This is a genomic window from Companilactobacillus insicii (assembly GCF_003946015.1).
GTDB classification, from domain to species: Bacteria; Bacillota; Bacilli; order Lactobacillales; family Lactobacillaceae; genus Companilactobacillus; species Companilactobacillus insicii.
In genome coordinates this window covers 1-110,609 of sequence record NZ_RHNU01000004.1, presented here as the reverse complement: position 1 = coordinate 110,609, position 110,609 = coordinate 1, and the positions used below count along the sequence as shown (strand labels likewise).

Genomic DNA, 110,609 nt, shown 5'->3' with positions numbered 1-110,609 from the left:
GGTCCTTTTTCTATCCAGAAATTTAGACAATAAAAAAACTGGTATTGGCTTTCACCAATACCAGAAAGTTTAGACCCTTTTTTTGTATCGTTATAATTGCTGAATAATTTTTGAGCTGTTATAATGTTTTTGTAACAAAAGTCAATAAAAAGCAGACCGAAATGATGGTCTGCTTACGGCAATTCCGCTGACGCGGTAGCCAATCCTAAAAAGTGAACTGTGACCGGCTAGTCAATGGGTTCACTTTTTTAGTGTCCAAATGATTAGCTTCACTTGAACAATTATTTTAAATAGTACTATCAGTGACAAATGAGTCAACTTCAAGATAGCCTTTAGATAAAATAATATAAATAAAACATTTATCAAAAAAGTTAACAAAATCGCTACTTTCTATTCGGATTAACACCAGGCTATTAACCATGGCGACACCTCCCTTACCAGGTTTACGACCATTGCATCAACAAATTGCGTATTCATATTATGACGTATAATTTCTTGATATCATAACGATAAGTAACGATATTAACATTTAAATATAGCAAATACTTCAGAAATTTATTTGACAATGTAATTTTAAAAGTATAGATTGATCACCAATCAAATGATTAAAGATCATTTAATCTTATTAGACGTTGAAGAGAAGAGTAAGTTAACGAGTAGTGTGAATAGTGACCGCTAGATAGTGAAAAGGCGGAACGAAAACTTAACTGAAGATGAGCTTGGAGTCTTACCTAGGTGAAAGCCAAAGGTACGCAAGGATGCGATATCATCCCGGACATGTTAGTGTCGTTGAGGTATTTTGAGTAATCAAAATATGAATTAGGGTGGTACCACGGTAATCGTCCCTACATCGCAGAGTAATTCTGTGCATGTAGGGACGATTTTTTTGTTGCGTAAGATTTTGAGGAGGCGGATATATGAGTAGATCAATTATTTACAAACCACCCATGTGGTACTCAAGTTAAGAAGTTTTAATTTGAGGGGGGAAAATAAAAAGATGAAAAAACCGTGGCAAAGAATTCTGGGAGCTATCGTATTAGCGTTGTCTGTATTCTTGATGGCTGGTTGTGGAAATCAGTCATCAACTAGTAAGACAATTACGATTGGTTCTCAAGGATCAGACTTAGAGATTTGGCAACATATTGCTAAAAGTCCTCAAGCTAAAAAAGCTGGACTGAAGATCAAAGTCAAAGAAATTACTGATGGAACTCAACTAAATAAGGCGACCATCGAAGGTCAAGTAGACGTTAATGCTTTCCAATCATGGTCATATTACTTGGCATATAATAAGCAAAATCCAAACGGTAAACTAGCGGCATTAGGAACAACATACTTGGAACCACTGGGTATTTATTCTAAAAAGTATAAGAAAACAGCTGATATTCCTGATGGTACTACAATTGCAATCGCAAATAATCCCGCTAATACATCTAGAGATTTGTTGCTGCTACAAAAGGCTGGCTTGATCACGCTAAATAAGGGCTTCGATGCATTGAGTAATACAAAGGATATCAAGAGCAATCCAAAGAATTTGAAATTCAAAGAGATTGATGACACAACTGGACCTCGTGTTCTGAATGATGTCGATGTTGTATTGATTTCTAATACGGTTGCCCTAGATGGAGGATTGCATGTTCTGACCGATTCTATCTACCACGAAAATGTCGATCAAAGCACTAAAAATAATGTCAACATCCTAGCAACTGCTGAGAAGAATAAGAATAATAAACAGTACAAAAAACTAGTTAAGTTGTATCACAACAAGACGATTCAAAAATATATTAAGAAAAAATATTATGGAACCAAAATAGAAGTTAACAAACCACTTAGCTATCTAAAATAAATTTTAAGGAGAAATTATATTATGGCAAAAGTTGAAAGTTTTACACTAGATCACACAAAAGTTAAAGCACCATACGTTAGATTAATTACCGAGGAACATGGAGCAAAAGGTGACGCAATTTCAAACTATGACTTACGTTTGGTTCAACCTAATGAGAATGCAATTCCAACTGCTGGATTACATACGATTGAACATTTGTTAGCTGGTCTATTAAGAGATCGTCTTGATGGTGTTATTGATTGTTCACCATTCGGATGTCGAACAGGTTTTCACTTAATTACTTGGGGTGAACATTCAACGACCGAAGTTGCTGAAGCGTTGAAAGGTGCACTAGATGACATTGCCAATAAGATTGAGTGGAAGGATGTTCAAGGAACTGACAAGTACAGTTGTGGTAATTATCGTGATCATTCATTGTTTTCTGCCAAGGAATGGTCTAAGAAGATTCTTGAAGAAGGAATCAGTAATGATCCTTATGAGAGACATGTGATCTAATACAGAGCGAAGCATGACGGAAATTCATGAGCATTACCTAGAAAAGGGAATTGTGGATAGATCAGAAAAGGAGTCGAGTTCATGAGTTTATTTGAAGAATTAACGGATAAAGTAGTATTGGTTACTGGAGGACATCAAGGAATTGGAGAATCGGTTGTTGAGACTTTTTTGCATGAGAATTCAATTGTTATTAGTGCAGATTTAGCATTTAATAATAATGAACTAGTTAAAAAGTCAGACAATTTATACAGTATTCATCTTGATGTCAGTGACGAAGATAGTGTAAAAAATCTTACAGCTCAACTTATCGCCAATAATTTAGTGCCCAATATTCTAGTTAACGTGGCTGGAATTTCGACAATGAATTATTTGATTGAGAGTAAGACGAGTGACTTCGATAAGACGATTGCTGTGAATACAAGAGGTACATATTTGATCACTAAGCATATCGTCAATGAAATGGTTAAGGCCAAACGACCAGGTAAGGTTGTCTTGATAGCATCTCAAGCAGGTAAGAATGGGTATCGAGCAATGTCTGCCTACGTAGCATCCAAGCACGCAGTGTTAGGATTAACTAAGACTTTAGCAATCGAAGTTGCTCATAATCAAATCAACGTCAATGCAGTTTGTCCAGGTATTGTAGAGACTTCAATGAAACATCGTGAACGCAAAGATGGAGCAGAGATTCGCGGTTTAACTCCTGATGCAATTGAAAAAGAAGATAATAGTCAAGTCCCATTAGGAAGAACCGGTCAACCACAAGACGTGGCTAATGTTGTTTTGTTCTTATCCAGTCACTTGTCGGATTATATGACTGGTCAAGGTATTAATGTTACTGGTGGAATGACCATGAATTAAGAGAGTTAAGAGAGTGGAGAAAGCCGGGAGATTCTGAGCACTGCCTAGGATAATAAAAGTACCAACGTAGTTGGTGCATTTGTTATCCGTAGCAGGCGCAGGAATCTGGCTTTCGCAACTCGTTTCAAAGATCAGAGAGAGCGGAGAGGTTTGCCCTTCTGCAACTCGTTTCCAAATCAAATAAAAATCAAAATATATAATGGTAGAAACTGCAAAAAAGAAGTTGCTAAATTGGCAACTTCTTTTTATTATATAATTTAGGAATATTATAATATTCCATATTTAGGGATGCTACTTATTGACGGAATGGAAACGCTGTTATATTCTTAAATTACGATTTACATTTATCGAAATTAAAAAAATGATAAACTTCAATTTTATAGGGGAGATTAAATTATGAAGTATAAAGGAGTAACACTTTTTAGTGCGGCATTGATTCTTTTGGGAAGCGTTGGCACTGCCACTAGTTATATTGTTGATAATCCTACTAGTGTTAACGCTGCTGACACGACTAGTATTAGTAAGTTATTGGGAGATAGTAAAGCTTCATTGAGCAAGATGCTGTCTGACGATACGCCGGATACTCCAACTGCAGATACCACTGACGTTGATTATGAACTTAGAAAACCGGACGGAACCTTATCTATTGCTAATAAGTATATGACTAAAGTTTCAAAGGTAAGTAAGAATGATGATGGGAGTTATAATGTTCAACTAAATGCTTCCGTTACTAAGCTTTTAGATACAGATTCGAATGTTCCATTATTGCAAGTAACTTCTCTTAACGGTGATGATAACGTTAAAGTTATAAGTGATAGAGATACGGATCCATCAAATGTTCTATATAGTTTTAGTTTTAATGTTCCAAATTTGATGGCACTATCGGAAGATATACCTGCAAAATTTCATATTGTTGTTCCAATGTTAGGATTGCCAGTTGATGCCCCTGCAAATTTTGAATTTAATAAAACTGATATAGCAAATGCCATGATTGCTGAAGGGGATAAAGATGGTGCCAACGAAGTATTAAAGAAAGAAATCACAGAGCTTCAAAAACAATTAAGTGATTTGTCAACAGCAAAAGATGCTACTGATGCGAAAAATAAAGAATTAGATTCAACAGTGAAAGATCTAAATTCACAATTAAAGAAGCTTCAAGATGATAAGGATGCTTCTGATGCTGATGTTAAATCATTGACTCAGAAAGTTTCGGAGCTAGAAAGTGACAAAAAAGCCTTAACTGAGAATCAAGATAAATTAAACAATCAAATTGCTGAATTAAATGATAAAGTAAAGAGCCTTACAGATAATGGTACATCGTCAGACCAAGCTTTAGCTGATGCACAATCGGAATTAGAAAAAGTTACCGCTGCAAAGAAGGCTGTTGATGCACAGTTAGCCAAATTACAGACTGTTGCTGACAAATTAAAGGAAAAGCTTCAAGAAGCAATTGCAAATGCAAATGCGGAAAAGCCGCTTGATGTAAATGATGAAACAGATACAAACTATACATATAAGGTGTATAAGAAAGATCCAACAGATGGAATTTCGATGTCTTCAAAGTACTTTACCAAAAATGCTAAAGTAACTAAGAATTCTGATGGGACTTACAATGTAGAAATAAAATTGGAATATCCAAAAGATTACGGTAAAAATGCTGTTACTTTCACTAAAGCAGCCGGTAAAACTGTATCAGACGATCAAACAATCGTTGTTGAAGATGGAGACAATTATTCTCAAACATTCAATTTTACAGCTGATTCATTAGACAATTATATTCCGGTTGAAATGAAAATGAACATTCCTTTATTTGATATAAACATGACTCAGGATGCTAATTTGAAATTCACTAAAAACGATGGCGAAGATGAGAGCGTTGATCCAGCGGATGAAGAAACCGACGGTAATAAAGAAGACTCTGGTGAAGAAGCTGACAGCAATAACGAAAATCAAGATGGCGAAGACAATAAAAATGATGCAAGCAATGTAATTGCCAAAGAGCAACAAATCACTTACAAAGTTTTAAAGAATGATTTAAGTGGTGAATCCGCTTCAGCACACTACTTTACAAAGACAGCATACATCGATAAGAACTCTGACGGAACATACACTGTAGAAGTACAGATGGAATATCCTAAGAATTATGGTGATGGATCTGTAAAAATTGATTCAGTTAATGGAATCAATTTAAGTGCTAGTGATGTTACAACATCAAATGATGATAATAATACATTGCTATCCTTTAAATTTAAAGTCGATAGTTTGGATGACTTAAAGAATAATATTCCTGTAACTATGACTATGAATATTGCTGATCCTGCGGGTTCAAGTACACCATTGTTTGCTGGAACTGAAACAGCAATTTTGCAATTTGATTCAAGCACCTTAAAGGACGCATCAAGTCCAGCACCTACAACCCCATCTGTACTTACTGGAAGTGGTAATTCACAAGGTGGTACTCCAACAACACCAACTGGCACTACATCAGGCACACTACCACAAACTGATGCTAAAGGATTACCAACATATATCATGTATGCTGGATTCCTATTACTAGCAGTCACACTAGCTGGTGCCGGCAAAGTCAAACTTACAGGTAAAAAATAATGAAGAAGATAGGGTATTTAATTTTTGCCAGTCTGATTTTTTCGATTGTGGCACTGTTTAATAGCCTTCAACTAACGGCAGACGCCGCAACCATCAACTTCAGTGCTTTGAAGTCAGGAACTAGCGATACTAGTTATGCCGATGCATATATGGTTAAACCTGCAGAATTGAATATTGTTAATAATAAGTATCAAGTTACTTATACGATCAAGACTCAAAAGGCGTTGGGAAAATATCCAGTGCAAGTTAAGTCGATGAATGTTAATACAACTGGTATTAGAAACTATGAAGATGGCGGGAATTATTATTCTGCAATTACTTTTGAATCTGACCAGTTGTCGAATATTACAGGTACCATGACAATTAATGTTGATTCGTACAATATTCATGCGACTCATACTTTTACTTTGAAGTTTTACAATATCCCAAGCCTTCACAGTGGCGGATCATCACAAGCACCATCAGCTTCAAATGGCGATGGTAATCAAGGTGGACAGGCTGCTGATGCAGGACAGAATAATAATGCTGGATCTGATAATGGCACTGATGGTAACAAAGACAATAATAAGTCAGACGATAACGGTGAGAAGGCCGTTACGATTGGTAAACCAAAGAAGTTAAGTAATAAATCAAAGAAGAAAGCTCCAACTAAGAAGCAAGATAGTAAAACCAAAGCTATCGAGAAAAAAGACAAGAAAAATAAATCAAATAACATCAACATTCCAAGAATTACAGCAATCACTACTATAGTAGTGTTGGTTGCAGGCGGAGGATATTTTGCAACGAAGAAATTCTTCTAAAAAAATAATCTTCGTCTTTTTTCTTTGGTTGATAAGTTTAGTTTCAATATTTTTCTTGCATACTTTATCAGTTAATCAAGCTAAACAAAGCGGCTCAGTCGTGATGACAACTGATGCATTGACTTGGATGGCGGATGAATTGCATATGAACCTGAAGGGGATGCCTAGTTCTGAATATCCATTACCGAAGGATTATAAGAATGTAGCCAGAGTGGGAACTCCGAATGCTCCTAGCATGGAAAAAATCAAAAAACTGAATGCGGATTCGGTTTATTCGGTGACAACATTAAAGGATATGCAGGGTAAGAGTTACAGCGCTAATGATATTAATGTTAAGTATGTCAATTTGCAGACAGTTGATGATTTGAAGAAGTCAATGAATATGTTGGCAAAGAAGTATCATAAGGAAACTTATGCACAGGCATTCATTGATAAGCTAGATAAACGTCAACATGCGATTGAACAGGAGAATAAAAACCGTCCGAGACAACGAGTTCTGGTTTTGTTCGGTATGCCGGGTGGTAGTTACTTACAGGCTACTAGTAATTCTTATATTGGTTCACTAGTTGAAGTAACTAATAATAAGGTTATTGAGCCTAAGAATTCTAGTGGTGAATATATATCTGTGAATATGGAAGAGATTCAAAAGGCCAAGCCGGAGATTGTTATTTGTTTAGCACATGCTATGCCAGCGACAGTGGAAAAGTCATTTAAACAAGAGTTTTCAAGTAATAAGATGTGGCAATCGTTGCCAGCGTTTAAGAATAAGAAGGTCTATTACCTGAGAGAGCCAACTTATTCATCTACTGCTAATATGAACGTTATCGAAGCTATGAATGGGATTGATAAAATTGTTAACAAGTAAATCAAGTAAGTTTAATAAGTTTTTATTTTTTAATATTATTGTCTTATTGATATTTGTTTTTTTGAATATCTTCTCAGGTGACAATAGTATAATAAATGCCTTTAACATTCAGACTAGTGATTATCCCATATTACAGTTACGAATTAGCCGAACTATGGTGGCAGTTTTTACTGGTGGCTTAATTAGTATTGCCGGATTGTTTCTACAATTAATATTTAGAAATAACTTAGTTGATCCTGGATTAGTGGGATTAACTTCTAGTACTAGTTTCTTTAAGAATTTGTTGGCAATATTTTTACCTGCCTTTTTAGGTTCTAATATTATTTACGGGGCAGTTGGTTCGTTTATATTGGTCTTGATATTGATTTGGTTGAAGTCAAAAGATATTGGACCAACACGTTTTGTCTTATTTGGAGTCTGTTTGACTGTCTTTTTCATCAGTCTTAATCAAGTTATGAGTTATATCACACATGCGGATAACGCCATTTTTTCAGGCTTTAATTTGGTCAGTCCTAGTGTGACATATTTAATGATTATTGTCGGTGGAATTTTGTTGTCAGTCCTAGTCTTGTTCGATAAGTTCATCCCATACTATTCATTCAATGATAATAAGATCACCGAATTGGGAATTGATATCAAAAAAATAAATATTTATATCTTGGTCATCATAAGTATCATGATTGCGACAGTAGTCGGTATCGTGGGAGAATTCTTGTTTATTGGGATTGTTATTCCTAATATTGTTAAGTCAATCAACGGCACTAAGACTGAGAATTATTTCTTTGATACGGTTTTGTTAGGGGCTAATTTAATGCTTATTTCTGACTTTATCGGTCGTAATTTATTCTTCCCAGTTGAAGTTCCGGCTGGATTGATTTGTAGTTTGATTTGTGCACCGATACTATTTTATTTTGTATTGAGAGGCAGCCATGGAAGCAAGGAATATTAGTTATTCATACGATGATAATTTAATAATAAATAATCTTTCAATGACACTGCCATCAAATGGTGTAACGTCATTGATTGGTCCAAATGGTAGTGGTAAGAGTACACTACTCAAGATTATGACGGGACAAATTCAAGATTATAAAGGCCGGGTGTTATATCAAAACTCCGACTTTTTGGAGATGCCAATTAAGCAACGTTCTAAGATAGTTTCTTACTTCAATCAGCGTGAACGAGTTTACGGATTCATTAGCGTTCGTTCGATTCTTGATATGAGTAATCAGCAAAGTATTGATTATATGGAGTTCGTTAATTATTTTGGATTGGCTGATAAATTGGACGAATCCTTTAATAATCTCTCTGGTGGTCAACAACAAGTTCTATTAGTTTTATCAGTTCTAATTGAGAATACTAACTATGTATTCTTAGATGAACCGTTCAATAATCTTGATCCGCTGTACAAATCCAAACTGGTTAATTTAATTGCCTATCGTAAGCAATATCAATCATTTTTTATCGTTGATCATGATATTGATACGTTGGCGATGTTGTCGGACTGGGTTTTGCTGTACAAAAATGGAATGATCGTGAATGGTGGTAATACATCGATTTTGAACAGTCAAAATTTGGGTTATGTCTTTAATACCAACTTTCAAACATATATCGATCAAGCCGGCAACACACGATTGGTTCAGTATTTTTAATTTTCATGTGTTCCAATAAGCAAATTTGCATTATACAATTATTAATGTAATTATTGATAGAAATACTAGATGCCGGAGGATAACGGTCATGGAACCAGCAGAACAAGTTGAAGAAGCTTTAGATAAAATGAACATTAAATATCAAATAGTTCACCATCCAGTTGCCCATACAACTGAAGAGGCTGATCATTTTATTGAAGGTATCGAAGGTGTTCGTACTAAGACGATGTTTTTAACTAATAAAAAGAAGACTGAATGCTATTTATTAGTTATGGACGATGCTAAACGGTTAGATTTTCGTCAGTTTGAGGACTTAACAGGTGCTAAACGTCCAAAAATGGGACATGATGACTTACTGTTTGAAAAACTCGGATTGGAGCCAGGGATTGTTTCTATCTTTGGACTTCTAAACAACAAAGATCATGACGTAAAAGTTTATTTTGATAAAGCAATTTTGAGTGAGAAACGGATGAGTTTCCACCCCAATATTAATACCAGCACTATTTTTGTAGATAGTGACGATGTATTACAATTTGTAAAAAATTTAGGTTATGATTATCAAATCTTAGATTTAGAAGAAGAGTAAAAAATACACAAAAACAACCTTTCGATGTTTCAATCGAAAGGTTGTTTTTTTCGTAATTTAGTTAAGAGGTGAAAAATATGTATGCGGCACTCAATCAAGATAAGAAACTGATTAATGCAATAGAAAGCAATTTTGATGAAAAGTATTATTGTGTAGATTGTGAACGACCGGTGGTTTTAATCAAGAATGATAACAATGCATTCTTTAGACATGAGAACATTAATCATAATGATGAGAATGAGCGAAATATCCACAGAAAGGGTAAGGAACTGATAGTTAATGCCTTAAAGATATTAGGTTATCAAGATGTTGAATCAGAATATTACCTGAAAACCATTAAGCAACGCCCAGATATTCTCATTAATCGTAGTACAATAATCGAGTATCAATGCGCTAAGATCAGTGCAGATAAACTATCTAACCGAGTAGAAAGTTACCATGCACTGAGAATTCCAAATATTTGGATATTAGGCGGGGAATACTTATCCAATCAAATATACCGGGTACATCTGAAGTTTGTCTCATATCGCAAGCCATGGGGATTCTACTTGATTATGTTGGACTCAATGCATGAACAAATTAAATTGTTTTACGGTATAAAATTATTTGGACCTTTTAATAAAATTAAATATAAATCACAAGTTTTTTTAATTGAGGATATTCAAGAGATGTTTAATTTTGAAGCTGATTTGACTGAGACTGAATGTTTAACAATTAATGCTTATCAACTAGAGAAAATTCGTAAGGTGAAGAGCAAAAAGGCTGATGCATTGAAATTGAAATTTTATAAAGCAAATAATCAGACGGTGGAGGACTTCTTAGGCAACAAGAAATTTGGGGCAATCAAACCCATATATCAAAATCATCAGTGGAAACTTGTCTGTGGGGAACAAGCTGAATATTTACGACAGCCTTTTTTGAATACAAAAAAAGAAGATAACTGATGTTATCTTCTGAATTGGTCAATACTTACAACAGTATTGTTATTAATATAAGCTGGTTTAACTTCCGGCATTGTTGCTTCAAGCATCATCGTTAAGTTTTGGTTGATAACTTCTTCTGAAGTTTTACTACCGAAGTCGTTAATCATTAATCCCGGTTTTTCAGGATGTTCATTGTCGAAAATAACGATTGTTGGTGCTTTTTCGATGTGCATTTCCTTTGATAATTGCATATCACGTTTTATGCCTAGTTCAACGCAATCACTACTTTTTTCAGACATTATGGATTTATAGTCCAGACCACTGTTGACAATAGCTGTTTTGACAGTGTCGTCATCAAAAGGATTGTTGAGTACGTTGATTTGTTCTTGCAAGTTCATCAAGAAGTTGCGAGCTTTTTTATTTCCTTGGCAAGACGCTGCCTTGTACAAACGAGCTGCCTCTTCTACTTCTTGTGTAGCTTTAGCACGTTGTTCCAAGTCACATAACTTGTAACCTTGCAATTGAATGTACTCGTTGATTGTTTCCATATTATAGTTTGTAACAAAATGATATTGTGTTTCTATTTCGTGTTTTCTTGTGAAGTCAATAATTGATTGTTCGACCTTTAGGCAATACGAACATACGGGATTTATATAAATAAATACTTCCCACATTTTGATTCCCTCCATCTCTTTAGCATAGTCATTCTAACAGCAATAATATAAAAGGTAAAATTTTTAACTCACGGGTCTAATTTTTCGTAATTTTATCATTATAGTGCAACTTACGCAGAATTACGATATATTAAATAAGGAAGTAAGCGGGGTTATCATGACAGAAATCAAATGGAATGAGTTTTTGATACCATATTCACAAGCAGTAGATGAATTAAAAATCAAGTTTAGAGATCTTCGTAAAGAATTCTTAGAAAAAAATGAACACTCACCAATTGAATTTGTAACTGGTCGTGTTAAGACTATCGATAGTATCAAAGAAAAGATGCGCCGACGTTATATTTCTGAAGATTTACTAGAGCAAGACATGCAAGACATCGCTGGAATAAGGATTCAATGTCAATTTGTTGAAGATATTTATGATGTTGCTAGACTATTACATATCAGGGAAGATATGCGCGTAATCGAGGAACGTGATTATATCGCCAACAGTAAGTCAAGTGGATATCGTTCATACCATGTAGTTATAGAGTATCCCATTCAGACAGCTAATGGCCAGAAAAACATCTTAGCGGAGATTCAGATCAGAACATTAGCTATGAACTTTTGGTCAACAATCGAGCATTCACTTAACTATAAGTATCAAGGTGATTTCCCAGAAGAGATCAATGAGAGGTTGAAGCGTGCGGCGGAAGCATCGTTCATGCTAGATGAAGAAATGTCTAAAATACGGGAAGAAATTCAAGATGCACAGCAGTATTTCACTGATCGTAAGCGAGACGTAAATAATACAACGGAGCATAAGGATAAAAAATAATGAGATTTTGGGTAAATAATAATAATAAAGAACAGTCGATAGCAGCTGCCAACAAGATTAGAGAAACTTTGGTTGACAATGGTATGGTATTGGATCGTCGTGATCCATTGCTAGTGATAAGTGTTGGTGGCGATGGTACTTTGTTAAGTACATTCCATGCCTATGCAGGCCACCTAGATACTGTTAAGTTCTTGGCCTTACATACAGGTCACTTAGGGTTTTATTCTGATTGGACTGATAAGGAAATTGATGAGTTAGTTGATTGCATTATTAAGTGTAATGAGAAGATACCCTCTACTAGTTATCCACTATTAGACGTCAGAGTTGAACGTTTAGAAGGTGAGTCTTTCCACGAAACAGCTATTAACGAAACTGTTATTCGCCGTTTATCAGCATTAACTATGAAGACCAAGGTTAATCTTGACGGAGAATTCTTCGAGAATTTCCGTGGGGATGGACTTTGTTTTGCAACGCCAACTGGTTCAACAGCGTATTCTAAGGCTATCGGTGGAGCACTTATTCATCCAAAGATCAGTGTGTATCAAATGGTAGAGATGGCTTCTATAAATAACCGTGTTTATAGAACTATTTCTTCACCAATTATTATTCCCCATAATCAACAAGTTGATTTATACCCACATAAGGCTGATGACTATGTTATTACCTGTGATGGTATTTCAACTAAATTGAAAAATGTTAAGAAAATTTCAGTAAAATTAAATTATCAACGAGCACAATTTGCTCAATACCGCCATCGCCATTTCTGGACTAGAGTAGAGACAGCCTTTTTAGGACAGGATGAGCCGCAATAATCGTTATTTAAAGTTCACGATAAAAGACTCTGATAAGAAGATAATCCGTAAGTTTTTAGAACATCATCGATTTTCATCGAGTCAATTACATAATTTGAAAAATAAAGGCGGTCAAATTTTTGTTAACCACAAGCAACGTCATTTTAATTTTAAAATGAAGACAGGGGATTCTTTGTTGATAGTTTTAAATGGCGAACAGCCATCTGATTTGATTGAACCGATGCCTGGTAAAGTTGATGTTGTTTATGAAGATGAGTATTTATTAGTTGTGAACAAGCCACCCGGATTAGCTAGTCTTCCCGCTAAGGCAAGGTCTAGTAAGACGATGGCAAATGTTGTTAAGTATTATTTAGAAAAAAAACACGAGAATAGTTCGATTCATTTAGTAACTAGATTGGATCGAGATACTTCCGGACTAATGGTTTTTGCCAAGAATTCATATACGCATTCCTTATTGGATCAAATTCTACATTCAGAAGGATTTAAAAAGTACTATTTAGCATTGGTATATGGACAGATGGATCCAGCTTCAGGATTAATCGATCTACCGATTGGAATTGATCCTAAGGCTTTTTATTTGCGAGCAATTGATTGGCAAAAAGGCAAAGATTCGAAGACAATGTATGAAACAGTGGAGAACTTTAAAACGGCTAGTTTTCTGAAACTGAAGTTATTGACAGGACGTACACATCAGATCCGTGTGCACCTTAGTGCAATGGGGCATCCCATCATTGGGGATGAAATGTACAGCCATCAAAAAGACTCGAGAATAAACCGCCAAGCACTGCATTGTTATGAGCTAGAAATCATCCATCCAGTGACTAAAAAGTTATTAAAATTAACGGCACCAATTCCTCAAGATATGGTATTGTTAAGGAGTGCGTTAAAGGGGTGAGAGTAATGGATGAAAATGAAAAAAGACTGCATGAAAAATTTGCACAACTGAAAACTTATTTAGACAAAGGTGATAAAAAACGATTTCGAAAAACCTATCTAGATATGCATTTTTATGACCAGAGTACTTTCTACCTTACCTTAGATAAACCAGAGCGTTTAAGTTTATATTCGTTGTTAGAGCCCGATGAAATGGGTGATATGTTTGATACCATCGAAGATGATCTGCCAGAGATTCCTGAATTCTTAGAAGAAATGGATCTGAATTTTGCCGCAGAGATGCTTAATGATATGTACGATGATAATGCGGCCGATGTTTTGGAACATTTAGATAAGGCTGACGTTGATCGCTACTTAGGTCAAATGCCTCGATCAGATGCTAATAATCTTCGTGGATTATTGCATTACGATACGGAGACTGCCGGTGGTATCATGACTACGGACTATGTTCGTTTTCATGAAGAAGAAACTGCAGAAAATGCGATTCGTGATTTACGTGAATTTGCAGAAACCGCTGAAACCATTTATTACTTATACGTTTTAGACAATCATGATGATTTGGTCGGTGTAATGTCTTTACGTGATTTGATCTTATTGAAGCCAGATGATACGTTGGGTGAAAAAATGAACAGCGACGTTATAACAGTTAACGTTGATGCGGACCAAGAAGAAGTTGCTAAAGTCTTCAGAGACTACGAGTTCCTAGCTGTTCCCGTTGTTGACCATGCTAATCAAATGGTCGGTATCGTTACGGTTGATGATGTTATTGAAGTTATTGATGACGAATCATTGCAAGACTATTCAGGACTTGCCGGTGTTAGTGTCGATGAGACAGATCAGGACAATCCATTTAAAGCTGCATCAAAACGTTTGCCATGGTTAATTACATTGTTACTACTTAGTATGATTACGGCAACGTTAATTAATCATTACGAGGGGTTATTGGCTGAAGCAAGTATTCTAGCGGTATTTATATCAACTATTACTGGTACTGCTGGTAACGCTGGTACACAGAGCTTGGCCGTTGCAGTGAGGCGATTAGCTGTCGAAGAAATTAATCGTCATGAATTCTTTAAGTTAATTGGAAAAGAACTTCTTACTGGATTTATCACAGGTATTGTAACTGGTGTATCAGTTACATTGTTAGTAGGTCTATGGAAACACAATTTTGTTCTTGGGATGGTTATTGGATTAGCCATGTGTGCGGCGATTACAGTCGCTAACTTGGCAGGTAGTTTGATTCCAATGCTCATGTCGAGTTTTGGATTCGATCCAGCCGTTGCCAGTGGTCCTTTTATCTCTACGCTTAGTGATTTAACTAGTGTATTGATTTATTTCAGTATTGCTGGATTTTTTATGCAATCATTTGTACGAATGTGAATATACAACAGAGCGTGACCAAACACGTTTAATTTCTGAGTATAACCTAAAATACCCTCGTATTTACGTAAGTAAATACGGGGGTTTTATAGTTAAACGGAAGAAATTGTGTTTCGTCACGCGTTTATGCTGCAAATTTAACAAATTTATAGTTATGTAACAACTTCTTTTTTATTTATTAGAAAAATATTAATACCGCTAAAATGATTGGTGCGGTAGCTTTTTTGGTGCAATATCAGTGTTGATAAATAAATAAATTTTAAAAACAGACTTGCACAATAAATATATTAATGCTAAGTTATGTGCATGTTAAAGGTAACTGAGAAACATTAAAAAATAACTAATAAAGGCAGGAAACAAAAATGAAACGATTTACAACCAATTTGAGAAATTATTATTTGTTTTATATCTAGCTGGTCGTCACGAGTGTGTCGATCAGGCACACTCGATATAAAACAATTTTGTTGTTTGTTTAATCGAGTGAAGTAACAATTTCATCACTTGGTTAAGTAAACATCAATACTAATTTATTCTCGTTAATTTTTGTTTTAGGATAATAGGTTATTTTGATAGCGATAAACCAAGTTGATTGGTTTATCGCTATTTTTTTATTCAAATTTAACTGGAGGAATTCAAAATGAGATACACAACAGCTGGAGAGAGTCATGGACCTGAAGAGATAGCAATTATTGAGGGAATTCCTTCAGGATTGAAAATTACAAAAGAAGATATTAATCAAGAATTGAGTCGCCGACAACATGGATATGGACGTGGAAATCGCCAAAAGATTGAGAGTGATACAGTATCAATCTTATCGGGAGTCAGGCATCAAATAACTTTGGGATCACCAATTACCTTGAATGTTCATAACGATGATCACAATCATTGGGCAAGCGTAATGTCACCTGATGATGAAACAACTAATGAAAACTCAGTAAGGAAAGTTGTTCGACCAAGGCCGGGACATGCGGATCTAGTCGGAGGTATGAAATACCGACATAAAGATTTGCGCAATGTATTGGAGCGTTCTTCGGCAAGAGAAACAGTTATGAGAGTTGCAGTTGGTGCAGTTGCTAAGAAATTACTCAGAGAATTAGATATTGACGTTCATGGGTTTGTTGCCAATATTGGGCCAGTTAAGACTGATATGAACTTGTTAACTAGTTTTAATAATTTAACAGAATTAAGAAAGGTCAGTGAGAGTTTTCCGACAAGAACATTAGATTCAGCAACTGATCAAGCAATGCAAGAAGTTATCAACAGGGCAAAAAAAGAAGGTAATACAGTAGGTGGGACGGTTGAGGTTATGGTGACAGGAGCCCCGGAAGGATTAGGTTCTTACGTCTCAGCTGACACCAAACTTGATGCAAAAATTGCTGCAAGTATTGTTGGTATCAATGCCTTCAAAGGTGTTGATTTTGGTGGAGGCTTTGACAACGCTGAAAAGTTTGGCAGTCAAGTAATGGATGAAATTTTTTGGTCAGAAGACAAAGGGTTCTATCGTGGTTCAGATAACCTTGGAGGCTTTGAAGGCGGAATGACGACTGGTGAAATGATTATTGTTCGCGGATTAGTTAAGCCAATTCCAACTTTGTATCGGCCAATGATGTCAGTTGATGTTGATACGCACGATCCACATAAAGCAAGTATTGAGAGATCTGATACAACTGCTGTTACTGCTGCTGCAGTTATTGCAGAACATATGGTAGCAATTGAGATTGCTAAGGCGGTGCTAGATAAATTCGATTCGGACAATTTAGATCGTTTAAAAGAACAATTAAAAAATTACCGTGAAGAAATTAAACAATTTTAAATAGAGAAGGAAAATATTATGAAACAAGATAGAGAAAATATTAATACCATGAAAATGTTAGCAGTGCAATCCATCACTAGAGCTGGTTCAGGTCATCCAGGAATAGCAATTGATTTGGCACCGACATTATATACATTAGCTACTCGTCATTTAGTGGTTGATCCAACTTCTCCAAAATGGATCAATCGTGATCGTTTGGTTTTATCAGCAGGGCATGGATCAGCGTTACTATACAGTTTCTTGCATTTGGCAGGTTTTGATTTATCGATTGAAGATTTGAAGGCATTTAGAAAACTTGGTTCTAAGACACCAGGTCATCCCGAATTTGGAATTGTACCTGGAGTTGATGCCACTACCGGTCCACTTGGACAAGGTTTAGGAATGGGAATTGGTATGGCAATGATTCAGAAGCGTTTGGAAGCACAATTTGGCGATCTAATGTCACACGATACTTTTGTTATCGTTGGTGATGGAGATTTGATGGAAGGAGTATCACATGAAGTGTCAGAGTTTGCTGGAAATAATAATCTTAATCGTTTAGTTGTTCTGTATGATTCTAATGATATTTCACTTGATGGTCCTACAAACCGTTCTTTCAAAACTAATGTTAGACAACGATTTGAATCATACGGATTTGATACTTTCCTAGTTGAGGATGGAGAAGATGTTGATGAGATCGATACAGCAATAACCGCAGCGAAGAAATCTAATCGACCAAGTTTTGTGGAAATTAGAACCGTCATTGGTCGTGGAACTCCTAATGAAGGTACTAATAAAGTTCATGGTGCACCACTAAGTTGGGAAGAGATTGAAGTGTTGAAAGATAACTTAGATTGGCATCATGAGGATTTCGAAGTTCCTGATGCGGTTAGAGAATCTTTCAGAAAGCAAGTCTTAAATCGTGGTCATCAGGCTAGATTGAATTGGGAAGAATCATTACACAATTCCGATCAACGTTCAGAATTGTTAAGATCATTTGCTCCGGTTAAGCTAAATGCAAATCAACTGCCACACTTTGAAGTTGGTGCTAAGAAAAATGGTCGTGTCTTTGGTAAGGAAGTTTTAAATTCAATTGCTGAACAAATTCCTAATTTGATTGGTGGATCGGCTGACTTAGTTTCATCAACTAAGACTGAAATAGATAATGGTGAAATGTTTGATGTAAATAATCCATTAGGAAGAAATATTCCTTTTGGGGTTCATGAATTTGGAATGGCTACAATTTTGAATGGTATGGCGTTACATGGTGGAGTTAAAGTATTTGGTTCGACCTTTACTGTTTTTTCAGATTACATGAAAGGTGCAATCAGACTTAGTGCATTACAGAAGTTGCCAGTAATTTTTGTTTTGACACACGATTCTATTGCGGTTGGCTCTGATGGACCAACACATCAGCCGGTTGAGCAAATGGCAGGATTGCAAAGCATACCTAATTTAAATGTAATTAGACCAGGTAGTCCTAATGAAATAGTAGCTGCTTGGAAGACAGCAATTGAATCTACTGACAAGCCAACTGTTATCATTCTCAGTCGCCAAGATATTGAAGAATTAGAAACTGATAACTCCGCAATTCTTCTTCAATCCAGAGGAGGTTATGTTTCATCATTCGAACATGGACAACTTTCAGCAATATTGATGGCTAATGGTACTGAATTACCATTGGCACGTGAAGTGCAAAATCAATTGGCTACAAATGGTGTTCATGTCAGAGTTGTTTCTATTCCTAATCAAGACATTTTTATGAATCAGGCAGCTTCATATCGTGATAGTGTTCTGCCAGATAATCAACGATGTCGAATTGCAATTGGAATGGGTAGTTCATTAGGCTGGGCTAATTTAGTCGGATTAGATGGCGACATTATTGGCATGGATAGTTTTGGTAGATCCGGTGATGAAACCGATGTTGAGAGCGTGTTTAATTTCACGGTTGAAGATGTTGTTAGTGAGGTAGAAAAAATGGTCATGAGTAATCGTAAGCGTTTGGCATCTTAATAAGGAAGTGGAGATTATGAAACAACAGTTATATGGATTGATTGGGTTTCCAGCGATGCATTCTAAATCACCACGGATGCATAACACCGCTATGAAGAAGCTTAATATCAATGCTAAATATCAGGCATTTGAATTTCCAACTGAATTGTTAGACAGCAAAGTTGAGCAGTTGAAAAATTTAAACATTCAAGGTTTTAATGTAACAATGCCGTTTAAGAAAAAAATCATCAAATATCTTGATGATTTGGATGATACGGCTAAAAAATTGCAATCGGTGAATACGGTCGAAAATGTTAATGGCAAATGGATCGGACATTCGACAGATGGTGAAGGATTTTGGAAGACAATTAAATCTGATCCTAAAACGGTAGCTCTAATTGGATCTGGTGGTGCAGCTAAATCCATCCTATTATCGAAACCTGATAATGTAACGGTGCATATCTTTAATCATAAGAGTATTAGATTCAGTCAACATTCTGAAGAAATTAAAAAAATAATGAATATTGAATTGGAAAACTTGAGCGATATTGAGTCGATTCTTCCAAAAACGGATTTAGTTATCAATGCAACTAATGTTGGTATGCAAGATGAGCACAGTGTCCTTAGCAAGTTAGATTTTGAATTGATGAATGGCGGATCCGCTGTTGATATTATTTATCGAGATCGTCCAACTGAATTCTTGAAACTTGCTCAAGAAGCGGGACTTAAAACAAAAAATGGATTAGATATGTTGGTATCACAAGGTGCTTTGAGCTTTGAAGTTTGGTTCCAAAGAAAAGCTCCAATTGAATTAATGAATGAAGTAGTAAAAAAATAAAAAAGAAAATGAGGAAATTAATATGATTATCGTAACTAACAATACTGAGAATGCTAATAAAATTATGGAACAATCTAAAGAAGCTGGATTGAAAGATGTTTTTCAACACAACAATCGAATTGGATTTGCCCATGCTAATAATTTAGACGATGTACCATTTGAAATTGAAGCTGAAGAAGTTATTACTAAACATCCGGCAGCAATACAAGCATCGAGATTATTTCATCCAGAGAATACAGTTATTCGGACAAAGCATAGTGTAGTTGGTGATGGTTCATTTACCAAAATCGCTGGACCAGATTCAATCGAATCACCAGAACACGTATTGAAAATGGGACGCGCAGTTAAAGAGGCTGGTGGCACTATGTTGCGTGGTGGTTCATTCAAACCTAGAACTAATCCATACACATTCCAAGGCAACGGAGAAACAGGATTAAAAGCTCATCGTGCTGCCGCTGATGCACTGGATATGGATATGGTAACTGAAATTATGGATACCAGAGATATTGAACTAGTTGATAAATACACTGATATTTTCCAAGTCGGCACTCGTAATATGCAAAATTTTGCTTTGTTGAAAGCACTAGGAAAATTACGTAAACCTGTTATTTTGAAACGTGGAATGTCAGCGACAATAGATGATTTATTAAATGCATCAGAATACATTGCGGCCGGTGGTAACACGCAGATTATGTTGATGGAACGTGGAATTAGAACTTTTGATAATAAATACACACGTAACACAATGGATGTTTCAGCTATTCCTGTACTAAAAAAATTAACTCACTACCCAATCCTTGCCGATTCATCACATGCCGCAGGTGTATCGGATTTGGTGACACCTATTGGAATTTCTGCAGTTGCAGCTGGCGCCGATGGCTTGATGACAGAAATTCATGATCATCCAGAACAAGCATTTGTTGATGGAAAGCAAGCACTGACTCCAGAACAATTTAAACATTTAGCTAGCTTGTCAGACCAAGTACATGATTTAGTGAAAGAAGTGTAAAAAATGATAACCGTAACTTTACCAAGCAAAACGTACAATATTGAAATCAAACCAGGATTACATGATGAGATTGGTTCGTTAGTTGAATCAGTTTGGAATAAGAGAAAAGTTGTTCTTATATCAGATAAGCAAGTTGCTGATTTTTATCTTGATAATGTTGCGACTCAATTAAAAAGGTCGGGTTTTGAAATATTAATAGAGATAGTTCCAGAAGGTGAGAATTCCAAAAGTTTAGCTATGGTCGGTAAAATTATTTCTGATATGGCAGCTGCTGATTTTACTAGAAAAGATGGTGTTGTAGCTCTTGGTGGTGGAGTTGTCGGTGACTTGTCAGGACTAGTTGCAAGTTTGTATATGCGTGGAATCTCTTTCATTCAAATTGCTACGTCCTTGACGGCAATGGTTGATTCCAGCGTTGGTGGAAAAACAGCAGTTGATTTGGGAGAAGTGAAAAATATCATTGGCACGTTTCATCAACCAGACTTGGTAATTATTGATCCAGATTTTTTGAAAACCTTATCTCAAAGAAACTTGATCGAAGGTTATGGTGAAGTGGTCAAATGCAGTGCCTTAGTTGGAGAAGAATTTTTTAAGTTGACTGGTAATATTCACAGTTCTGAAGATGTTTTGAAGCAAGCTCCTGAATTGATTAATCGTTCAATAGCATTTAAAGCTAACGTTGTGATGAAGGATGAGAAAGAACAGAATTTACGACGAATTTTGAACTTTGGTCATACTTTCGGGCATGCAATTGAACTTATGGCACACGGTAATCTCATGCATGGTGAAGCAGTAGCAATTGGAATGGTACAAATTAGTAAAAACTTTGAGGATATGAATTTGACTGAAAAGGGTATAACTAAAAAATTGAGCACAAGATTAACTGAAGTTGGTTTGCCAACTGATTCTTCGTTAATAGGAACAACTGAATTCTTTGAACATTTAAAAAATGATAAAAAGAATGATGGAAAAAATTTAAATCTAGTTGTGCTGTCTAAAATTGGCAAACCAATAATAGTAAAAGAGTCACTAAAAGATGTACCTGAACTTTTAAATAATTGACAGGGTGAGCGATATGAAACAAATTATTCTTAATGAGCAACGACCTAACTTAATAGTTCCAATTGTTGAAGCTGACTTACAAGATACTTTGTCCGTTATAACGTTGGCTAATCAATCAGCGGCTGATGTGATTGAACTACGTATTGATTATTGGAAAAACCTACGGGAGTTGACACCTGATACTTTTCACTTGATAAATGAAACCAGTGAACTACCTATTATTTTAACTTGGAGAACAAGTACTGAAGGTGGTAAAAAAATATACGATAAAACTCTTTATGAACAAATTTATATCAACGCTATCAAATCAGGTATAGAAGCGGTTGATATTGAATACAGATTATTTTATGAAGTAGAAAGATTAATTGATTTTGCTAAATCGAATAAAACAAAGGTAATTGGTTCGTATCATAATTTCATCGAGACACCGTCTGATTTGAAAAATATTATTTCCGCGATTGATAGAAGTAGAGCAGATATTGTTAAGGTTGCCGTTATGCCTCAGATCAAGAATGATGTTACTAGAGTTTTGAAGTTGACTAAGAGTGTTGTGAAACCAGCCATTGTAATTAGTATGGGTCAATTAGGAAATGTTAGTCGTTATAAAGGTATTAAATTTGGATCTAAATTCACTTTTGGAACTTTGGGTAAGTTGTCGGCTCCGGGTCAACCGACAATTGAAGAACTGAATAGATATTTTTTGGAGGAGAATCATGAAAAAATTAAATAAGGTACCATCTCTGAATGGAATTATTTCAGTTCCCGGAGACAAGAGTATTTCCCATCGATCTTTGATTTTGGGTGCTATGGCCACTGGAATTACGACGGTTAGTAACTTACTAAACTCAGCAGACGTGAATACAACTAAACAAGTATTGGTTGATCTAGGAGTAGATATTTGGAATGAAGCTGGGGTGACAAAGATCAACGGAAAGGGGGGTGATAACTTTCATGATCCTAAAAATGTTTTAGATATGGGTAACTCAGGAACATCTACTAGGTTATTAACAGGTTTAATTTCCGGCGCTGGTTTGTATGCAAGGATAATTGGTGATGATAGCCTATCAAAACGACCGATGGATCGAGTAACTAAGCCCTTGAATTCTTTTGGAGCCAAGATTGAGAGCAACAATGGAAGATTACCTATGAACATTCATAGAAGTAGATTGAATAAGGAAATAAAATTTGAGTTGCAAGTAGGTTCTGCACAAGTTAAAAGCGCGGTTATGTTAGCAGGAATAGTTAATGGTTCTAAAACGACAATAATCGATAACTTCAATACGAGAAATCATACCGAAGTGATGCTTAAGCAGTTTGGGGCGGAAATTGAAGTTGCTGGGGCTGAAATTTCAATTCCTGCTGATCAACATTTACATTCAGTAAATGTTGCAGTACCTGGAGATATTTCATCGGCTGCTTTTTGGATTGTAGCTGGTTTGTTAGTCAAGGACAGTAATTTAACAATTAAAAATGTTGGATTAAATCCTACTAGGTCCGGTATTATCAAAATTCTTCAGGAAATGAATGCCAAAATCGATATCAAACGAGTTAATGATGATGGAGAGATTGTTGCTGATATTAAACCTCATTTTAGTCAGTTGACTGCAATGAATATTGGTGGAAAAGTTATTCCAACTTGTATTGATGAAATTCCAATTTTAGCTCTTGCAGCTACTCAAGCTGAGGGAAGAACTATTATTAAAGATGCTAGCGAATTAAGGGTTAAAGAGAGCAATCGTATTACGACAGTTACTACTGAACTTAACAAGTTGGGAGCAAATATTCAAGCAACAGAAGATGGATTCATTATATATGGTCCAACTAAACTACATTCAAATGATGTACATGTTTCAAGCAATAAAGATCATCGTATCGCTATGATGCTGGCAATTGCAGCACTTATAACTGAGGGTAATGTTATTTTGGAAGATGATGATTCTGTAGGCATTTCATACCCAACATTTTTCTCTGATTTAGAAAGGGTGGTGGCAAAATGACAACAATTATTGTAGATGGTTTAGGGGCAATGGGAGCTTCAATCGCTGAAAAATTGAATGACTCAAGTACTAAAGTTTATGGTATTGATAACAATAAACATACTTGTCAGATAGCTGTAGAGAATGGTGTTGTGGATGAAATAACTAATCCATATTCTCCAGAAATAAAATTAGCTGATTTAATAATTCTTGCTGGTCCGATAAAGATAATCAAATCTCATATTGAACTCCTTAAAAGAATGGATCTATCCTCTGAAACAATTGTAATGGATATTGGTTCCACAAAATCTGAGATTATGGGAGTTGCCGGTACGTGGAAGAATTTTATTGGCGGACACCCTATGATTGGTACTGACAATAGTGGAATCGACAATCGTAATAAAAATATGTTCATTAACAAGCCATTTTTCCTAATAGGTGATGAGTCGAAGATTGGACGTGTAACTCAATTGTTAGAACCTCTAAGTTGTGGCGTGCAAACAATAACTGCGAGTGATCACGACAAATTAGTAACTAGCATTAGTGATCTGCCACATGTAATGTCATTTGCATTAGTTAATACCATTGATGGGGCTTTGCCAGAGAATCAATTAAATTGGCAAAAAAATGTTGCCGGAGGATTTATTGACACTACAAGGATTGCTCAATCCAATCCAGAGTTGTGGTCGCAAATATTGATGAGCAACAGCGAATCAATTGTGGATGGAATTGATCAAATTATTATTACCTTACAGCAATATCGAAAGGATTTAGTCGAAAAAAATTTAAGTGAATTAAGTGAAAAAATTAAGAAATCTCAAATAATACGACAGAAAGTAGGTGAATTACATGACTGATACACTTGTTTTGATTGGTTTCATGGGAGCCGGTAAAACTACAGTTGGGAATATCTTGGCAGATATTTCTAACCGCCCAATGATAGATTTAGATGAGCAATTTGCTTATGAGATGGGGCTATCTCCTAAAAAATTTATGGAACAAAAAGGTGAAACTGATTTTCGTAGGGCAGAAACTGAAGTATTAAAAAGTAATTTAAATTATTCTGGAATTATTAGTACTGGTGGCGGTGTTGTTGAATCAAATATCAATCGTCAATTGATCAAAAAATCAGGTTCACAAGTTGTATTTTTAAAGACCAATTTGGCAAATATTTTGAATAGATTATCGAATGATAGTATTCGACCTTTATTACAAAGCATGTCGGTGATAGATTTGCAAAATTGTTGGAATCGACGTGCAAAGTTTTATCAAGAATTAGCTAATGTAACTATTGAAACGACTAACAAATCTCCAATCAAAATTGCTAATGAGATTGTTGAATTTGAAAAGAATCACAACGAACTATTACCATTGCGCAGTAAAATCGATAGCTTGGATCGACAAATATTTGATTTGATTTCTCAGCGCTTTGATGTTGTTCACAGAATTGCCGATATAAAAGAGCACAATAATATTTCAGTCGTTCAAAGTGGACGAATGAACCGTATGAGATCAGAATTGAAGAAGGATTTTCAAAAGGATATTAATCTCTCTGATGAATTGATTGAAGAAGTTATGAGTGTTTTGTTTAATAATTCGATTCAAAAAGAAAATATGCAAATAAAAAAAGCCGACTAATTAGTCGACTTTTTGTGCTTTATTATGCTAAGTCAATTAAGCGTGTACCATGTAATTCTTTAACATCAAGTTTTGAAGCAATTTCATCGCAGTTTTCATAAGTAACTCCGCCACCAGGTAGAACATCAATCCTACCATCAGCGTATTTAATTGTATCTTTGATATGATCTAGTGTTTCATGAATATCTATATTAAGTGGTCCACCGTGCGTCAAAATACGATCAACATCATGTTCCACTAACCAATCAATAGCATCATGTTGCTTTTCATTAGGAATATCATCAAAGGCCATGTGGAAAACTATTTGCATACCTGAACTAGCAGCAATTAATTGTTCCATAGCATCCTCATCCAGTTCTCCAGTAATGGTTAAAGCTCCAAATGCGACAGCATCTACACCTAATTTTTGTGCTTCAAATAGGTCTGCTTCCATCATTTTGAGTTCTAAGTCGTTATACACAAAGTTGCCGCCACGAGGACGGATCATTTCTACCAATGGAATGGATTTTTCTTGCAGATATTTAGTTGTTTCTTGTAATACACCGGTACTTGGAGTTGTACCTCCAACAGCTAGGTTGTCGTTCAATTCGATTCTATTGGCACCAGCTAGAACGGCTTGTGGAATAGTTGTAAAGTTTTCTACTGCGATTTCTTTATAAATAAGAATCACTTCTTTCGATTTTTTTAAGCAACATAATTGTACACAAAAAAAGAACGTCTTGCGACGTTCTAAGATTAAATTTAAGCAATAACACCTTTTAAGAAACCAAAGTAAAGAATTACGACGATGGCTAAGATAATTCTGTACCAGCCAAAGGCCTTAAAGTCATTACTTCTAATGTAGTTCAATAAGAACTTGATAGATGCATAAGCAACTAGGAATGATACGAAAGTACCAACAAGTAAAATTATAAGTTGGTCAGCAGTAAATGTATGACCACCCGCGAAGTACTTTACAATCTTCAGTAAACTAGCGCCAAACATAGTTGGGATAGCTAAGAAGAATGAGAATTCTGTTGCAACGAATCTTGATGTACCGATTGAGATACCACCAAGAATAGTTGCTCCAGAACGTGAAGTACCAGGAATTAATGATAAAACTTGGAAAAGTCCAATTTTGAAGGCTGTTCCATAAGTTAGATTATCAAGATCAGTGACTTGTGGACGTTTATTCTTAAAGTAGTTTTCAACGATAATGAATAAAATACCATAAATCAATAGTGTGGCAGCAATAACTTGCCAGCTAGTAAGGTTCTTGTCCATCCAGTCATTGAGTGGAAGTCCAATCACAACTGAAGGGATAATAGCAACTAAAACTTTGAACCAAATATCCCAAGTAAGACGTTTCTCACGACCATTTTTCTTGGGTGAGAAGGGGTTCAACTTGTGGAAATAGATAAGGATAACCGCTAAAATCGCTCCAAATTGAATAACAACCATAAACATGTGGATAAAGGCTGCTGATTCATTTAGTTTAACGAATTCATCGGCTAAGTATAAATGTCCGGTCGAACTGATAGGTAGGAATTCAGTGAAACCTTCGATTATACCAAGTATGATGGTCTTTATAATTTCAATGAACATTATTATTTTCTCCTATAATTTTGAAACTAAATAAAGTGTACACATACACACTCAGGAATGGAAATATTTTCTTCAAGAATATTTAATCTTCCCTTTTTAGAACTACGTGTGAAGATGGCCAGATTGTCTGAATCTTGATTAGCAACTAACAAGTATTTTTCAGATGGGTCAAGTTCAAAGTCTCGAGGACCATGTCCCTTTGTCTTAACTGTATCTACTTTTTTTAGTCGATCTCCTTCTGGAGATACTTCAAACGTAGCGATACTATCTGCTCCACGAGTTGATACATATAGGTATTGACCATCTTTTGTAATGCGGATTGCAGCGGTAGTATTTTTTTGCTCATCTTTAGCAGCATCCATTTCGTCTACCAAAGTAAGTCTGGAATCTTCTTCGTCATATTCCAAAACTAGAACTTTCGATGATAATTCACAAGCGACATATACGTATGGTTTAGTAGGATGGAATACTAAATGTCTAGGTGCATAACCTGCTGGAGCAATGTAATCATTTAATAATTTAGGGTTCTTAGGATCGTTAATGTCATATATATAGATACGATCGGCACCATAATCACATATGATAAGTTTGCCATCTGGTGTTAGTGCAGAATAATGAGGCTTAGATTGATCTTGTTCAGGTTTAGGGCCTGATCCTTTGAAGTTTATTTCTGAATAACGTTCGATTTTACCTTCAGAAGATAAGTGATCAATGGTTACTTTGCTTAAATGAAAATAAGCACTGAAAATAAGGTTACGACTTGCGTCGAATTTTACATATGATGGTGAACCTTCTTCGGAGAAGTCCTCATCTAGTAATTTTGGTTGATCACTGCTGATGTCATAGGTAACAATTCCGCCTTTATTGCCACTTTTAGCAAGTGCAATAAGTTTCAGATCATTAGTTACATCAATGTATGTTGGACTATCGAGTTCAACAAGAGTTGTTGGTGTTGATAATTTACCATTCTCTGAATCTAATTCAGCTTGATAAATTCCTTTGCCATCTTTTTTTGTGTAGCCACTAAAGAGAACTTTTTCTTTCATTACAAATTCCTCCAAACAATGTATAGTATACAGTATAATCTACAATGATATTTTTTGTACACGTAAGGAGCGAGTATGAAACAAATTCCGGAAAAAGAAAAAACTTGGTTTTATAAATGGTTTTTAAATAATCAAGTAACAGTTATTTTATTGAATATTTTCATAGCTTTTCTTGTGATTTACTTATTTTCACAGATTAGCTTTGTATTTGATCCTGTTAATCAAATACTCGGTATAACTATGCCGCCAGTTATTCTGGCGTTAGTTCTTTATTATTTGATTAATCCTTTGATTGATGTTCTTGAAAGTAAGTTTCATGTCAATCGAGTTATTTCTATTATCTTTGTATTTATTATAATTGCGGCATTATTAATTTGGGGAGTTATGTCATTAATTCCCTTTGTACAAAATCAAATAGATTCATTGGTTCAGAATTGGCCACATTACTGGGATTCACTAAATAAGAGTTTGCAGAATATGTTCAAGGATCCTAAATTACATGTTTTCCGTGAGAATTTAGTTAATTCAAATGCTAAGATCACAAAGAATTTTGAACAAACTATAAACAAGATTCTTCCACAAACATTCAGTGGAATCAGTTCAGCAGTCAGTACAGTTACTAATATAGTAATTATTATGTTAACGGCTCCGTTTATTCTCTTTTTCATGTTAAAAGATAAGAATAAGTTCAAAGAATCAGTTGTATCGTTGATGCCAACTAGACTTAAAAAGTCTACTGGTGAAATGTTGACTGAAATGAGCCAATCATTGAGTTCATACATTACTGGTCAGTTAACTGTTGCCTTCTGGGTGGCGGTCATGTTCTTTGTAGGTTATCTGATTATCGGTCAGCGTTATGCTTTGGTCTTAGGTATTAGTGCAGGAATCTTGAATTTGATTCCTTATGTTGGTTCGACTTTGGCCTTGATACCTTCATTGATAATCGGTGCTTTTATTGCACCTTCAATGGTTATTAAGATTCTAATTGTATTCGCGGTCGAACAGACAATTGAAACACGTGTTATTTCTCCAATTATCGTTGGTAATAAGATGTCAATGCATCCGGTCACCACTATTTTGGTACTGTTAGTATCAGCTGGATTATTTGGATTAGTGGGGATGATTGCAGGAATTCCAATTTTCGCAATTTTGAAGATTATTTGTACTAGAATCTTTAGATGGATCAAGCGCAATTCACATTGGTACGAAGATGATGAGCTTGAGAATGAATTAGTTGATGAAAATATGGAAGACACAAATGATTCAGATAAAGTTCACAAATAATTCAAATTTTTATTGTAGTTCGAATTTTTTTTGTGTATAATGTTTATAAACTTTGCGGTTACTTGTTTTTCTCAGAATTATTTTTGACAAAAGCAAGTAAAGGTAAAAGCTTAACTAACGCATGTCCTTGCTGTGGCGATCACCGAGGGTATGCGTTTTTTTAATTTAATTGTAGGTAGAGGAGAATTTGAAATGACTAACCATATAGCTTTGTATGAACCACTTATGCCTGCCAATACTGGTAATATTGCTCGTACTTGTGCGGGAACAAATACAAAATTACATTTAATTAGACCACTTGGTTTCAGTACTGACGATGCACATATGAAACGTGCTGGCCTTGATTATTGGGATAAGGTTGATATTACTTATCACGATAATTTAGATGCTTTCTTAGAATCAATTCCAGATGATCAATACTTATATTTGATCACCAAATTTTCAGACAAAGTATATAGTGACCAAGATTATTCAGATACTTCGAAAGATCATTATTTCTTATTTGGTAAAGAAACAACAGGATTACCTGAAGACTTCATGCGCAAGAATCCTGAGAAATGTTTGAGAATCCCGATGAGCGATAATATTAGAGCATTGAACCTTTCTAATAGTTGTGCTTTAGTAATTTATGAAGCCGTTAGACAACAAAATTTTGCCGGACTTGAGTTATCTCATCACTACGAACATGATAAACTAGACTAGTGAAGTTATTAAAAAGGGGATATGTATTATGAAGACACATAAGGGAGCCGTTACGGTTCAATCTTTTCATTATGATGTAGAATCACCAGCAGCTGAAGTGAAGTCTGATTTACAAATTCAAATTGAGCATCCTGAGTTTAAGGATGAAAAGGGTCAACCTTTAGATGAATCTGAAGGTAAGATTTTTCAAGTTATTATTCCATTTGAAATTCATCCTGAAAATGCTCCATTTAAGGTTTCTGGATTGATTGGTCAAGTAGTTCAATTAGTAGGATTTGAAGGAACCCAAGAAGACCTAGAACCTAAACAAGTGGAACAGATTTCTCGTCCAGTTGTGGAATACATTGAGACATTGACATATCAAGTAACAGCAGTTGCTCTCAATCGTGGAGTTTCTTTGAACTTTACAGCACATAGTAAAGTTGAACCTAACAAAGCGATGAAAGAAGCTCAAGCTAAAAAGAAGAAAAAATAAAAACAGCCGAAAGGCTGTTTTTATTTTGGCAAATAGTTACTAGAAGTTTGTACTACCTAACTTCTAAATGTATAATTTTCTATGATTAACAAGAATTATGTGAGGTTTATATGGCAAATACAAGGGCAAAATCGACGCCTACAAAAAGAACTAGGAAAAGTACTACTAAAAGTACTAGAAAAACTACAAAAAGGAAAAATAATGATAGTAGATTGATTAGATTTGTCTTGGGCCTATTATTGATTGTATTGTCAGTCTTAGGTTTATTTAAGTTTGGTATCATTGGAAACTTTTTTGATAATATTTATCGGATTTTTGTCGGAGATAGTTATCCAGTTATGCTGATTATCAGTATCTTCGTGGGTGCCTTTTTAATTGCAACAGGAAGATTACCCGTTATGACGCCTAAGAGAAATTTTGGATTTTTGTTTACCTATTTAGGAACATTAGTGATATTACACATAATAATGTTTTCAAAAATCGAGTTATACCACAATTACAATATGATAACTTGGAATACTTTATCAGCGGATATAGCAAACTTTACAATTGAAAAATCCGTTGGTGGAGGGATGATTGGTTCTTATTTGTACAGTACCTTCATGCCACTATTTTCGACTTGGGGGACTTACTTCATTACGGCACTAATGATCTTTGTCGGTATTCTCATGTTGTTCAACGTAACGATGAAGCAAGTTGCCGTAGCAACGACTAATATCTTGGTTCATATTAAGCATGGATTCCTAGCTACTAAGGAGGCACTTTCGGGCCGTTACAGTAGTTATGTTGATGAGCGAAAAGATAATAAGTCTGATAAAAAGAAATCATCACCTGATAAGTCAGTTAAGCGAACTGAACGCGATGATGATAGATTTGGTGATGTTAATAGTTTTGCTAAAAGTAAAGATGCTGAACCGAAAAAAGAAGAGTCTGATTTTCAAATTGACATGCCAACTCCAGCACCTTCTAGTACATCTAAGAATACAACTACTGATAATACCGGATCAGCACAAGTAATGTCTAAGCCTTACGGCATTGATAATACTGATAAAAAAGATTTGCCAACGCCAGTTAGTTCTAGAAATGTTGACGATGATGATTACAAATTGCCATCACCTGACTTACTTAAACAGGTACCACAGGTGGATCAAAGTGGAGAAGTACGATTAATTGATGAGAACAAGGATAAGCTAAAACAAACATTTAAGAGTTTTGGTGTGAATGTTGAAGTCAAGAAGGCTAGTTTAGGGCCAACTATTACTAAGTATGAAGTCCAACCCGCTGTTGGTGTTAAGGTAAGTAAGATTGTAAATTTGGCTGACGACTTGGCGCTTGCTCTTGCGGCAAAGGATATTCGTATTGAGGCTCCAATACCTGGTAAATCATTCGTTGGTATTGAGGTACCAAACAAGACCATCTCGACTGTTTCCTTTAAAGACATTACTGAGAATCAAAAAGATAAGACGCATCCTTTAATAGTTCCACTAGGTAAGGACGTTTCTGGTAATATTATTGAAGTTAACATTACTAAAATGCCCCATTTGCTAATTGCTGGTTCAACAGGTAGTGGTAAGTCTGTCGCAATCAATACCATTATTACAGGTATTTTGATGAAGGCTAAGCCAAGTGAAGTTAAGCTTATTCTGATTGATCCTAAGATGGTTGAGTTAAATGTGTATAACGGCATACCTCATTTACTTATTCCAGTTGTTACAGATGCTAGACGTGCTGCCGGTGCGTTGCAAAAGGCTGTTTCTGAAATGGAACGAAGATACAAATTGTTTGCTGAAACTAACCATCGTAATATAGGCGAATACAATTCAGATGTAGACGAATTTAATAAAACAGCCGCTGATGACAAGAAAATGGAACGATTACCATTTATTGTTGTTATCGTTGATGAGTTGTCTGACTTAATGATGGTTGCTGGACATGAAGTCGAGGCTGCTATCGTTAGATTAGCTCAAATGGCACGTGCTGCTGGTTTGCATATTATCATTGCTACACAACGTCCATCAGTTGATGTTATTACTGGTTTGATTAAGGCTAATATTCCATCAAGAATGGCTTTTGCTGTTTCCAGTGGTGTTGATTCAAGAACGATTCTTGATTCTGTAGGAGCTGAAAAATTACTGGGACGAGGAGATATGTTGTTCCAACCAATCGGTAAAAGTAAGCCGGTTCGTTTACAAGGTGCGTTTATTTCTGAGAATGAAGTAGAGAATGTTGTTAAGTTTGTAAGTGAACAGCAGCAGGCTGATTATGATGAGGATATGATTCCAACTGATATTGAAGAAAATAATTCTAAGGATGACAAACCTAACGATGAGTATTGGGACGATGCTGTTAGTATGATAGTTCAACAGCAGTCTGCCAGCGTATCGATGTTGCAACGTCGTTTCCAAATCGGATACAATCGAGCTGCAAGAATGGTTGATGAAATGGAAGAGAAGGGAATTGTTGGACCTTCAGAGGGAAGTAAACCTCGTAAAGTTTTATTGACACCAGAACAATTAGATGCAATTAAAGAAAAACAGGTGAAAAATTGAGAAAGTCAATCGCAAATAATGTTGTATTAAATGTAAATCCTATAAAAAAATTTCGTACCATTAAAATTCAAATTGATTTTTTACGACCTTTATCCAAAGAAGAGACTACTAAACGTCGCTTGTTAGCTAATGTTTTGTCTAATTCGACGAAACATTATCCAACTTTTAAGGCTTTGAATGATCGTGAGATGGAATTATACGGTTCAGAGATAAATGTTTATACTCGCAATTTATTGAATTTCAATGATTTAGCTTTTAGCATTGAATTTGCTGATCCTAAATTCCTGATTCGTGATATTAATCAATTGGAAGAGAACTTGAAGTTACTTGGAGAAATTGTCTTCCAACCAAATCTAAAAGAATCAAATGAATTTGACGATACTTCGTTTGACACTGAGAAACGTAACTTAATGTCTAATCTTGCTTCTGTTGAGGATAATCAAGATTTGGTAAGTATTCTGGGACTAACTAGTCTGTTGTACAAAAATAATCCTGATCGACAAATTCCTATTTTTGGTGATATCGAACAGTTGAGAGAATTGACTAATAGTGATCTTTATCAATATTATGTCGATGTGATAAATAACGATGCTATCGTGGTCAATGTTGTTGGAGATGTTGATGAAACTGAATTCGAAAAGATATTTATGAATAGTATGTTTGCTGATAAGATTTCTGGAAGTAGACACGATTTGAGTATCAAGTTCGATAAGTTTGATGAATTGGTTGATTCTCCAGCCAAAAAAGAAGATCATAAGCACTTGAATCAAAGTCGCTTAGCGTTAGCTTATTTAACTAAAAAAATTGATCAAGACGTGAGTCGTTTGGCTCCACAGGCAATGAACTTGATTCTTGGTGGGGATGATCAGTCACAATTGTTCTTACAAGTACGTGAGAAGAATAGTTTGGCCTACTCCGTATCCAGTAGTTATCAACCAATTAATCATTTGGTTACTATTCAAGCTGGTCTTGACGCCAAGACCATCGAGCAGGCGTTGGAATTAATCAACAAGCAAATTAATTTTGTCAAAGAAGGCAAGTTTAGTGATGATCAAATTGTTCATGCTCAAAAAGTACTAGATACACGTCGTGAGATTTCAACAGATTCAATTCAGCATTATATTATGCGCAGTATTTGGGAAACCGTTTATTCAAAATCATTGTTGAATGATGAACAGTTTAAAGAAGAATTGAATAAGATGGATCGTAAGCATATTGTTGCAGTTGCAGCAGATATGAGTTCTATTGCACAATATCGTTTAATTGGAGATTAGGAGAGTAGAATGGCCGACAAATTACAAAAGTATTCCAAAAAATTAAAAAATGGTTACGAGATTGAAGTGGTTCCCTTACCCGGATACAATCAAGTTTATGGCCTTGCTATGACGGATTTTGGATCCGTTAATACTCGTAATGGTGAACTTCCAGCTGGAATAGCGCACTTTATTGAACACAAATTGTTTGCTAAACCAGGATATGATGTATCTGAAAAGTTTGCTGAATATGGTGCTAATTCGAATGCATATACTAGTTACACCAAGACAGCTTATTTGTTCCAAACTTTGGAGAATCCATATGATAATTTGAAAGTATTATTAGACTTAGTTCAAAATCCACATTTTACGGAAGAAAATGTTGCATCAGAACGCGGAATTATTGATCAAGAGATTCAAATGTATTTGGATATGCCTGAATGGGTCTTAGAACAAAGAATTTTAGGACAGTTGTATCCAAATGATCCTATTGCTCAAGATATTGCTGGTACTAGTGAATCTTTACAGCGGATAAACAAGGATAATTTGTTAGATACTTATAAGCAAAATTATCGACCTGATAATATGGATCTGGTGATTGTCGGGGATGTTGATTTTGAAAAAATTGAAAATATAGTTGCAAATTCTGATTTTCATGATTTACCAGAAATAAAATCAGAAATAAAGAAAAACTTTGAACCAATTGGTGATGGTGGTCATGAATCTATGGAGATCAGTCAAGGCCGCTCAGCATACGGAATTAGAATAAATACTGATGCATCAAAGCCTGAGCTAGTTAAGCTTCAGTTCGAATTGAATATGATTATGGAGACTTTGATTGGTGAAGCATCTGATAATTATGAAAAAATGAGTAATTTAAACATAATTGATGATAGTTTTTCTTATAATGTTGTTGCAGAAAACAACTATTGCTTTATCATTGTAAGTGGATCAACTAACTATCCTGAGAAATTCCAGGATTACTTAAGAAAACACTTATCATTCAATGAACTGAAAGATGTTTTGGATGAAAAAAGATTCGAACGGATTAAACGCGACGCGATTGGATCATATCTATTTGCGCAAAATTCTCCAGATGCAATTGCTAATCAAATGGCAGAATTGTATTTTTATGATGTCGATTATTTGCAATTGGTTTCTTTGATTGATTCAATTAGTTACAATGATGTTTTAGAAGTAGCTCACCAATTTATCACAGACGATAATTGTACCTACTACAATATTTTGCCAAAATAGGAAGTATTTTATGTACGCATTAGTCATGGGAAGCTCCGGTGATATAGGCGCAAGTACTGCTAAGGCTCTGGCCGAAAAGGGCTGGTCTTTGTACTTACACTATAATAAGAATCGTGAACGAATTGCTGATTTGCAAACAAAATTGGCTGAGAAGTATCCACATCAGGATTTTATTCCAGTACGATTTGATATGGAATCAGATAAAGTAGAAGACCTAACTAAACAAATATTCGGATTAGATGCAATTGTATTTGCACAAGGTAATACCTTCTACAAGTTACTAGTTGACATTGAAGAATCTGAAATTGATGCATTGTGGAATATTCATATTAAGTTGCCGATTTTGATTTTGAAAGCTTTGCAAGATAAGTTAGCTTTAACACATCATGGTAGAGTTGTTTTTATTGGTTCTATCTATGGTAAAATCGGTTCAGCTATGGAAGTTGTTTATAGTACTGTTAAGGGTGCTATGACTTCATTTGCAGACGCATATGCCAAAGAAGTAGCTTCGTTAGGTATATCTGTCAACGTTGTAGCGCCTGGCGCTGTGAACACAAAGATGAATGCTGAGTTTTCACCAGAAGACTTAGAAAGTATTAAGGAAGAGATTCCTGCAGATAGATTGGCAAATCCTGATGAAATAGCTGACTTGGTCAGTTATTTAGTTAATATCAAGTCCAATTATTTGACAGGACAAACGATTTATTTTGCTGGTGGATGGTTGTTATAACGTCGCTAGTAGTTCAGTAATAATATATGTTATACTTAGAAAAATTAGTTAATCGGTGGTAAATAATGGACGAAATTGGCCAAAAATTAAGAAATGCACGTATAAAAAAAGGATACACAATTGATGACTTACAACAAGTCACAAAAATTCAAAAGAGATATTTAATTGCGATTGAAGAAGGACAATTTGATCATTTGCCTGGCGATTTTTATGTGCGCGCATTTATCAAACAATATTCGGATGCTGTGGGTATTTCAAGTGACGAACTTTTAGAAGAGTACAAGTCAGAGATTCCTGACTCACAGCCAAAAGAACCAACTCAAAATGAGGAAAATAATACTAGATCTATTAAGGAAGAATCAAGTTCATTCTTTTCTAATTTAGGTAATTATATTCCACAAATTATCGTTGGAATAATTGTTGTTGTTATTATTGGTGTAATTGCTTTTGGTATGATTCACAGAAGTCAAAGTGCTTCAACAGTAACCATACCTAAGGACAATACTGAACAGGCTTCTAAGAAGAGTTCAAGTACTAAGAAGTCTTCTTCGACTAAGAATAAGAAATCTAACTCATCAACTAAATCAAGTGAAAAGAAGTCAGATGAATTATCTGTTAAAGAATCAAGTACAAAGGGTACTTATACAGTTAAGAATCTACCTTCTGACGGTGCCAATGTAGTTGTTACAGCCAAGGGTGGACAAGCGTGGATTCAATTCCAAGAAGGTTCTACAACAACTTGGCAACAGGCATTGAGTTCTGGCGAAAAGAAGACATCAAAGGTTACAAGCGATACATCAACATTCTCAATTCAAACAGGTAATATTAATAATACAGAAGTATCTGTTGATGGTAAGTCTGTTGATTTGAGCAGTGTTAGCAGCGGTTCAATTGTTCAAACATTGACATTTAATGTTGAGTAATTGATTAAGAAAAAATAAAGAGGCTTAAACAATATGTCCCAGCCTGTTAAAATAATGAGGTTGTGACATTGTGTCCAGCCTCATTTTATTTTGTAAAAAATCGGAGGAAATCTAAAAATGGAATGGAATTTACCAAACAAACTTACTATGTTCCGTATTATCTTGATCCCTATCTTTATTATTTTATTGGCATTTAGTTGGCAAAGCATGGGGGATATTTATGTTGCTAACGACCTTATTCCTGTTAATCATGTTTTAGCAACTGTTGTATTTATCGTTGCATCATTAACTGATTTGGCTGATGGAAAGATTGCTCGTGCAAATCATATTGTTACTAATTTCGGTAAATTTGCTGATCCACTAGCTGATAAAATGCTAGTTATGACAGCATTTATTTTCCTAGTAGAGTTAAAGATGGCTCCAGCTTGGGTTATTGCAATTATTGTTTGTCGTGAATTAGCTGTTACAGGATTGAGAATGCTTGTCCTAGAGCAAGGTGGCAAAGTTATGGCTGCCCAAATGCCAGGTAAGATCAAAACTACTACACAAATGTTAGCTATTATTTTATTGTTACTGCATAATATATTCTTCTCTGCAATTAATATTCCTATGGGTGAGATCTTCCTATACATTTGTCTATTCTTTACTTTGTACTCTGGTGCAGATTACTTTATTCAATCTAGAGACCTTTTCAAAAAATAAAACGTAATTTAGAAGTGAGGACAATGAAAAACGTAAAAACTTTTGCTCAATTTCGTGAAATAATAGAATCCGCTGATTTTGAATCTGGAATTCCAGAAGACTTTAAATCAATTTCAGAAGATACAGTTAAACAGCTCCAAAAGCTGAATCTAAGAATATCAGCTGCTGAGAGTTTGACCGCAGGGATGTTTCAGTCATCGATTGCTGATGTACCAGGTGCATCTAAGATCTTTGAAGGTGGTTTTGTAACGTACTCTGATGAATCTAAATCACAACTATTGCATATTAGTTCTGAAGTTATTCAGAGATGTACCGTCGTTGGTCCAACTGTAGCTCAGGCTATGGCAGAGAATACTGCGAAGATTGTTGGTGCGGATATTGGTGTAGGTTTAACCGGTGTTGCTGGTCCAGACCCACTCGAAGGTAGTCCGGTAGGAACCGTCTTTATTGGTGTCTATGACAAGAACGAAGATTCTGGTGTTGCTAGAGAATTTCATTTTGAGGGTTCAAGACAGGCAGTACGTTTAAAGTCTGTTATTACAGCGTTTGTTCTCGTACAAAGACTCATTCATCAATAATTATTTTTTATTACAAACATTTGTTCGCTTTTTTCTTGCTTTTTTGAATAATTACTAATAAGATACTAATGATGAATGCATTAGGAGGAAAACAATTTGGCTAAAGATGAACGACAAAAAGCACTAGATGTTGCCTTAAAGAAAATCGAAAAGGATTTTGGTAAAGGTGCCATCATGCGAATGGGTGACGATTTGAACACCCAAATTTCGACTGTATCAAGTGGTTCTTTAGCATTGGATAATGCTTTAGGCGTGGGTGGATTTCCACGTGGTAGAATTGTTGAAATTTATGGACCTGAAAGTTCAGGTAAAACAACCGTCGCACTTCACGCTGTTGCGGAAGTACAAAAAGAAGGCGGTACAGCAGCTTATATTGATGCTGAGAATGCGATGGACCCTGCCTATGCCACAGCATTAGGTGTTAATATTGATGACTTACTGTTGTCTCAACCTGATACTGGTGAACAAGGTTTAGAGATTGCTGATGCCTTGGTATCGAGTGGTGCTGTTGATATCGTTGTTGTTGACTCTGTTGCTGCCTTAGTTCCACGTGCTGAAATAGAAGGTGACATGGGTGATGCACACGTTGGTTTGCAAGCTCGTTTGATGTCACAAGCTTTGCGTAAGCTATCTGGTTCAATAAATAAGACAAAGACAATTGCTTTGTTTATTAACCAGATTCGTGAAAAAGTTGGTATCATGTTTGGTAATCCTGAAACGACTCCAGGTGGTCGTGCTTTGAAGTTCTATTCAACTATTCGTCTAGAAGTACGTCGTGCAGAACAAATTAAAGACGGTTCTGATGTTATTGGTAATAGAACTAAGATCAAAGTAGTTAAGAATAAAGTTGCTCCACCATTTAAAGTAGCTTTAGTTGATATTATGTACGGTAAGGGTATTTCACAAACCGGTGAATTGGTTGATATGGCCGTTGAAAAGGACATTATCAATAAGGCCGGTTCATGGTACTCGTACAATGATGAACGTATCGGGCAAGGTCGTGAGAATGCTAAGACTTACTTACAAGAGAATCCTGATAAGATGGCAGAGATTCGTCAGTTAGTACGTGATGCTTACAATATGGATGGCAAGTCCGATGATGATAATAAAGATACTGATGAAAAAGATTCCAAAGAAAAAGATACAAAAAAAGATAAAGAAAATACGTCTAAAACAGCGAGTACAGAACTAGATTTGGGTACTCCTGAAGAAAAAGAGACCAAATAGGTCTCTTTTTTGCTTTTTATTTGGTTGACAGAGGATATTTATTCTATAATATAAACGTTGTATGTAAAAATTCTGTAATAATTGCTTTTACAAACAAATAAATAATTACCGATTTGGAGGTGATGGCATGTATCATGCTATCGTAACCTTCTCTTTCGCGTTAATAACATTAATTGTAGGTATCTTTTTCGGATATGCATTCTGTAAAGATGCCTATGAAAAAAAACTTTCACAAGCTAAACAAACAGCTGATGATATCGTTGAAAATGCTAAAAAGGCAGCTAAATCTCTAAAAAAAGAGACACTGCTTGAAGCAAAAGATGAAATTCATAAGTATCGTGAAGAGCAAGAGAATGATTTAAAGGAACGTCGTAGAGATGTTCAGAAACAAGAAAATCGTGCTCTTGAACGCCAAGATATTTTGGATCGAAAAGACCAATCGCTTGAAAAGCGTGAGGAAAATATCGAAAAGAACGAGAATCATATTGCTGCTAGTCAACATAAGCTTGATGAAAAAGACAAACAATTGACTGCAACTCTTGAAGAACAAAAGGCGGAATTAACTAGGGTAAGTAACTTAACTCGTGATCAAGCGAGAAAGATTATTCTAGGTAATTTGAATAAAGAGTTAACACATGAACGTGCTACGATGATTAATGACAGTAATGAACAGGCAAAACAATATGCTGATAAGGAAGCAAAAGCATTGATTGTTGCCGCTATTCAAAGAAGTGCCGCAGATACCGTATCAGAGTCTACCGTTACAACCGTTTCATTACCAAATGAAGACATGAAGGGTAGAATTATCGGTCGTGAGGGTAGAAATATTCGTACGATTGAAGCCCTAACAGGAATTGATTTGATTATTGATGATACTCCTGAGGCAGTTGCTCTTAGTGGATATGATCCAATTAGAAGAGAAATTGCCCGTATGGCTTTGGAGAAGTTGATTGAAGATGGACGAATTCATCCAGCTCGTATCGAAGAAATGGTTGATAAAGCTAGAAAAGAAATGGATGATCACATCCGTGAAATTGGTGAACAAACTATTTATAGTTTGGGTATCAGTTCGATTAATCCTGATTTAATCAAGATTATTGGACGTATGCAATATCGTACAAGTTATGGTCAAAATGTTTTGAGTCACTCAATAGAAGTTGCTAAATTATCCGCCGTAATGGCAGCTGAATTGGGTGAAGATGTTATGATGGCAAAACGAGCAGGTTTATTACACGATATAGGTAAAGCTATTGATCGTGAAGTTGACGGATCACATGTAGAAATAGGTGTGGATATCGCAACTAAGTATAAAGAACCAGAAGTAGTCGTTAATACGATTGCTTCACATCATGGCGATGTTGAACCAACGTCTCTGATTGCAACTATCGTTGCTGCAGCTGATGCTATTTCAGCCGCAAGACCTGGTGCTAGATCAGAGTCAATGGAGAATTATATTCACCGTCTAGAAAAACTAGAAGAAATTGCTAACAAGCATGATGGGGTTGATCATTGTTATGCTATCCAAGCAGGTCATGAGATTCGTGTCATGGTTAAGCCTGAAGAGATATCTGATGATCAAGCAGCAATTCTTTCACGTGATATTAAAAACGAAATTGAAGATAATCTTGAATACCCTGGACATATTAAAGTTACAGTCGTACGTGAGGTTAGAAAAGTTGAATTAGCCAAATAAGGGATTATGGAAGTTTAACTTCGGTAGATTTTATTTGGAGGGGGATCGTAACTTAGATGAGTTGCGGTCTTTTTTTTAATTAGGTTTTAGTATTTAACACAATTATTGTATAATTGAAATATTATGAGAAAGTGAGTTTCGGGGGTAATCCATGTATGTTTAATGTAATTGTATATTTGTTTTTGACAATGATATTGTCAGCGGTAATAACTCCCTTTGTAATTAAACTTGCTTACATTTTGGGTGCCGTAGATAGTCCTAATGCTCGCCGTGTTAATAAGAAGCCAATGCCTACTATGGGTGGATTGGCCATTTTTATTGCTTTCACGTTCTCAACTTTTGTATTGTTGAGAAATCAGTTCCCTAGTCATGAACTGTTCAGTGTTTTCTTGGCTGAATGTATTATAATTCTGACCGGAATAATTGATGATATTAGAGAATTATCTCCAAAGGCAAAAATGGCAGGTATCTTCGCCGCTGCTTTAGTAATATACTTCCTGGCCGGTATTAAGATGAATGAGATTGTTTTACCGATCTTTGGGTCATTTAATCTAGGTTGGTGGAGTTTCCCAATAACCATCATTTGGATTCTAGCCATTACTAATGCGGTTAATTTAATTGATGGATTAGATGGTTTAGCCACTGGTGTTTCGATAATTGCACTTTTCACCATGGGAATCGTCGGTTACTTCTTCTTAAATATAACTAACGTTTATGTATCAATTTGGATCTTTGCTTTGGTAGCTTCTCTGATGGGATTCCTACCACATAATTTCCATCCTGCAAGTATCTTTTTAGGTGATACTGGCGCATTATTCATAGGTTTTATGATTGCTGTATTTTCACTTAAGGGATTGAAGAATGTTACATTTATTACTATGCTGATTCCAGTCGTTATATTAGGTGTTCCAATTACTGATACTGTTTATGCGATGTTAAGAAGATTCTTGAATAAGAAGCCAATAACTCAAGCAGATAAGCATCACTTGCATCATAGATTAATGCAATTAGGTTTATCGCATAGACAAACAGTTTTAGTTATTTATGGTTTATCATTAGTTTTCGCATTTATTTCATTGTTGTACCCACTTTCAAGTCTGTGGGGTAGCGTTTTACTGACAATAGGCGTATTGATAGGTTTGGAATTGTTTGTTGAATCAATTGGTCTGATAGGCGACAATCGACAACCTTTATTACGAGCTATTCAAAAATTTGTTAAGAGATTAGAAAAGAAAGACTAAATAGAGCTGACAATCCAGTTTGGGTTGTCAGCTCTATTGCTTTTAAAGAGATATTTAAATTGCAACTTGCTTGTAGACTTGGTCGCTTTTTTTAAATTTTATTTGATTTTGGAATTGATTAGTTATGTCTTGGGTAATTTCATTGTGATTTTCTAGATCTAAAAATATTTCACAACTAACATCAGTTGAAAAAGACTTATTTTCTAAGGTTATTTTTTCATTTTTAGCATAATTTTCGAATTTATCATACAAGTGATATGGAATGGTTAAATCATATCCTTGTTGAAGTCGATTTTCGACTAGGCCAATTTCTTTGATAGCGTCAGCTGTTGTTGATGAGTAAGCACGTATCAAGCCTCCTGCCCCTAGCTTAATACCACCAAAGTATCTGGTGACAACAACCGTGACATTTTTTAAGTTATTTTGTTGCAGTACGTTTAAAATTGGAGAACCAGCTGTTCCACTTGGTTCACCATCGTCTGACATGCGTTCAATTTCAATGTTTTCTAAAACGATAAACGCAGTGCAGTTATGAGTAGCTCCAGATTCTTGCTCTCGAATTTTCTGAATAAATTGATTTGCTTCTTCTTCAGTTGAGGTTTGGGATATATGAGCAATGAATCGGGACTTTTTAATATCCTTCTCAAAGCTAGCTGTTTTAGCAATTGTTTTGTAATTTTGCAAAAAATTAACTTCCTTTCGTAATTTAGTATATGAATAATTTAAATATGTACTTAGGTGGTCGAATATTTAATTCGGCAAGTTTGTCTGATGAAGAAATCAACTTTTTAATGAATATAGGTTGTAAGCGCAAGCCAGGAATAGTTGCTGGTAAATGTCAAAGATGTTTGATGACAATTGATATGAAAAATATTAAATCAAAAAGTAATTATTGTCGAAGTTGTATCAATCTTGGAAAAGTATCTGAGAATGATGAGCTGATAATAACCCCCTCAAACGTTCCCTTTGCTCCTGTGAATGATGCATTAGAGTGGAATGGTACATTAACAGTTATGCAGCAAAAAGCTTCAGAGGAGTTAATTAAGGCAAATAGTAATCATAAAGATCATTTGGTCTGGGCAGTAACAGGGGCTGGAAAAACAGAGATGATATTTCCATTAATAAATCAGGTAATTTCAAAAAGTGAACGAGTCGCTATTTGCTCACCTAGAATAGATGTCTGTATTGAATTGCATCCACGTATTCAAAAGGCCTTCCCAAATATTAGTTTGGGATTATTCCATGGTAGAAGTGAATCTCCTTACAGCTTTACCCAAGTGGTTTTAGCAACTGTACATCAATTGATTAAGTTTGAACGAGCTTTTGATGTGTTAATTATTGATGAGGTGGATTCTTATCCATTGGCAGGCAGTGAAATGCTCCATAAGGCAATTGAGAAGTCTGTTAAGGAAAATGGTCAAACTGTTTATTTGTCAGCAACACCGCCAAAAGAACTATTGAAAAAGGTTGATTCTAAAGATATTACCATTTCTAAATTATATCAAAGATTTCATGGTCATCCATTACCTGTACCTAAGTGTCACATGTTGTTTAAATCTAGTGATTATAAAAAAATAAATCCAAGATTAAGATGGAAAATAAAAGAATTGATAAATAATAACGAAAGATTCATGCTGTTTTTTCCTAAAATTCCACAAATGATGGAATTCTCTAATAATTTAAGGATTATTTTTCCAGATTTAAAATTTGTAGATGTTAGTTCCCGCGATGAAGAATGTTTAGATAAAGTTAGTAAGTTTAGATCTGGAGAAGTACAGGCAATACTGACGACGACTATTTTGGAACGTGGAGTAACCTTCAAACACATTACAGTAATTGTCATTGATGCTGATGCTGCCGAGTTTTCAAAGACATCGTTAATTCAAATAGCTGGTCGAGCTGGCCGAGACAAAACTTATCACGATGATGATGTTTATTTTTATTACCAAAGCTATAATCGCCAAATTAAGCAGTCGTGTTCAGAAATAAAATATCTTAATCGGTGGATAAAAGAATGAAGTGCTTAAATTGTAATAATTCTTTAGTTAATAATTGGTCATTGAAAGAGCTCTTTGGCATAGAAGAGATGATCCCAGATAATTTGTGTCAGTTTTGTAGAAGTCGATTAATAATATTGAGTGCAGAAAAGGGATGTTCTAGGTGTTTTAAAACTATTGATAATAATATTTGTCAGGATTGTTTGTTGTGGGAGAAAAAATATCAAATTATCAATTGTCATCAGTCATTGTTTGAGTATAATCGGTTCATACATAGTTATTTTAAAAACTATAAAAGGTATGGCGATATTTTATTAGCAGAGTTGTTTTTTAAAGACTTGTACAAATGGTCTAAGTATCATAAATTCGATTTAGTTACATATATTCCTGCAAGTAATGGGCATTTAAAAGAGCGTGGCTTTGATCCGGTATGGGAAATGTACCATGATGTGTTTGACTTAACGCCAATGTTAGTTAAATTGGATGCTGATAAGCCTCAAGCTCAGAAAAACCGCTATGAAAGACTTCAAACGCCTCAAACCTTTTATCTTCATTCAAATAATGTTGATATATCAACGAAAAACAGCATTTTAATATTGGATGATATTTATACAACTGGACGTACGATGATGCATGCAAGAAGTGCTCTCGAAATAGCCGGTTTTAAGAATATTTGTACTTTTTCATTATCTAGGTAGTGAAACCGTTGTCACATTCTCGTAAGAACTATATAATTAAATTGAAGAGTAGATACACTCTTTAATTTCCTATCGTCGGAAGGAGAGATTCTTATGTTAACAATTAATGTTCGTGGTGAAAATATCGAGGTAACACAATCAATTCGTGACTACGTTGAAAAAAGACTATCAAAAATGGAAAAATATTTCAGTGAAGACAGCAGCCCAATCGCTCATGTTAATTTGAAAACATATCCATCAAAGGGTACAAAAGTTGAAGTAACAATTCCACTTCCATACATGACTCTAAGAGCCGAAGAAATGAATGATGACATGTATGCTGGTGTTGACCTAGTAACCGATAAGCTTGAAAGACAAGTTAAGAAGTTTAAGACACGTGTAAATCGTAAGGGACGTGAACAAGGAAGTATCAAGGACATTCCTTTAGATGATGTTTCTGCAGAAGACGCAAAAGAAGACGAATCACAAATCGTTAGAACAAAACGTCTATCTCTAAAACCAATGGACGCTGAAGAAGCAGTTCTACAAATGGAAATGCTTGGACATGAATTCTTTATTTTCGAAGATGCTGAAACTAATGGTGCAAGCATCGTTTACAAACGTAATGACGGTAAGTATGGTTTGATTGAAACAAACGAATAGGAAATTCCGATTGCTAGGGCAGAAATGTCCTAGCTTTTTTTTATTGTAAAGTTGTGTAAAGTTTATGCAAATTACAACAAAAACATAAAATTATGGTGTATTATATTAACTCTGGAAGACTCTATAAAAATCCGAGTTTAAAACATTTAAAAAAAATGCTACTATTAAGAGTATGTTTAGTATTTAGGAGAGATTATTACATATGGCAAATCCATTAAGAAGATGGGTCGAAAGCGATAAAAGAGAAGTCAAACGTATGGGCAAGATTGCCGATAAGGTTGAAAGCTATGCTGATGAATACAGCAAACTTTCTGACGAAGAACTTCAAGCTAAGACTCCTGAATTTAAAGAAAGATTAGCGAATGGCGAAACATTGGATGACATTTTGCCTGAAGCCTTTGCTACAGCCCGTGAAGGTGCTAAGAGAGTTCTAGGACTCTTTCCATTTAGAGTTCAGATCATTGGTGGTATTACGCTTCATGAAGGTAACATCGCTGAAATGAAAACTGGTGAAGGTAAGACTTTGACTGCCACATTACCAGTTTATTTGAATGCCCTTGCTGGAAAAGGTGTTCATGTTGTTACAGTTAATGAGTACTTATCATCCCGTGATGCTAAGGAAATGGGTGAATTATACAACTGGTTAGGACTAAGTGTTGGTCTTAACGTTAACAGTTTGGATTCAGAAGAAAAGCGTGCCGCATATAATTGTGATATTACTTATTCAACTAATAGTGAGTTAGGTTTCGATTACTTACGTGACAACATGGTTGTTTATAAAGAACAAATGGTACAACGTCCTTTGCACTATGCCATCGTTGATGAGGTTGATTCAATTTTAATTGATGAGGCTAGAACACCGTTGATCATTTCTGGTGCTGCTGAAAAATCAACAGCTATGTATGTTCGTGCAGATAGATTCTCTAAGACTCTTGAAAAAGATGATTACAAGATTGACTGGCCTACAAAGTCAATTAGTTTAACAGAAACAGGTATTAGAAAGGCTGAAGATTACTTCGGCTTAGATAATTTATATGACATTGATAATACTGTTTTGAACCACCATTTGGATCAAGCCTTGCGTGCTAATTATATTATGACGCTTGATATTGATTATGTTGTTCAAGATGGCGAAGTTAAGATTGTTGATCAGTTTACTGGTCGTGTTATGGATGGTCGTCGTTATTCTGATGGATTGCACCAAGCTATTGAAGCTAAAGAGGGTGTTGAGATCCAAGATGAGACTAAGACAATGGCCAATATTACATACCAAAACTTCTTCCGTATGTACGATAAGTTGTCAGGTATGACTGGTACTGCTAAGACTGAAGCTGAAGAATTCAGAGAAATTTATAACATGGAAGTTATTTCCATTCCTACAAATAAGCCAGTTATCCGTGATGATAAGGAAGATGTTCTCTACCCAACATTGAAGAGCAAATTTGCTGCCGTTGTTAGAGATATCAAAGCTCGTCACGAAAAAGGTCAACCATTATTGGTTGGTACTGTTGCGGTTGAATCTTCAGAATATCTATCTAAGTTGTTAGATAAAGAAGGTATTCCACATGCTGTCTTGAATGCCAAGAACCACGCCAAGGAAGCTGAAATCGTTATGAATGCCGGACAACGTGGCGCTGTTACGATTGCTACTAATATGGCTGGTCGTGGTACTGATATTAAGCTTGGACCTGGCGTTAAAGAAGTTGGTGGTTTGTGTGTTCTTGGTACAGAACGTCATGAATCTCGTCGTATTGATAATCAGCTTCGTGGTAGATCTGGTCGTCAAGGTGACCCAGGTGTTACACAATTCTACATGTCACTTGAAGATGACTTGATGAAGCGTTTTGGTTCAGATAGAATCAAGCGTGTTCTTAAAGCATTGAAGATTGAAGACGATGACGCTGTTATTCAAAGTAAGATGATGACACGTCAAGTTGAATCTGCTCAAAAACGTGTTGAAGGTAATAACTACGATACTCGTAAGAATACTTTGCAATACGATGATGTCATGCGTGAACAACGTGAAGTTATCTATAAAGAAAGAATGGAAGTCATTACTGAAGATAAGGATCTTGACCGTGTTCTTCTACCTATGATTGAGCGTACTATTAAGGCACAAGTTGATGTACACACTCAAGGTAAGCAAGAAGAATGGGATCTTGATGCAATTGTTGACTTTGCTAAGTCAGCTTTAGTAAACGACAAAGATTTCAGTGTAGTTGATCTTCAATTGAAGTCAGCTGACGAAATTGTTAAGTACCTAATGGACTTTGTTAATAAGAACTACGAAGATAAGAAGAAACAACTTGGGGATCCATCACAAATGCTTGAATTCGAAAAAGTTGTTATTCTTAGAGTTGTTGATGAGCACTGGACTGATCATATTGATGCAATGGATCAATTACGTCAATCAATTGGTCTACGTGGTTATGGACAATTGAACCCACTTGTTGAATATCAAGAAGAAGGTTATCGTATGTTCGAAGAAATGGTTTCAGATATCGAATATGATGTAACCAGATTATTCATGAAGGCCGAAATTAGACAAAACATGGAAAGATAAATCGGCAGGCCATTTGGCCTGCTTTTTTTATAAAGGTGTAATTATGGAATTTGGAGAAATTAAAACTAAGATAAGTAACATTGAAAACAAAATCAGTCAATTCAGGGGGTCTCTTTGACTTAGACAGCCTGGAAGAATCGATTGCTGAGAATGAATCCAAAATGGCTGAGAATGGATTTTGGGATGATCATGATAGTGCTCAAGCTGTTATTGATGAAACAAATGATTTGAAAGATAAGTATGATAACTTCAAGCATTTGGATGAAGATCTTGAGAATTTGCAAGTGCTAGAGGAACTATATAATGATGATCCTGAAGATGATCTTCTAACTCAATTGGAAGATGATACAGCATCCTTAGAAGGTAAGATGAAGTCATATGAATTGAATATGCTTCTTTCAGAACAATATGATTCACATAATGCCATTTTGGAAATCCATCCAGGTGCTGGTGGAACAGAATCACAGGATTGGGGTTCAATGTTGTTACGTATGTATCAACGCTGGTCGGATCAACATGGATTTTCAGTGGAAATTGAAGATTATCAACCTGGTGATGAAGCTGGAATTAAAAGCGTCTCTATGATGATCAAAGGTAAAAATGCATATGGACTATTGAGATCTGAACGTGGAGTTCATAGATTAGTAAGAATTTCACCATTCGATTCAGCCGGAAGAAGACATACATCATTTGCTTCTGTCGATGTCATGCCTGAGCTTGATGATTCTATTAATGTTGAAATAAATGACGATGATTTGCGTGTTGATGTCTTCCGTTCATCAGGTGCTGGTGGCCAACATATTAATAAAACATCATCGGCTGTTAGAATTACTCATTTACCAACTGGAATTGTAGTTAGTTCACAGGCTCAACGTTCACAGCTTCAAAATAGACAAACGGCTATGAATATGTTAAAAGCTAAGTTGTACCAAAAAGAACAAGAAGAACAAGCCAAAAAGAACGCAGAAATAAAAGGTGAACAAATGGATATTGGATGGGGTTCACAGATTCGTTCTTATGTTTTCCATCCTTATACAATGGTAAAGGATCATCGTTCTAACTATGAAACCGGTAATGGTCAAGCTGTCATGGACGGTGATTTAGATCCGTTCATTTATGCGTACTTACAATGGAAACTTCAAGGGGAAAATCCAGAATAATATGCCAAAAAGAATTTTAGTTGTAGATGATGAAGCATCAATCTTAGAATTGATCGAGTATAACCTAACTGCTAAAGGTTATGACGTTGATAGTTCTACCAATGGTGAAGATGCACTTAATAAAATATTAATGGAAAAATTTGATTTAGTTTTGTTGGATCAGATGCTTCCTAAGATAAGTGGGATTGAGATTCTCAAAAGGGTCCGAGCTGATGGTAATGCAACTCCAGTAATATTTTTAACAGCAGTAGATGCTGAAGAAAATAAGATTGAAGGATTAATAAGTGGTGCTGATGACTATATTACTAAGCCATTCAGTGTCAAAGAATTACTAGCACGTATCGAAGTAGTATTGAGAAGAACGTCAGAATCAGATAAGACGCACTTTGCGCTTAATAAGGCAGCTAAAAGTTTGATGATCAACGGTGCTGAAATACCTTTAACTCGTAAAGAGTATCAATTATTAGAGTTCTTGTTAGACAATAAAGGAATAGTTGTTTCAAGAGACCAGATTTTTGATAATGTTTGGGGATTAAATTCTAATTCTCAATTGAGGATGGTTGATATTCAAATTAGTCATCTTCGTGATAAAATTGAAAAAGATACAAAAGATCCGCAAATAATTAAAACCGTACACGGATTCGGTTACGTCTTAGAGGTGTAATAATGGGGAAAAAATTAGGACCAACAATTGCAATCGCTATTTCTGTAATAGTATTTATAGTACTGTCAGTATTTGCCGATAATATCTTGGGTAATTCTCAAACTGATATGTTTGCGGAAGAAACCGTGTCTTATCGTGAATTAAAGAAGAATCATACACAGGAACAGGCGGCAAGATATTCCAGCCTTTCTTATGTGGATACAACAAAACGTGATAGTGGTTTAGAGAAGGGTGCGTATGATTTGATTCATCGTGGACGTTTAACACCCGGACAGAACTTTGTAACCAATAATACTTTTGGAACTCGTACGATGTATTATATGCATGGTTCAAATCATTATGTTGTCGCTAAGAAATACAAGCGATTGTGGAATCAAGATACATTTTCATTTGTAATGGTCGCATTTATTTACTTTGTCGTGACTGATTCCATGATTTTGTTCTTTTATCGTAAGCGCCAGATGTTGAGTAAAGATATCGAGAGTGTCACTGATAATCTGAAACGTGTTCGTAAGAATAAAGATATGGCATCTTTAATTCTATCTCCAGATGATGAATTGTATGATTTGGTCGAACAAACCAATGATATCAGCATGGATATTAATGAATTGAGGGATAATGCTAGATTACGTGAACGCCGTTTCAAGAGTTTGATTGGACATTTGCCAATCGGTGTAATGCTATTAAATTCTCAAGGTGAAGTGTTGATGCACAATCAAGCGATGGCTGGATTATTGGACGAAAATATTTCGAATGATATCCATCCATTTATTGAGGATGTTAAGACATATAGTTTAAGTAGAATGATTGAGCACACTTTACGAAAGAATAAGAACCACCATCGTGAGATTCAGTTAGTTGGTAATTCTCAAAAGTATGTTGATGCAAATGTTATTCGTCTAGTTCATTCTCGTGAAGATTTTGATCAGCAAGTATTAGTTATTCTTTATGATCTGACTGAAAGTCGTCGATTTGAACAGATGCAAGTAGATTTTGTTAATAATGTGAGTCATGAGTTAAAGACTCCAATAACTTCTATCGAAGGTTTCTCAGAAACATTGCTTAATGGTGCAAAAGATGACCCTGAAAAACTCGATCATTTCTTACACATTATTAATGATGAGAGTGTCAGGTTGACAGAGTTGATTCAAGATATTTTGTCACTTTCAAAAGTTAAAAAGGATAACGATCAAACTCAATTAGTTAATATGCAAGAAGACATAAGTAAGATTATTGATAGTTTAGCCATTCCAATTAAGAAACATGGAATTACCATCAATAAGAAGTTCTTCGGTAATGAGAATATAACTATTAATAAAGAGAAAATTGATTTGGTTATTGGTAACTTAATTAAGAATGCTATTTCCTATAACAAGGAAAATGGCAAAATTTCAATGGAATTCCATCATGATGAAATTGAAAATAGAATTAAGTTTGTCATTGAAGATACTGGTATAGGTATTTCAGAAGATGACCAAAACCGAGTTTTTGAAAGATTTTATCGTGTTGATAAGTCAAGAAGTTTGGAAACTGGCGGTACTGGTTTAGGACTTGCAATCGTTAAAGAAACTATTGATACATTAAATGGTACAATTGCGGTTGAATCTCATATGGGATTAGGTTCTAAGTTTACGGTTGATATTCCATTATAATTACAAGATAAAGTAGGATTCCGTTTTGGAATTCTGCTTTTTTTGTAATCAAAACGTAACCTCAAAAAGGGTTCGCAGAAATACAAATCTAAGTTATAGTTGTTAGGTAGAAATTTTTGAAAAAAGGGAGAATTGTATGTCTAAGGGGAAAAAGATTTGGCTTTTCAGTATTTTATCCGTCTTCTTTGGAATGTTGTTCATTGGAGCAAACAATACTGAAGCTAAAGCTGGGGTAAATGATTATATAATTTCGAATAAGATTCAACCAGCTACGATCCAATATCGTGAAGGTACTTTTAATGAGTGGTTTGGTTATGAAAATGGTGTCGGCAAACCAGAAGGTGTCGTTGTTCATGAAACAGCTACTCCTGGTGTTAATGCTGAGCAGTTTGTTACGAGCTTTAATAATAACTGGAAGACACAGCAAACCTATGTACATGCTTTTACAGATGATAAAGAAACAATTAATATTCATAGTGCTGATTATGGTGTTTGGGGTGCCGGCCCAACTGCTAATAATAAATATATCCAGATTGAGCTTTGTCGTGTAAATGGATATGACGCCTTCGCACATTCGATTGCAAATGATGCATTTTATGTGGCATCTAAATTAATTCAATATGGCTTACCAGATATTCCTGGTCAAACAGTTCTATCTCACCATCAGGTAAGTTTGATGTATCATGAGACAACACACGTTGATCCAGATACATACTTTGCTGCTCAAGGTTATAGTATGGATGAAATGAATGCTATGATCTCATATTATTATAATAACTTGAAGAGTTATGGCAATGTATATGGTGGTAATGGTAATACTGGATCAAATACAAATGTCCTTCGTGTAAACAATCCAAATGGTGACTACGTTCCAATTATGGCATTGAGATCTGATGGTACATTTGCTCGTGTTACAAATCGTGCTTTGATGAATAATACAGATTGGCAAACTGATAAGACCACCGAATCAAATGGTGTTAAATATCGTCGTGTTGCTACTAATGAATGGGTTGATACTACATACGTTATTTAGTTAAAAATATTTTGAAAAGAGAGCATCCTTTTTATGGATGCTCTCTTTTTTGCTTGTATATCAGCTTTTAAAACTATATTTTTTAAATAAAATGATTAAAATAGTAGAATATTAAAATTTTTTAGATAATTTCCTAAATGCCTAATATCAAAATATAAATATCATGTTATAGTATGTTTGATAAGATTTAATGACTGTTTATTAATAGCCATGCTAGGGGAGGGAAAAATATGACTAGTAAGGTAAAATTAATCAGATATACAATAATTATCCTAATTCAAGTTGTATTTTTGTCGATTTTATTTGCTTTTGATACTCAGATTGATAAGGCCAGTCTGATGTCAGAGATGCCTGCGGGTATGGATTATAATCAAGTTGATGAAGCACCAATTCGAGCCCCTGGTGATTACGGTGGACCGATTTTGAGGTGGACTAAGGGCATTTTTGCTTTAAGAAATAAAGACCTGAATGATGATAATGGCACTGTACCTCAGGACGCTACTAGATTACCATTGATTACTGGTAATGCTAATTCAGCGATTCCGTCATTTAATGGGTTTATTACTCAGAGTGGAGTTCAACCTGGTAATATTAGTTTTGGTAGTTCAAGCCCAAGTACAACTTTTCAGGGTGTTGCTTGGAGTAACAACTCTAGTATGCTTGACTTGACTAGTAATCAAACATACTCTATGTGGATAGCAACAACTGATAAGGATATAGATGGTGGTTTTGCATTTGTCATTCAAAATGATAAGACTAAGGATCGTCAAGGTATTCAGGCGCTTTCTACTATAGATAACTTTGATGGTGGATATTCTCTTGCCGCACCGGAAACAATGGGGGTTTGGGCAAATGATCTTGGTTTATTCAGTCATGGCTCAGAGGCTATTCAAAATAGTTGGGCTTTAGAGATTGATAACACTGTTGATAATAGCGGTGGTGCAAATCATTCTTTTGATATGGGGCTTGATTCTGATAAGATGCATATTTCCACTGGTTTTCCTGGACAAGCAAAAAGTTATACGGCTCTTGGTATGAATGCATACAAACTTAATCATTCTGATCCTGACTATCATGTGTACGGTGGTGAAGGTCCAGGCTATTATTGGCATCACTTGACCATAATCTACAATCCAAATAAAGATGGTAAGACAGCTGATATAACTTATAAGTTTAATGATAAGTTGGAAGATGGTTCTAAGAATAAGAATACTGGAACCGAGACATTAACAAATCCGATTGAATCTACTGAAACTAAGACTATTAATCTTCAAAATACTTTTAATTTAGCTAGCGGTCAGACTAAAGTTCGTTGGGGATTAGTAGGTTATGGTGATAAGGGTAAAACGATTGTTAGTCTAGAATCGATTACTTCCTTTGTTGATGCAGATATCACTACCCAGACAATAGATAAAACACAGAATCGTACTTTGGATAGTGATAACAAATACGTTAATGCTGGGGATGAAATGGATCTTAGGTTTGATTTGAAATATAATTCTGGTAAGGAAAATTGGGATAAAATTTATGGCGTTATGGATATGCCTAAGAATTTAAGCTTCACTGGTGGAACGATAAATTACGCTGATGGAACCACTGAATCTATTTCAGCTAGCGAGATTAGTGACGGCAGTGTTAAACATGTTTTGAGTAAGGCTCTTGGTCCTGACAATAAGAGTGCCACAGTAGATATTTATGCTAATGCGATATCGTCAGTACCTCAAGAAACACCTGTGTCCGGAACACATGCAACGTTTAGAGGAGATACCTATGCAGGGGATGTTACTACTCAAGATTTTATTATTAGAAATCCCAAGTTGAATAGAAAGCTGAATATTTCTTCACCAACACCTAGCACAATTAATATTATGAAAACGGCTGATGCTACGATCGAAGGCAGTTTATCATATGATGATTCAACAGACTTTGACGATTACGGAGCTGACGTTTACGTTAATATCAATGGTACTGACCAGAAACCAGTAAATTTTGCCCCTGATAGTACTGGTAAAAAGATAACATTTGGTGAAGTATTATCCGGAGAGTCTTTGAATGAGGGTAAGAATACAGTGACGATTTATGCCAAGGATTCTTATGGAATGACTTCTGATAAGCTGATATTTACCATTAATGTCAGTGATAAGTATGCAAATTTGGTTACTGATTCTAAGTATTCATTTGGCGCAATAAATAGCGCTTATATTGGTACTGTTAAACGTAGCGGTGATTGGAATGTAAAAGTGAATACTGAAAATTCACCGTGGGAGTTGACTGCTTCTGCAAGCAAATTAACTGGTACAAATGGAGATAATTTCCCTGGTTCAATTATTTATAAGGATGGTAACTCCGTTCAGTCTATGCAAGATCAGAATGTAAGAATTGGTCAATCGATTGAACCCCAAACGGGAACAGTGGATATAACTAAGGACTACTGGAAAAATGATGAAAATGGAATTCTATTACAAGCAGATAATGGTAGTAAAACAAGCAATAATTACACTGGAGTAATTACGTGGACATTGACTGATGCTCCGGAAAGCAACTAGCTATTATAAAAAGACGTTTATCTCGTTAAACGTCTTTTTTGCTTGGAAATGTTTAATTTTTATTTATGAAATTTATAATTCATTGAATGTATATTTTCCGAATAGTAATCTGTGAAATAGATAACGTTATTTAGGGGGATATATATGAATAAAAAAGTGCTGTTAACGAGTGTTGCAGTTTTGAATACTGTCGCGGCTGTTGCTACACCAACCGTTGTTTCAGCTGCAAATATGAATCAACAATCAACTCAGCAATCAGCTGATAAAACAAATGATACTAATGTAATTGCTGGTCCAGAGGTAAAAAAGGCAGATCCTACAATTGCGCATTCTGCAGTAGTTCAAGCAGGAACTACAAATCCACTTCAACAAACTATTGTTGAATCATCTAATAATTATGTATCACCAGCTCAACAACAAGCGTTTTTAGCTCAAGCCGTCCCTATGGCTCAACAAGCAGCTGCAAAGTATAATGTTTATGCTTCAGTAATGCTTGCCCAAGCAATTATCGAAAGCGCATGGGGAACATCTGATTTAGCAACCATGGGTAATAATTTATTTGGAATGAAGGGTGATTATAACGGATCTTCCATCGACCTTCCTACTTCTGAATGGAGTGCTGACACAGGTTACTACTATATCGATGCATATTTTAGAAAGTATCCAAGTCTTTATGAATCATTCGCTGATAACGGAGATAAGATTCGTAACGGTGTTTCATGGGATGCTAAGTTTTATAGTGGCGCATGGAAAGAGAATACATCATCATATAAAGATGCTACTGCTTGGTTGCAAGGTAGATATGCTACTGAACCAACATATGCTTCAATTTTGAATAATATGATTCAAATTTATAATTTAACACAATATGACAACGGACAATCAGCCGTAAATAATGTAACTGATAATTCCACTGCTGCTGAAACAAATAGTAGCTCTAATGATGACTCAACTACAGGTACTGTTACTGTTAAGACAAGTCCATATGCTAGAATCAATGACAATAATGGCAAGCTTGTTGGTAACCGTGCACTTATGACTAATACTGATTGGTACTTTAATAAGAAGTCTACACATGCTGACGGTTCAGTTTGGTACCACGTTGCTACCAATGAATGGGTCAGTTCTAATGATGTAGTCCAAAAATAATATTATTTTGAAATGATTTCAAAAAACACTTTCTGAAAATGAAAGTGTTTTTTTTTGCCATTTTAAGATAAAGGCAATAAAACCTTAATAAATTCTTAAAAGATGTACCCATTTACTCACAATGTTGCAAAAATATTACACAATATTTAGTTTCTGTTACAGAACGGAGGATTCGTTGAAAATCGGTTTTCAAGATAGTAATCTAATACGTAGATATTATATAGGGGGATACCTTCAATGAATAAAAAAGTGCTGTTAACAAGCGTTGCCGTTCTCAACACACTAGCTGCCGTTGCTGCACCAACGGTTGCTTCCGCTGCCACGGACACTACAAGTGTTCCAGAATCTTCAGAACAAGTAAGTAATACAACTCAAGATAATAATAAAGATACAAAAGTAATTGCCGGATCAGATGTTGCAGAGGCTGATACAACCGTTGCACATACTGCTGCTCTTCAAACACAACCATCTACTAAGGCTATTGTTCAAGCTACAAGTAGTGGTGTTACATGGGCTCAACAACAAGCTTTCTTAGCTGAAGCCGTTCCAATGGCTCAACAAGCTGCTGCAAAGTATAACGTTTATACTTCTGTTATGTTGGCTCAAGCAATCCTTGAAAGTGCTTGGGGTACATCAACTCTAGCAACTCAAGGCCACAACTTATTTGGTATTAAGGGTGACTATAACGGTGCTTATGTTTCTATGCCAACATCAGAATGGAGTGCGTCACAAGGTTGGTATACTATTTATGCTAACTTCAGACAATATCCTAGTTACTATGAATCATTCTTAGATAATGGTAATAAATTACGTAACGGCGTTTCATGGGACTCAGGTTACTACAAGGGTACATGGAAAGAAAATACATCATCATATAGAGATGCTACTGCCTGGTTACAAGGAAGATATGCAACTGCTCCTAATTATGCATCATCATTGAATAGTTTGATTGCTACATACAACTTAACTCAATATGATGGAACTCCTGAAACAAACAGTGGTTCTGATAGTGATACTAATAGTGGAACAGTTCGCGCAATGAAGTCACCATACACAAGAATTTATAACAATGAAGGTAAACTTGTTACAAATCGTGCATTGAGAACAAATACTGACTGGTACTACAACAGAACTAAGACAGATGCTAACGGTACTGTTTGGTATCATGTTGCCACAACTGAATGGGTCAGCGCTAACGACATTTCAGTTCAATAAAAATAATAAAATAATTTATAAAATTTTAAATCAGCTGTCGATTAAATCGATGGCTATTTTTTATGATTTTTTTTGTTTTTTTAAGGTGTTTTTATACAAAAAATATACATTCGTATATTACTATTGAAGGGATAGAGGTGAGGATATTGAAAAAAAGACTTGTTGCATTATTTGCTATAATGCTTACTGCAATTTTAGTATTGTCTGGTTGCTCAGGTAGTGGTGATCAGAAGACGATTACGGCTGTTGGATCATCTGCAGCCCAACCGTTAGTTGAACTTGCAGGTGAAGAATTCTCAAAGGATAATCCTAACGAATACGTAAATGTCCAGGGTGGAGGAACAGGTACAGGCTTAAGCCAAATACAACAGGGTGCTGTAAATATCGGTAACTCTGATCTTTATGCTGAGCAAAAAGATAATATTGATGCAAGTAAGTTGGTCGATCATCGTATTGCTGCTGTTGGAATGGTGCCAATCGTTAACAAGGATGTCAAAGTAGATTCTTTAACAATTAAACAATTACGACAAATCTTTTCAGGTCAAGTAACTAATTGGAGACAAGTTGGTGGACAAGATTTAAAAATAACAATCATCAATCGTGCGGATGGAAGTGGTACTAGATCAGCATTTGAAGATGATGTTATGGGCGGTTCACAGTTCGCTAGTTCACAAGAACAAGATTCCAGTGGTATGGTTCGTCAGATTGTTTACAATACAAATGGTGCAATTAGCTATTTGGCAATGCCTTATTTAAATGACACCGTTAAGACATTGAAGGTTAACGGTGTTGAACCGACAATTAAGAATATTGAAAATAACACTTGGAAAATATGGTCATATGAGCATCTATATACAAAGGGTGAAGCTACTGGTATGACTAAAAAATTCTTAGATTATATCATGACTGATAAAATCCAGACTCAAGTTGTTAAAAAACTGCAATATGTACCAATAAATAATATGCAATATCAAAAGGACTACAAGGGTAATGTGACACCTGTTTCAAAGGGGGCAAAGTAATATGAAAGATCCAATTAGAGAGAGTTTAACCAAAAAGTCGGTTTCAGCTAAACGTGAAACTAGAGGGAAAATAATTTCGTTCAGTTTTACGGCAATTATCGTAATTTTAGTTGTGACTATTATTGGATTCGTTGCTTCCAGAGGCTTGATTATCTTTGTTAAAGATGGTGTAAACCCAATTAACTTTTTAACACATTCAGTTTGGTCTCCAAATAAACTAGATAGTGCGGGACACCCAATTGTTGGGGCAGCGCCAATGATCATCGGATCATTTGCCGTTACATTAATCGCTGCCTTGATAGGAACTCCATTTGCAATAGCCGCAGCGTTATTTATGACAGAGATTTCACCTAAATGGGGACGCAAGGTATTGCAACCAGTAATTGAATTACTAGTTGGTATTCCATCAGTTGTTTATGGATTTATTGGTTTAACTATTGTTGTACCATTTGTTCGAAAGATTGCTGGAGGTAGTGGTTTTGGTATTTTAGCAGGATCATTCGTTTTATTCGTTATGATATTACCAACTATTACTTCAATGTCAGTGGATGCTCTGAGAGCAGTTCCACGATATTATCGTGAGGCTTCTCTTGCATTGGGTGCTACACGTTGGCAAACAATTCACAAAGTTATTTTGCGTGCGGCAACACCTGGTATCTTGACTGCCGTAGTTTTTGGTATGTCACGTGCTTTTGGTGAAGCACTTGCTGTTCAGATGGTTATTGGTAATGCAATGCTGTTGCCAAATAATCTAGTATCTCCATCATCTACATTAACTAGTGTTTTAACAATGAATATGGGTAATACAATTATGGGATCTACACCTAATAATGCATTATGGTCATTAGCATTACTGTTGCTTCTTATGTCATTGCTATTCAACTTCGTAATTAGAATAATCGCAAAGAGAGGTAAGATGTAATGTTCAATGAAAAAGTAAAAGATAAAATTGCTACTGGCGTTATTTACGCTATGTCAGGAATCATTGTGCTTATACTTGCTGGACTTTTGCTATATATACTAGGTAGTGGATTACGTTATGTTAACTGGCATTTTCTAACCTCAGGATCAAAGGCATTTCAGGCAGGTAGTGGTGTAGGCATTCAGCTGTTCAATTCGTTTTTCTTATTGATTTTATCGATGTTAATCTCCATTCCTATTGCTATTTCGGCGGGTATTTTCTTATCCGAGTATGCTGGCAAAAACAAATTGGTTGAAATTATCAGAGTATCAATTGAAGTTTTAAGTTCCTTACCATCAATCGTTGTAGGACTATTTGGCTTTTTGATTTTTGTAATTAGTTTTAAGTTTGGTTTTTCAATTTTGTCTGGTGCCTTAACTTTAACAGTTTTCAACTTGCCAATTTTAACTCGAAATGTTGAAGATTCATTAAGATCGGTTTCGCAATCACAACGTGAGGCTGGTTTGGCACTTGGTTTGTCAAAATGGGAAACTGTTATTCACGTTATTATTCCAGATGGTTTACCAGGTATTATTACCGGTATGATCATCGGAGCTGGTAGGGTCTTTGGTGAGGCCGCTGCGCTTATCTATACCGCAGGTCAAAGTGCACCACCACTTGATTTTACAAACTTTAATGTCTTCAGCATCACCAGTCCATTAAATCTGATGCGTCCTGCTGAGACATTAGCCGTTCATATTTGGAAGGTCAACTCTGAAGGATTGATCCCTGATGCCGTGCAAGTATCAGCCGGAGCTTCAGCAGTATTGATCATTGCAGTATTGTTATTCAATTTACTATCAAGATACATTGGTAACTTAGTTTATAAGAAAATGACAGGAGAGTAATTTTATGGATATACAAAATGAAGAACAATTTATTCATCATTTAGATGAAAAAGATCATGAAATTGCCATGTCTACCAATGACTTGCAGGTGTTTTATGGTGAAAAGGAAGCTATGCACAAAGCTAGCCTGCAATTTGAACGTTACAAAATAACTTCTTTAATAGGTGTTTCCGGTTCTGGTAAATCAACTTTCTTGCGGTCTTTGAATCGGATGAACGATAATGTACCTGGAGCAACTGTTAAGGGCCAAATTATGTATCGTGGTCTTGATATTAACAAGAATGATGTAGATATTTATGAAACAAGAAAGCATATTGGGATGGTTTTTCAACGTCCTAATCCTTTTGCAAAGTCGATTTATGACAATATAACTTTTGCTCTTAAGCGTCATGGTTTACATGATAAGAAAAAACTAGATGAGATTGTAGAAACAACTTTGAAGCAGGCTTCACTTTGGGATCAGGTAAAAGATGATCTCAATAAGAGTGCGATGGCATTATCTGGTGGACAACAACAACGATTGTGTATAGCGAGAGCAATTGCTATGAAACCAGATATCCTACTAATGGATGAACCGGCCAGTGCTCTGGATCCGATTTCGACTTCAAATATTGAAGAAACAATGCTCAATTTGAAAGATCAATTCACGATCATAATTGTTACACACAATATGCAACAAGCCGCTAGAATCAGTGATTATACAGCGTTCTTCCATATGGGACGCGTTGTGGAATTCAATGAGACTAGAAAAATCTTCACTCGTCCAAAAATTAAGACAACTGAAGATTATGTTTCAGGACACTTTGGGTAGGAGGCTCCACTATTGGCAGAAAAAATTTTAACATCTTCGGATGTACATTTGTTTTATGGAAAAAAAGAAGCACTTAAAGGAATCAACCTTGATTTCAATAAAAATGAAATAACTGCTTTAATCGGACCCTCAGGTTGTGGTAAGTCTACTTACTTACGCTGTTTGAACCGAATGAATGATTTAATACCTAATGTAACAATCACTGGAACTATTTCATTAGACGGTAAAAATATTTACGCACCTAACATCGATACGGTAGAATTAAGAAAGCAAGTCGGAATGGTGTTTCAACAGCCTAATCCATTTCCGTTCTCAGTTTATGATAACGTCATTTATGGATTGCGCTTAGCTGGAATTAAAGATAAAGCAGTTTTAGATGAAGCAGTAGAAACAAGTTTACAAAATGCTGCTGTGTGGGATGATGTTAAAGATAAGCTGCATCAAAGTGCCTTATCTTTATCTGGTGGACAGCAACAGAGGGTTTGTATTGCCAGAGTTCTGGCAGTTAAGCCTGATATTATTCTGTTAGATGAACCAACTTCCGCACTTGATCCAATATCATCAGCTAAGGTTGAAGATACAATGCTCAACTTGCGTGAGGATTATACAATCATTACTGTTACACATAATATGCAACAAGCTTCAAGAATCTCTGATCGTACAGCATTTTTCTTGAACGGAGAATTAATTGAAGCAGATAAAACAAAAAATATTTTCTTAAATCCAAAAGAAAAACAAACTGAAGATTATATTTCAGGAAAATTCGGATAGGGGGCAAGGATATGCGTAGTACTTTTGAAGAGCAACTTAATGATTTGCACTTACGATTCTCAGAAATGGGAATGATGGCCAGTGAGGCTATCATGAAATCAGTTAAAGCTTATATCAATCACGATAAAGCACTAGCTAAAGAAGTTATTGAAAAGGATGTCTATATTAATAGACGCGAAATGAATCTTGAAAAGGATTCTTTCGAAATGATTGCGTTGCAACAGCCTGTTACCTCAGACTTGCGAATGATCGTCACAGTTTTGAAGGCAAGTTCAGACTTAGAGCGTATGGGTGATCATGCTGTAAGTATTGCTCAAGAGACAATTAGAGTTAAAGGTAAGACTCGTATTCCTGAAATTGAAAAATTAATCAGTGAAATGGGTGATATGAGTACAAGTATTGTTGAAGACTCATTGGAAGCTTATTTGAAAAAAGACGGTGAAATGGCTGAAGAAGTTGCCAAACGTGATATTAAAATTGATGGCAAGAGTAAAATGATCAATGAGTTGTGTATCAAAGATATGCAAAAAACTGCAGATAACGTTTTGAGTGGTTCATCATACATGCTAGTTGCTAGTTATCTTGAACGTGTTGGTGATTATGCAACAAATATTTGTGAGTGGGTAGTATACTTGAATAGTGGTCATGTTATTGAATTGAATCGTAAACATATGGCAGATGAGGATTAGTTTACTGGTTGAAATTACCACAGCTATGTTGTATATTTTTTAGACAAAGTTGAGGTGAGATTTCTTGAAAAAAAGTTTAACAAGATCTAGTACCAATAGAATGCTTGCCGGAGTTTGTGGCGGTATAGGTGAATATTTTGGAATTGACTCAACTTGGATAAGATTAGGATTAATTTTTATTACTCCTTTTACGTACTTCTTAACAATTCCAGCTTATATAGTGTGCGTTTATCTAATGCCTGAGAAACGTAACATTCAGCGTACAGACTTTGACAAGTCATACAATCCATACAATCGAATTAACAATAGAATTCGCAAGATAAATAATACGAAGGGTCGGAGTGATAAAAACAAATGAGATTACTAATTAAAATGGCGATTTACACAGTACTATTTTTGGCAATAGCAAGTTTACTACCAGGGATGTTTTATGTTAACAGTTTGGGAACGGCAGTCTTGGCTAGTTTTGTTTTGATTGTCTTGAATTGGACGGTAAAACCCATTTTGCATATTATTTCTCTTCCAATCACATTTATAACCTTTGGATTGTTCTCGTTTGTAATAAGTGCAATAACCTTAGAAATAACATCATCGTTGATGGGGCCATCAACTTTCTACTTTAGTAGTTTTGGTGCAGCTATCGTTGTTGCCATCATACTGGCAATTTGCAATTCGGTTATTAGTAACTATGCTTCTGATAATTTTAATAAACGCTTTTAATGTAAAGGTACGTCTAAGTTAAAGTGACGTACCTTTTTTGTATTCTTGATACAGCTCAATTCTTTTATTGTTAGTAAAATGATAGAATTAAAGTTAAGAATAAAAATTAGTGAGGGTTGCTTTATGACAAGTTTTGTTACGGTATCTGAATTAGTTAAAGAAAATAATTTAAAGGTTTATGCTGGTAAGGAACTTTTAGATATTAAAAAAGTAATGACAAGTGATATTTCACGTCCTGGTATTGAATTAACGGGTTACTTTGATTATTATCCTAGCGAACGTATCCAACTATTTGGACAGACTGAATCAGCTTATTCACATTCGATGACTGCCAATAATCGTTACAAGGTAATGTTGGAGATATGTCGAGAGGATACACCGGTATTATTGATTTCACGTGATATTAAGCCTAGTGCAGAATTAATACGTGCAGCAAATGAACACGGTGTTCCAGTTATCGGATCAGAATTACCTACAACAAGACTTTCAAGTATGGTCACAGAATATTTGGATCAGCGCTTAGCACCCAGAGAGTCAATCCATGGTGTTCTAGTAGATGTCTATGGTATTGGAATTCTTCTTACAGGTCACTCGGGTATTGGTAAGAGTGAAACAGCTCTTGAATTGGTCAAGCGCGGACATCGTTTAATTGCTGATGACCGTGTTGATGTTTATCAACAAGATGAAAAGACAATTGTTGGTGAAGCACCCAAGATACTGAATCATTTACTTGAGATTCGTGGTATTGGAATTATTGATGTCATGAACTTATTTGGTGCCGGCGCAGTTCGTTCAGAGAGTAAGATTTCACTAATTATTAATTTGGAAGATTGGTCACCAGATAAGAATTACGATAGATTAGGTTCAATGGAAGACAATCGACCAATCTTTGATGTGGATGTGCCACAAATAACAGTTCCAGTTAAAGTCGGCCGTAATATTTCAATTATTATTGAGGTCGCAGCTATGAATTTCCGTGCAAAGAACATGGGATATGATGCAACTAAAAAATTCGAAGAAAATCTTGGATCATTGATTAAAGAAAATACTGAAAACGAAGAAGGTAACAAATGAGCTTATTAGCATTAAATCCTATCGCCTTTAATCTAGGTGGTTTAGAGATCCATTGGTATGGAATAATTATTGCTCTAGGAGCCTTGGTAGGAGTTTTGATGGCGATGTCTGAAGCAAAGAAACGAGGCATTGACCCAGATAATATTCTTGATTTGGTTTTATGGGGTGTTCCGATTGGTTTAATTGGAGCTAGATTATATTACGTTGTTTTTGAACTACCATTTTATGTTTCTAATCCCGGCGAGATAATCAAGATCTGGCATGGTGGTATTGCCATATATGGTGGATTGATTGCAGCCGGTATTGTTTTATATGTATTATGCAAAAAACGTAATATATCGGTTTGGTTGATGTTAGATATTGCAGCACCGTCAGTTTTATTAGGTCAGATAGTTGGACGTTGGGGCAACTTCATGAACCAAGAAGCATTTGGTGCTAAGACCAGCTTGGACTTTTTACAGTCGCTACATTTACCTCACTTTATTATTGAGCAGATGTATATCAATGGAGCCTATCGTCAACCGACATTTTTGTATGAATCATTTTTTAATTTGATTGGATTGATAATCATCTTGATTATTCGTCATCGCAAGCAATTGCTCAAACAAGGTGAAGTATTCTTATCATATTTGATTTGGTATCCAACAGTTAGATTCTTTGTCGAAGGTATGAGAACGGATAGTTTATATATTATGCCTGGCATCAGGGCTTCACAGGTTTTATCGGTTGTTCTATTCGTTGCGGCTGTTAGCCTTTTAATATATCGCAGGAGAAACATTTTTAAACTGCCATGGTATGTTGAGGCAAAATAATGGTAATTTATTTTTAAAATGGTAAGATTTTTAAAGTCGATAGAGATAAGTACATATGTTTGCTTATCTGATGATTTATGCAAGAGGAGGTACTATTAATGAAAACATATGATGTAGTTGTTATTGGTGCGGGTCCTGGTGGATTGACTGCAGCCTTATATGCATCAAGAGCTAACTTATCAGTAATGATCCTTGACCGTGGAATTTATGGTGGTCAAATGAACAACACTGCTGAGATTGAGAATTATCCTGGTTTCGAATCGATCTTGGGACCTGATTTGAGTGAAAAAATGTATAATTCCTCAATTCGCTTTGGTGCTGACTTTGGTTATGGTACTGTTGAATCAGTTGAGGATAAAGGAACAACTAAGATTGTTCATACTGATGATGGTGATTATGAAGCTAAAGTTGTAATTATTGCTACTGGATCACAATATAAGAAGATCGGCGTACCTGGAGAAGAAGAACTTTCAGGCCGCGGAGTTTCATACTGTGCTGTATGTGATGGTGCTTTCTTCAAAGGCAAGGATGTTGCTGTCATTGGTGGTGGAGATTCAGCTGTTGAGGAAGGTGTATATCTTACACAATTAGCTAAATCAGTTACAATTATTCACCGTCGTGATCAATTACGTGCACAAAAGATCCTTCAAGATCGTGCATTTAAGAATGATAAGATAAAATTTGTTTGGAACGCTGACGTTAAAGAAATCGTCGAAAAAGACGGAAAAGTTGGCGGAGTTCGTTATATCGATAAAGAAACTGGTGACGAACATATTGTTCCTGCCAGTGGTGCATTTATCTATGTTGGTATTCAACCAATGACTGATTCATTCAAGAGCTTAGGAATTCTTGATGAAGATGGTTGGATCAATACAACTGAACACATGGAGACCAAGGTACCTGGTGTATATGCTATCGGTGACGTTAGAAAGAAAGATTTACGTCAAATTGCAACAGCCGTTGGTGAAGGTGGTATTGCAGGTCAAGAGGCTTTCAATTATATTCAAACATTAGGTGATAAAGTTACAGCTTAATAATTTAACTTATAAAAGAGTGGATATGTTCCACTCTTTTTTTATAACCATATTTATTAAAAAATTTTTGCAATATTTGACTTCACTTTTAACATGTTTAAACATATAATATATTATGAAATATGGATAAGAGATTGGAGTGTTTTATATGCGCGAATTTATAAACGAGAGTAACCAGGTGTATCAAGATTCTGAATTGAATATTCACACTAATTTAAAATTACTCCGTCAAAGGTTTGGAGTAACTCAAAAGCAAGTTGCAGAGGTCTTACACATAGATGTAACCACGCTATCTCACTATGAAACAGGAATAAGAGTTCCTGACATTGAGACCCTTATAAGATTAGCAGATTACTATGGAACAACAGTTAACTGCATAATAAGTTGTGAAGCAATTTAGATAAATGACTCGTTATTACAGTAACGAGTTATTTTTATGTTGATTTTAAGTCCTATTTAATTTTTATTGCTATAATAATACTGTGTAAGTACTTTCAAATTAGGAGGACGTTTTAATGTCTTGGCAAGAAACAGTACAGCAATGGCTAGATTATAAGGAACTAGATCCTGAATTAAAATCTCAATTAAATGAATTACAAAAAGATTCCGATAAGTGTGAGGAAGCATTTTATGCACCAATGGAATTTGGAACCGCTGGTATGCGTGGTTTGATTGGTCCCGGAATCAATCGTATGAACATTTATACCGTGCGTCAGGCCGCTGAAGGTTTGGCTTCATTTATGGATACACTTGATGATGACAAGAAGTCTCAAGGTGTAGCAATCAGTTATGATTCTCGTTATCACTCACAAGATTTCGCATACGAATCAGCTAAGGTTTTGGGTGCACATGGTATTCATAGTTATGTTTTTGATAGTTTGCGTCCAACTCCAGAATTATCATTTGCAGTTAGAAGTTTACCAACGTATGCCGGAATTATGATTACTGCAAGTCATAATCCTAAGCAATATAACGGATTTAAGATTTATGGTCCAGATGGTGGACAAATGCCACCAACAGAATCTGATAATATTACAAGTTTTGCTCGTAAGGCTAATGACTTATTTGCAATTAAAACTAAATCAGTGCAACAATTACGTGCCGAAAAACTACTAACTTTGATTGGTGAAGATGTTGATCTTAAGTATTTGGATAAATTAGATACTGTCGTTGTAAATCACGACTTGATCAAAGAAGTTGGGGATAAGATGAAGTTTGTTTATACTCCACTTCATGGTACAGGTAAGATGATTGCACCAAGAATCTTCCAAAAACTTGGATTTGAAAACTTCTCAATGGTAACTGAACAAGCTATTCTTGATCCTGAATTCGAAACAACACCATTTCCTAATCCTGAGTTCGCTCAGACATTTGATTTGGCAATCGAAAAAGGTAAGAAGATTGGTGCGAATATCTTAATTGCTACTGATCCTGACGCTGATAGATTGGGCGCAGCTGTTCGTCAACCAGACGGATCATATAAGTTGATGACTGGTAATCAGATTGCATCAGTATTGTTAAATTATATTTTGAATGCCAAAAAGGAATTAGAAACATTACCAGCCAATGGTGCAGTTGTTAAGTCAATTGTTTCTTCAGAATTGGCAACGGCAATTGCTAAAAAATATAATATAAAAATGTACGATGTATTAACTGGATTCAAGTATATCGCTGAAAAGATTCAAAACTTTGAAGATACTGGTAGTCATGAATTCCTATTCGGCTTCGAAGAGAGTTATGGATATCTTGTTAAACCATTTGTTCGTGATAAGGATGCTATGCAATCAACTATTCTATTAGCTGAAGCTGCTGCTTATTATGAATCAAAGGGTAAGACTATCTATGATGCTCTTGAAGATTTGTATGCTGAATTTGGATACTATCGTGAAAAGACTATTTCAAAGACCTTTGAAGGAATTTCTGGAAAAGATAGAATGAAAGATATTATGAAGCAGTTCCGTGAAGAAGGTATTAGTGAGATTAACGATGTTAAGGTCGTTGAATCACTTGATTACTTGAATCAAATCGATAAGACAGCAGATGGTACTAAAGAAACTGGGTTACCAAAAGCCGATGCTTTGAAGTTTATTTTGGAAGACGGTACTTGGGTGGCAATTCGTCCATCAGGTACAGAACCAAAAATGAAGTTCTATATTGGAATTACTAGTGATAGTGATGACAATGCGGCTACTAAGTTAGACAGTTTTGCTAAAGTTATTGATAGCTGGGAATAATATTAAGATTTTTTAAAAAAGTAGGAATCATCATTAAGATGGTTCCTACTTTTTTATTTTTATAATATATAATGATATATAATTGTATTTATATGATTATCAGGGGGCTTTTTTATGAATCATATTACAAAGAATAAGAAATTATCAGCAATAATTTTATTATTCATTTTTGGATTGTCATTAGTTGTTAATTTTTTGCAAACAACAACTAGTTATGCGCAGACATTGCAAATATTGAATTCTAGTGATGCAACCATCATCGACGGGGATGGTAATGATGTTACTAATGTTGATGACTTATCCAATTATACTTTTTTAAAGGTCAATTATAATTGGAGCATTCCTAATGGAACTACGATTAATAATGGAGATACTATTAATTTTGAGCTTCCTTCAAAAGTTAATGCTCAATTCAGCAATGGTGAGAATCAACCTTATGAAATTGACGTAATGAATAATGGTGACAAAGTTGGTGAGGCTGTGATTCCATACAATTCTCACACAGGTACTATTACCTTTAACGATAAGCTTGCAGATTTTAATACTGGATTAAGTGGGACCTTATCACTAAATGCTAAGGGAGCAACCAATTCGAGCGGTGGCTCTGGATCAGGTGATGGAGATAACGGAGTATTTTCCGCTAAGAATGGTTGGATCAATCGTGATACTAGTACTGGTGTTAGTGCTACGGGATTGCCACAACAGTTGTATTGGAGTGTGGTCTTGAATCCATATAACTACACTGTAACAAATCAGACTTTAACCGATAATGTTGCAGATGGGCAGAAGTTTATCGAAGATTCAATGAGCGTCAAGTTTGGTGATGACAATGAGACTGAGCCATACACAATTCAGTACAACAATGATGATACACAATTCAAAATAGTTTTTGCTTCGACGCTGAATAAGAAGATCTCTTTAAGTTATCGAACGGAAATAACCAATCAAGATGATTTATTATTAAATGGAGATTATCTCTGGAAAAATAGTGCTATAAGTGACAATGATAATGTTGTGAACTCTGATGGCAAAGTAATGACATACGCAGTGGGAAGCAATGAGTTTCATTCAGCTATTCCCTATGGTGGTAGTGCATCAGCAGGAGGACATAATGGAACTGTAACTTTAACTAAAGAAGACACTGATGATTCTAGTAAGTTACTGTCTGGTGCAGTTTTTGAGTTGTTAAATTCAGATGACAAAATATTAAATAATCACTTGATTACGGATAGTGATGGTAAGGTGACATTAAATTACTTAGATCCTGGAAAGTATTCTTTGAAGGAAATCACTCCACCAGATGGGTATCAGCTTAGTGATAATAACGTACAAGAGTTTACTATTGCTGATGATCAATCAACCGGTCAAGATTTTGTAATGAAGAATTCCAAAGTAGCTGTGGTTAATCCTACGGGAAGTGTAACTTTAACTAAAACAGCATCTGATACAAAGAAGGTATTACCAGGTGCAAGTTTCCAACTTGAAAAATCAGACGGAACCAAAATTGGTGATCCGCAAATAACTGATAAGAACGGTCAAATTGTATTAAACAAACTTGATTATGGTGATTATCAATTTATTGAGACCTCAGCTCCATCTGGATATAAATTGGATACAACGCCAGTTGCTTTTACGATAAGTAAAGACAAATCAGCTGCCACCGTTTCAGTAGTTGATCAAAAAATAACTTCTGGTGGCGGAGGTACGACTACCCCTAGTGATACAACAGGAAGTGTAACTTTAATAAAACGTGATTCTTCGAGTAATGATGTCTTACAAGGTGCTGTGTTCAAATTGCTAGATAGCAACGGTGATGAAGTGCCTGGAGATTATGTGACTGATAAAAATGGAGAAATAAATATATCTGGTTTGAAGACAGGTAAGTATAGCTTTACTGAGATAACTGCTCCGGATGGTTATGAATTAAACGATTCTCCGGTTGAATTCACAATCGATGAAGACAAGAATGTTACAGTTTCAGTATTTGATGAGGCAATCTCAACTACTACGCCTACGGATCCAAATAATCCAGACAAACCAACTGATCCGAATAAACCTGGAACGGATAAACCAACGAATCCTGAAACACCAACGGATCCAGATAATCCATTATTACCAAGTAATCCATGGGTACCGACACATCCAGAAAATCCAAACGTGCCAGATAACCCATTGATACCACAAATACCTGGTAATAGTGTTGGAAATAATAATACAAATTCGAATCCTGCTAGTGGCAGTTCAAATAATAATGCTGGCAAATTACCACAAACAGGGGTTGCCGGAAGTAATATTGAATTGTATTTAGGTATTGTTGTGCTACTAATTGCTATGTCAGGATTGACATACGAATACATTGAAATTAAGAGATAAAATTATAGACGAAGAAATTCGTCTATTTTTATTTACATTGGTAAGCAATCACTTACTTGCGTTATAATATCGAATATGAGAGCGGGGGGATTTATTTTGGCAGCAAATCAACATATGGTCGTAATTTCCTTAGATTCACTTGGATTTAGAGACATTCGCGAACATCAAGAAGAATTACCAACGTTAAATAAGTTGGTTAATGGTGGTACTTGGGTCAAATCAGTTACAGGTATTTATCCAACTCTGACGTATCCTTCACATACCACTATTATTACGGGGCAGTATCCTAACGTTCATGGAATCGTTAATAATACTAAGATTCAACCAGAACGTCGATCACCAGATTGGTATTGGTATCAAAAGGACGTTAAGTCAACGACCCTTTATGATTTGGCACGTGAAAAAGGGATGAGAACAGCTGCCTTTTTGTGGCCAGTTACAGCTGGAAGTAAGATCAATTATAACTTAGCGGAAATCTTTCCTAATCGAATTTGGACTAATCAAGTGCTGGTGTCATTAAAGGCCAGTTCACCGCTGTTTCTATTAGAAATGAATCACAAATATGGAAAGCTTAGAAACGGTATTAAGCAGCCACAACTGGATGAATTCATTACAGCATGTGCAGTTGATACGATTGAAAATAAAAAGCCTAATTTAACACTGCTTCATTTAGTTGATATGGATAGCATGCGTCATCGTTATGGTGTGCGATCTAAGGAAGCAATGGAGGCGTTGCACAGGTTAGATAATCATGTTGCTCAAGTTATTGAAGCAACCAAGAGAGCTGGAACATTTTATGATACAAATTTTGTTATTTTAGGTGATCATTATCAAATCAATGTCGATAAAATGATTCATTTGAATACATTATTTGCTCAAAAGGGATGGCTTAAACCTAATCAAGATCAGACTTACCAAGAAGATTGGCAAGTTATGGCAAAAACTTGTGATGGCTCTACTTATATTTATACTAAGAATTTTGATGATAAAGAAGAATTAACTGAACTGATTCGTAATGTAGAAGGAGTTGAATCAGTTTATCCACGTTATCGCGCCATCGAACGCGGGGCTGATCCAGCATGTACATTTATGGTAGAAGCAAAAGAGGACTATTATTTCACTGATGAAAGTGAAAGACCAGAAGTAGTGGAGAAAGTCGATCCCGATACTTTAGGCCAACCTGATCGTTATCACGGAGTTCATGGTTATGATCCAGATAAGTCTGATTACCAAACTACTATTATCTTCAACGGCCCAGCTGTGAATGCTGGACAAACGGTGGAGCATGCTAATTTGGTTGACGAAGCACCAACATTTGCACGTTTATTGGGGTTAGAATTCAAGGATGATCTGGCCGGTAAATGTATTGAAGGAGTTATCAAATGAGATTTAACAAGCATCAATGGAGTTGGATATTTTATGATTGGGCTAATTCTGGTTATGGAATCATTGTCACTACTGCGGTTTTACCAGTTTATTTCAAAGCTGTTGCACAAGGTAATGGAGTTAGCGCGGCCAATTCCACGGCTTATTGGGGTTATGCTAATAGTTTTGGAACTTTGTTAGTTTCAATTTTGGCTCCAGTATTAGGAGCGTTGGCAGATTATCCAGGTTACAAAAAGAAAATGTTGAATATTTTTGCATTAGTTGGTGTACTAATGACATTTGGATTGAGCGTTGTTCCTACGAATCAATGGTCTTGGTTACTGGGAGTGTATATCTTATCTATAATTGGTTATTCAGGTGGAAACTTGTTCTATGATAGTTTTTTGACTGATGTTGCTGATAACAAACAAATGGATAAGGTTTCATCTTATGGATATGGATTCGGATATTTAGGTGGAGTTCTGGCTTTTGTTTTATTTTTAGTACTTCAATTAACTAGTGGTTTTGGTATGTTATCAAGTTTTGGAGTGGCGAGATGGAGCTTTGTCTTGGCAGCAATTTGGTGGATTATCTTTTATATTCCGTTGATTAAGAACGTTAAGCAAGTGTATTCTGTCAAAGCTGATGCACACCCGGTCACATCAAGTTTTAAACGAGTGTTTGAGACCTTGAAGCACATTGGAAAATATAAAAAGGTTGCTTGGTTTTTAGTAGCTTACTTCTTCTACATTGATGGAGTCGATACTATTTTTACGATGGCGACTTCGATTGGAATGGATATGGGTATCACGACTACAACGCTGATGTTAGTTTTGTTAGTAGTGCAATTGGTCGCATTTCCTTTTTCAATTTTTTATGGTTGGTTAGCTAATAAGACTTCGACTAGAACAGGGATTTTGATTGGTATAATTCTTTACTTAGGAATTTGCCTATATACGCTTAAGTTAACTACGACAACTGACTTTTGGATTTTGGCAGTCTTAGTGGGAACTAGTCAGGGCGGTATTCAAGCTTTGAGTCGGTCATATTTTGGTCGACTAATTCCGAAAGAATCAGGTAGTGAATTTTTCGGATTTTATAATATCTTAGGAAAATTTTCAGCCGTTATGGGTCCAATCTTAGTTGGAATAGTTACTCAGATGACTGGTAAATCAACTATTGGTGCTGCATCGTTAAGTATCTTATTCTTAATTGGATTAATTATTTTTAGTTATTTACCAAAGTTATCTATAAGCGAACCGAATGAGTAAATTTATGGCGAAAGTATGTTCGATATGGTAATATATAGGCAATATATTTGTGCCTAACGCAAATTACATCTAATTCAATGAGTTAGGTGTATTTTTTAGCTTTATGGAGGATGAATTTTTGATAGATAGAGTAGACGATAATAAATTTGATTTAGTTTCGAAATACTCACCAGCGGGGGATCAGCAACAAGCAATTGATAAGATTACTAACGACTTTAAAGCTGGCGATAAGGAAGTCATACTTGAGGGAGCAACTGGTACTGGTAAGACTTTTACGATGGCTAATGTCATCCAGAATTTAAATAAGCCGACTTTGATTCTTTCACATAATAAGACATTGGCTGGTCAGCTTTACGGAGAATTCAAGGAATTCTTCCCTAATAATGCGGTTGAATACTTCGTTAGTTACTATGATTATTACCAACCAGAGGCATATGTTCCATCAAGCGATACTTATATTGAGAAGGATTCTAGTATTAATGATGAAATTGATAAGCTTCGTCACTCGGCAACTAGTTCACTGTTGGAACGTAATGATGTCATTGTTGTTGCATCAGTTTCATGTATCTTTGGATTAGGTGATCCTAGAGAATATGCCGATAGTATTATTTCATTGCGTGTTGGTCAACAAATTGGACGTGATGAACTGTTAGAGAAGTTAGTTGATAACCAATTTGAACGTAATGATATTGATTTTCAACGTGGACGTTTTCGTGTACGTGGTGATGTTGTGGATATTTTTCCAGCTTCACGTGACGATAACGCTATTCGTGTGGAATTTTTTGGTGATGAGATCGATCGTATCATTGAAATGGATGCTTTGACTGGTGAAATAAAAGGTCAAATGGATCATATTGGTATTTTCCCAGCAACTCACTTTATGATCAGTGATTCCAAAATGGAAGACGCCTTAGACCGCATCCAAAAGGAACTGGATGGACAAGTTGCTAAGTTCACTAAGGAAGGCAAACTGCTAGAAGCTCAACGTATTAAGCAACGGACTGAATATGATATTGAAATGATGCGTGAGATGGGTTATACATCTGGTATTGAAAATTACTCACGTCATATGGAAGGAAGAGCTGAAGGTGAACCTCCATTTACACTTCTAGATTTCTTCCCGAAGGACTTCAATATTATGGTTGATGAATCTCACGTTACAATGCCACAAGTCCGTGGTATGTATAATGGTGACCGTGCTAGAAAGCAACAATTAGTTGATTACGGATTTCGATTACCAAGCGCTCTTGATAATCGTCCCTTGAAGTTAGATGAATTCGAGAAACATGTTAATCGTATTTTGTATGTTTCAGCAACACCAGGTCCTTATGAGTTAGATCGTACTGATCATATTGCTACTCAGATCATTCGTCCTACTGGACTGCTTGATCCAAAAATCGAAGTTCGTCCAATTATGGGTCAAATAGATGATTTGGTCGGTGAAATAAATGATCGAATTGAAAAGCATGAGCGTGTTTTTGTCACAACTTTAACTAAGAAAATGGCTGAGGATCTAACGGATTACTTTAAGGATTTGGGTATTAAAGTTAGATATCTTCATAGTGATGTTAAGACATTGGAACGTACTAAGATCATTCGTGATTTACGATTAGGTAAGTTTGATGTCTTGATTGGTATTAACTTACTTCGTGAAGGTATTGATGTTCCTGAAGTTTCGTTAATTGCTATTTTGGATGCCGACAAAGAAGGGTTCCTACGTGCTGAACGTTCATTGATCCAGATTATTGGACGTGCATCTCGTAATGAGAATGGTAAGGTTATCATGTATGCTGATTCTGTTACTGATTCAATGGAAGCAGCAATTTCTAAAACTAGACATCGTCGTGAACTGCAAGAGAAGTTTAATGAAGAGCACGGAATTACTCCTAAGACAATTGTTAAACCAATTCGTGATGCTATTTCTATGTTCCAAAAAGTCGATAACTCGGATTCTGAAACTGAGAAGATCGACGACGACTTGAAGTTTGAAGATATGTCTAAGAAGGAACAAAAAGAATTACTCGATAATTTACAAGAACAAATGGAAGCTGCCGCCAAGAAACTAGATTTCGAAGCTGCTGCCAATTTGCGTGATACAATTCTAGATTTGAAGGCGGAAATTAAGTAACTATGTTAAATGATAAAATCGTAATTCATGGAGCTAGAGCTCATAACCTGAAGAATGTTGATGTGACTATTCCCCGTGATAAGTTAGTAGTAATGACAGGATTATCAGGTTCAGGTAAGAGTTCTTTGGCATTTGATACGTTGTATGCTGAAGGACAGCGTCGTTATGTTGAGAGTCTCTCTTCGTATGCTCGTCAGTTCTTAGGTCAGATGGATAAGCCGGACGTCGATTCAATCGATGGTCTAAGTCCTGCCATTTCGATCGACCAGAAGACGACATCCAAGAATCCTCGTTCGACTGTTGGTACTGTTACTGAGATTAATGATTATCTTCGTTTATTGTGGGCTCGTGTTGGGACACCGATTTGTCCTAACGATGGAACTGTTATTACTAGTCAATCAGCACAACAAATGGTTGATGCTGTTTTGAAACTGGATGAAGGCACTAAGCTACAAGTTCTTTCCCCAGTTATTCGTGCCAAAAAAGGACAACATAAAAAGGCCTTGGCTCAAATTCAAAAGCAAGGATACGTTAGAATTCGTGTTGATGGAGAAATCCATGATGTGAGTGAAGATATTGAATTAGATAAGAACAAAAAGCATGATATTGATGTTGTTGTGGACAGAATTGTTATTAATGATCGCATCAAATCTCGTTTATTTGATTCTGTTGAAGCAGCATTACGTTTATCTGATGGATATATGAACGTTGATGTTATTGGCAAGGATATGATGGTCTTCTCTGAGAAGAATGCTTGCCCATTGTGTGGGTTTACCGTTGGTGAATTGGAACCTCGTTTGTTTTCCTTCAATGCCCCATTTGGAGCTTGTGATAACTGTGATGGATTGGGTATTAAACTCGAAGTTGATATTGATTTAGTTGTACCTGACCAAACCAAGACCTTATCCGAAGGAGCAATTATTCCTTGGAATCCAATTAGTTCACAATATTATCCACAGATGCTTGAACAAGCTTGTAAAGAATTCAAAATAGATATGGATACTCCATTTGAAAAACTATCAGATCATGATAAGAATATTGTTCTTTATGGTTCAGTTGGTAAGAATTTCCACTTCCATTATGAGAATGATTTTGGTAATGTGCGTGATGTTGATGTACCGTTTGAAGGCATAATTCCGAACATTAATCGTCGTTATCATGAAACAAGCAGTGACTTTACTCGTGAAGTTATGCGTAAGTACATGACTGAATTAACTTGTCCAGTTTGTCATGGTAAGAGATTGAATCGTCAAGCTTTGGCAGTTAAGATCGAAGGACAAGATATTGCTGAAGTATCTAACATGTCGATTAAGGATGAACTCCCATTTTTTAAGAGTATTAAGTTAGGCGAACAAAACACCGTAATTGCTAAGCCAATTTTGAAGGAAGTTAAAGATCGTTTAACTTTCTTAATCAATGTTGGCTTGGACTATTTAACATTGTCACGTTCTGCTGGAACATTGTCCGGTGGTGAAGCACAACGTATTCGTTTGGCAACACAGATTGGATCTAACTTATCAGGAGTTATGTATATTCTTGATGAACCTTCAATTGGATTGCATCAACGTGATAATAATCGTTTGATAAGCTCGCTCAAGAAAATGCGTGACCTTGGTAATACACTGATTGTTGTCGAGCATGATGAAGATACTATGTTAGCTGCGGACTATTTGATCGATGTTGGTCCTGGTGCAGGTGAAAAGGGTGGTCAGATTGTGGCTGCCGGAACTCCTAAACAAGTAATGCGTAGTGCTAAATCATTAACTGGTCAATATTTGTCGGGTAAGAAGTTTATTTCGGTGCCCCTTGAACGTAAGGCTGGTAGCGGTGACTATATTGAAGTTTTTGGTGCCGAGGAGAATAACCTTAAGAAGATCGATGTTAAGTTCCCATTAGGTAAGTTCATCTCAGTAACTGGTGTATCTGGTTCAGGTAAATCTACATTGGTTAATACAATTTTAAAACGTGCTTTAGCACAAAAAATGAATCGTAATTCTAATAAGCCAGGTAAGTATAAGAAGATTACAGGCTACGATAAGCTTGAAAAGATGATTGCTATTGATCAGAGTCCAATTGGTCGTACACCAAGAAGTAATCCAGCCACATATACTGGTGTATTCGACGATATTAGAGATTTGTTTGCTCAAACTAATGAAGCCAAGCTTCGTGGATACAAAAAGGGCAGATTCTCGTTCAATGTTAAAGGTGGACGTTGTGAGAATTGCCACGGTGATGGAATTATTAAAATTGAAATGAACTTTTTACCTGATGTTTATGTTCCTTGTGAGGTTTGTCATGGAACACGTTATAATTCAGAAACATTGGAAGTAACGTACAAGGGTAAAAATATTGCTGAAGTCTTAGATATGAAGGTTGAAGATGCATTAGAGTTCTTTAATAACATACCAAAGATTAGAAGAAAGCTTCAAACAATTGTTGATGTTGGTCTTGGCTATGTTTCAATGGGACAATCAGCCACACAACTATCCGGTGGTGAAGCTCAACGTATGAAGTTAGCTTCTGAATTGTATAAGAAGTCAGCTGGCCATAACTTCTATATTCTTGATGAGCCTACAACTGGATTACATACTGATGATATCAAGAGATTATTAGCTGTTTTGCAGCGATTAGTTGATGAAGGTAATACGGTTCTAGTTATTGAACACAATCTAGATGTTATTAAGTCATCTGATTGGGTAATTGATCTTGGCCCCGAAGGTGGAGAAGGCGGTGGACAAGTTGTTGCCACTGGTACACCTGAGGAAATATGTGAGGTTAAGGATAGCTATACTGGACAGTATTTGAAACCAATCTTGGAACGTGATACAAAACGTACGATTGAAGCTGAAGAAAAGGCTGAAAAGAAAGTTACAAAAAAATCTAAGAAATAAAAGACTCGACTAATTTAGTCGAGTCTTTTTGTTGAAGCAAATGTCATATATACTTGACATTTATAAAATATATTATACACTTAAGATGTCAAATATATATGACATAATGAGGAAAGTAAATGAATCGTGTAAAGGAATATCGTACTAATTTAAAAATATCTCAAATGACATTGGCAAGTGAAATAGGTGTCGCTCGTCAGACAATCAATATGATTGAAAATAATAAGTACAATCCGTCATTAGATTTGTGCATTAAATTAGCGAAGGCATTGGGGACTGATCTAAATCATTTATTTTGGGAGGATTAAATTATGAAATCTAAAGAGTCTGTTTCGGTAAAACTTATTAAACATTTCTACGGAATTGATGGCGAGTTAGATGAGTATCGTCGTAGTGAACTAAATTGTATTGGTAACAATGCATTTATAATTTTGTTTGTGTACACATTAGTATCATCTGGAATTATGATCTTAGTAGGAAATATCAACATAAAGTATTTAGAATATTATCCAATGGTCAATTTGGTAGCCGTCATTTTTGGAGTGGGAATGTACATTATATTTCAAGTTGAAAAGCTTAAGTTATCTACTAAAGAAGTAACTAGCAAAAATTATAATGGAGAACGAAGGAAGTTAATAAGAAGGTCAATTAAAACGGCGCTATTTATTACAGTTATTTATTATGTATTAATCTCGTTCGTAGATATGAACGGCAGTGGCAGCTTCTATAGTAACTTAATCGATTGGCGAAATATTATAAATGCAGTTTTATTTGGAATAATATTTGGCAGTTTTACAACTGTAATTAATTATTCACATCTTAAAAAAATTCAATAAATATAAATTAGTTCAATCAGGAATGATTGGACTTTTTACTATCTTTAAAATGACACACCAGGCTCGTTGTGGTATGCTAATATCTGAATGCGAGGTGCACTATGTCAAAAGACATGCTTAGTTTGGTAATCGTAACCGGTATGAGTGGTGCCGGTAAGACCGTAGCAATGCAATCTTTCGAAGATTTAGGATATTTCTGTATTGATAATATGCCACCAAATCTTCTTCCTAAGTTTTGGGAGCTTGTTCATGAATCAGGAAAGATCAAAAAAGTAGCATTAGTTGTTGATATTCGTTCACGTGCTTTTTATGATGAGATCTTTTCAATGATTTCTCAAATGGACGAAGATGAACAAGAGAAGCAACAAAAGGTTGATATGAAGATCTTATTCTTGAACGCTTCTGATGAAGAGTTAGTGTCACGTTATAAAGAGACTCGTCGTAGTCATCCACTAGCAATGGAGGGACGCCTACTTGACGGTATTCAAAAGGAACGTGAACTTCTTGCAGAAATCAAAAGTCGTGCACAAGTTGAAATCGATACAACTGATTTGACTCCGCGCCAGCTACGTGAAGAAATTTTTGATAATTTTCAAGAAAATGAAGATACTCCTAAGTTTCACATTGAAGTTATGTCGTTCGGTTTTAAGTATGGTTTGCCAATTGATGCTGATATCGTAATGGACGTTAGATTTTTGAAGAATCCATTTTATGTTAAGAGCCTTAAGACGCAAACTGGTATGGATAAGCTGGTCTATGACTATGTGATGCAGGATCCAGTTACGGATAATTTTTATAACAAATTATATGATTTATTAAAAGATATAATTCCTGGATATGAAAAAGAAGGTAAAACTAGTTTAACGATTGCAATTGGTTGTACTGGTGGACAACATCGATCAGTAGCTATTGCCCAACGTCTAGGAACAGACCTCAAAGATAACTACCACGTTGATATTACACATCGTGATATGGAAAAATCTCAAAAGAAGGTAATTGAACATGCCAACAAATAGGATAGTTCGTGTTGTTAAGGGGCGCCGTCCAAAGGTTGTCGTTATAGGTGGGGGAACTGGATTACCAGTCGTATTAAATAGTTTGAGAAATAAAGATGCAGATATCACAGCTATTGTGACTGTTGCAGATGATGGTGGTTCATCTGGTGTATTGAGAGATTACATCAACGTCGTACCACCTGGGGACATCCGTAATGTTTTAGCATCATTATCTGATCTACCAAAAGTAGACTTAGATGTTTTTCAATATCGTTTCAACAGTGATGATGATTTTTTCTCCGGTCATGCGATCGGAAACTTAATCATTGCCGCATTGTCCGAAATGTCACCTAATATCTTTGACGCAGTCCAAGAATTATCGAAGATGATGCGTGTTGATGGCCGAGTATATCCTGCCAGCAATACTAAGTTGACATTGAATGCTGAATTTACAGATGGAACAACTCTTTCAGGTGAACATGAGATTACTCACTCCGGCAAGCATGTAAAGCGTGTTTGGGTAACCAATTCAGATAATCCTGAAGAAACTCCTAAGTCACTGTTACAGGTTGTGGCATCAATTATGCAAGCTGACGTTGTTGTATTAGGACCTGGTAGTTTGTTTACTAGTATCTTGCCTAACTTGATGATCAGTGACCTTGGTGAGGCGGTGCGTCAAACGCCCGCTGAAGTGGTTTATATTTGTAATATTATGACACAAATCGGTGAGACAGAAGGTTTCACTGATGCTGATCATGTGAATGTTTTGAACGAACATTTAGGTGGTAATTATGTTGATACAGTTCTAGTTAATACTAGACCCGTGCCAGAAGGCTATATGGATCATAAAAAATATGACGAATATGTCAGTCAAGTTAAAACAGATTACAAAGCATTAAGAGAAATGGGATGTCGAGTGATTCAAGATGATTTCTTATCGTTACATGATAAGGGAGCCTTTCATGATGGCAAAAAAATTGGTCGTGAAATATTGAATCTAGCATTTCAATCTGGAAATAGAAAAAATGAGGTGAGACACTAGTGGCTTCTTATGCAAGTGAAGTAAAGAAGGAACTCACTAGTTTGGAAGTTCATCCCGAACATGCACGTGTTGAATTATCAGCTTTGCTGAGAATGAATGGTTCGTTAAGTTTGCAGAATCATCATTTTGTTCTAACAGCGCAAACAGAGAATCCTGCGATTGCTCGTAGGATTTTTTCACTCATTAAATTGCGTTATGGGATGGAATCAGAACTATTGGTTCGTAAAAAAATGAAATTAAAAAAGAACAATCAATATCTTGTTCGTTTGAAATATGATACCGAAAAAGTCTTGAAAGATTTAGGTATTCTTGATGATACTGGATTATCTATTAATACTGATGTTCCTGAAGACATTCTTGATGAAGATCAACGTATGCGTTCATATCTTCGAGGTGCTTTCCTAGCAACAGGTAGCGTTAATAATCCTGAAACTTCTCGATATCATTTGGAGATATATTCACTCTATGAATCACATAATAATGGTATTGCTCAAATGATGAACCATTTTAATCTGAATGCTAGAGTGACTCAACGTCGTAATGGATACATTGTCTATTTGAAAGAGGCAGAGAAAATTGCTGACTTCTTACAAGTCGTTGGTGCAACCAATGCAATGTTGAAGTTTGAAGATATCAGAATTGTCCGCGATATGCGTAACTCAGTTAATCGTTTGGTTAATTGTGAAAATGCCAATATAAATAAGACCGTTGCTGCGGCTGAACGACAGGTAGAGAATATCAAACATCTACAAAGTACTGTTGGTTTGGATTCATTGCCGGATAAGTTGCGTGAAATTGCAGTACTTAGATTAGAGAATCCTGAAGTTTCATTGAAGGAACTAGGGGACATGGTACCAAGTGGTGCTATCTCTAAGTCGGGTATTAATCATCGTTTACGAAAGTTAAATCAATTAGCTGAAGAAGCCGTATAAAAAAAACGAGATCTCATTAGAGGTCTCGTTTTTGTTTACTCAAATCATAGCCAATATAACCAACTAGAGCTAAGAATAGTACGAATGAAATCCAAATCATGTACGGATAGACATGTGGATAAGTATTTATGACAGTGATATTCGCACTATTTAAATCTTTTGCATTATGAATTGTTAAGAAGCCATTATTATCAGTAGTCCACTTAGCAGATTTGCCATTGATTGTTACGTTGTAATTAAGTGATGAGTATCCCAGAATAGGCAATTCCAGATTTCCATTCTTTATATTTTTACCGCGATAAGTGACACTGTCTGTAGTTGATGCAGTTTTTGTTAGACGTATGTGATGGTTACCTTGTGTTATCCAATGATTCTTAAGCTTATTTTGAACATCAAACGATAACGATTGGCCGTTACTGTTAGGTTCCAGAGCAACTTGGTTAGGTGCATAATCTGGTATCAAGGTTCTTTGGATTCGTTCACTATTTATACCGCTACTAGTAAGTTTTACATCCTCATTAAGTCCAACATCTTTTGAAGATTCAGATGTTAGAGTTGATAATCCTTGACCATGATTATAAGCATAATTAGTTGTGACCTGTGTAGCGGCTGAAATCGATAGAACGGACAACAAAATTAAAATGAACTGGCTTGTATGTTCCTTGAAATTTTCTAGTAATAACAAAATTGGCACGATACCTAGAAATAATGCAAAGCGCCAGCCTGATTCTTGGAAGCTATTAATGACAGGTACATGATTAAATATTGCCCAAGGTGTCATATCAGTACTTAGGATAATTAGTAGTGATTCGACTAATATCCAAGGTAATAGATTTTTGATTTTTTTCTTATCAAAACCAATCATAACAATCATTAAGATTATTAATGATAATGTGGAAAAGGCAACACGAGCATTCCACTTGGAATTAGCAAACAATAACGTAATTGGATCAGCAATTATGTTTCCCTGACCAAATGGTGGCAGTAAGCCAGTCTTAGAGATAGTTATTACTCGATAAATAATCGGAAGACATAGGATTATTGTAATTACTCCAGCAATAATCGAGTTTATCCAAGGTGCAATTGTTCGATTCTTAATTGATTTCACAATCAAGAATACTCCGGCAACCATTGATATGGCAACAGCACTTAGTAAGTGTGAATTAACGACAATAGTCATTAGCAAGCCTAACTTAATTGCTAAGACATAGTTTATCTTTTTGCTTTCAATTATGTCTTTAAAAACAAAAACAATTGGAAAAGCAAATGCCAAGACGATTGCGGTTCCTGGTTGAAACTCTGTTGTGATATCACGTAAGACAGCACCTGAATAAGTGAAGATAAGAGCTGCCATACTGGAATTGAAGCTGTTGTAACGTTTGTTCAGTGATAAAAATGTCACGACAAACGTCATAGCAGCAATTAATACCTTGATAGCAATCACTTGATGAATTGGTGAGAGCATGTTGGTAAAAAAGACAAATGGCCAAAGTGTGAAATCGGGATACATCCCGTTGACAGCTTGACCAGCCGAGAAGAAAGTATCGAAGTTCAACCAACTTGGTAAGTTGCCATTTAAAAAAGCCTGTCTGATTTCATATACTCGTTGAGTATGAAAGAAAGTATCACTTCCAGAAATCATATAGTCAAAGTTAAATTGCCAAATCATCCAAACAAATAATGAAATAAAAAATAACAAAATAACTGAAATGGTCTTCTTGTTAATGTGATTTTGAGTATTCATAAAATCCCCCATAATTAATAATTCAGGAGTTAATTATACTTCTAATACAAAAAAACTGCGACCAGCTGGCCGCAGTCATAAGTGAATATTAATCTTTGGTGCTTTTGATCATCAATGCAAAGATAAAACCAATAATTGCCATAGCACAGAAGAATCCAAATACATAGTGGTAACCAATTAATCCTAAGTTAGCGGATAATCCGTGGTTTTGGTTAGCGGTAACTAAGATCAATGTGGCTAGTGAGACTCCGAGTGAACCTAGTAACTGACGAACAGTTGTGATAATTGCAGTTCCATGTGGAATCAAATCTTCTGGCAATGAATTACCACCAAGTGTAGTTGCAGGCATCATAACAAAGGCATTACCACCTTCGATCAACATCGCAATCAAGATCATCGGCCATAGCCCTAGTTTCATATTCAAGAAGAACAATAATACCCAGCCGACAACGATCATTGACATACCGGATATCAACGTCTTCTTGAAGCCTATTTTATCCGCAAGTTTACCTGTTAATGGATTAAGGATACTTAACAGAATAGCTGGTGGGACTAATGCTAATCCTGAAACCAAAACAGACGTATGTAAGATGTTCTGATAGTAAAGTGGGTAAATGATCGTAACGACGATCAACGAAATATATGAGAATCCAGTTAATAGAACTGATAAGTCGAAGTTGAAGTTACTCATAACCTTCAAGTCGAGTAGTGGTTCATTCTTTGTCAATTGACGATGAATGAATAGTACTGACAATATCAAACTGATTACTAATATAATTGTTAGATTAGTTGATAATCTATGTTGACTACCAGCTTGATTAACTACATACAATAGTCCGATAATTCCGATTAAATAAATAATTGATAAACTATCGAGCTTTACTTTGTGACGAGGCATAACGTCTTTGATGTACATCATCCCAGTAATGAAAATCACTATCATTATTAATAGGAAGATAACGAATAATCCTTGCCACTGTACGAAGTTCAAGACGATACCTGAAATAATTGGTCCTGATGCAAGGGCGGAACCCATGACTAACCCAGCGAAGCCCATTGTTGTACCACGATTTTCCTCTGGAGTGATAGTCATAAGAACCGATTGAAACGATGGGAATAATATCCCAACTCCGATTGCCTCTAATGCTCTACCTAACATTGCCATAGCAAAGTTTTGAGCAAGGATGATAATCAATGTACCTAAGGCAAATATTCCAACGACACCTAAGAATATTTTTTTGAACGAAATATTATTCAATAACCAAGGACTGATTGGCATCATAATACTCATTATCAACATGAAGCCAGTGGTTAACCACTGAATAGTTGGAGCTGTTACACCGAAGAACTTCATTAATGTCGGATAAGCCGTAGAGAGTGATGATTGACTGATTGACATGGTGAAAGTTCCTGAAAGTAAAGTAATAATAAATAGCTTGCGTTTTAGAGCGTTGTTAATAGTGTTTTCCATATATTTAACCTCCAAAGATTAGAATAGACTTATTTACAGTATTCGTCTATGGACGTTAAGTAGGCAAAATATTCCAAATCATCTAATTGAGTTTATAAAATAACTCAAATTTATATTATTTATCAATAATATATCCCATTTTCTGTATCATGATATAGAAAAAATAATATTATTAGAAATAATCAACTTAAAAATAACTATAAATGCAAAATATGGATAAATCTAAACTAAAAAAAGATAATACGTGTTTCAATATCAAAAACGTATTATCTTTTTTTATTTATTTTTAGATGAATATCATAGTGTATAAAATATCATATATTGTAAAAGTTTATTATAAAATATGGGATATTCAATATTAGGATAAATTGTATACTTATTTGTGAAGATAATATTAATCAGGAGGTTTAAATTATGAAAAAGGGGAAAGCAGCTAAACTAGGATTAGTTACTTTGTTTTCAACTTTAACACTTGGTACGTTTATGGTTCAAAACAGTACTCAAATTGAAGCTGCACCATTGGGTACAGAACTGCAATATTATTTAAATGATCCGACACCCGCACCATCTAAGTTCTTGAATATCTGGAATACAAATGGTTATGACCTACAGCCAGATCCTGTATACAATGTTCAAGTTGGTGATAAGGATAAGATGATGTATACCGATGCAGCTCGTTCTGTCTGGACAGTTCTTGGTGGAGTCTTTGATGCTCCTCACTACAGATGGTACAAGTCTGATGATGGTAGAACTTGGAGTGAAGTTCCCGAATGGCAGAATGGTCATCGTAAGAACATGCCAATTGATACTAGTACAGAAGGAACTACTTGGTATCAACAAGATACACAATACTGGAATTATTTAACCGGTTGGTTCGCTAAGACACACATTTATTCAAATATTTCTCAAGTTAATGTATTAAAGAATAACATCGATGCTGATTCAGTGAATGTAACGACTGACAATAGTTATTTGTACAATATCAGTGACAAGCTAATGAACGTTACTTATGCACACGCAACGGTTAATCCAACCTATGCAACTGGTAAGATTACTTGGTCGACAAATCATCCTGAATTAGTGACGGTTGATAGCGACACTGGTAAGATTACTGCCAATTCAAAAGGAGCTAACGGAAGAGCAACTATTATTGCTACATATACTGGCTCAAATGAAAAATCTCCAAAAATTGTAACTGGTAAGACATATGTTACCGTGGGTGGAGGCTTAGTAAATCAGAAGGCAAGAGTCGGTGGCACAGCAACATTTAAATTACAAGGCAATACTGATGACTTCTATGGATACTGGGATGATAACAATATAGCCGTTGAATGGTATACAAAGAAAGATGGCGCAAAGGATAGTACTGAGAAGTTAGTTGCATCAACTTCAAATCTCTATTACACAACTAATGCTTTGACAAGTGATGATCGTGAAAATATGTATAGAGCCAAGATTATTATGAGAAAAGGCACTAAGCAGATGACATTAACTACTAATTGGGCAGCATTAACAATCTTGTAGGGGGGAATTTGATTATGAACAATGTAAAAGTTAAGTATCTAGGTATATTATCATTCTTTGCTATGTTAATAATTGGACTTTTTTCTAATCAAAGTACCACAACTCAAGCAGCTGCAGTAGGAACTCCATTGACTAATAGTGCATTTACATCCACTCCAGCACCAGATAAATTCTTAAATATTTGGAATACTAATGGTTACGACTTAGAACCCGAGGCTGTTACTTATACTGTTGTTGGTAATCCTGTAACTTTGCATACCGACGCAGCTCGTTCGTTATGGACAGTCCTAGGAGGAGTCTTCGATGCTCCTCATTATAGATGGTACAAGTCTGATGATGGTATCAATTGGAGTGCGGTTCCTGAATGGCAGAATGGTCATCACAAGAACTTTCCAATTCAAACTAGTCAAGAAGGAAGAACTTGGTATCAATTAGATACACAGTATTGGAATTATTTAACTGGTTGGATTGCTCAAACTCATATTTATTCAACAGTGGCAGAAGTTAATGCAGTTAATACACCAATCAATGCTACAGATATGAGTGTTAATTCCGACAGTGATTATATTTATAACAATAGTGAAGGTCAAGTTAATACTACATACGTGCATGCCAATATTAATCCTGTAAGTTCAACTGGTAAGGTTACGTGGAGTGTTGACAATACTAACCTTGCTACGGTCGATAGTACTGGTAAGGTTACTGCTAATGATAGAGGATTATCTGGTGTAGTTAAGGTTACAGGGACATTCCACAATATGGATACCTCATTCGTTGTTGGATCGGTCTACGTTCAAGTTGGTGGTGGTTTAGACAACCAGACTGTTCCCGCAGGACAACCAGCAACCTTTGCACTTCGTGGTGATACAGATAGTATGACCGGCTTGATCAATGATGGACGAATCAAAGTTGAGTGGTATAAGAAGGCACCTGGTACAACAAAAGCAGAATACTTAGGTAAGAGCAATAGTGTTTCATATACGACATATAATACAACGGTATCTGACAATGGAACACAATATCAAGCAAAGATAACTCTTAAAGAAGGCTATAAGAGTACTATTATAAAAACTAACTGGGCCTCTCTCTACGCTAGTTATTAATTATATTTAAGAGATCAGCGCTTATTGTGTGACTGGTCTCTTTTTATGTTAATGAAAGTGTGCTAAGGGGGAAGCAAGATGAAAATTAATAAAGTATTCTTCAGTCGATGTTTGATTGTCATAGTGCTAATTATTGGAGCTATGGGAACGATAAAACCATCAATTGCAGATGGTGCTACAACAAATGTTCCAGTAACTACTGACAAAGATTCATCTGCAACTACTGAGGCAGCTAATAAAGCTCTAATGGCTACAAAACAAGCAAGTCAAAATTCTATTTCAAATGTAGTAACACAGTTTGCCTCACCAATAAATAGTGTTAACAATACAAGTTCTGTAACGACAATAAATAATTTGATTTCTCCACTAACCATAAGTAGCTCCACAATCACAGGTCAACCAAATTATTCAGGTCTTTATTTAGAGTCAAATGTCAACTATGTTTTTAGTAGTAATAGTAACCCTTTGGATGTTGGGAATACTGCAACTGTTACTTTGAAATTAAATAAGGCAGGTATTGTTCCTAAAGTGACTAGATGGATTTTGAAAACTAGAAGTCCAAATACTAGTAATGCTGTTGTAAGGCCTGGTGACACGCAAAGCACATCAGGTTCTGGTGATAGAATAGTGCCAACGGATAATCAAACGGCAATAGTCATTGGAAGTAAGACATTGACCACACCAATTCCTGATGTTATTGGTGGTGGTTTCCTTAGTTTGGAAGTTGATCCTAATGATGACGCACCAGTATATATAGATATTCCAACCGGCGGTCCCATAACATCAGAGGATTGGTCAGACCATGCATTTGATGATACTTTGATGCATTTCCATATAAAAAAGGATATTTTTCAGAGAGTTATTGATGATATAAATGCACGTAATGTTCCTACGTATGAAGATTTTTCTTTGAACAGTGCGACTTTTAAATGGGAAGTTATTGATGAAAATCAAGGAACAGCTATACCTGGTTCTGTCAGTTCAGATGATCTTGATGTTAAATCAAACAAAGTAACATATGATCCATCTATTCTGGATTATGACTTTACTTTTTTTAAGGATGGTCACGTTGCAACTAACCTTAATGTAGTACGTGCAATTTTAAACGTTGATTTTACATATACATACAGGCCAATACTTGGATTTCCGCAAACTAAACATGGTAATGAGGACATTAAACTCGGTGGGCTTTGGGTAGAACCTCTTAGGGATCCTCCTGCGACAGATGCTGATTTACCTACGTTAACAATATCTAATCAAATACAAAATTTGACTAATCCGGATAGTAATGTCACAGATGGGGATAAAAAAGGATTGGAAGTTCGAAACGTTAAAAATGGCGATAGAATTGAATATGGAGCTAATTTTGATGCCGAGAGTCAAAATGGTCAAGATGCTTTGATTACGAAAGGTGTTTATACAGTTCCTATACCTAAAGGAATGAATATTGATACCAGTAGCTTTAAGTACACAAGTTATTACAATTATCAGAATTCTGTAGATAATTCAGAATACAAACCAGTCGATTCTGAGAATATAAGCATACAAGATGATCCCAATGACAATGCAAAACAGCTTTTGACAGTAAGTGGTTTGAATATTAGTCCTGAAATTGCAGGTGAAATAGGAAGGCTGGTATTCGATGGTCAGGTAACGAATGACAATCAATCTGACTTTACCTTTACACCTTCATTTAAAGGTGTGGGTGGTTATGAGAACTATGATCAAACTAAACCGCTATATGTTGAAGAAAATGGTCAAGATCAGCTTATTAACTTTGATCCTACTAAGCCAGCAGGGGGAGTTACATTAACACCAATGGATATAGACTTTGGTGCACTTAACTCATTTGTCACTATCGATACGCTTAGACATAGAGTTAATAATGATTCACCTGTATTAACGATGCAGGATGACAGAAGTGATACAAATAAGAGTAGTCAAACTATTTCTGTTCAACAAATGGGAGATTTGAGTAATGGTACTTCTAAGTTCCCCGGTGAATTGAGATTTTATGATCCAACTAGTTCCAACAATGAATTTGAGTCATTAATTAGTGGGAGTATTGTTCCAATCTACGTCTCAAAGAACGGTGAGACATTGTCTTCTATTTCTTGGGCAGATGACAAAGGGTTATTACTTCATATAAATGGCGCTAACACAGCTATTCCATCCGGAAAGTATACAACTACGTTAGATTGGACAATAAGTGACACAATATAAATATGTTTTTAATCGAGGAGAGAGTATTATGGTATTAACCGATGCACAAAGACGTGCCAATGAGAAGTGGCATAGAAATAATCGTGAACGTGCAAATTATATTGCAATGAGATCTTCAGCAAGAAGCTTTATTAGAAACAAATCAACATTGTCTGATTTGGAAGAACTAGAAGCAATTATTAAAAGCCGTAGGGAAGAGCTAGAATATAACGAATAAAAAAATAAGACCTAATCGCAGTTGCGATTAGGTCTTATTAATTAAAACTATTATTTTTCAGCTTGATTTGTCATAATATCATCGATCAAACCATAATCCTTAGCTTCTTGAGCTGTCATGTAGTTGTCACGATCAGTGTCTTTTTGAAGCTTCTCGAATGATTGACCAGAATTGTCAGCCAAAATGTGGTTCAATCTCTTTCTTGTCTTCAAGATCTCTTGAGCGGCAATTTCAATCTCTGTTTGTTGTCCTTGAGCACCACCTAGTGGTTGGTGAATAAGAACGGTTGAGTTTGGAAGAGCGAAGCGTTTGCCCTTTGTACCTGATGACAAGATAACACTTCCCATTGAAGCTGCTAAACCAGTAGCGATTGTTTGAACGTCTGACTTAACGAAGTTCATAGTATCAACAATAGCTAATCCATCGGTAACAGAGCCACCTGGTGAATTGATATACATTGAGATATCTTTGTCTGAGTCTTGAGCATCAAGGAATAGTAATTCAGCAATGACTGTATTAGCCATTTGGCTGTTAACTTCACCTGATAACATAATAATTCTATCTTTTAATAATCTTGAATAAATATCATAGGCACGTTCGCCACGTGAGCTTTGTTCAATAACTGTAGGAACTAACATAAATTGCCTCCTAAATAATTAGCACTTGTTATTTTTAGCACTCTAAATAGTACAGTGCTAATTTAGCATACTATCAGTATCGGGTCAACAAACAAACCTCGAAATATAAAAATAAATAAGATTTGTGTGATAACTTTATTAATTATCGCATAAATCTTATTTTTTTAATCGTTATTTGACTTGTTCAGATACTTGCTTAGTACTAATACCAGACTTAATACGTGACCATACAATGTGGAATGTATAAGCCGATGTGAATGCTAAACACCAAGTTATTAAGTAACAAATAATAATAGCGCTGATTGGATGATCTAATGCTAAGTTGTGTCCGAAGATTCTCCAAACAATCTGGAACCAGAAGACATTAGATAGGTAAGCTCTATAAGCATAGACTGCTAAGAAGTGAAATACTGGCAGGGTATTTGAATTATTTCGCAAGTGATGCATTGCTAAGGCCGCAACTAAACCAATAACTAACAACGCGTATATAGTCATTGAAGGTTTGTAGTAGGGAGCGTTCGTCAATTTGACGGGGAAGCCGTAAGATATTAACTCTCTATTGGTCCAATAATAAACAGCGAGGATTGCAATGATTAAAATTACCCAAGTTTTTTTTATGAATAATTCGAATTGCTCACGATATACCCAGGCAACCACTCCAAAAATACCATAAATAATGAAGCTAACAAAGATTCTATCTAATAAGTACCAATTTGTTGCTTGTGGTCCATGAAAAACATTGATGTCATAAAATAAGAGCCATGCATCATATCCAATAATTGTTAGAATAATTGTCCAAATGGCATTCTTAGTTTGCTTCTTTACCCAATGAGCTAGTGCCCAGAAGAATGGCATTAAGATGATAAATTGTAGCATCATGGTGTTATACCACAAATGTGGAGCTGCATTACCATTAATGAAGTTCCACAAAAAACTGCCAACACTATGGTATTGATTCACCTGTTGGACATCAGGAAATATCAATAAGTACGCCAATGTCCACCAAATAGTAGGTACAAAAAGAGCAGACCATTGTTTCTTCATATATCCACCATAGTTATTCCAGCTATTGTTGCCTGTAGTTCTAGTAGTTGTGTACAAAATACCAAAAATAAAGGCTGGTGCTGTGAATTTAACTAGATTATAAATAATCCCAATAATAGATTGAGCATTACTAGGTGGATTGGTGCCCAAAACGACACCAAGAACGGTCTGCATCATAACGGCAGTACAAGCGAATACTTTCATATAATCCCCGACATCAGCGGGTCTTGTATTGTCTAATCTTGAATTCATTTAGTCATTTCTCCCTTTGTTTGATTGTGAGATCAACAAAAGGATTTCTTAGTTGTTAATATAATCGCATCCAAAATAAAATGCAACTTAAATTTTTAATTCTGAATGTTGGAAGCTTAAGAATAGTTTGACTAATTCATTACTTATTTCTCGTTGAATGTCAGTCAGATTGCTGGCGGGTGAACACAAGAAAATAGTCCGTTGTAATGGTTCGGGAGTTAGTCTTGCTAATTGGACTTTATTGCTGATTGTTTGCCAAGTTACTGAGGGGATAAAACTTAGTCCGATTCCTGCTTCTATTAGTCCGCGAATCGTTGCGGGATCGTCGGTTTCATACATGTAATTCAGAGAAATACCACGTTCATTGAAGTACTTGTCGATAGTATTACGTAAGGGATTATTCTTCGTTAATCCTACAAATTTTTCGTTCATCATTTCTTTAGGATTGATGAATTTTTTTGTATAGCCAAATCGGGAATTCCAACCGACGAATACTTCTTCTTTTAATACAGGAACGTTGATTAAGTCTTTCAGAGGATGACTCGTGACAATGAAGTCAAACTGCTTAAAGTCGGCTTCTCTAACCGTATGTTGTGCCAAACTAAGGCGAACATTTGGAAATTTGTTCTGTATATTTTCGACAATACTAGGAATAAATGGTGAAGCCACTTCCATCAATATAGAAATTGGTTGTTCGGAATTGTCGACACCGCCTTGAACTGCATTGATACCACGATCCAATTCTTTGAGGCTGTCGTTAACGTAACTGTAAAACAATCTTCCCGCGCGATTTAGTTTGAGAGTGCGTCCAGTTCGATCGAACAATTTTACTTTGAGTTCATCTTCTAATTGTTTAATAGTCTTACTTACCGCTGGTTGGGATATGTATAGCACTTCGGCGGCTTTAGTAATACTTTCATTATTTGCGACAACAGCGAAGCATTTTAATTGTGTTAAATTCATTTTGTCTCCCTCATTCATAACCATTTAGTTATGTACTATTCAATTTATGTATTATACACGTTATAGATCTGCTTTTATACTGTGTATGTGAGATCAGCAGATAAGGGTAATCTGGAGGTGAATATATGCGTACTTTATGGATATTCCCAGGGCAAGGTGGACAACGTCCGGGGATGTTGGATAATGTACCACTTGATTTAAAGACTAAAGTACAAGATTTGACCGGAGTGCAGTTGAGTGATGACGAAGAAGCTTATAAAGATTCGATTCAAATTCAATTGGGGATTTTAATTTTGCAACTATATAACATTAGACAATTAAAGAATATAGACGAGAAGCCTGATGTTGTTGCTGGACATTCTTTAGGAGTTTTTGGTGCAGCAGTTGCTGCTGGAGTTTTGACTGAGGAAGATGCAATCAAAATTGTCTTTCTTCGTTCAACTAAGATGAAGGAGGCCTATCCAGTCGGATACGGTATGGGTGCCATTGTTGGCTTAACTCGTAAGGAAGTAACCGCACTAGTTAAGGAAGTCAACATGCCTGATGTTTATGTTTCTAATCAAAATTCAGAATTACAGACGGCATTATCTGGATCGTTAGATGGTATCAATAAAGTTTTGGATTTAGCAAAGAATCACGGTGCTCAAAAAGCTGTAATTCTAAAAGTTCCTAATCCGTCACATTCGCCACTTATGCAATCGGCGGCTGATGCTTTACAAGATGTTTTTAAGACAGTCGAGTTAAAACGACCTGAATGTACTTATTTAACTAATTACAATGGTCATGCTGTTCGTACTGTGGATGAAGTCAAGAAGGACATGGTCAATAATCTGATATATCCAGTTTATTGGGACACAATGATGAGTGTTGCCAGTGAACTTGGCATCGACACTACCATAGAAGCAATGCCAGGGCATGCATTCACCAGATTGATTCATACCAAGTTTCCTGATCTAAGAAACATTACCATGAGTGAAATGGGAATTGATGATATTGAATTTCTATTAAAAAAATGGAGGAAAATAAATGACTAAAAGAAGTTGGACTACACATCGTGATGCTAAAAACGCTAAGTTAGAAAAAGTTGCATCAATGATGGACGGTAAGTTTGTAAAAACTGAAAATGCTAAAGAATTGTTGGAAGACTTAATTGCTCCCGGCGATAAAGTTGTATTGGAAGGGGATAACCAAAAACAAGCTAGTTTCTTATCAAAGGTATTAGCTTCAGTAGACCCCGAAAAGGTTCATGACTTACATATGATTATGTCTTCTGTTTCAAGACCAGAACACTTGGATATTTTTGAAACAGGGATTGCTAGCAAGTTGGACTTTTCATTTGCTGGACCACAAAGTACACGTATTTCACAAATGATTGCTGACGGTACTATGGATGTCGGTGATATTCATACATATCTTGAATTGTATGCGCGTCTATATGTTGATTTGATTCCTAATGTTGTTCTAGTTGCAGCAGACAAGGTCGATCACGATGGTAATTTGTATACTGGTGCAAATACCGAAGAGACACCTGTAATCGTTGAATCAGCTGCTTTCAAAGACGGAATCGTCATTGTTCAAGCTAACGAGATCGTCGACAAAGTTCCACGTGTTGATATCCCCGGCGATTGGGTTGATGTCGTTGTTCAAGCTGATCAACCATATCAACTAGAACCACTATTCACACGTGATCCTCAAAATATTACTGAATTACAAATTCTTATGGGTATGATGGCAATTCGTGGTATTTATGAGAAGCATAATGTACAAACAGTTAACCACGGTGTTGGATTTAACACTGCTGCGATTGAATTACTGTTGCCTACTTATGGGGATCAACTAGGATTGAAGGGCAAGATCGTTCCTAACTGGGAAGTTAATCCTACACCTACACTGATTCCTGCAATTGAGAGTGGCTGGGTCAAGACTATCCACAGTTTTGGTGGTGAAGTTGGTATGGAAAATTATATTGCCCATCGTCCTGATATATTCTTCGTAGGTAAAGATGGAACAATGAGATCAAACCGTGCTTTTGGTCAAATGGCTGGTCAATATGCTCTTGATATGTTCGTTGGTTCGACACTTCAAATTGATAAATATGGTAATTCATCGACTGTTACAAATGGTCGTTTATCCGGATTTGGTGGTGCTCCTAATATGGGAAGTAACCCAACAGGACGTCGTCATTCTACACCAGCATGGCAAAGCCTTCGTCCAGATAATGATCCACTAGGTAAAGGACAAAAATTAGTTGTACAAATGGTCGAAACATTCGGCTCAAATAAGAAACCAGTGTTCGTTGATCATCTTGATGCTGAAGAAGTTAGAAAAGAAGCTAAGTTAGCTAATGTTCCAATTATGATTTATTCAGAAGATACAACTCATATCGTTACTGAAGAAGGTATTGCATACTTGTACAAGACAGATAGTATGGCTGAAAGACAAGCAGCTATTGAAGCTATTGCCGGAGTTACACCAGTTGGCTTAAGAAGTAATCCTAAACAACTAGCTGACTTACGTGCACGTGGTATCGTCGCATTGCCAGAAGATCTTGGTGTACATCGTAATGAAGCTAAACGTTCACTTCTTGCCGCACAAACGATGGATGACTTAGTAAGTTGGTCAGACGGTTTGTACAATCCACCAGCTAAGTTCAGAAGTTGGTCATAAGATGCAGACTAAAACATCTATTGCACAATCAGCAGTTGATGCTCTGAAATGGGAAGTGAATTTCACTCCCAAACCTGGATTAGTTGATGCATTATCTAACGGTTCACATGATGATATGGATTTGAATTTGTTCTTAAAGTCTGCTGACAGTTTATTGCCGGGATTTCAGCGAATCGCCGAGGTGAGCTTTAATCGTAATATTGATGTTGCATTACGTGAAGATATTGGTGCTATCGGTCGAGACACTGAAGCTGATATGTTCAAGGCAACTGATGGTATTAATACTCATAAAGGTGCGATTTGGACTATGGAGTTATTGATCAGTGCAATCAGTTCTGTACAGACAGGTGATATAGAGCAAATACTATTATCGGCGCAGAAATTGGCTCAATTGCCAGATAAGTTCGTTCCACAAACAGCGAAAAAAACTCATGGTATGGCAACTAAAAAGAAATATGCCTTATCAGGTGCTCGTGGTGAAGCTCAAAATGGGTTCCCTAATATTAGAAGAGTTTTGAACTATTCGAGAAACGTCGATGACTTATGGTTACGTCGATTGATGCTTTTGTATAGCAACGTTAATGATACTAATATTGTTTATCGCAGCAATTTAAAAGTTTTGAAAACATTACAAAGTATTTCTAACGAAATATTTGTGAGTAGTACTCCGGTAATTGAGAATTCAAAATTCATTGAGCTAGAAAAGTTCGTCAGTTAATACAATATTTCTCCAGGTGGTTGTGCAGATTTATTTGCAGCAAGTTATTTTTTAGACAAATTAGAGAGTGAATAACTCGTTTAGGAGAAGAATAAATGGAAAAATTACATTATAAATTTGAAACTAAAAATCCTATTCAAAAACCAGTTCACATTGGTGTTGTTGCTTCAGGGGATCTTGAAGTAATCTTTCGTCCAACAGATTCCGATGAAACAGTCGTTAATATCGTAACTGGTAGTGATGGTTTTAAGGAAGTTTGGAAGAATGTTTTGGATCGCTTTTTTGCTAGATATCCAATTCAAGCAAACATTGAAATTAATGACTTTGGTTCAACACCTGGTGTTGTAAACCTACGTTTAACTCAAGCAATGGAGGCATTAAAGGATGAAAAATAGTTTTGTTGAATTACGTGCACGTGAACGTGCTGAGGCATTACTTGACGATAATGCCCGTGAATTAGTGGGACCACTTGATAATATGATTTCTCCTCATTTGGAACCACAAGGCATTGTCCCTGAAAGTGACGACGGTGTTGTTTTGATGCGTGGTACTATTAATGGTAAAAATGCGCTGGTTATTTCTATTGAAGGTAAGTTCCAAGGCGGTGGTATTGGTGAAGTTAGTGGTGCCAAGATCGTTGCAGCGTTAGAAAAAGCTTTGGAAGATAATAAGGCTGGCAAGACTATTTATCCTGTAATAATCTTGGATACTGGTGGTGTTCGTCTTCAAGAAGCTAACTATGGATTACTATCAATTTCAGAGATTCAAAATGCTGTTATTGCATTGAAAAATTATGTACCCGTTATTGGTTTAGTTCCCGGACGTGTTGGTTCATTTGGTGGTATGTCAATTACAGCCTCGATTCTTTCATATTTGATTGCCACTAAGAAAGCTAGAATTGCTTTGAACGGACCAGAAGTTATTGAACAAGAAGCTGGTGTTCGTGAATTTGATTCCAGTGATAAAGATTTGATTTGGAATACATTAGGTACAAAACAAAGACTGGCAACTGGTTTAGTTGATGAAGTTGTGGAAGATACTATTGATGATATTAAGAAGTCAGTTTCTGATGCAATTGATGCTAAGAAAGATGCTCACAGAACTGAGAAAGTTGATTTTTATCTATCATTACTAGACAAGCTAGATTTGAGCAAGAAGCTGGATATCGACGGTTACCGTAAGTTGTATTCAAAAGTTGAAGCTGAAAAGCACGTTATAGATGATGCTGTCGAAGGTACAGAACCTGGTACAAAGAGTCGCGGCCGCTTGTGGTTTGAAAAACTAACAGGTATCAATAACGCTAAGAGCTCAGTATCAACGGTTTTGCATGCTGAAAAGGATGGCAAGGAATACGTTGCTATTGTTCCTGATGCTAATAATAAGTTTCCACGTGTTAGAGACGGTGAAGTAGGTCTTGAAGAAGGATTTGCTGTAGCAAGTATTGTTAATAAAGTAGTTGCAGATGATGCCGATAAAGATGTAAAACGTCCAATTATTATGGTTGTTGATGTTCCTAGTCAAGCTTATGGATATCAAGAAGAATTAATTGGTATTCACGTTGCCCTTGGTTCAAGTGCTGCTGCATATGCTAAGGCACGTCAAGCTGGACATCCAGTTATTGCCTTTATTCCAGGGGATGCTGTATCAGGTGGATTCTTAGCCCATGGACTACAGTCTAATCGAATGATAGCCTTAGATGACACATCAATTACAATTCAAGCTATGTCAAAGGCAAGTGCCGCTCGTATTACACAACGTACAATTGCTGAACTGGAAGAGGCTACTAAGCATGTCCCTGCTATGGCTTATGACATTGATAACTATGAGAAACTTGGTGCATTGTACAAGTTAGTTAAGGGTATCGGTTCATATGATGCTACTGACGAGAATGTTGCCAAGATCAATTCAATTATTGATGATGCCATTCAAAGTACTGTCGGCAAGTCAGCGGACTTGCATTTCCGCTATGAAACACCAATTGCCATTGAAAGTGGTCGTAAGGCCACAAACGCTGTTCGTAAGGCAGTTTTTGAACAATGGGATTAAATCTTTTACCACATGATTTGATTAAAATTAAACTTGATGATTTTTTTAGTGATAGTGATATTCCTTCATGGGTAATAGATAGTCTGAAAAGGGCTCCGTTGGTGATAGTTCGTCGTGGAATTCTTGATGGGAAGATTCCAGTTGGTGTAAGAGGCGTCAGACGTGAACAAAGATTTCCCGGATTTATTTCTTCCAATATAATTACGGGAGAAAATGTAATTAGTCCACGTTCCTTAGTGAATGACACATGGAAGAATTTGCCAGATGAGCGATTGAAGTTACCTGCGTTCAAAGCATTGCCGAAGATTGCAACACTATTGGAAGGATACCAGTGGGGTATTGGAGGTAGTGCCGGATTTGAATTAGCCAGCGGACAACCGACTGCTAAAATGACTAGTGATCTCGATTTGATTTGGTATGAGAACAGACATCTATCGCATGCTGAATCGGTTAAGTTATTGAAGTCACTCAATCAGTTCGGAGTACATGCAGACTTTCAAGTTGTTCATGGTCAAAAGGGATTTTCACTGGAAGAGTTTGCTAATAATACAAGTGATACTATTCTAATAAAGACTGCTAACGGACCTAAGTTATCTTCGGATCCGTGGACAGAAATAGAGAAGGATAAAAAAATCTTGGATTAATTTCCAAGATTTTTTTGGTAGACAATGAAATTTTTAACAGATGATAATATTGAATTGAACTATAACGTTTATGGAACTGGCAAACCAGTTGTATTAATTGCTGGTTTTGGTGGATATCAAGAAATTTGGCAATTACAAATACCATATTTGGTTAAGATGGGTTATCAGGTGATAACTTATGATCATCGAAATCATGGTGTATCCCAAAGAACTGATTCAGGATTGAATATGTCTAGATTGATTGTGGATCTACACGAATTGATCGAATATCTACATTTGAATAATCCTTTGTTGATTGGACACTCTATGGGAGCTAGTGTTTGTTATGGTTATTTGGCTGAATATGAGAATGTCGCCGCTGTTATGGGAGTTGATCAGACTCCAAAAATGTTGAATGATCCCACATGGAAGTATGGCTTCATGGATATCAGTCTCGATAATTATCGAGATAAGACATTGCATCCTGTGAATGTTCACGAAACACTGCATGGCTTGGATTCACGAGTAATCAACAAACTAAATGATGCTAAGAACAACTATCCATTTAATCGTGATGATAATTTGCCGTTATTATTTGATCACATTACAAAAGATTGGCGGGATGTGATTAAAAACAGTAATTGTCCAGTTATGTTAGTAGCTGCTAAAGAGAGCCCGTATTACAATTCTGATTTTGCAAATGTGGTTTCTTCAGTTGGATTGAATGTCACGTCAGCCGTTGTTGATAATTCCGGACATGCGATTATGGCTGAAGCACCGAATGCATTTAATCAGTTAATGCGTCATTTTGTTTTATCTAATCGTCGTTATCAGTGAGAAGATAAAGGGTTTTCTTACCTATATTAATGTAGATATTTAAATTGATTTTTAAGGTGACATTATTTATATAAAAGCAAATAAAAAAAGGCGACCAGCTTAGTAAAAAAGCTGATCACCTTTTTTTATGCGCCATACGGGAGTCGAACCCGTATTTCAGGAACCGGAATCCTACGTGCGATCCATTACACTAACGGCGCGTCTACACTTTTAATTTTATCTCAAAACAGTACTAAATGTAAATTACTAAAAAAAATTCACGAAGTTGACGTTTTTTGGAGGATATTACTTGAAATAATCACAATACCAGTTATAATAATCAGTGTGCTTAGGAGATTAATGGTTCGACTGAGCTATTATTTTTTGAGTATATGGGTCGTATTAAGACATACAGGGACGAGCCACGTCCCATGGAGTATATCAAATGACTAATAATGAAGATTTAGAATTGCTGGATTTAGTTGCCCCAGACTTCATTAAAACTGTGGAAAAGCGATTTATGATTCTTCAGAGTATTTCACTAATGGAGCCGGTGGGACGCAGAGTTCTCGCTGATGGTCTGGATGTTACTGAACGCAGCTTGCGTACAGAGACAGACATGCTTAGGAAGCAAGGATTAATTACTTCTTCTAAGTCTGGGATGTCGCTAACAAGAAATGGTGGTCACGTAACTGACCAACTAGGTAAAATGTTAGCTGATTATCAAGGTACTGCGCTTCTGGAGAAACAGCTTAGCCAGAAGTTAGGAATTGCACGTTGTATTGTTTTACCAGGTAATGCTGACAAGCAACCACGTGTAGTTGATTCATTTGGAAGGCGATTGAATCAGTTATTAGGTTCAATACTTCCGAGTGGAGAAACACTTATCTCAGTTACAGGTGGTAGAACACTTGCCAAAGTGGCAAGAAACCTTTCACCGGGCTTATCGAAGAATCGCCAATTGATTTTCTTACCCGCTCGAGGTGGTGTGGGTGAGTCAGTTGTGATTCAAGCAAACAGTGTTTGCGCAGAGATGGCTGAGAAAACTCAAGGCCAATATCGAGCTATGTATCTTCCTGAGGATATTAGTGAGAAAAGTTTTGAATCTCTTCAAAAAGAGACTTCAATTAAATCGGTTCTTGATTTAATATATAGGAGTGATGTGGTTATTCACAGCATTGGCTCCGCAGGTATCATGGCAGATCGAAGGAACCTATCTAGAGGTGAGAAGTCAATGATTGCTGAAGGAGAAGCCGTTTCAGAGGCTTTCGGTGATTTCTTTGATCAAAGTGGTAGACTGGTTTATAAGGTACCTAGAATTGGACTTCATGTTCGGGACCTTGATAGAATTAAATATGTGATTGCAATTGCAGGTGGAGCTCAAAAGGCCAGCGCAATTCAATCATATATGAAAAATGCACCTTCTCATACAATACTTATTACTGATGAAGGTGCCTCAAAGTTGATTTTAAGGGATAACCCTTAAAAATATATTTTTTAATTTCCTGAAGGAGGAATTTTTGTATGACTACAAAAGTTGGTATTAATGGATTTGGACGTATCGGTCGTTTGGCATTCCGTCGTATTGCTGATCTTCAAGCACAAGGTAAGACTGATTTGGAAGTTGTTGCAATCAACGATTTAACATCACCTGCAATGCTTGCACATCTATTGAAATATGATACAGCTCATGGTAACTTCATGGCTGACAAGATCAGTGCTACAGAAAACTCAATCGTCGTTGACGGTAAGACTATTCCTGTATATGCTGAAATGAATGCTGCAGACCTTAAATGGGTTGGCAACGACGGTGTTGACATCGTTCTTGAATGTACTGGTTTCTACACATCACAAGAAAAAGCACAAGCTCATATCGATGCTGGTGCAAAACGTGTATTGATCTCAGCTCCATCAGGTGCTATGCCTACAGTTGTTTACGGTGTTAACGACGACATTCTTACAAATGACGTTAAGATCGCTTCAGCTGGTTCATGTACAACAAACTGTCTTGCACCATTAGCTAATGCCGTTAACAAAGAATTCGGTATCAAAGCTGGTACAATGACAACAGTTCACGCATACACAGCTACACAAAAACTTCAAGATGGTCCAGAACGTAAAGGTAATGTTCGTGCTGCACGTGCTGCTGCTGCTAACATCATCCCTCATTCAACTGGTGCTGCTAAGGCTCTTGGTCTTGTTGTTCCAGAACTTAAGGGTAAGCTTGATGGACATGCACAACGTGTACCAGTTATCACAGGTTCACTTACAGAATTAGTTGCAACTTTCGACAAGGAAGTTACAGTTGACGAAGTTAATGCTGCTGTTAAGAAGTATACAGAAAACAACCCTTCATTCGGTTACAACGATGACGAAATCGTATCATCAGACATCATCGGTACATCATTTGGTTCAGTATTTGACCCAACACAAACACAAGTTGTTGGTTCAGGTGAAGGCCAAGTTGTAAAGACTGTTGCATGGTATGACAACGAATCAGGATTTACTGCACAAATGGTTCGTACACTTGAAAAATTTGCTAGCTTAGACTAATTTTTAGATTAGCTTTTAGCTGGATTTAAAAACCTAATTTAGCGATTTAAATTGGCGGAGGGAGGATAACTCCTTCCGCCTTTTTTTAAGGAAAACATTGGAGGATTTATTAATGGCCAAACTTATTGTTTCTGACGTTGACGTAAAAGACAAGAAAGTTCTTATGCGTGTAGATTTCAACGTTCCTATTAAAGATGGTGTTGTTGGTGATACAAACCGTATCGTTGCCGCAATTCCTACAATCAAATATGTATCTGAACAAGGTGGAAAGGTTATCTTGCTATCACACTTGGGTAGAATTAAGAGTGATGAAGACAAGAAAGCTTTGTCATTGAAGCCAGTTGCTGAAAAGTTACAAGAATTAAGTGGTATGTCAGTTAAGTTCGTACCAACTAACGAAGGTAAAGAACTTGAAGATGCTATCAACGAATTAAAAGATGGCGACATTCTATTAATGGAAAACACACGTTTCCAAGATATCGACAATGATTTCGGTAAACGTGAAAGTAAAAATGATCCAAAACTTGGTGAATACTGGGCATCACTTGGCGACGTATTTATTAACGACGCCTTTGGTACAGCTCACAGAAGCCATGCATCAAACGTTGGTATTTCAACAGCTATGAAGGCTAATGGTAAGCCAGTTGCTGCTGGATACTTGATGGAAAAAGAAATTAAATTCTTAGGTAATGCCGTAGACAATCCTGTACACCCATTCGTAACAATCCTTGGTGGTGCAAAGGTTTCAGATAAGATCGGTGTTATCGAACATCTAATTCCAAAATCAGACCACATCATTATCGGTGGTGGTATGGCATATACATTCTTAGCCGCTCAAGGCCACAAGATTGGTAAGTCATTATTCGAAGAAGACAAAGTTGAACTTGCTAAAGACCTCCTTCAAAAAGCAGGCGACAAGATTGTTCTTCCTGTAGACCACATCGTTGCTAAAGAATTCTCAAATGATGCTGATGCTACAACTACTGATGGTGTAGACATTCCTGATGACGAAATGGCTCTTGATATTGGACCTAAGTCAATCGCATTGTTCAAAGATACTTTGAAGGGTGCTAAGACTGTTGTATGGAATGGACCTATGGGTGCATTCGAAATGAGCAAGTTTGCTGAAGGTACACTAGAAGTTGGACGTGCACTTGGTGAATTAACAGATGCTACAACAATCGTTGGTGGTGGTGACTCAACTGCTGCTGCTAAGAGTCTAGGTATTGCTGATAAACTAACACACATCTCAACTGGTGGTGGTGCTTCACTTGAATATCTAGAAGGTAAAGTATTACCTGGTATTGATTCAATTTCTGACAAATAATCTAAGGAGTGTTAAATTTATGCGTACACCTATTATTGCGGGTAACTGGAAGATGAACAAAAATCCTCAAGAAACCCAAGAATTTCTAGAAGCTATCAAAGGTAAATTGCCAGAATCTGGCGTAGAAGCTATCATTGGTGCTCCTGCTATTGATTTGAATGCTCTTACATGGTTCTCAAAAGACGAGCCACTAAAGACAGCTGCTGAAAACTGTTACTTCGAAGACGCCGGTGCATTTACTGGTGAAACTTCACCTAAGGCTCTTTCAGATATGGGCATTGATTATGTAATCATTGGTCACTCAGAAAGACGTCAATACTTCGGTGAAACTGACGAAGATATTAACAAGAAGGCACATGCTATTCTTAAGAACAACATGCTACCTATCATCTGCTGTGGTGAAACTCTAGAACAACGTGAAGCTGGCAAGGCCGAAGACTGGGTAACTGGTCAAATCGAAGCTGCTGTTAAGGGTATCTCTGCTGATGACTTAGCAAAATCAGTTATCGCTTACGAACCAATCTGGGCAATCGGTACTGGTAAGACTGCTACTGCTGATCAAGCACAAGAAATGGTTCACGTAATTCGTGAAAAGATTGCTAGCTTGTATGATGCTGCTACTGCTGATAAAGTACGTATCCTTTATGGTGGTTCAGTTAAACCTGCTAACGTTAAAGAATTAATGTCTAAAGAAGATATCGATGGTGGACTTGTTGGTGGTGCCAGCATGGACCCTGAATCATTCTTGGCATTAGCTAACTTTAATAAATAATAATCTTAATTAAGATATTTATTTTAAGTAGTAAAAAGGTTAAAATTAGGTTGTATTAAAATCAAAAAGGAGATTTTTAAAATATGTCTGTAATTACTGATATTTTAGGTCGTGAAGTTCTTGATTCACGTGGTAACCCAACTGTTGAAGTTGAACTATATACTGAACTAGGTGGCTTTGGCCGCGGAATCGTTCCATCAGGTGCTTCAACTGGTGAACACGAAGCTGTTGAATTGCGTGATGGCGACAAGTCACGTTTTGGTGGCAAGGGTGTTCTTAAAGCTGTTGCTAACGTTAACGACAAGATTGCTAAGAAGATTGTTGGTATGGACGTTACTGATCAAAGAGCTATTGATCAAGCTATGATCGACCTTGACGGTACAGAAAACAAAGGTAACCTTGGTGCAAATGCCATTTTAGGTGTTTCACTAGCTGCTGCACGTGCTGCTGCTGACGAATTAGGTTTACCATTGTACGAATACCTTGGTGGTCCTAACGCTCACGTACTTCCAACACCAATGATGAACGTTATCAATGGTGGTAAGCATGCTGATAACAACGTTGACTTCCAAGAATTCATGATTGTACCAGTTGGTGCAAAATCAGTTCACGAAGCTGTACGTATGGGTTCAGAAACTTTCCAAGCACTTAAATCATTGCTTAAAGACCGTGGTCTAAACACTGCTGTTGGTGATGAAGGTGGATTTGCTCCTGACCTTGAAAACAACGAAGCTCCTTTCAAGATTTTGGTTGAAGCTATTGAAAAAGCTGGTTACAAGCCTGGCGACGATATCGCTATTGGTTTTGACTGTGCTTCATCAGAATTCTACAACACAGAAACTGGTAAGTACGATCTTAAGGGTGAAGGCGAAAATGGTGCCAGCTTAACAACTGACGAATTCATCGACTTACTTGACGGAATCGTTGAAAAGTACCCAGTTATCACAATCGAAGACCCACTTGACGAAAACAACTGGGAAGATTGGCAAAAAGTTACAAAGGCTCTTGGTAAGAAAGTACAACTTGTTGGTGATGACTTGTTCGTTACAAACACAGACTACTTGAAGAAGGGTATTGATATGGGAGTATCAAACTCAATCCTTATCAAGCTTAACCAAATCGGTACACTTACAGAAACATTTGAAGCTATCGAAATGGCTAAAGAAGCTGGATTCACAGCCGTTGTATCACACCGTTCAGGTGAAACAGAAGATACAACAATTGCTGACCTTGTTGTTGCTACAAACGCAGGTCAAATCAAGACTGGTTCAATGAGTCGTACAGACCGTATCGCTAAGTACAACCAATTGATGAGAATCGAAGATCAACTTGGTGACCAAGCTGAATACAAAGGTATCCACAGTTTCTACAACTTAAACAAATAATTAATATTTTAATTAAAGACAATCCTTCGGGGTTGTCTTTTTTTGCGTCGAGAATAAAAAAAATTATGAAAACAGTTCATATTTTATAAAAAAATATTTCATTATATGAATCATAATGGAAATTATATAGGCTATACTATATTTGGTTCAAATTATTAACAATAATTTACTTTATTTTAATCGCACAGGAGATACCGACTATGAGATTACATACAAATAAGGGATTTCTATTATATTTAAATTTACTAATACTTGGCATTTTTTCACTTTTAACTTTTTCGGGAGCTTTAAAAGTCGATGCTGCAACTGCGACTGATGATGATTATACATCGGCAATTAATGGCGCTCCACAAGGATTGAACTTGGATGATATTTTTGTTCCCGGTACATTCAAAGGTAATGTTTCGACGGTAATCGATGTTAATAATGCCTATGTAACTGATACTGATGCGGTTAGATTAACTTACGCTAAGGATCAATTAGGTGCTATTTGGTCTACTGATAGTAATTATTTTGATTTGACTAAAGATCAAACTATGTCGATGTGGATGTACTTTGGAGGTACAAAGAATCCAGGTGACGGTATGGCCTTTGTTTTACAAAATGATGATAATGGGACAGGTGCAATATCGACTTTTACTTCTAAGAATATTTGGGGTCAAACCGTAAAAACACCAACTGGTGGTGAAACTCTGGGTGTCTGGGCAGCTGATATGGATGGAGGCTTAAAGGATACTGAAAAGTTTGCGACAACTGCCATTCAAAAAAGTTGGGCGCTAGAGTTTGATACTTATATTAACGATTCTGATAATTATCAAGCTGCAGGTAATGGTAGTGCATTTGACGTTCAGATTGCTAATGCTGGACAACATATTGCGGCAAACTATCCTGGTAATGCATCGAGTTATTATACGGCTACTAAGAATTACGACTTTATGGGAGTGATTAAGGGATACATTAATTATATGAATCATGGTGGGTTAATCTCAAATGTGGGTCTTACTAATGGTTCTTGGCATCATTTGACAATGAACTGGAATGCAACTAGTAAGGTTATGTCTTATAAATTCGATGATATTAATTCTGATGGTTCAGAAAATCCCGATGCATTAAGTAATAGCTTCACCATTGACACGGATGTTTTTAAATCTTCGGATGGACGAGTTCGTTGGGGATTTACTGGTGCAACCGGTAGTAAGTATGAGAACAATTTGGTTATTTTTGAATCAATTCCAGATTTAGTAAATGCAACTGTTAAACCTTCCATTTACGATGAAACTCAAGATAGAGAAATAGCTGATGGTGATGCAGTGATTGCTAAGGATAATTTGAAGGTTTCCTATAATCTTGATTATCAAAGTGGTAGAAGAGATTGGAAGAACATTGTTGCACAAATCAAGTTACCAGGAATAGCACCCGATCCAGATAAACCTCAAACTGAAATTGAAAATATTGATTATGATGATACGGCTACGATTAAGTATGCTGATGGAAATGTTGAAAACTTTTCGATCGAAGGTATGACCGAGAATGAAGTACAACATGCTTTAGCAGAAACGCTTTCTTCGACGAATCAAAATGCAACAATTGAATTCACTGGACAAGCAATTGATGTTAACCGTGATACGGATATTGCTTCAGAAACATCTAATTTCTCATCGACTAATTTCATTACCCATGTCAAAACACCGAATTTTACTATCCAGTCTGATAAGGGTATATCGATTGGAATACTTTCTGGTTCGAAGCAGTCAATCAAAGCAGGTGAAGATGCTAATCTGATCGGTATGATCTTGTATGCTGGTGGAAATGTAGGAAATACTAATTCTAGCTTCAAGGTCAATACTGTATTGAATGGTGTTGAACGTGATGGTTTTCAAATGGATGACAATGATGAAACTGGCGTCTTCAAAATCAATATTCCTTCTAATGAGTTAAAGCCGGGTGTTAATACTTTGGACATCTACGTGACTGATAAAGTTGGTACAAAATCGAATGTTGTTACGGCTACCATTACGGTTACAGGATATTTAAGCTTCAAGGAAGTATCTGACAAAGTCTCATTTAACCCAATCCATTATATTGGAGAATCCGATATTGTTGGAAGAAATAATGATTGGAAATTATCGGTTAATGATGCCAGAAATGCTGGTTCGCAGTGGAAAGTTATGGCTTCTTCAACTGTGCTGACAAGTGGGAATAATAATCTTCAAGGTGGCCTCGTCTATAATGATGGCAATTCAATTAGATCAATTGTTAATAATCCAGTCATGATTGCTAGCTATACTGATAAGGTCGATGGAGACGAAGTTAAGGATATTATCTCTGACTGGGATGAAGACAAGGGTATTCTCCTTAGAACTAGCAGTAACGAAAAAGCTGGAACATACACAGGTACCATAAATTGGGATTTGTATGACAGCATCTAGGCAGCCATCAGGCTGTCTTTTTTGATTTTGTTTTGATACAGTAAAAGTATTATAGGTTCCGTTAAACATTGGAGGAAATAAAATGTCTTTAAAAATTGCCTTTATTGGTTTTGGAAAGTCAGCCAATCGTTATCATTTACCATATTTAAACATTAGAAATAACTTTGAACTTAAAAAAGTATACACACGAAAGGGTCCTAATGAAGAATTAGCCAAACCATATCGTGAACAAGGTGTCGAGTTTACGACCAACTTAAATGATATTTTACAGGATAAAGAAATCGACCTGGTAATTATTTGTACACCGGCAAATACTCATTATGAATTAGCTAAGCAAGTTATTAATGCTGGCAAATCAGTTGTTGTGGAAAAGCCATTCGTTGATACAGTGGATCATGCAAAAGAACTATTAGAACTTGGTAGAAAAAAAGATGTATTAGTTATGCCATATCAAAATCGCCGATTTGATGGTGACTATTTAGCTGCCAAACAAGTGATTGAGCAAGGATTCCTTTGCGATATTGTTGAAGTTGAATCACATATTGATTATTACCGACCCGGTAAAGTTACTGATAAAGGTACCAAAGAACAGGGAAACTTTTATGGACTAGGTATTCATTTAATGGATCGAATGGTGGCACTTTTTGGTCGTCCAGATAAAGTCGTATATGACATAAGGAATACTGAAGTTGAGGAAGCTGTTGATAATTATTTTGATGTCGATCTACATTATGGGACACAACTTAAAGTCAAGGTAAAAGTTGGTTACGATGTAGCCAGTGAATACCCGCGTTTTATCGTGCATGGAACTAAAGGATCGTTTATTAAGTATGGAGCCGACCAACAGGAAAATGACCTGAAGGCTGGTATTATGCCTGGTGCTGATGGTTTTGGTGAAGATAGTCCAATGTATTATGGAATTGCAAAATACCAAAACGCTAATGGCGACTGGATCAAAAAACAGATTAAAACTCCGGTTGGTGACTATGGTATGTATTATGATTCTATTTATGAAACGTTAGTTAATGGATCACCAAAATTAATTACTGATGAACAAGTATTAACAGATATCGAACTTTTGGAAGCAGGCTTTTATCAGCCATCTCCATCCATTTATGATGTTCCAAAATTAAAGGGCTCTTTGTCAAATAGTATTGATGAATGATTTTTGGCCTATGGGCATCCTCAATGAGGATGCCTATTTTTATGCAC

General features: G+C 36.0%; 98 protein-coding genes and 1 tRNA gene. 88 read left to right on the top strand and 11 right to left on the bottom strand.

Annotation, left to right across the window (positions count from 1 at the left end):
• Window positions 1-1,057 precede the first annotated feature (1,057 nt).
• From EKM79_RS02480 to EKM79_RS02435, 10 genes are all read left to right on the top strand, one after another.
• Window positions 1,058-1,843 (top strand): MetQ/NlpA family ABC transporter substrate-binding protein, encoded by a 786-nt coding sequence (locus EKM79_RS02480; protein ID WP_425454017.1) that lies wholly within the window; start codon window positions 1,058-1,060, stop codon window positions 1,841-1,843.
• A 21-nt stretch (window positions 1,844-1,864) separates the two neighbouring features.
• Window positions 1,865-2,338 (top strand): S-ribosylhomocysteine lyase, encoded by a 474-nt coding sequence (locus tag EKM79_RS02475; RefSeq protein ID WP_125565560.1) that lies wholly within the window; start codon window positions 1,865-1,867, stop codon window positions 2,336-2,338.
• An 81-nt stretch (window positions 2,339-2,419) separates the two neighbouring features.
• On the top strand, window positions 2,420-3,196 hold the full coding sequence (locus EKM79_RS02470) for an SDR family NAD(P)-dependent oxidoreductase (RefSeq protein ID WP_125565559.1): 777 nt from the start codon (window positions 2,420-2,422) through the stop codon (window positions 3,194-3,196).
• Window positions 3,197-3,592: 396 nt separating this feature from the next.
• The gene (locus tag EKM79_RS02465; RefSeq protein ID WP_125565558.1) at window positions 3,593-5,803 is read left to right on the top strand and encodes a hypothetical protein; all 2,211 of its coding nucleotides are present in this window, start codon (window positions 3,593-3,595) and stop codon (window positions 5,801-5,803) included.
• Window positions 5,803-6,603, top strand: a complete 801-nt coding sequence (locus EKM79_RS02460; RefSeq protein ID WP_125565557.1) for an NEAT domain-containing protein — start codon at window positions 5,803-5,805, stop codon at window positions 6,601-6,603. The genes EKM79_RS02465 and EKM79_RS02460 overlap by 1 nt, the downstream gene beginning before the upstream one ends.
• A complete protein-coding gene (locus tag EKM79_RS02455; protein WP_125565556.1) occupies window positions 6,581-7,468 on the top strand; it encodes an ABC transporter substrate-binding protein in 888 nt (295 codons plus the stop codon). Before EKM79_RS02460 ends, EKM79_RS02455 begins: the two co-directional genes overlap by 23 nt.
• Window positions 7,455-8,417 (top strand): iron ABC transporter permease, encoded by a 963-nt coding sequence (locus tag EKM79_RS02450; RefSeq protein WP_211331260.1) that lies wholly within the window; start codon window positions 7,455-7,457, stop codon window positions 8,415-8,417. The genes EKM79_RS02455 and EKM79_RS02450 overlap by 14 nt, the downstream gene beginning before the upstream one ends.
• Window positions 8,398-9,117, top strand: coding sequence for an ATP-binding cassette domain-containing protein (locus tag EKM79_RS02445; protein ID WP_125565554.1), 720 nt, complete (start codon window positions 8,398-8,400; stop codon window positions 9,115-9,117). The genes EKM79_RS02450 and EKM79_RS02445 overlap by 20 nt, the downstream gene beginning before the upstream one ends.
• Window positions 9,118-9,205: 88 nt before the next feature.
• Window positions 9,206-9,703, top strand: coding sequence for a prolyl-tRNA synthetase associated domain-containing protein (locus EKM79_RS02440; RefSeq protein ID WP_125565553.1), 498 nt, complete (start codon window positions 9,206-9,208; stop codon window positions 9,701-9,703).
• Window positions 9,704-9,780: 77 nt separating this feature from the next.
• Window positions 9,781-10,647: a competence protein CoiA gene (locus EKM79_RS02435; protein WP_125565552.1), complete on the top strand. Its 867-nt coding sequence runs from the start codon at window positions 9,781-9,783 to the stop codon at window positions 10,645-10,647.
• Between the two features lie 2 nt (window positions 10,648-10,649).
• Here the strand turns inward: EKM79_RS02435 and EKM79_RS02430 are convergent, their stop codons facing one another.
• A complete protein-coding gene (locus tag EKM79_RS02430; RefSeq protein ID WP_125565551.1) occupies window positions 10,650-11,300 on the bottom strand; it encodes a DsbA family protein in 651 nt (216 codons plus the stop codon).
• A gap of 157 nt (window positions 11,301-11,457) precedes the next feature.
• On the opposite strand from EKM79_RS02430, the gene yjbM reads away from it, so the two are divergent.
• From yjbM to EKM79_RS02365, 13 genes are all read left to right on the top strand, one after another.
• Entirely contained in the window at window positions 11,458-12,117 is a 660-nt protein-coding gene (gene yjbM, locus EKM79_RS02425) for a GTP diphosphokinase (RefSeq protein WP_125565550.1), read from the top strand.
• Entirely contained in the window at window positions 12,117-12,929 is an 813-nt protein-coding gene (locus EKM79_RS02420; protein ID WP_125565549.1) for an NAD kinase, read from the top strand. The genes yjbM and EKM79_RS02420 overlap by 1 nt, the downstream gene beginning before the upstream one ends.
• Window positions 12,916-13,824, top strand: a complete 909-nt coding sequence (locus EKM79_RS02415) for an RluA family pseudouridine synthase (protein WP_125565548.1) — start codon at window positions 12,916-12,918, stop codon at window positions 13,822-13,824. Before EKM79_RS02420 ends, EKM79_RS02415 begins: the two co-directional genes overlap by 14 nt.
• A 5-nt stretch (window positions 13,825-13,829) precedes the next feature.
• On the top strand, window positions 13,830-15,203 hold the full coding sequence (gene mgtE / locus EKM79_RS02410) for a magnesium transporter (RefSeq protein ID WP_125565547.1): 1,374 nt from the start codon (window positions 13,830-13,832) through the stop codon (window positions 15,201-15,203).
• A 637-nt stretch (window positions 15,204-15,840) separates the two neighbouring features.
• A complete protein-coding gene (aroC, locus tag EKM79_RS02405) occupies window positions 15,841-17,016 on the top strand; it encodes a chorismate synthase (protein WP_125565546.1) in 1,176 nt (391 codons plus the stop codon).
• Window positions 17,017-17,034: 18 nt separating this feature from the next.
• Window positions 17,035-19,008 (top strand): transketolase, encoded by a 1,974-nt coding sequence (gene tkt, locus EKM79_RS02400; protein ID WP_125565545.1) that lies wholly within the window; start codon window positions 17,035-17,037, stop codon window positions 19,006-19,008.
• 16 nt (window positions 19,009-19,024) lie between these two features.
• Window positions 19,025-19,825, top strand: a complete 801-nt coding sequence (gene aroE, locus EKM79_RS02395) for a shikimate dehydrogenase (protein ID WP_125565544.1) — start codon at window positions 19,025-19,027, stop codon at window positions 19,823-19,825.
• 22 nt (window positions 19,826-19,847) lie between these two features.
• Window positions 19,848-20,834 carry a 3-deoxy-7-phosphoheptulonate synthase gene (aroF, locus tag EKM79_RS02390; RefSeq protein WP_125565543.1) on the top strand — a complete coding sequence of 329 codons (987 nt, stop codon included), beginning with the start codon at window positions 19,848-19,850 and terminating at the stop codon, window positions 20,832-20,834.
• A 3-nt stretch (window positions 20,835-20,837) separates the two neighbouring features.
• A complete protein-coding gene (gene aroB / locus EKM79_RS02385; RefSeq protein ID WP_125565542.1) occupies window positions 20,838-21,896 on the top strand; it encodes a 3-dehydroquinate synthase in 1,059 nt (352 codons plus the stop codon).
• A gap of 13 nt (window positions 21,897-21,909) precedes the next feature.
• Entirely contained in the window at window positions 21,910-22,626 is a 717-nt protein-coding gene (gene aroD, locus EKM79_RS02380; protein ID WP_125565541.1) for a type I 3-dehydroquinate dehydratase, read from the top strand.
• Window positions 22,610-23,893 (top strand): 3-phosphoshikimate 1-carboxyvinyltransferase, encoded by a 1,284-nt coding sequence (gene aroA, locus EKM79_RS02375; protein WP_125565540.1) that lies wholly within the window; start codon window positions 22,610-22,612, stop codon window positions 23,891-23,893. The genes aroD and aroA overlap by 17 nt, the downstream gene beginning before the upstream one ends.
• A complete protein-coding gene (locus EKM79_RS02370; protein ID WP_125565539.1) occupies window positions 23,890-24,729 on the top strand; it encodes a prephenate dehydrogenase in 840 nt (279 codons plus the stop codon). The genes aroA and EKM79_RS02370 overlap by 4 nt, the downstream gene beginning before the upstream one ends.
• Window positions 24,722-25,510 carry a shikimate kinase gene (locus tag EKM79_RS02365; RefSeq protein ID WP_125565538.1) on the top strand — a complete coding sequence of 263 codons (789 nt, stop codon included), beginning with the start codon at window positions 24,722-24,724 and terminating at the stop codon, window positions 25,508-25,510. Before EKM79_RS02370 ends, EKM79_RS02365 begins: the two co-directional genes overlap by 8 nt.
• A gap of 22 nt (window positions 25,511-25,532) precedes the next feature.
• Here EKM79_RS02365 and EKM79_RS02360 read toward each other — a convergent pair whose 3' ends face one another.
• From EKM79_RS02360 to EKM79_RS02350, 3 genes are all read right to left on the bottom strand, one after another.
• Window positions 25,533-26,171 carry a copper homeostasis protein CutC gene (locus EKM79_RS02360; protein WP_125565562.1) on the bottom strand — a complete coding sequence of 213 codons (639 nt, stop codon included), beginning with the start codon at window positions 26,169-26,171 and terminating at the stop codon, window positions 25,533-25,535.
• An 80-nt stretch (window positions 26,172-26,251) separates the two neighbouring features.
• Window positions 26,252-27,094, bottom strand: a complete 843-nt coding sequence (locus EKM79_RS02355) for an undecaprenyl-diphosphate phosphatase (protein ID WP_125565537.1) — start codon at window positions 27,092-27,094, stop codon at window positions 26,252-26,254.
• Between the two features lie 26 nt (window positions 27,095-27,120).
• Window positions 27,121-28,140 carry a lactonase family protein gene (locus EKM79_RS02350; RefSeq protein WP_125565536.1) on the bottom strand — a complete coding sequence of 340 codons (1,020 nt, stop codon included), beginning with the start codon at window positions 28,138-28,140 and terminating at the stop codon, window positions 27,121-27,123.
• A gap of 75 nt (window positions 28,141-28,215) precedes the next feature.
• On the opposite strand from EKM79_RS02350, the gene EKM79_RS02345 reads away from it, so the two are divergent.
• The 13 genes from EKM79_RS02345 (at window position 28,216) to EKM79_RS02285 (ending at window position 42,754) form a co-directional block, all read left to right on the top strand.
• Window positions 28,216-29,424 carry an AI-2E family transporter gene (locus tag EKM79_RS02345; protein WP_125565535.1) on the top strand — a complete coding sequence of 403 codons (1,209 nt, stop codon included), beginning with the start codon at window positions 28,216-28,218 and terminating at the stop codon, window positions 29,422-29,424.
• Between the two features lie 192 nt (window positions 29,425-29,616).
• Window positions 29,617-30,126, top strand: coding sequence for a tRNA (uridine(34)/cytosine(34)/5-carboxymethylaminomethyluridine(34)-2'-O)-methyltransferase TrmL (gene trmL / locus EKM79_RS02340; protein ID WP_125565534.1), 510 nt, complete (start codon window positions 29,617-29,619; stop codon window positions 30,124-30,126).
• 28 nt (window positions 30,127-30,154) lie between these two features.
• Window positions 30,155-30,601, top strand: coding sequence for a DUF1149 family protein (locus tag EKM79_RS02335; protein ID WP_125565533.1), 447 nt, complete (start codon window positions 30,155-30,157; stop codon window positions 30,599-30,601).
• A gap of 110 nt (window positions 30,602-30,711) precedes the next feature.
• Window positions 30,712-33,150 carry a DNA translocase FtsK gene (locus EKM79_RS02330; RefSeq protein WP_125565532.1) on the top strand — a complete coding sequence of 813 codons (2,439 nt, stop codon included), beginning with the start codon at window positions 30,712-30,714 and terminating at the stop codon, window positions 33,148-33,150.
• Complete coding sequence (gene yfmF / locus EKM79_RS02325; protein ID WP_125565531.1) at window positions 33,147-34,424, top strand: EF-P 5-aminopentanol modification-associated protein YfmF; 1,278 nt, start codon at window positions 33,147-33,149, stop codon at window positions 34,422-34,424. Before EKM79_RS02330 ends, yfmF begins: the two co-directional genes overlap by 4 nt.
• Window positions 34,425-34,433: 9 nt before the next feature.
• A complete protein-coding gene (gene yfmH, locus EKM79_RS02320) occupies window positions 34,434-35,660 on the top strand; it encodes an EF-P 5-aminopentanol modification-associated protein YfmH (RefSeq protein WP_125565530.1) in 1,227 nt (408 codons plus the stop codon).
• A 10-nt stretch (window positions 35,661-35,670) separates the two neighbouring features.
• A complete protein-coding gene (gene ymfI, locus EKM79_RS02315) occupies window positions 35,671-36,390 on the top strand; it encodes an elongation factor P 5-aminopentanone reductase (RefSeq protein WP_125565529.1) in 720 nt (239 codons plus the stop codon).
• 65 nt (window positions 36,391-36,455) lie between these two features.
• Window positions 36,456-37,313, top strand: coding sequence for a helix-turn-helix domain-containing protein (locus EKM79_RS02310; protein WP_125565528.1), 858 nt, complete (start codon window positions 36,456-36,458; stop codon window positions 37,311-37,313).
• Between the two features lie 117 nt (window positions 37,314-37,430).
• On the top strand, window positions 37,431-38,015 hold the full coding sequence (pgsA, locus tag EKM79_RS02305) for a CDP-diacylglycerol--glycerol-3-phosphate 3-phosphatidyltransferase (RefSeq protein ID WP_125565527.1): 585 nt from the start codon (window positions 37,431-37,433) through the stop codon (window positions 38,013-38,015).
• Window positions 38,016-38,038: 23 nt separating this feature from the next.
• Window positions 38,039-38,593: a nicotinamide-nucleotide amidohydrolase family protein gene (locus tag EKM79_RS02300; RefSeq protein WP_125565526.1), complete on the top strand. Its 555-nt coding sequence runs from the start codon at window positions 38,039-38,041 to the stop codon at window positions 38,591-38,593.
• Between the two features lie 96 nt (window positions 38,594-38,689).
• Window positions 38,690-39,820 carry a recombinase RecA gene (gene recA / locus EKM79_RS02295; RefSeq protein WP_125565525.1) on the top strand — a complete coding sequence of 377 codons (1,131 nt, stop codon included), beginning with the start codon at window positions 38,690-38,692 and terminating at the stop codon, window positions 39,818-39,820.
• Window positions 39,821-39,947: 127 nt separating this feature from the next.
• The gene (gene rny, locus EKM79_RS02290) at window positions 39,948-41,513 is read left to right on the top strand and encodes a ribonuclease Y (protein WP_125565524.1); all 1,566 of its coding nucleotides are present in this window, start codon (window positions 39,948-39,950) and stop codon (window positions 41,511-41,513) included.
• 155 nt (window positions 41,514-41,668) lie between these two features.
• Window positions 41,669-42,754 carry a glycosyltransferase family 4 protein gene (locus tag EKM79_RS02285; protein WP_125565523.1) on the top strand — a complete coding sequence of 362 codons (1,086 nt, stop codon included), beginning with the start codon at window positions 41,669-41,671 and terminating at the stop codon, window positions 42,752-42,754.
• A gap of 54 nt (window positions 42,755-42,808) precedes the next feature.
• On the opposite strand, the gene EKM79_RS02280 is transcribed toward EKM79_RS02285, so the two are convergent.
• The gene (locus EKM79_RS02280) at window positions 42,809-43,438 is read right to left on the bottom strand and encodes a YigZ family protein (RefSeq protein ID WP_125565522.1); all 630 of its coding nucleotides are present in this window, start codon (window positions 43,436-43,438) and stop codon (window positions 42,809-42,811) included.
• 29 nt (window positions 43,439-43,467) lie between these two features.
• On the opposite strand from EKM79_RS02280, the gene EKM79_RS02275 reads away from it, so the two are divergent.
• The 34 genes from EKM79_RS02275 (at window position 43,468) to whiA (ending at window position 82,882) form a co-directional block, all read left to right on the top strand.
• Entirely contained in the window at window positions 43,468-44,772 is a 1,305-nt protein-coding gene (locus EKM79_RS02275; protein ID WP_125565521.1) for a DEAD/DEAH box helicase family protein, read from the top strand.
• Window positions 44,769-45,449: a ComF family protein gene (locus EKM79_RS02270; RefSeq protein ID WP_125565520.1), complete on the top strand. Its 681-nt coding sequence runs from the start codon at window positions 44,769-44,771 to the stop codon at window positions 45,447-45,449. Before EKM79_RS02275 ends, EKM79_RS02270 begins: the two co-directional genes overlap by 4 nt.
• A 93-nt stretch (window positions 45,450-45,542) precedes the next feature.
• Window positions 45,543-46,091, top strand: coding sequence for a ribosome hibernation-promoting factor, HPF/YfiA family (gene hpf, locus EKM79_RS02265; RefSeq protein WP_125565519.1), 549 nt, complete (start codon window positions 45,543-45,545; stop codon window positions 46,089-46,091).
• A gap of 202 nt (window positions 46,092-46,293) precedes the next feature.
• Complete coding sequence (gene secA, locus EKM79_RS02260; protein WP_125565518.1) at window positions 46,294-48,654, top strand: preprotein translocase subunit SecA; 2,361 nt, start codon at window positions 46,294-46,296, stop codon at window positions 48,652-48,654.
• Between the two features lie 43 nt (window positions 48,655-48,697).
• A protein-coding gene (gene prfB, locus EKM79_RS02255; protein ID WP_246005600.1) for a peptide chain release factor 2 occupies window positions 48,698-49,814 on the top strand; the annotation gives its coding sequence in 2 pieces (ribosomal slippage) (window positions 48,698-48,769 and window positions 48,771-49,814; 1,116 coding nt in all).
• A 1-nt stretch (window position 49,815) separates the two neighbouring features.
• Entirely contained in the window at window positions 49,816-50,478 is a 663-nt protein-coding gene (locus EKM79_RS02250) for a response regulator transcription factor (protein WP_125565516.1), read from the top strand.
• A 2-nt stretch (window positions 50,479-50,480) separates the two neighbouring features.
• On the top strand, window positions 50,481-52,130 hold the full coding sequence (locus tag EKM79_RS02245) for a sensor histidine kinase (RefSeq protein WP_125565515.1): 1,650 nt from the start codon (window positions 50,481-50,483) through the stop codon (window positions 52,128-52,130).
• Window positions 52,131-52,266: 136 nt separating this feature from the next.
• Window positions 52,267-53,163 carry a peptidoglycan recognition protein family protein gene (locus EKM79_RS02240; protein ID WP_125565514.1) on the top strand — a complete coding sequence of 299 codons (897 nt, stop codon included), beginning with the start codon at window positions 52,267-52,269 and terminating at the stop codon, window positions 53,161-53,163.
• A gap of 230 nt (window positions 53,164-53,393) precedes the next feature.
• On the top strand, window positions 53,394-55,709 hold the full coding sequence (locus EKM79_RS02235; RefSeq protein ID WP_125565513.1) for a hypothetical protein: 2,316 nt from the start codon (window positions 53,394-53,396) through the stop codon (window positions 55,707-55,709).
• A gap of 144 nt (window positions 55,710-55,853) precedes the next feature.
• The gene (locus EKM79_RS12445; protein ID WP_125565512.1) at window positions 55,854-56,858 is read left to right on the top strand and encodes a glucosaminidase domain-containing protein; all 1,005 of its coding nucleotides are present in this window, start codon (window positions 55,854-55,856) and stop codon (window positions 56,856-56,858) included.
• 237 nt (window positions 56,859-57,095) lie between these two features.
• Entirely contained in the window at window positions 57,096-58,073 is a 978-nt protein-coding gene (locus EKM79_RS02225; RefSeq protein ID WP_125565511.1) for a glycoside hydrolase family 73 protein, read from the top strand.
• Between the two features lie 146 nt (window positions 58,074-58,219).
• Window positions 58,220-59,095 carry a phosphate ABC transporter substrate-binding protein PstS family protein gene (locus EKM79_RS02220; protein ID WP_125565510.1) on the top strand — a complete coding sequence of 292 codons (876 nt, stop codon included), beginning with the start codon at window positions 58,220-58,222 and terminating at the stop codon, window positions 59,093-59,095.
• Between the two features lies 1 nt (window position 59,096).
• Window positions 59,097-60,017: a phosphate ABC transporter permease subunit PstC gene (gene pstC / locus EKM79_RS02215; protein WP_125565509.1), complete on the top strand. Its 921-nt coding sequence runs from the start codon at window positions 59,097-59,099 to the stop codon at window positions 60,015-60,017.
• Window positions 60,017-60,904 carry a phosphate ABC transporter permease PstA gene (gene pstA / locus EKM79_RS02210; protein ID WP_125565508.1) on the top strand — a complete coding sequence of 296 codons (888 nt, stop codon included), beginning with the start codon at window positions 60,017-60,019 and terminating at the stop codon, window positions 60,902-60,904. The genes pstC and pstA overlap by 1 nt, the downstream gene beginning before the upstream one ends.
• Window positions 60,905-60,908: 4 nt before the next feature.
• Complete coding sequence (gene pstB, locus EKM79_RS02205; RefSeq protein ID WP_125565507.1) at window positions 60,909-61,715, top strand: phosphate ABC transporter ATP-binding protein PstB; 807 nt, start codon at window positions 60,909-60,911, stop codon at window positions 61,713-61,715.
• A 12-nt stretch (window positions 61,716-61,727) separates the two neighbouring features.
• Window positions 61,728-62,486, top strand: a complete 759-nt coding sequence (gene pstB, locus EKM79_RS02200) for a phosphate ABC transporter ATP-binding protein PstB (RefSeq protein ID WP_125565506.1) — start codon at window positions 61,728-61,730, stop codon at window positions 62,484-62,486.
• Between the two features lie 11 nt (window positions 62,487-62,497).
• The gene (gene phoU, locus EKM79_RS02195; protein WP_125565505.1) at window positions 62,498-63,175 is read left to right on the top strand and encodes a phosphate signaling complex protein PhoU; all 678 of its coding nucleotides are present in this window, start codon (window positions 62,498-62,500) and stop codon (window positions 63,173-63,175) included.
• A 64-nt stretch (window positions 63,176-63,239) separates the two neighbouring features.
• The gene (locus EKM79_RS02190; protein WP_125565504.1) at window positions 63,240-63,533 is read left to right on the top strand and encodes a PspC domain-containing protein; all 294 of its coding nucleotides are present in this window, start codon (window positions 63,240-63,242) and stop codon (window positions 63,531-63,533) included.
• Window positions 63,530-63,895 carry a phage holin family protein gene (locus tag EKM79_RS02185; RefSeq protein WP_125565503.1) on the top strand — a complete coding sequence of 122 codons (366 nt, stop codon included), beginning with the start codon at window positions 63,530-63,532 and terminating at the stop codon, window positions 63,893-63,895. The genes EKM79_RS02190 and EKM79_RS02185 overlap by 4 nt, the downstream gene beginning before the upstream one ends.
• 123 nt (window positions 63,896-64,018) lie before the next feature.
• Window positions 64,019-64,969 (top strand): HPr(Ser) kinase/phosphatase, encoded by a 951-nt coding sequence (gene hprK, locus EKM79_RS02180; protein ID WP_125565502.1) that lies wholly within the window; start codon window positions 64,019-64,021, stop codon window positions 64,967-64,969.
• Complete coding sequence (gene lgt, locus EKM79_RS02175; protein ID WP_125565501.1) at window positions 64,966-65,781, top strand: prolipoprotein diacylglyceryl transferase; 816 nt, start codon at window positions 64,966-64,968, stop codon at window positions 65,779-65,781. Before hprK ends, lgt begins: the two co-directional genes overlap by 4 nt.
• A 98-nt stretch (window positions 65,782-65,879) precedes the next feature.
• Window positions 65,880-66,815: a thioredoxin-disulfide reductase gene (gene trxB, locus EKM79_RS02170; RefSeq protein WP_125565500.1), complete on the top strand. Its 936-nt coding sequence runs from the start codon at window positions 65,880-65,882 to the stop codon at window positions 66,813-66,815.
• A gap of 148 nt (window positions 66,816-66,963) precedes the next feature.
• Entirely contained in the window at window positions 66,964-67,215 is a 252-nt protein-coding gene (locus EKM79_RS12495) for a helix-turn-helix domain-containing protein (RefSeq protein WP_125565499.1), read from the top strand.
• Window positions 67,216-67,330: 115 nt separating this feature from the next.
• Window positions 67,331-69,049 (top strand): phospho-sugar mutase, encoded by a 1,719-nt coding sequence (locus tag EKM79_RS02160; RefSeq protein WP_125565498.1) that lies wholly within the window; start codon window positions 67,331-67,333, stop codon window positions 69,047-69,049.
• A gap of 114 nt (window positions 69,050-69,163) precedes the next feature.
• Window positions 69,164-71,422, top strand: coding sequence for a SpaA isopeptide-forming pilin-related protein (locus EKM79_RS02155; RefSeq protein WP_125565497.1), 2,259 nt, complete (start codon window positions 69,164-69,166; stop codon window positions 71,420-71,422).
• A gap of 96 nt (window positions 71,423-71,518) precedes the next feature.
• Window positions 71,519-72,808, top strand: coding sequence for an alkaline phosphatase family protein (locus EKM79_RS02150; RefSeq protein ID WP_125565496.1), 1,290 nt, complete (start codon window positions 71,519-71,521; stop codon window positions 72,806-72,808).
• A complete protein-coding gene (locus EKM79_RS02145; protein WP_125565495.1) occupies window positions 72,805-74,058 on the top strand; it encodes an MFS transporter in 1,254 nt (417 codons plus the stop codon). Before EKM79_RS02150 ends, EKM79_RS02145 begins: the two co-directional genes overlap by 4 nt.
• A gap of 118 nt (window positions 74,059-74,176) precedes the next feature.
• Window positions 74,177-76,186 (top strand): excinuclease ABC subunit UvrB, encoded by a 2,010-nt coding sequence (gene uvrB, locus EKM79_RS02140; protein WP_125565494.1) that lies wholly within the window; start codon window positions 74,177-74,179, stop codon window positions 76,184-76,186.
• Between the two features lie 2 nt (window positions 76,187-76,188).
• A complete protein-coding gene (gene uvrA / locus EKM79_RS02135) occupies window positions 76,189-79,077 on the top strand; it encodes an excinuclease ABC subunit UvrA (RefSeq protein WP_125565493.1) in 2,889 nt (962 codons plus the stop codon).
• 119 nt (window positions 79,078-79,196) lie between these two features.
• Window positions 79,197-79,385 (top strand): helix-turn-helix transcriptional regulator, encoded by a 189-nt coding sequence (locus EKM79_RS02130; RefSeq protein ID WP_125565492.1) that lies wholly within the window; start codon window positions 79,197-79,199, stop codon window positions 79,383-79,385.
• 3 nt (window positions 79,386-79,388) lie between these two features.
• Window positions 79,389-79,913 carry a DUF3278 domain-containing protein gene (locus tag EKM79_RS02125; protein WP_125565491.1) on the top strand — a complete coding sequence of 175 codons (525 nt, stop codon included), beginning with the start codon at window positions 79,389-79,391 and terminating at the stop codon, window positions 79,911-79,913.
• Window positions 79,914-80,014: 101 nt separating this feature from the next.
• On the top strand, window positions 80,015-80,929 hold the full coding sequence (gene rapZ / locus EKM79_RS02120) for an RNase adapter RapZ (protein ID WP_125565490.1): 915 nt from the start codon (window positions 80,015-80,017) through the stop codon (window positions 80,927-80,929).
• Entirely contained in the window at window positions 80,916-81,950 is a 1,035-nt protein-coding gene (locus tag EKM79_RS02115; protein WP_125565489.1) for a gluconeogenesis factor YvcK family protein, read from the top strand. Before rapZ ends, EKM79_RS02115 begins: the two co-directional genes overlap by 14 nt.
• Window positions 81,950-82,882, top strand: coding sequence for a DNA-binding protein WhiA (whiA, locus tag EKM79_RS02110; protein ID WP_125565488.1), 933 nt, complete (start codon window positions 81,950-81,952; stop codon window positions 82,880-82,882). Before EKM79_RS02115 ends, whiA begins: the two co-directional genes overlap by 1 nt.
• A 16-nt stretch (window positions 82,883-82,898) precedes the next feature.
• On the opposite strand, the gene EKM79_RS02105 is transcribed toward whiA, so the two are convergent.
• A complete protein-coding gene (locus EKM79_RS02105) occupies window positions 82,899-84,626 on the bottom strand; it encodes a hypothetical protein (RefSeq protein ID WP_125565487.1) in 1,728 nt (575 codons plus the stop codon).
• An 88-nt stretch (window positions 84,627-84,714) separates the two neighbouring features.
• Entirely contained in the window at window positions 84,715-86,097 is a 1,383-nt protein-coding gene (locus EKM79_RS02100) for a DHA2 family efflux MFS transporter permease subunit (protein ID WP_125565486.1), read from the bottom strand.
• Window positions 86,098-86,511: 414 nt separating this feature from the next.
• Between EKM79_RS02100 and EKM79_RS02095 the strand changes: the two genes are divergently transcribed.
• The 4 genes from EKM79_RS02095 to EKM79_RS02080 all read left to right on the top strand — a co-directional run bounded on the left by EKM79_RS02095 (window position 86,512) and on the right by EKM79_RS02080 (window position 91,164).
• Window positions 86,512-87,621 (top strand): hypothetical protein, encoded by a 1,110-nt coding sequence (locus tag EKM79_RS02095; RefSeq protein ID WP_125565485.1) that lies wholly within the window; start codon window positions 86,512-86,514, stop codon window positions 87,619-87,621.
• Between the two features lie 14 nt (window positions 87,622-87,635).
• Window positions 87,636-88,724 (top strand): Ig-like domain-containing protein, encoded by a 1,089-nt coding sequence (locus tag EKM79_RS02090; protein ID WP_125565484.1) that lies wholly within the window; start codon window positions 87,636-87,638, stop codon window positions 88,722-88,724.
• Window positions 88,725-88,802: 78 nt separating this feature from the next.
• Window positions 88,803-90,947 (top strand): hypothetical protein, encoded by a 2,145-nt coding sequence (locus tag EKM79_RS02085; protein ID WP_125565483.1) that lies wholly within the window; start codon window positions 88,803-88,805, stop codon window positions 90,945-90,947.
• A 28-nt stretch (window positions 90,948-90,975) separates the two neighbouring features.
• Complete coding sequence (locus tag EKM79_RS02080) at window positions 90,976-91,164, top strand: hypothetical protein (protein WP_125565482.1); 189 nt, start codon at window positions 90,976-90,978, stop codon at window positions 91,162-91,164.
• Between the two features lie 50 nt (window positions 91,165-91,214).
• On the opposite strand, the gene clpP is transcribed toward EKM79_RS02080, so the two are convergent.
• The 3 genes from clpP to EKM79_RS02065 form a co-directional block, all read right to left on the bottom strand.
• The gene (clpP, locus tag EKM79_RS02075) at window positions 91,215-91,802 is read right to left on the bottom strand and encodes an ATP-dependent Clp endopeptidase proteolytic subunit ClpP (protein WP_125565481.1); all 588 of its coding nucleotides are present in this window, start codon (window positions 91,800-91,802) and stop codon (window positions 91,215-91,217) included.
• Window positions 91,803-91,973: 171 nt separating this feature from the next.
• Window positions 91,974-93,098, bottom strand: coding sequence for an acyltransferase family protein (locus EKM79_RS02070; protein ID WP_125565480.1), 1,125 nt, complete (start codon window positions 93,096-93,098; stop codon window positions 91,974-91,976).
• Between the two features lie 87 nt (window positions 93,099-93,185).
• Window positions 93,186-94,061 (bottom strand): LysR family transcriptional regulator, encoded by an 876-nt coding sequence (locus EKM79_RS02065; protein ID WP_164505979.1) that lies wholly within the window; start codon window positions 94,059-94,061, stop codon window positions 93,186-93,188.
• Window positions 94,062-94,186: 125 nt separating this feature from the next.
• Here EKM79_RS02065 and EKM79_RS02060 point away from each other — a divergent pair, with 125 nt between their 5' ends.
• From EKM79_RS02060 to EKM79_RS02030, 7 genes are all read left to right on the top strand, one after another.
• Complete coding sequence (locus EKM79_RS02060; RefSeq protein ID WP_125565478.1) at window positions 94,187-95,095, top strand: ACP S-malonyltransferase; 909 nt, start codon at window positions 94,187-94,189, stop codon at window positions 95,093-95,095.
• Window positions 95,088-96,728, top strand: a complete 1,641-nt coding sequence (mdcA, locus tag EKM79_RS02055; RefSeq protein ID WP_125565477.1) for a malonate decarboxylase subunit alpha — start codon at window positions 95,088-95,090, stop codon at window positions 96,726-96,728. Before EKM79_RS02060 ends, mdcA begins: the two co-directional genes overlap by 8 nt.
• 1 nt (window position 96,729) lies before the next feature.
• Window positions 96,730-97,446 carry a triphosphoribosyl-dephospho-CoA synthase gene (locus EKM79_RS02050; RefSeq protein WP_125565476.1) on the top strand — a complete coding sequence of 239 codons (717 nt, stop codon included), beginning with the start codon at window positions 96,730-96,732 and terminating at the stop codon, window positions 97,444-97,446.
• 95 nt (window positions 97,447-97,541) lie between these two features.
• Complete coding sequence (locus EKM79_RS02045; RefSeq protein ID WP_125565475.1) at window positions 97,542-97,841, top strand: malonate decarboxylase subunit delta; 300 nt, start codon at window positions 97,542-97,544, stop codon at window positions 97,839-97,841.
• The gene (mdcD, locus tag EKM79_RS02040) at window positions 97,831-99,492 is read left to right on the top strand and encodes a biotin-independent malonate decarboxylase subunit beta (protein ID WP_125565474.1); all 1,662 of its coding nucleotides are present in this window, start codon (window positions 97,831-97,833) and stop codon (window positions 99,490-99,492) included. Before EKM79_RS02045 ends, mdcD begins: the two co-directional genes overlap by 11 nt.
• Window positions 99,483-100,136, top strand: a complete 654-nt coding sequence (locus EKM79_RS02035; RefSeq protein WP_125565473.1) for a malonate decarboxylase holo-ACP synthase — start codon at window positions 99,483-99,485, stop codon at window positions 100,134-100,136. Before mdcD ends, EKM79_RS02035 begins: the two co-directional genes overlap by 10 nt.
• Window positions 100,137-100,160: 24 nt before the next feature.
• Window positions 100,161-100,952 (top strand): alpha/beta fold hydrolase, encoded by a 792-nt coding sequence (locus EKM79_RS02030; protein ID WP_125565472.1) that lies wholly within the window; start codon window positions 100,161-100,163, stop codon window positions 100,950-100,952.
• A 128-nt stretch (window positions 100,953-101,080) separates the two neighbouring features.
• Here EKM79_RS02030 and EKM79_RS02025 read toward each other — a convergent pair.
• A tRNA-Arg gene (locus tag EKM79_RS02025) sits at window positions 101,081-101,152 on the bottom strand.
• A 224-nt stretch (window positions 101,153-101,376) separates the two neighbouring features.
• Between EKM79_RS02025 and EKM79_RS02020 the strand changes: the two genes are divergently transcribed.
• The 7 genes from EKM79_RS02020 (at window position 101,377) to EKM79_RS01990 (ending at window position 110,562) form a co-directional block, all read left to right on the top strand.
• Window positions 101,377-102,417 carry a sugar-binding transcriptional regulator gene (locus EKM79_RS02020; RefSeq protein ID WP_125565471.1) on the top strand — a complete coding sequence of 347 codons (1,041 nt, stop codon included), beginning with the start codon at window positions 101,377-101,379 and terminating at the stop codon, window positions 102,415-102,417.
• Window positions 102,418-102,455: 38 nt separating this feature from the next.
• Window positions 102,456-103,484: a type I glyceraldehyde-3-phosphate dehydrogenase gene (gene gap, locus EKM79_RS02015; protein ID WP_125565470.1), complete on the top strand. Its 1,029-nt coding sequence runs from the start codon at window positions 102,456-102,458 to the stop codon at window positions 103,482-103,484.
• Between the two features lie 112 nt (window positions 103,485-103,596).
• On the top strand, window positions 103,597-104,811 hold the full coding sequence (locus EKM79_RS02010; protein WP_125565469.1) for a phosphoglycerate kinase: 1,215 nt from the start codon (window positions 103,597-103,599) through the stop codon (window positions 104,809-104,811).
• Between the two features lie 19 nt (window positions 104,812-104,830).
• Window positions 104,831-105,583, top strand: a complete 753-nt coding sequence (tpiA, locus tag EKM79_RS02005; RefSeq protein WP_125565468.1) for a triose-phosphate isomerase — start codon at window positions 104,831-104,833, stop codon at window positions 105,581-105,583.
• A gap of 83 nt (window positions 105,584-105,666) precedes the next feature.
• Window positions 105,667-106,968, top strand: a complete 1,302-nt coding sequence (eno, locus tag EKM79_RS02000; protein WP_125565467.1) for a phosphopyruvate hydratase — start codon at window positions 105,667-105,669, stop codon at window positions 106,966-106,968.
• A 200-nt stretch (window positions 106,969-107,168) separates the two neighbouring features.
• On the top strand, window positions 107,169-109,397 hold the full coding sequence (locus tag EKM79_RS01995; RefSeq protein WP_125565466.1) for an L-type lectin family protein: 2,229 nt from the start codon (window positions 107,169-107,171) through the stop codon (window positions 109,395-109,397).
• An 82-nt stretch (window positions 109,398-109,479) separates the two neighbouring features.
• The gene (locus EKM79_RS01990) at window positions 109,480-110,562 is read left to right on the top strand and encodes an oxidoreductase (protein WP_125565465.1); all 1,083 of its coding nucleotides are present in this window, start codon (window positions 109,480-109,482) and stop codon (window positions 110,560-110,562) included.
• The last annotated feature ends 47 nt before the right edge of the window (window positions 110,563-110,609 follow it).

Excerpts from the sequence above, each read along its gene's own strand:
- EKM79_RS02480 (WP_425454017.1), top strand. The coding sequence starts at position 1,058 with ATGGCTGGTTGTGGAAATCAGTCATCAACTAGTAAGACAATTACGATT.
- EKM79_RS02475 (WP_125565560.1), top strand. The coding sequence starts at position 1,865 with ATGGCAAAAGTTGAAAGTTTTACACTAGATCACACAAAAGTTAAAGCA.
- EKM79_RS02470 (WP_125565559.1), top strand. The coding sequence starts at position 2,420 with ATGAGTTTATTTGAAGAATTAACGGATAAAGTAGTATTGGTTACTGGA.
- EKM79_RS02465 (WP_125565558.1), top strand. The coding sequence starts at position 3,593 with ATGAAGTATAAAGGAGTAACACTTTTTAGTGCGGCATTGATTCTTTTG.
- EKM79_RS02460 (WP_125565557.1), top strand. The coding sequence starts at position 5,803 with ATGAAGAAGATAGGGTATTTAATTTTTGCCAGTCTGATTTTTTCGATT.
- EKM79_RS02445 (WP_125565554.1), top strand. The coding sequence starts at position 8,398 with ATGGAAGCAAGGAATATTAGTTATTCATACGATGATAATTTAATAATA.
- EKM79_RS02440 (WP_125565553.1), top strand. The coding sequence starts at position 9,206 with ATGGAACCAGCAGAACAAGTTGAAGAAGCTTTAGATAAAATGAACATT.
- EKM79_RS02435 (WP_125565552.1), top strand. The coding sequence starts at position 9,781 with ATGTATGCGGCACTCAATCAAGATAAGAAACTGATTAATGCAATAGAA.
- EKM79_RS02430 (WP_125565551.1), bottom strand. The coding sequence starts at position 11,300 with ATGTGGGAAGTATTTATTTATATAAATCCCGTATGTTCGTATTGCCTA.
- yjbM (WP_125565550.1), top strand. The coding sequence starts at position 11,458 with ATGACAGAAATCAAATGGAATGAGTTTTTGATACCATATTCACAAGCA.
- EKM79_RS02420 (WP_125565549.1), top strand. The coding sequence starts at position 12,117 with ATGAGATTTTGGGTAAATAATAATAATAAAGAACAGTCGATAGCAGCT.
- EKM79_RS02415 (WP_125565548.1), top strand. The coding sequence starts at position 12,916 with ATGAGCCGCAATAATCGTTATTTAAAGTTCACGATAAAAGACTCTGAT.
- mgtE (WP_125565547.1), top strand. The coding sequence starts at position 13,830 with ATGGATGAAAATGAAAAAAGACTGCATGAAAAATTTGCACAACTGAAA.
- aroC (WP_125565546.1), top strand. The coding sequence starts at position 15,841 with ATGAGATACACAACAGCTGGAGAGAGTCATGGACCTGAAGAGATAGCA.
- tkt (WP_125565545.1), top strand. The coding sequence starts at position 17,035 with ATGAAACAAGATAGAGAAAATATTAATACCATGAAAATGTTAGCAGTG.
- aroE (WP_125565544.1), top strand. The coding sequence starts at position 19,025 with ATGAAACAACAGTTATATGGATTGATTGGGTTTCCAGCGATGCATTCT.
- aroF (WP_125565543.1), top strand. The coding sequence starts at position 19,848 with ATGATTATCGTAACTAACAATACTGAGAATGCTAATAAAATTATGGAA.
- aroB (WP_125565542.1), top strand. The coding sequence starts at position 20,838 with ATGATAACCGTAACTTTACCAAGCAAAACGTACAATATTGAAATCAAA.
- aroD (WP_125565541.1), top strand. The coding sequence starts at position 21,910 with ATGAAACAAATTATTCTTAATGAGCAACGACCTAACTTAATAGTTCCA.
- aroA (WP_125565540.1), top strand. The coding sequence starts at position 22,610 with ATGAAAAAATTAAATAAGGTACCATCTCTGAATGGAATTATTTCAGTT.
- EKM79_RS02370 (WP_125565539.1), top strand. The coding sequence starts at position 23,890 with ATGACAACAATTATTGTAGATGGTTTAGGGGCAATGGGAGCTTCAATC.
- EKM79_RS02365 (WP_125565538.1), top strand. The coding sequence starts at position 24,722 with ATGACTGATACACTTGTTTTGATTGGTTTCATGGGAGCCGGTAAAACT.
- EKM79_RS02355 (WP_125565537.1), bottom strand. The coding sequence starts at position 27,094 with ATGTTCATTGAAATTATAAAGACCATCATACTTGGTATAATCGAAGGT.
- EKM79_RS02350 (WP_125565536.1), bottom strand. The coding sequence starts at position 28,140 with ATGAAAGAAAAAGTTCTCTTTAGTGGCTACACAAAAAAAGATGGCAAA.
- EKM79_RS02345 (WP_125565535.1), top strand. The coding sequence starts at position 28,216 with ATGAAACAAATTCCGGAAAAAGAAAAAACTTGGTTTTATAAATGGTTT.
- trmL (WP_125565534.1), top strand. The coding sequence starts at position 29,617 with ATGACTAACCATATAGCTTTGTATGAACCACTTATGCCTGCCAATACT.
- EKM79_RS02335 (WP_125565533.1), top strand. The coding sequence starts at position 30,155 with ATGAAGACACATAAGGGAGCCGTTACGGTTCAATCTTTTCATTATGAT.
- EKM79_RS02330 (WP_125565532.1), top strand. The coding sequence starts at position 30,712 with ATGGCAAATACAAGGGCAAAATCGACGCCTACAAAAAGAACTAGGAAA.
- yfmH (WP_125565530.1), top strand. The coding sequence starts at position 34,434 with ATGGCCGACAAATTACAAAAGTATTCCAAAAAATTAAAAAATGGTTAC.
- ymfI (WP_125565529.1), top strand. The coding sequence starts at position 35,671 with ATGTACGCATTAGTCATGGGAAGCTCCGGTGATATAGGCGCAAGTACT.
- EKM79_RS02310 (WP_125565528.1), top strand. The coding sequence starts at position 36,456 with ATGGACGAAATTGGCCAAAAATTAAGAAATGCACGTATAAAAAAAGGA.
- pgsA (WP_125565527.1), top strand. The coding sequence starts at position 37,431 with ATGGAATGGAATTTACCAAACAAACTTACTATGTTCCGTATTATCTTG.
- EKM79_RS02300 (WP_125565526.1), top strand. The coding sequence starts at position 38,039 with ATGAAAAACGTAAAAACTTTTGCTCAATTTCGTGAAATAATAGAATCC.
- rny (WP_125565524.1), top strand. The coding sequence starts at position 39,948 with ATGTATCATGCTATCGTAACCTTCTCTTTCGCGTTAATAACATTAATT.
- EKM79_RS02285 (WP_125565523.1), top strand. The coding sequence starts at position 41,669 with ATGTTTAATGTAATTGTATATTTGTTTTTGACAATGATATTGTCAGCG.
- EKM79_RS02275 (WP_125565521.1), top strand. The coding sequence starts at position 43,468 with ATGAATAATTTAAATATGTACTTAGGTGGTCGAATATTTAATTCGGCA.
- EKM79_RS02270 (WP_125565520.1), top strand. The coding sequence starts at position 44,769 with ATGAAGTGCTTAAATTGTAATAATTCTTTAGTTAATAATTGGTCATTG.
- hpf (WP_125565519.1), top strand. The coding sequence starts at position 45,543 with ATGTTAACAATTAATGTTCGTGGTGAAAATATCGAGGTAACACAATCA.
- secA (WP_125565518.1), top strand. The coding sequence starts at position 46,294 with ATGGCAAATCCATTAAGAAGATGGGTCGAAAGCGATAAAAGAGAAGTC.
- EKM79_RS02250 (WP_125565516.1), top strand. The coding sequence starts at position 49,816 with ATGCCAAAAAGAATTTTAGTTGTAGATGATGAAGCATCAATCTTAGAA.
- EKM79_RS02245 (WP_125565515.1), top strand. The coding sequence starts at position 50,481 with ATGGGGAAAAAATTAGGACCAACAATTGCAATCGCTATTTCTGTAATA.
- EKM79_RS02240 (WP_125565514.1), top strand. The coding sequence starts at position 52,267 with ATGTCTAAGGGGAAAAAGATTTGGCTTTTCAGTATTTTATCCGTCTTC.
- EKM79_RS02235 (WP_125565513.1), top strand. The coding sequence starts at position 53,394 with ATGACTAGTAAGGTAAAATTAATCAGATATACAATAATTATCCTAATT.
- EKM79_RS12445 (WP_125565512.1), top strand. The coding sequence starts at position 55,854 with ATGAATAAAAAAGTGCTGTTAACGAGTGTTGCAGTTTTGAATACTGTC.
- EKM79_RS02225 (WP_125565511.1), top strand. The coding sequence starts at position 57,096 with ATGAATAAAAAAGTGCTGTTAACAAGCGTTGCCGTTCTCAACACACTA.
- pstC (WP_125565509.1), top strand. The coding sequence starts at position 59,097 with ATGAAAGATCCAATTAGAGAGAGTTTAACCAAAAAGTCGGTTTCAGCT.
- pstA (WP_125565508.1), top strand. The coding sequence starts at position 60,017 with ATGTTCAATGAAAAAGTAAAAGATAAAATTGCTACTGGCGTTATTTAC.
- pstB (WP_125565507.1), top strand. The coding sequence starts at position 60,909 with ATGGATATACAAAATGAAGAACAATTTATTCATCATTTAGATGAAAAA.
- phoU (WP_125565505.1), top strand. The coding sequence starts at position 62,498 with ATGCGTAGTACTTTTGAAGAGCAACTTAATGATTTGCACTTACGATTC.
- EKM79_RS02185 (WP_125565503.1), top strand. The coding sequence starts at position 63,530 with ATGAGATTACTAATTAAAATGGCGATTTACACAGTACTATTTTTGGCA.
- hprK (WP_125565502.1), top strand. The coding sequence starts at position 64,019 with ATGACAAGTTTTGTTACGGTATCTGAATTAGTTAAAGAAAATAATTTA.
- lgt (WP_125565501.1), top strand. The coding sequence starts at position 64,966 with ATGAGCTTATTAGCATTAAATCCTATCGCCTTTAATCTAGGTGGTTTA.
- trxB (WP_125565500.1), top strand. The coding sequence starts at position 65,880 with ATGAAAACATATGATGTAGTTGTTATTGGTGCGGGTCCTGGTGGATTG.
- EKM79_RS12495 (WP_125565499.1), top strand. The coding sequence starts at position 66,964 with ATGCGCGAATTTATAAACGAGAGTAACCAGGTGTATCAAGATTCTGAA.
- EKM79_RS02160 (WP_125565498.1), top strand. The coding sequence starts at position 67,331 with ATGTCTTGGCAAGAAACAGTACAGCAATGGCTAGATTATAAGGAACTA.
- EKM79_RS02155 (WP_125565497.1), top strand. The coding sequence starts at position 69,164 with ATGAATCATATTACAAAGAATAAGAAATTATCAGCAATAATTTTATTA.
- EKM79_RS02145 (WP_125565495.1), top strand. The coding sequence starts at position 72,805 with ATGAGATTTAACAAGCATCAATGGAGTTGGATATTTTATGATTGGGCT.
- uvrA (WP_125565493.1), top strand. The coding sequence starts at position 76,189 with ATGTTAAATGATAAAATCGTAATTCATGGAGCTAGAGCTCATAACCTG.
- EKM79_RS02130 (WP_125565492.1), top strand. The coding sequence starts at position 79,197 with ATGAATCGTGTAAAGGAATATCGTACTAATTTAAAAATATCTCAAATG.
- EKM79_RS02125 (WP_125565491.1), top strand. The coding sequence starts at position 79,389 with ATGAAATCTAAAGAGTCTGTTTCGGTAAAACTTATTAAACATTTCTAC.
- rapZ (WP_125565490.1), top strand. The coding sequence starts at position 80,015 with ATGTCAAAAGACATGCTTAGTTTGGTAATCGTAACCGGTATGAGTGGT.
- EKM79_RS02115 (WP_125565489.1), top strand. The coding sequence starts at position 80,916 with ATGCCAACAAATAGGATAGTTCGTGTTGTTAAGGGGCGCCGTCCAAAG.
- EKM79_RS02105 (WP_125565487.1), bottom strand. The coding sequence starts at position 84,626 with ATGAATACTCAAAATCACATTAACAAGAAGACCATTTCAGTTATTTTG.
- EKM79_RS02100 (WP_125565486.1), bottom strand. The coding sequence starts at position 86,097 with ATGGAAAACACTATTAACAACGCTCTAAAACGCAAGCTATTTATTATT.
- EKM79_RS02095 (WP_125565485.1), top strand. The coding sequence starts at position 86,512 with ATGAAAAAGGGGAAAGCAGCTAAACTAGGATTAGTTACTTTGTTTTCA.
- EKM79_RS02090 (WP_125565484.1), top strand. The coding sequence starts at position 87,636 with ATGAACAATGTAAAAGTTAAGTATCTAGGTATATTATCATTCTTTGCT.
- EKM79_RS02085 (WP_125565483.1), top strand. The coding sequence starts at position 88,803 with ATGAAAATTAATAAAGTATTCTTCAGTCGATGTTTGATTGTCATAGTG.
- EKM79_RS02080 (WP_125565482.1), top strand. The coding sequence starts at position 90,976 with ATGGTATTAACCGATGCACAAAGACGTGCCAATGAGAAGTGGCATAGA.
- clpP (WP_125565481.1), bottom strand. The coding sequence starts at position 91,802 with ATGTTAGTTCCTACAGTTATTGAACAAAGCTCACGTGGCGAACGTGCC.
- EKM79_RS02070 (WP_125565480.1), bottom strand. The coding sequence starts at position 93,098 with ATGAATTCAAGATTAGACAATACAAGACCCGCTGATGTCGGGGATTAT.
- EKM79_RS02065 (WP_164505979.1), bottom strand. The coding sequence starts at position 94,061 with ATGAATTTAACACAATTAAAATGCTTCGCTGTTGTCGCAAATAATGAA.
- EKM79_RS02060 (WP_125565478.1), top strand. The coding sequence starts at position 94,187 with ATGCGTACTTTATGGATATTCCCAGGGCAAGGTGGACAACGTCCGGGG.
- mdcA (WP_125565477.1), top strand. The coding sequence starts at position 95,088 with ATGACTAAAAGAAGTTGGACTACACATCGTGATGCTAAAAACGCTAAG.
- EKM79_RS02050 (WP_125565476.1), top strand. The coding sequence starts at position 96,730 with ATGCAGACTAAAACATCTATTGCACAATCAGCAGTTGATGCTCTGAAA.
- EKM79_RS02045 (WP_125565475.1), top strand. The coding sequence starts at position 97,542 with ATGGAAAAATTACATTATAAATTTGAAACTAAAAATCCTATTCAAAAA.
- mdcD (WP_125565474.1), top strand. The coding sequence starts at position 97,831 with ATGAAAAATAGTTTTGTTGAATTACGTGCACGTGAACGTGCTGAGGCA.
- EKM79_RS02035 (WP_125565473.1), top strand. The coding sequence starts at position 99,483 with ATGGGATTAAATCTTTTACCACATGATTTGATTAAAATTAAACTTGAT.
- EKM79_RS02030 (WP_125565472.1), top strand. The coding sequence starts at position 100,161 with ATGAAATTTTTAACAGATGATAATATTGAATTGAACTATAACGTTTAT.
- EKM79_RS02020 (WP_125565471.1), top strand. The coding sequence starts at position 101,377 with ATGACTAATAATGAAGATTTAGAATTGCTGGATTTAGTTGCCCCAGAC.
- gap (WP_125565470.1), top strand. The coding sequence starts at position 102,456 with ATGACTACAAAAGTTGGTATTAATGGATTTGGACGTATCGGTCGTTTG.
- EKM79_RS02010 (WP_125565469.1), top strand. The coding sequence starts at position 103,597 with ATGGCCAAACTTATTGTTTCTGACGTTGACGTAAAAGACAAGAAAGTT.
- tpiA (WP_125565468.1), top strand. The coding sequence starts at position 104,831 with ATGCGTACACCTATTATTGCGGGTAACTGGAAGATGAACAAAAATCCT.
- eno (WP_125565467.1), top strand. The coding sequence starts at position 105,667 with ATGTCTGTAATTACTGATATTTTAGGTCGTGAAGTTCTTGATTCACGT.
- EKM79_RS01995 (WP_125565466.1), top strand. The coding sequence starts at position 107,169 with ATGAGATTACATACAAATAAGGGATTTCTATTATATTTAAATTTACTA.
- EKM79_RS01990 (WP_125565465.1), top strand. The coding sequence starts at position 109,480 with ATGTCTTTAAAAATTGCCTTTATTGGTTTTGGAAAGTCAGCCAATCGT.